Origin of the sequence: Haladaptatus sp. CMSO5, assembly GCF_036689885.1 — an archaeon.
Lineage (GTDB): Archaea > Halobacteriota > Halobacteria > Halobacteriales > Halococcaceae > QDMS2.
Genome location: NZ_JBAHVW010000002.1, coordinates 57,672 through 173,014, shown reverse-complemented (window position 1 = coordinate 173,014; position 115,343 = coordinate 57,672). Strand labels below are relative to the sequence as shown.

104 protein-coding genes and 4 pseudogenes (1 of these 108 only partly in view) are annotated in these 115,343 nt (G+C 57.8%); 57 read left to right on the top strand and 51 right to left on the bottom strand.

What is annotated here, in order from left to right:
* Positions 1-76 precede the first annotated feature (76 nt).
* The 4 genes from V5N12_RS16190 (at position 77) to V5N12_RS16175 (ending at position 2,850) form a co-directional block, all read left to right on the top strand.
* Positions 77-958: an FAD binding domain-containing protein gene (locus tag V5N12_RS16190; protein ID WP_332900266.1), complete on the top strand. Its 882-nt coding sequence runs from the start codon at positions 77-79 to the stop codon at positions 956-958.
* Positions 958-1,464: a (2Fe-2S)-binding protein gene (locus tag V5N12_RS16185; RefSeq protein WP_332900265.1), complete on the top strand. Its 507-nt coding sequence runs from the start codon at positions 958-960 to the stop codon at positions 1,462-1,464. The genes V5N12_RS16190 and V5N12_RS16185 overlap by 1 nt, the downstream gene beginning before the upstream one ends.
* A 143-nt stretch (positions 1,465-1,607) precedes the next feature.
* The gene (locus V5N12_RS16180; protein ID WP_332900264.1) at positions 1,608-2,435 is read left to right on the top strand and encodes an SDR family oxidoreductase; all 828 of its coding nucleotides are present in this window, start codon (positions 1,608-1,610) and stop codon (positions 2,433-2,435) included.
* 4 nt (positions 2,436-2,439) lie between these two features.
* A complete protein-coding gene (locus V5N12_RS16175; protein ID WP_332900263.1) occupies positions 2,440-2,850 on the top strand; it encodes a VOC family protein in 411 nt (136 codons plus the stop codon).
* A gap of 315 nt (positions 2,851-3,165) precedes the next feature.
* Here the strand turns inward: V5N12_RS16175 and V5N12_RS16170 are convergent, their stop codons facing one another.
* A complete protein-coding gene (locus V5N12_RS16170; RefSeq protein WP_332900262.1) occupies positions 3,166-4,116 on the bottom strand; it encodes a DMT family transporter in 951 nt (316 codons plus the stop codon).
* Positions 4,117-4,338: 222 nt separating this feature from the next.
* Here V5N12_RS16170 and V5N12_RS16165 point away from each other — a divergent pair, with 222 nt between their 5' ends.
* A complete protein-coding gene (locus V5N12_RS16165; RefSeq protein ID WP_332900261.1) occupies positions 4,339-5,127 on the top strand; it encodes a helix-turn-helix transcriptional regulator in 789 nt (262 codons plus the stop codon).
* A 129-nt stretch (positions 5,128-5,256) separates the two neighbouring features.
* Here V5N12_RS16165 and V5N12_RS16160 read toward each other — a convergent pair whose 3' ends face one another.
* Together V5N12_RS16160 and V5N12_RS16155 are read right to left on the bottom strand one after the other, a co-directional pair.
* Positions 5,257-5,892 carry a rhomboid family intramembrane serine protease gene (locus tag V5N12_RS16160; RefSeq protein WP_332900260.1) on the bottom strand — a complete coding sequence of 212 codons (636 nt, stop codon included), beginning with the start codon at positions 5,890-5,892 and terminating at the stop codon, positions 5,257-5,259.
* Between the two features lie 190 nt (positions 5,893-6,082).
* Positions 6,083-6,463, bottom strand: coding sequence for a helix-turn-helix transcriptional regulator (locus tag V5N12_RS16155; RefSeq protein ID WP_332900259.1), 381 nt, complete (start codon positions 6,461-6,463; stop codon positions 6,083-6,085).
* Between the two features lie 369 nt (positions 6,464-6,832).
* Between V5N12_RS16155 and V5N12_RS16150 the strand changes: the two genes are divergently transcribed.
* On the top strand, positions 6,833-7,255 hold the full coding sequence (locus V5N12_RS16150) for an NUDIX hydrolase (RefSeq protein ID WP_332900258.1): 423 nt from the start codon (positions 6,833-6,835) through the stop codon (positions 7,253-7,255).
* Positions 7,256-7,742: 487 nt separating this feature from the next.
* Complete coding sequence (locus V5N12_RS16145) at positions 7,743-7,871, top strand: hypothetical protein (protein ID WP_332900257.1); 129 nt, start codon at positions 7,743-7,745, stop codon at positions 7,869-7,871.
* A 30-nt stretch (positions 7,872-7,901) separates the two neighbouring features.
* On the opposite strand, the gene V5N12_RS16140 is transcribed toward V5N12_RS16145, so the two are convergent.
* Both V5N12_RS16140 and V5N12_RS16135 read right to left on the bottom strand, forming a co-directional pair.
* The gene (locus V5N12_RS16140; RefSeq protein ID WP_442904987.1) at positions 7,902-9,176 is read right to left on the bottom strand and encodes an orc1/cdc6 family replication initiation protein; all 1,275 of its coding nucleotides are present in this window, start codon (positions 9,174-9,176) and stop codon (positions 7,902-7,904) included.
* Positions 9,177-9,946: 770 nt separating this feature from the next.
* Positions 9,947-10,378: a hypothetical protein gene (locus V5N12_RS16135; protein WP_332900255.1), complete on the bottom strand. Its 432-nt coding sequence runs from the start codon at positions 10,376-10,378 to the stop codon at positions 9,947-9,949.
* Between the two features lie 396 nt (positions 10,379-10,774).
* On the opposite strand from V5N12_RS16135, the gene V5N12_RS16130 reads away from it, so the two are divergent.
* Genes V5N12_RS16130 through V5N12_RS16120 form a run of 3 tightly spaced genes read left to right on the top strand, consistent with a single transcriptional unit; the run spans position 10,775 to position 13,670 of the window.
* On the top strand, positions 10,775-11,740 hold the full coding sequence (locus V5N12_RS16130) for a hypothetical protein (RefSeq protein WP_332900254.1): 966 nt from the start codon (positions 10,775-10,777) through the stop codon (positions 11,738-11,740).
* Positions 11,737-12,738, top strand: coding sequence for a hypothetical protein (locus V5N12_RS16125; protein ID WP_332900253.1), 1,002 nt, complete (start codon positions 11,737-11,739; stop codon positions 12,736-12,738). The genes V5N12_RS16130 and V5N12_RS16125 overlap by 4 nt, the downstream gene beginning before the upstream one ends.
* Positions 12,738-13,670 (top strand): hypothetical protein, encoded by a 933-nt coding sequence (locus V5N12_RS16120; RefSeq protein ID WP_332900252.1) that lies wholly within the window; start codon positions 12,738-12,740, stop codon positions 13,668-13,670. Before V5N12_RS16125 ends, V5N12_RS16120 begins: the two co-directional genes overlap by 1 nt.
* A 155-nt stretch (positions 13,671-13,825) precedes the next feature.
* Here the strand turns inward: V5N12_RS16120 and V5N12_RS16115 are convergent, their stop codons facing one another.
* Positions 13,826-14,065, bottom strand: a complete 240-nt coding sequence (locus tag V5N12_RS16115; protein WP_332900251.1) for a hypothetical protein — start codon at positions 14,063-14,065, stop codon at positions 13,826-13,828.
* A 34-nt stretch (positions 14,066-14,099) separates the two neighbouring features.
* A complete protein-coding gene (locus tag V5N12_RS16110; protein WP_332900250.1) occupies positions 14,100-14,276 on the bottom strand; it encodes a hypothetical protein in 177 nt (58 codons plus the stop codon).
* Here V5N12_RS16110 and V5N12_RS16105 point away from each other — a divergent pair.
* Positions 14,257-14,466, top strand: a pseudogene (locus V5N12_RS16105) (transposase); the annotation flags it as partial. The gene V5N12_RS16110 and the pseudogene V5N12_RS16105 overlap by 20 nt on opposite strands.
* A gap of 326 nt (positions 14,467-14,792) precedes the next feature.
* Here V5N12_RS16105 and V5N12_RS16100 read toward each other — a convergent pair.
* Positions 14,793-15,137 (bottom strand): DUF6788 family protein, encoded by a 345-nt coding sequence (locus V5N12_RS16100; RefSeq protein ID WP_332900249.1) that lies wholly within the window; start codon positions 15,135-15,137, stop codon positions 14,793-14,795.
* A 373-nt stretch (positions 15,138-15,510) separates the two neighbouring features.
* Here V5N12_RS16100 and V5N12_RS16095 point away from each other — a divergent pair, with 373 nt between their 5' ends.
* From V5N12_RS16095 to V5N12_RS16065, 7 genes are all read left to right on the top strand, one after another.
* Complete coding sequence (locus tag V5N12_RS16095; protein ID WP_332900248.1) at positions 15,511-16,305, top strand: ParA family protein; 795 nt, start codon at positions 15,511-15,513, stop codon at positions 16,303-16,305.
* Positions 16,302-16,676 (top strand): hypothetical protein, encoded by a 375-nt coding sequence (locus V5N12_RS16090; RefSeq protein WP_332900247.1) that lies wholly within the window; start codon positions 16,302-16,304, stop codon positions 16,674-16,676. The genes V5N12_RS16095 and V5N12_RS16090 overlap by 4 nt, the downstream gene beginning before the upstream one ends.
* Positions 16,677-16,822: 146 nt before the next feature.
* Positions 16,823-18,079, top strand: a complete 1,257-nt coding sequence (locus V5N12_RS16085) for a M20 family metallopeptidase (RefSeq protein WP_332900246.1) — start codon at positions 16,823-16,825, stop codon at positions 18,077-18,079.
* A gap of 449 nt (positions 18,080-18,528) precedes the next feature.
* Positions 18,529-19,704: an ABC transporter substrate-binding protein gene (locus V5N12_RS16080; RefSeq protein WP_332900245.1), complete on the top strand. Its 1,176-nt coding sequence runs from the start codon at positions 18,529-18,531 to the stop codon at positions 19,702-19,704.
* Positions 19,705-19,706: 2 nt separating this feature from the next.
* Positions 19,707-20,627, top strand: a complete 921-nt coding sequence (locus tag V5N12_RS16075) for an NAD(P)/FAD-dependent oxidoreductase (RefSeq protein ID WP_332900244.1) — start codon at positions 19,707-19,709, stop codon at positions 20,625-20,627.
* Positions 20,628-20,801: 174 nt separating this feature from the next.
* Positions 20,802-21,098 carry a metal-dependent transcriptional regulator gene (locus tag V5N12_RS16070; RefSeq protein ID WP_332900243.1) on the top strand — a complete coding sequence of 99 codons (297 nt, stop codon included), beginning with the start codon at positions 20,802-20,804 and terminating at the stop codon, positions 21,096-21,098.
* 554 nt (positions 21,099-21,652) lie between these two features.
* A complete protein-coding gene (locus V5N12_RS16065) occupies positions 21,653-23,233 on the top strand; it encodes a class I adenylate-forming enzyme family protein (RefSeq protein ID WP_332900242.1) in 1,581 nt (526 codons plus the stop codon).
* A gap of 7 nt (positions 23,234-23,240) precedes the next feature.
* Here V5N12_RS16065 and V5N12_RS16060 read toward each other — a convergent pair whose 3' ends face one another.
* Positions 23,241-24,830 (bottom strand): class I adenylate-forming enzyme family protein, encoded by a 1,590-nt coding sequence (locus V5N12_RS16060; RefSeq protein WP_332900241.1) that lies wholly within the window; start codon positions 24,828-24,830, stop codon positions 23,241-23,243.
* 176 nt (positions 24,831-25,006) lie between these two features.
* Between V5N12_RS16060 and V5N12_RS16055 the strand changes: the two genes are divergently transcribed.
* Together V5N12_RS16055 and V5N12_RS16050 are read left to right on the top strand one after the other, a co-directional pair.
* The gene (locus tag V5N12_RS16055) at positions 25,007-25,774 is read left to right on the top strand and encodes an MBL fold metallo-hydrolase (protein ID WP_332900240.1); all 768 of its coding nucleotides are present in this window, start codon (positions 25,007-25,009) and stop codon (positions 25,772-25,774) included.
* A 60-nt stretch (positions 25,775-25,834) separates the two neighbouring features.
* Positions 25,835-26,296: a CoxG family protein gene (locus V5N12_RS16050; RefSeq protein WP_332900239.1), complete on the top strand. Its 462-nt coding sequence runs from the start codon at positions 25,835-25,837 to the stop codon at positions 26,294-26,296.
* Positions 26,297-26,318: 22 nt separating this feature from the next.
* On the opposite strand, the gene V5N12_RS16045 is transcribed toward V5N12_RS16050, so the two are convergent.
* The 3 genes from V5N12_RS16045 to rdfA form a co-directional block, all read right to left on the bottom strand.
* Positions 26,319-27,179: an amidohydrolase family protein gene (locus V5N12_RS16045; protein ID WP_332900238.1), complete on the bottom strand. Its 861-nt coding sequence runs from the start codon at positions 27,177-27,179 to the stop codon at positions 26,319-26,321.
* Positions 27,180-27,277: 98 nt separating this feature from the next.
* The gene (locus V5N12_RS16040) at positions 27,278-29,200 is read right to left on the bottom strand and encodes an archaea-specific SMC-related protein (protein WP_332900237.1); all 1,923 of its coding nucleotides are present in this window, start codon (positions 29,198-29,200) and stop codon (positions 27,278-27,280) included.
* A gap of 96 nt (positions 29,201-29,296) precedes the next feature.
* Positions 29,297-29,926 carry a rod-determining factor RdfA gene (rdfA, locus tag V5N12_RS16035; protein WP_332900236.1) on the bottom strand — a complete coding sequence of 210 codons (630 nt, stop codon included), beginning with the start codon at positions 29,924-29,926 and terminating at the stop codon, positions 29,297-29,299.
* A gap of 259 nt (positions 29,927-30,185) precedes the next feature.
* Here rdfA and V5N12_RS16030 point away from each other — a divergent pair, with 259 nt between their 5' ends.
* The 5 genes from V5N12_RS16030 to V5N12_RS16010 all read left to right on the top strand — a co-directional run bounded on the left by V5N12_RS16030 (position 30,186) and on the right by V5N12_RS16010 (position 36,709).
* Complete coding sequence (locus tag V5N12_RS16030; protein WP_332900235.1) at positions 30,186-31,070, top strand: FAD binding domain-containing protein; 885 nt, start codon at positions 30,186-30,188, stop codon at positions 31,068-31,070.
* Between the two features lie 87 nt (positions 31,071-31,157).
* Entirely contained in the window at positions 31,158-31,904 is a 747-nt protein-coding gene (locus V5N12_RS16025; RefSeq protein WP_332900234.1) for a polysaccharide deacetylase family protein, read from the top strand.
* Positions 31,905-32,009: 105 nt separating this feature from the next.
* On the top strand, positions 32,010-32,561 hold the full coding sequence (locus tag V5N12_RS16020) for a (2Fe-2S)-binding protein (protein WP_332900233.1): 552 nt from the start codon (positions 32,010-32,012) through the stop codon (positions 32,559-32,561).
* Entirely contained in the window at positions 32,554-35,043 is a 2,490-nt protein-coding gene (locus tag V5N12_RS16015; RefSeq protein ID WP_332900232.1) for a xanthine dehydrogenase family protein molybdopterin-binding subunit, read from the top strand. Before V5N12_RS16020 ends, V5N12_RS16015 begins: the two co-directional genes overlap by 8 nt.
* Before the next feature lie 112 nt (positions 35,044-35,155).
* Positions 35,156-36,709, top strand: a complete 1,554-nt coding sequence (locus tag V5N12_RS16010; protein WP_332900231.1) for a class I adenylate-forming enzyme family protein — start codon at positions 35,156-35,158, stop codon at positions 36,707-36,709.
* 105 nt (positions 36,710-36,814) lie between these two features.
* Here the strand turns inward: V5N12_RS16010 and V5N12_RS16005 are convergent, their stop codons facing one another.
* Complete coding sequence (locus tag V5N12_RS16005) at positions 36,815-38,422, bottom strand: UbiD family decarboxylase (RefSeq protein ID WP_332900230.1); 1,608 nt, start codon at positions 38,420-38,422, stop codon at positions 36,815-36,817.
* 140 nt (positions 38,423-38,562) lie between these two features.
* Here V5N12_RS16005 and V5N12_RS16000 point away from each other — a divergent pair, with 140 nt between their 5' ends.
* The 4 genes from V5N12_RS16000 (at position 38,563) to V5N12_RS15985 (ending at position 42,596) form a co-directional block, all read left to right on the top strand.
* Entirely contained in the window at positions 38,563-39,174 is a 612-nt protein-coding gene (locus V5N12_RS16000) for a class I SAM-dependent methyltransferase (protein WP_332900229.1), read from the top strand.
* A gap of 100 nt (positions 39,175-39,274) precedes the next feature.
* Positions 39,275-39,787, top strand: coding sequence for a tripartite tricarboxylate transporter TctB family protein (locus V5N12_RS15995; protein WP_332900228.1), 513 nt, complete (start codon positions 39,275-39,277; stop codon positions 39,785-39,787).
* A gap of 149 nt (positions 39,788-39,936) precedes the next feature.
* On the top strand, positions 39,937-40,950 hold the full coding sequence (locus V5N12_RS15990; RefSeq protein ID WP_332900227.1) for a Bug family tripartite tricarboxylate transporter substrate binding protein: 1,014 nt from the start codon (positions 39,937-39,939) through the stop codon (positions 40,948-40,950).
* Between the two features lie 80 nt (positions 40,951-41,030).
* Positions 41,031-42,596 carry a tripartite tricarboxylate transporter permease gene (locus tag V5N12_RS15985; protein ID WP_332900226.1) on the top strand — a complete coding sequence of 522 codons (1,566 nt, stop codon included), beginning with the start codon at positions 41,031-41,033 and terminating at the stop codon, positions 42,594-42,596.
* Positions 42,597-43,012: 416 nt separating this feature from the next.
* Here V5N12_RS15985 and V5N12_RS15980 read toward each other — a convergent pair whose 3' ends face one another.
* From V5N12_RS15980 to V5N12_RS15970, 3 genes are all read right to left on the bottom strand, one after another.
* Positions 43,013-44,245: an ABC transporter substrate-binding protein gene (locus V5N12_RS15980; RefSeq protein ID WP_332900225.1), complete on the bottom strand. Its 1,233-nt coding sequence runs from the start codon at positions 44,243-44,245 to the stop codon at positions 43,013-43,015.
* A 72-nt stretch (positions 44,246-44,317) separates the two neighbouring features.
* The gene (locus tag V5N12_RS15975) at positions 44,318-45,508 is read right to left on the bottom strand and encodes a tyrosine-type recombinase/integrase (protein WP_332900224.1); all 1,191 of its coding nucleotides are present in this window, start codon (positions 45,506-45,508) and stop codon (positions 44,318-44,320) included.
* 302 nt (positions 45,509-45,810) lie between these two features.
* A complete protein-coding gene (locus V5N12_RS15970) occupies positions 45,811-46,449 on the bottom strand; it encodes a hypothetical protein (protein WP_332900223.1) in 639 nt (212 codons plus the stop codon).
* Between the two features lie 36 nt (positions 46,450-46,485).
* Here V5N12_RS15970 and V5N12_RS15965 point away from each other — a divergent pair, with 36 nt between their 5' ends.
* Complete coding sequence (locus tag V5N12_RS15965; RefSeq protein ID WP_332900222.1) at positions 46,486-48,573, top strand: type B DNA-directed DNA polymerase; 2,088 nt, start codon at positions 46,486-46,488, stop codon at positions 48,571-48,573.
* A gap of 70 nt (positions 48,574-48,643) precedes the next feature.
* Entirely contained in the window at positions 48,644-48,838 is a 195-nt protein-coding gene (locus tag V5N12_RS15960; RefSeq protein WP_332900221.1) for an AbrB/MazE/SpoVT family DNA-binding domain-containing protein, read from the top strand.
* A gap of 25 nt (positions 48,839-48,863) precedes the next feature.
* Here V5N12_RS15960 and V5N12_RS15950 read toward each other — a convergent pair.
* From V5N12_RS15950 to V5N12_RS15915, 8 genes and pseudogenes are all read right to left on the bottom strand, one after another.
* A pseudogene (locus tag V5N12_RS15950) lies at positions 48,864-49,418 on the bottom strand (hypothetical protein); the annotation flags it as partial.
* The gene (locus tag V5N12_RS15945) at positions 49,415-49,558 is read right to left on the bottom strand and encodes a hypothetical protein (RefSeq protein WP_332900218.1); all 144 of its coding nucleotides are present in this window, start codon (positions 49,556-49,558) and stop codon (positions 49,415-49,417) included. The gene V5N12_RS15945 and the pseudogene V5N12_RS15950, both read right to left, overlap by 4 nt.
* Before the next feature lie 141 nt (positions 49,559-49,699).
* Positions 49,700-50,566, bottom strand: a complete 867-nt coding sequence (locus tag V5N12_RS15940) for an FAD binding domain-containing protein (RefSeq protein ID WP_332900217.1) — start codon at positions 50,564-50,566, stop codon at positions 49,700-49,702.
* The gene (locus V5N12_RS15935; protein WP_332900216.1) at positions 50,566-52,935 is read right to left on the bottom strand and encodes a xanthine dehydrogenase family protein molybdopterin-binding subunit; all 2,370 of its coding nucleotides are present in this window, start codon (positions 52,933-52,935) and stop codon (positions 50,566-50,568) included. The genes V5N12_RS15940 and V5N12_RS15935 overlap by 1 nt, the downstream gene beginning before the upstream one ends.
* Positions 52,932-53,405: a (2Fe-2S)-binding protein gene (locus V5N12_RS15930; protein ID WP_332900215.1), complete on the bottom strand. Its 474-nt coding sequence runs from the start codon at positions 53,403-53,405 to the stop codon at positions 52,932-52,934. The genes V5N12_RS15935 and V5N12_RS15930 overlap by 4 nt, the downstream gene beginning before the upstream one ends.
* Before the next feature lie 169 nt (positions 53,406-53,574).
* Positions 53,575-53,800: pseudogene (locus V5N12_RS15925) on the bottom strand (transposase); the annotation flags it as partial.
* A gap of 262 nt (positions 53,801-54,062) precedes the next feature.
* Positions 54,063-55,379 carry a vWA domain-containing protein gene (locus tag V5N12_RS15920; protein WP_332900214.1) on the bottom strand — a complete coding sequence of 439 codons (1,317 nt, stop codon included), beginning with the start codon at positions 55,377-55,379 and terminating at the stop codon, positions 54,063-54,065.
* A 2-nt stretch (positions 55,380-55,381) separates the two neighbouring features.
* Positions 55,382-56,338 (bottom strand): AAA family ATPase, encoded by a 957-nt coding sequence (locus tag V5N12_RS15915; RefSeq protein ID WP_332900213.1) that lies wholly within the window; start codon positions 56,336-56,338, stop codon positions 55,382-55,384.
* Positions 56,339-57,313: 975 nt separating this feature from the next.
* Between V5N12_RS15915 and V5N12_RS15910 the strand changes: the two genes are divergently transcribed.
* Positions 57,314-58,234, top strand: a complete 921-nt coding sequence (locus V5N12_RS15910) for a transcription initiation factor IIB (RefSeq protein ID WP_332900212.1) — start codon at positions 57,314-57,316, stop codon at positions 58,232-58,234.
* Between the two features lie 220 nt (positions 58,235-58,454).
* Positions 58,455-58,649 carry a DUF6884 domain-containing protein gene (locus V5N12_RS15905; protein ID WP_332900211.1) on the top strand — a complete coding sequence of 65 codons (195 nt, stop codon included), beginning with the start codon at positions 58,455-58,457 and terminating at the stop codon, positions 58,647-58,649.
* A 97-nt stretch (positions 58,650-58,746) separates the two neighbouring features.
* Here the strand turns inward: V5N12_RS15905 and V5N12_RS15900 are convergent, their stop codons facing one another.
* Together V5N12_RS15900 and V5N12_RS15895 are read right to left on the bottom strand one after the other, a co-directional pair.
* Complete coding sequence (locus V5N12_RS15900) at positions 58,747-60,261, bottom strand: ATPase domain-containing protein (RefSeq protein WP_332900314.1); 1,515 nt, start codon at positions 60,259-60,261, stop codon at positions 58,747-58,749.
* Between the two features lie 248 nt (positions 60,262-60,509).
* Entirely contained in the window at positions 60,510-61,451 is a 942-nt protein-coding gene (locus V5N12_RS15895) for a winged helix-turn-helix domain-containing protein (RefSeq protein WP_332900210.1), read from the bottom strand.
* Positions 61,452-61,641: 190 nt separating this feature from the next.
* Here V5N12_RS15895 and V5N12_RS15890 point away from each other — a divergent pair, with 190 nt between their 5' ends.
* A complete protein-coding gene (locus tag V5N12_RS15890; protein WP_332900209.1) occupies positions 61,642-62,436 on the top strand; it encodes a nuclear transport factor 2 family protein in 795 nt (264 codons plus the stop codon).
* Positions 62,437-62,693: 257 nt separating this feature from the next.
* Here the strand turns inward: V5N12_RS15890 and V5N12_RS15885 are convergent, their stop codons facing one another.
* A complete protein-coding gene (locus tag V5N12_RS15885; protein ID WP_332900208.1) occupies positions 62,694-63,176 on the bottom strand; it encodes a lamin tail domain-containing protein in 483 nt (160 codons plus the stop codon).
* Here V5N12_RS15885 and V5N12_RS15880 point away from each other — a divergent pair.
* Positions 63,176-64,111: an ImmA/IrrE family metallo-endopeptidase gene (locus V5N12_RS15880; protein ID WP_332900207.1), complete on the top strand. Its 936-nt coding sequence runs from the start codon at positions 63,176-63,178 to the stop codon at positions 64,109-64,111. The genes V5N12_RS15885 and V5N12_RS15880 overlap by 1 nt on opposite strands.
* 161 nt (positions 64,112-64,272) lie before the next feature.
* The gene (locus tag V5N12_RS15875) at positions 64,273-64,821 is read left to right on the top strand and encodes a DUF7342 family protein (RefSeq protein WP_332900206.1); all 549 of its coding nucleotides are present in this window, start codon (positions 64,273-64,275) and stop codon (positions 64,819-64,821) included.
* A gap of 212 nt (positions 64,822-65,033) precedes the next feature.
* Here the strand turns inward: V5N12_RS15875 and V5N12_RS15870 are convergent, their stop codons facing one another.
* Both V5N12_RS15870 and V5N12_RS15865 read right to left on the bottom strand, forming a co-directional pair.
* Positions 65,034-65,177 carry a hypothetical protein gene (locus tag V5N12_RS15870; RefSeq protein ID WP_332900205.1) on the bottom strand — a complete coding sequence of 48 codons (144 nt, stop codon included), beginning with the start codon at positions 65,175-65,177 and terminating at the stop codon, positions 65,034-65,036.
* A 112-nt stretch (positions 65,178-65,289) separates the two neighbouring features.
* The gene (locus V5N12_RS15865; RefSeq protein ID WP_332900204.1) at positions 65,290-65,682 is read right to left on the bottom strand and encodes a winged helix-turn-helix domain-containing protein; all 393 of its coding nucleotides are present in this window, start codon (positions 65,680-65,682) and stop codon (positions 65,290-65,292) included.
* Positions 65,683-65,792: 110 nt separating this feature from the next.
* On the opposite strand from V5N12_RS15865, the gene V5N12_RS15860 reads away from it, so the two are divergent.
* The 4 genes from V5N12_RS15860 (at position 65,793) to V5N12_RS15845 (ending at position 69,248) form a co-directional block, all read left to right on the top strand.
* The gene (locus V5N12_RS15860; RefSeq protein ID WP_332900203.1) at positions 65,793-66,461 is read left to right on the top strand and encodes a DUF7509 family protein; all 669 of its coding nucleotides are present in this window, start codon (positions 65,793-65,795) and stop codon (positions 66,459-66,461) included.
* A 216-nt stretch (positions 66,462-66,677) separates the two neighbouring features.
* Positions 66,678-68,507 (top strand): hypothetical protein, encoded by a 1,830-nt coding sequence (locus V5N12_RS15855; RefSeq protein WP_332900202.1) that lies wholly within the window; start codon positions 66,678-66,680, stop codon positions 68,505-68,507.
* Positions 68,482-68,700: a hypothetical protein gene (locus tag V5N12_RS15850; protein ID WP_332900201.1), complete on the top strand. Its 219-nt coding sequence runs from the start codon at positions 68,482-68,484 to the stop codon at positions 68,698-68,700. The genes V5N12_RS15855 and V5N12_RS15850 overlap by 26 nt, the downstream gene beginning before the upstream one ends.
* Positions 68,701-68,870: 170 nt before the next feature.
* The gene (locus tag V5N12_RS15845; RefSeq protein ID WP_332900200.1) at positions 68,871-69,248 is read left to right on the top strand and encodes a PAS domain-containing protein; all 378 of its coding nucleotides are present in this window, start codon (positions 68,871-68,873) and stop codon (positions 69,246-69,248) included.
* Between the two features lie 355 nt (positions 69,249-69,603).
* Here the strand turns inward: V5N12_RS15845 and V5N12_RS15840 are convergent, their stop codons facing one another.
* The 3 genes from V5N12_RS15840 to V5N12_RS15830 all read right to left on the bottom strand — a co-directional run bounded on the left by V5N12_RS15840 (position 69,604) and on the right by V5N12_RS15830 (position 72,146).
* Complete coding sequence (locus tag V5N12_RS15840; protein WP_332900199.1) at positions 69,604-69,771, bottom strand: hypothetical protein; 168 nt, start codon at positions 69,769-69,771, stop codon at positions 69,604-69,606.
* Positions 69,772-70,038: 267 nt separating this feature from the next.
* Complete coding sequence (locus V5N12_RS15835; protein WP_332900198.1) at positions 70,039-71,178, bottom strand: flavin-containing monooxygenase; 1,140 nt, start codon at positions 71,176-71,178, stop codon at positions 70,039-70,041.
* Between the two features lie 155 nt (positions 71,179-71,333).
* Entirely contained in the window at positions 71,334-72,146 is an 813-nt protein-coding gene (locus V5N12_RS15830; RefSeq protein ID WP_332900197.1) for a helix-turn-helix transcriptional regulator, read from the bottom strand.
* Positions 72,147-73,454: 1,308 nt separating this feature from the next.
* On the opposite strand from V5N12_RS15830, the gene proC reads away from it, so the two are divergent.
* From proC to V5N12_RS15805, 5 genes and pseudogenes are all read left to right on the top strand, one after another.
* Positions 73,455-74,231: a pyrroline-5-carboxylate reductase gene (gene proC, locus V5N12_RS15825; protein ID WP_332900196.1), complete on the top strand. Its 777-nt coding sequence runs from the start codon at positions 73,455-73,457 to the stop codon at positions 74,229-74,231.
* Positions 74,224-75,075, top strand: coding sequence for a glutamate 5-kinase (proB, locus tag V5N12_RS15820; RefSeq protein ID WP_332900195.1), 852 nt, complete (start codon positions 74,224-74,226; stop codon positions 75,073-75,075). The genes proC and proB overlap by 8 nt, the downstream gene beginning before the upstream one ends.
* Positions 75,068-76,399 carry a glutamate-5-semialdehyde dehydrogenase gene (locus tag V5N12_RS15815; RefSeq protein WP_332900194.1) on the top strand — a complete coding sequence of 444 codons (1,332 nt, stop codon included), beginning with the start codon at positions 75,068-75,070 and terminating at the stop codon, positions 76,397-76,399. Before proB ends, V5N12_RS15815 begins: the two co-directional genes overlap by 8 nt.
* Before the next feature lie 707 nt (positions 76,400-77,106).
* Positions 77,107-77,523 (top strand): annotated as a pseudogene (locus V5N12_RS15810) (helix-turn-helix domain-containing protein); the annotation flags it as partial.
* Positions 77,524-77,956: 433 nt separating this feature from the next.
* The gene (locus V5N12_RS15805) at positions 77,957-78,598 is read left to right on the top strand and encodes an ABC transporter permease (protein WP_332900193.1); all 642 of its coding nucleotides are present in this window, start codon (positions 77,957-77,959) and stop codon (positions 78,596-78,598) included.
* 76 nt (positions 78,599-78,674) lie between these two features.
* Here V5N12_RS15805 and V5N12_RS15800 read toward each other — a convergent pair whose 3' ends face one another.
* From V5N12_RS15800 to V5N12_RS15765, 8 genes are all read right to left on the bottom strand, one after another.
* Positions 78,675-80,249, bottom strand: a complete 1,575-nt coding sequence (locus V5N12_RS15800; RefSeq protein WP_332900192.1) for a TCP-1/cpn60 chaperonin family protein — start codon at positions 80,247-80,249, stop codon at positions 78,675-78,677.
* 167 nt (positions 80,250-80,416) lie between these two features.
* The gene (locus V5N12_RS15795) at positions 80,417-81,397 is read right to left on the bottom strand and encodes a 3-hydroxyacyl-CoA dehydrogenase family protein (protein ID WP_332900191.1); all 981 of its coding nucleotides are present in this window, start codon (positions 81,395-81,397) and stop codon (positions 80,417-80,419) included.
* Between the two features lie 53 nt (positions 81,398-81,450).
* Positions 81,451-81,972: a gamma carbonic anhydrase family protein gene (locus V5N12_RS15790; protein WP_332900190.1), complete on the bottom strand. Its 522-nt coding sequence runs from the start codon at positions 81,970-81,972 to the stop codon at positions 81,451-81,453.
* A gap of 156 nt (positions 81,973-82,128) precedes the next feature.
* The gene (locus tag V5N12_RS15785; RefSeq protein ID WP_332900189.1) at positions 82,129-83,028 is read right to left on the bottom strand and encodes a carbohydrate ABC transporter permease; all 900 of its coding nucleotides are present in this window, start codon (positions 83,026-83,028) and stop codon (positions 82,129-82,131) included.
* Positions 83,018-83,671: a carbohydrate ABC transporter permease gene (locus V5N12_RS15780; protein WP_332900188.1), complete on the bottom strand. Its 654-nt coding sequence runs from the start codon at positions 83,669-83,671 to the stop codon at positions 83,018-83,020. The genes V5N12_RS15785 and V5N12_RS15780 overlap by 11 nt, the downstream gene beginning before the upstream one ends.
* 366 nt (positions 83,672-84,037) lie before the next feature.
* Entirely contained in the window at positions 84,038-85,402 is a 1,365-nt protein-coding gene (locus V5N12_RS15775; protein ID WP_332900187.1) for an ABC transporter substrate-binding protein, read from the bottom strand.
* A 527-nt stretch (positions 85,403-85,929) separates the two neighbouring features.
* Entirely contained in the window at positions 85,930-87,048 is a 1,119-nt protein-coding gene (locus tag V5N12_RS15770) for an ABC transporter ATP-binding protein (RefSeq protein ID WP_332900186.1), read from the bottom strand.
* Positions 87,049-87,201: 153 nt separating this feature from the next.
* Entirely contained in the window at positions 87,202-87,978 is a 777-nt protein-coding gene (locus V5N12_RS15765) for an SDR family NAD(P)-dependent oxidoreductase (protein ID WP_332900185.1), read from the bottom strand.
* Positions 87,979-88,081: 103 nt separating this feature from the next.
* Between V5N12_RS15765 and V5N12_RS15760 the strand changes: the two genes are divergently transcribed.
* Both V5N12_RS15760 and V5N12_RS15755 read left to right on the top strand, forming a co-directional pair.
* Entirely contained in the window at positions 88,082-88,930 is an 849-nt protein-coding gene (locus V5N12_RS15760) for a 3-keto-5-aminohexanoate cleavage protein (protein ID WP_332900184.1), read from the top strand.
* A 417-nt stretch (positions 88,931-89,347) separates the two neighbouring features.
* Positions 89,348-90,115, top strand: a complete 768-nt coding sequence (locus V5N12_RS15755) for an IclR family transcriptional regulator (protein ID WP_332900183.1) — start codon at positions 89,348-89,350, stop codon at positions 90,113-90,115.
* A gap of 778 nt (positions 90,116-90,893) precedes the next feature.
* Here V5N12_RS15755 and V5N12_RS15750 read toward each other — a convergent pair.
* Complete coding sequence (locus tag V5N12_RS15750) at positions 90,894-91,655, bottom strand: IclR family transcriptional regulator (protein ID WP_332900182.1); 762 nt, start codon at positions 91,653-91,655, stop codon at positions 90,894-90,896.
* Between the two features lie 320 nt (positions 91,656-91,975).
* On the bottom strand, positions 91,976-92,761 hold the full coding sequence (locus tag V5N12_RS15745; protein ID WP_332900181.1) for a creatininase family protein: 786 nt from the start codon (positions 92,759-92,761) through the stop codon (positions 91,976-91,978).
* Between the two features lie 385 nt (positions 92,762-93,146).
* On the opposite strand from V5N12_RS15745, the gene V5N12_RS15740 reads away from it, so the two are divergent.
* The 6 genes from V5N12_RS15740 (at position 93,147) to V5N12_RS15715 (ending at position 99,307) form a co-directional block, all read left to right on the top strand.
* A complete protein-coding gene (locus V5N12_RS15740; RefSeq protein WP_332900180.1) occupies positions 93,147-94,868 on the top strand; it encodes an ABC transporter substrate-binding protein in 1,722 nt (573 codons plus the stop codon).
* 111 nt (positions 94,869-94,979) lie between these two features.
* Positions 94,980-95,942, top strand: a complete 963-nt coding sequence (locus V5N12_RS15735; RefSeq protein WP_442904989.1) for an ABC transporter permease — start codon at positions 94,980-94,982, stop codon at positions 95,940-95,942.
* A 1-nt stretch (position 95,943) separates the two neighbouring features.
* Positions 95,944-96,942, top strand: a complete 999-nt coding sequence (locus V5N12_RS15730) for an ABC transporter permease (protein WP_442904988.1) — start codon at positions 95,944-95,946, stop codon at positions 96,940-96,942.
* On the top strand, positions 96,932-97,972 hold the full coding sequence (locus V5N12_RS15725) for an ABC transporter ATP-binding protein (RefSeq protein WP_332900177.1): 1,041 nt from the start codon (positions 96,932-96,934) through the stop codon (positions 97,970-97,972). Before V5N12_RS15730 ends, V5N12_RS15725 begins: the two co-directional genes overlap by 11 nt.
* On the top strand, positions 97,965-99,098 hold the full coding sequence (locus tag V5N12_RS15720) for an ABC transporter ATP-binding protein (protein WP_332900176.1): 1,134 nt from the start codon (positions 97,965-97,967) through the stop codon (positions 99,096-99,098). The genes V5N12_RS15725 and V5N12_RS15720 overlap by 8 nt, the downstream gene beginning before the upstream one ends.
* Positions 99,095-99,307 (top strand): hypothetical protein, encoded by a 213-nt coding sequence (locus tag V5N12_RS15715; RefSeq protein ID WP_332900175.1) that lies wholly within the window; start codon positions 99,095-99,097, stop codon positions 99,305-99,307. The genes V5N12_RS15720 and V5N12_RS15715 overlap by 4 nt, the downstream gene beginning before the upstream one ends.
* Positions 99,308-99,398: 91 nt before the next feature.
* On the opposite strand, the gene V5N12_RS15710 is transcribed toward V5N12_RS15715, so the two are convergent.
* Both V5N12_RS15710 and V5N12_RS15705 read right to left on the bottom strand, forming a co-directional pair.
* Positions 99,399-100,727: an MATE family efflux transporter gene (locus V5N12_RS15710; RefSeq protein ID WP_332900174.1), complete on the bottom strand. Its 1,329-nt coding sequence runs from the start codon at positions 100,725-100,727 to the stop codon at positions 99,399-99,401.
* A gap of 620 nt (positions 100,728-101,347) precedes the next feature.
* Positions 101,348-102,139 carry an IclR family transcriptional regulator gene (locus V5N12_RS15705; RefSeq protein ID WP_332900173.1) on the bottom strand — a complete coding sequence of 264 codons (792 nt, stop codon included), beginning with the start codon at positions 102,137-102,139 and terminating at the stop codon, positions 101,348-101,350.
* Between the two features lie 252 nt (positions 102,140-102,391).
* Here V5N12_RS15705 and V5N12_RS15700 point away from each other — a divergent pair, with 252 nt between their 5' ends.
* Positions 102,392-103,528, top strand: coding sequence for a thiolase family protein (locus tag V5N12_RS15700; RefSeq protein WP_332900172.1), 1,137 nt, complete (start codon positions 102,392-102,394; stop codon positions 103,526-103,528).
* A gap of 50 nt (positions 103,529-103,578) precedes the next feature.
* On the opposite strand, the gene V5N12_RS15695 is transcribed toward V5N12_RS15700, so the two are convergent.
* A complete protein-coding gene (locus V5N12_RS15695; protein ID WP_332900171.1) occupies positions 103,579-104,718 on the bottom strand; it encodes an acyl-CoA dehydrogenase family protein in 1,140 nt (379 codons plus the stop codon).
* Between the two features lie 111 nt (positions 104,719-104,829).
* Positions 104,830-106,383 carry a long-chain-fatty-acid--CoA ligase gene (locus V5N12_RS15690; RefSeq protein ID WP_332900170.1) on the bottom strand — a complete coding sequence of 518 codons (1,554 nt, stop codon included), beginning with the start codon at positions 106,381-106,383 and terminating at the stop codon, positions 104,830-104,832.
* A 229-nt stretch (positions 106,384-106,612) separates the two neighbouring features.
* On the opposite strand from V5N12_RS15690, the gene V5N12_RS15685 reads away from it, so the two are divergent.
* Together V5N12_RS15685 and V5N12_RS15680 are read left to right on the top strand one after the other, a co-directional pair.
* The gene (locus V5N12_RS15685) at positions 106,613-107,650 is read left to right on the top strand and encodes a TAXI family TRAP transporter solute-binding subunit (RefSeq protein ID WP_332900169.1); all 1,038 of its coding nucleotides are present in this window, start codon (positions 106,613-106,615) and stop codon (positions 107,648-107,650) included.
* 12 nt (positions 107,651-107,662) lie between these two features.
* Positions 107,663-109,654: a TRAP transporter permease gene (locus tag V5N12_RS15680; RefSeq protein ID WP_332900168.1), complete on the top strand. Its 1,992-nt coding sequence runs from the start codon at positions 107,663-107,665 to the stop codon at positions 109,652-109,654.
* A gap of 639 nt (positions 109,655-110,293) precedes the next feature.
* On the opposite strand, the gene V5N12_RS15675 is transcribed toward V5N12_RS15680, so the two are convergent.
* The gene (locus V5N12_RS15675) at positions 110,294-111,214 is read right to left on the bottom strand and encodes a DUF120 domain-containing protein (RefSeq protein ID WP_332900167.1); all 921 of its coding nucleotides are present in this window, start codon (positions 111,212-111,214) and stop codon (positions 110,294-110,296) included.
* 97 nt (positions 111,215-111,311) lie between these two features.
* Between V5N12_RS15675 and V5N12_RS15670 the strand changes: the two genes are divergently transcribed.
* Complete coding sequence (locus V5N12_RS15670) at positions 111,312-112,451, top strand: XdhC family protein (protein ID WP_332900166.1); 1,140 nt, start codon at positions 111,312-111,314, stop codon at positions 112,449-112,451.
* Here the strand turns inward: V5N12_RS15670 and V5N12_RS15665 are convergent, their stop codons facing one another.
* The 4 genes in view from V5N12_RS15665 to V5N12_RS15650 are tightly spaced (at most 49 nt apart) and all read right to left on the bottom strand, a layout consistent with a single transcriptional unit that may run on beyond the window.
* Positions 112,452-113,255 (bottom strand): molybdate ABC transporter permease subunit, encoded by an 804-nt coding sequence (locus V5N12_RS15665; protein ID WP_332900165.1) that lies wholly within the window; start codon positions 113,253-113,255, stop codon positions 112,452-112,454.
* Entirely contained in the window at positions 113,230-114,147 is a 918-nt protein-coding gene (locus V5N12_RS15660) for an extracellular solute-binding protein (protein ID WP_332900164.1), read from the bottom strand. The genes V5N12_RS15665 and V5N12_RS15660 overlap by 26 nt, the downstream gene beginning before the upstream one ends.
* A gap of 49 nt (positions 114,148-114,196) precedes the next feature.
* Entirely contained in the window at positions 114,197-114,808 is a 612-nt protein-coding gene (locus V5N12_RS15655; RefSeq protein ID WP_332900163.1) for a nucleotidyltransferase family protein, read from the bottom strand.
* On the bottom strand, positions 114,805-115,343 hold the 3' end of the coding sequence (locus V5N12_RS15650; protein WP_332900162.1) for a molybdopterin molybdotransferase MoeA. It continues 670 nt past the right edge of the window; the window shows 539 of its 1,209 coding nt (coding positions 671-1,209); its start codon lies off the right edge, out of view — the gene reads right to left on this strand; it ends in the stop codon at positions 114,805-114,807. Before V5N12_RS15650 ends, V5N12_RS15655 begins: the two co-directional genes overlap by 4 nt.

Here is a 115,343-nt window from a genome sequence, read left to right as displayed (position 1 = left end):
TGTGCAGTGTCAGGAATTGTCGTGTGTGCCGCGTTCGCATAGACTTATGTGACTCCACTCGAAAGCCGAGTGTAGAATGGCAACAGAGCTGACCGAGGAGGGTGAGTTCCATCGAGCGTCATCTATCGAGGAGGCCGTCACACTCCTAGAAGAGCGCAACGCCGCGCTCATCTCAGGAGGGCAAAGCCTCATGCCGCTGATTCGACAGGGGCTGATAGACCGCGACGTCATCGTCGATATTTCGGGCATCGACGACCACACCGACATCGCCGTCACGGACGACGGCCTCCAGTTGGGTGGGCTTGCGACTCACCGCGACCTCATCGAGGCAGACCTCTGGGAGACGCCGTATCGCGCGCTCCCGGAGACGGCAAAAGAAATCGGAGACAAGCAGGTACGAAACTGGGGAACCATCGGCGGGTCAGTCGCCCACGCAGACCCCTCACTCGACTACCCGCCGACGATGATTGTACTGGATGCGGGGGTGCAGTACACGGATGGCACCGAGACGAAGGAAGTGCCCATCGACGAGTTCTACCTCGGCCAGTACTTCACCGTGCTCGAACCGCACGAAATCGTCATCGGCGTTCGCGTTCCAAAGCCGTCTGCGAACACGGGCGTCGCCTTCGAGAAGTTCGCGTGGCGACGCGGCGATATGTCGCTCGTGAACGTCGCCGCGAGCGTGACCGTCGATGAGACCGGAAGCGAAATCGAAGCCGCACGCATCGCGGTCGGTGCGATGGGGCCAACCCCGCTTCGGCTCACGGAACTCGAAGCCGAACTCGTCGGGAGCGACCCCAGCGATGAATCCCACCAGCAGGCGGTCGCAGACCGCGTCGGTGAGTTCACCGAACCCGTTCCCGAGGCCCACGGCTCTGTCGAGTACAAGAACCGCATCGCGACCAACCTCACGAGAAAAACGATTCGTACCGCCATCGAGCGGGCAACGGAGAACTGATGAAAGTACCACTCACTGTCAACGGAACCGACGAGGTCGTAGAGGCACGGCCGATGGCACCGCTCTCAGAGCTGCTGCGCGATGGCCTCGAACTGAAAGGCACGAAACGCGGCTGTGAAACAGGTAAGTGCGGCGCGTGTACCGTCTTGGTCGATGGAAAGGCAACCAAATCCTGTCAGCGCCTCGCGGGGCAGGCCGCAGAGAGCACCGTCGTCACCATCGAAGGGCTGGCCAAACACGCCGGCGATGACGACGACCTTCATCCGGTCCAACAGGGGTTCATCGACAACTTCGGGATGCAGTGTGGCTACTGTACGCCGGGGATGGCGATGGCTGCAGTTGCCCTGTTAGAGGAGAACCCAAACCCCACGCGAACAGAGATTCAAGAAGGTATCAAAGGCAACCTCTGTCGGTGTACGGGCTACACCAAGATTTACGACTCCATCCTCGATGCCGCGGCGCAGGTCGAGGATACGACAATCGAGTCTTCAGCATCAGGCGACTGATACATTCGAAACGAAACCACCCCTCATTCGCCCAGAATGAGCGACAGCGCGGCTTTTCTTCGACACCAAAACATACCATATTGGCATCACATAGCATGACGTTTTATATACGATAGCGAATATGGTCAATCCGTGTTAGCCATATGGAGCTAGGCATTGCTGGAAAGACTGCAGTTGTTACAGGCGGAAGCAAAGGTATCGGGAACGCGATTGCGCGAAATCTCGCCTCGGAAGGAGCGAATCTCGCCATTTGTGCGCGGCGAGCTGGCCCGCTCGAAGAGGCCGCAGCCGACTTAGAAGAGGAATTCGGAATCGAGTGTCTCCCGATAACCGCTGACTTGACGAAGCGCGAAGACGCAGCCGCGTTCGTCAAAGAGGCAGCAGAGCACTTCGAGGGCATCGATATCTTCGTCAACAACGCGGGGAGCGCCCCCGGTGGCGAACTAGAAAATCTCGACGAGGACGACTGGTACCAAGCACTCGACCTCAAGTTGATGGGCCACGTCCGTGGCGCAACAGAGGCCATGCCGTATCTGGTCGAAAGCGGCGGCAACCTCGTCAACCTCATCGGGAACGACGGCTCAAAGCCGAGTCCCGGCGAACTCGCCCCCGGTGCGGCGAACGCCGCGGACATCAACATGACGCTCGCGCTCTCGAAGCAGTACGGGCGGAAAGGCGTTCGCGTAAACGCCGTCAACCCCGGCCCCGTCGCCACCGAGCGTTGGGACTACCTCGTCGAGATTATGGCCGACGAACAAGAGCTGACCTTCGACGAGGCGATGCAGGTTGCAGAGAACTCGATTCCACTCGGCCGCATCTGCACGCCAGAAGAGGTTGCAAACGTCGTTGCGTTCCTCGCCTCCGAGCCAGCGAGCTTCGTAAACGGTGCAGTGGTCGAAGTCGACGGCGGCCAAGAGAAGGCGCTGCTCGAATTCGACACGATTCGCGCCGCGAGCGAAAACCTGAGCTAACGCGATGGCAGCCGTAGAGTTCACCCAGATTGACCACCTCGGAATACCCGTGTGGGATGCAGACGGCGCGGCGGCGTTCTACGAACACGCGGGCGTCTCCGTTGTGATAGACGAGACGCTAGACGAGTACAACATCCGCGCCGTGTTCCTCGACATCGACGGCGTGTACGTCGAGTTTCTCGAGCCGACGGGGCCGGGGAACGTGAAAACGTTTCTCGAAACCCACGGCCCGGGCATCCAACACGTCGCCTACCGCGTCCCGGACATCGCGCAAGCGGTGGTCGCGCTTCGAGACGCGGGCGTCGAGTTCAAAAGTGACGAGCCAATGGCCGGGGCGGGAAACTCGGAGATAATCTTCGTCGAAGAACGATACACCGGCGGCTTGCAGGTCGAACTCGTCGAACGGCACGACTGACGAACGCAGCCACGAATCCAGTCACTCGGTTTCCTCCCACGGCGAGGGAACTGGGAGACTACCCGAACAGTTTTGACCGCGCCACACAACGAAGTTGCTACGGAGTTCCTACTGTACTCATTTTGAGGGTAAGTCGAGTGTCACCGAACACAGTCGCGCTCACACAGTGTTGCGAAATCCACACACGCAGACAGCCCTCGCGGCTGGAACACAGCTCAGACAGATTGGATGGTTTAGGTAGTTTGGACGGTTTTGGTAGATTTGCTAGATTGGCTGTGAGAAATAGGTGTGAACTGGCGGTCGTCTGGTCTAGGCTTAGCGAATGGTGCTCGGAAGCCACCGGTCTGCAAGCGTACCGGGCACCCCACGGAGGTTCGTCGAAATCGAGGCGCTTCCGAGCACCGCGAAGCCAGTGAATATCGTCGCGAATCCAGCGAGGGTGAGCGACGAGATCGACTCTCCGAGGAACACGGCTCCGAGGAGCGTGGCGACGATGGGGACGGCGTAGAACACGAGGTTTCCGTGGATGGCTCCCACGTCGTCAAGTAACCCAAAGTAGGCGATGTACGCCACGGCCCCGGCGAAGATACCGACGTAACCGAGGGCGAAAAGTGCCGTCGGCGTCCACGTGACCGCCGCGAGCGACTCGCCGCTGGCGGCACTCATAGCGTGGGTGAGCGCGGCACTCACGGGGAGTGCCCACGCGGTGCGGGCGGTACTTGAGAGGTCGGTGTCAGCCCAGCGGACGAGGACGGTTCCGAGCGCGCCGCTCGCCGCCCCGCCGAAGATGATTGCCTTGCCAAGCCCACCGCCACCGAGGAGGTTTGCTGGGTCGGGCTGCACCACGAGCGCGACACCGAGCAGGCCAATAAGGAGGCCAGCACCACCGCGCGCAGAGAGGCGTTCGTCCGCGAGGAATCCGGCGGCGAACAGCGGCGTGAGCATCGGATTCAGACTGAAGATAATCGACCCGACGCCGCTCGAAACGTACTGCTGGCCAACGAACAGGAGGGCGTTTGCGAGGCCGATTGCGAACAGCCCGGTTGCAAGAATGCCGACCACGTCGCGGCGAGTCCTCGGAAGTAAGTTCTCTCGTGAGGTGGCCGAAAACGCGTATGCAGCAAGCACAACTGCGGCGATGTCGAAGCGAAAGGCGACGAACAGCAGTGGTGGGAAGTAGGCAAGTCCGGCTTTGGCGGCGACAAACGTCCCGCCAAAGAACACGCTCACGAGGATGAACATGCTGAAGGTTTTCCGACGACCCATCAGCGCGGCCCTCCCGCGAGCGCAGGGCTCTCGACAGCAACTGACCGTTCCGAAATGAGAGTGATTGAACGCACGTAGTAGACCACACGCACGCAAGCGCCATACGTTGGTTCAGAAATCATTTCATCGCAGGAAATCGAGTGAGTGGAGCAGGGGCTGTCACGCGGTGAAACTGTTTCACGCCGCGAAATTGCTAAGGGCGACGGGGCAATAGGGAGAGCCATGGAATCGGCGCTCGAAGAAATCGAGTTTCTCACGCTTTCTCCAAACCGGGTCAGAATCCTCTCGTTGCTCGCGACTGAACCGCACACGCGCCGCGAGCTGGTCGCCAAAACGGGCGCGTCCCAACCAACGCTCAGCCGGATTCTGAGCGACTTCGAGGAGCGAAACTGGATTACCCGCGAGAACAGCGATTACATGGCAACGGCGACCGGCCGCCTCGTCGCAAACGGCTTCGGCGAACTGCTCTCGGTCATTGAAACTGAAGCGAAACTCCGGCCAGTCGTTCGGTGGTTGCCAGCGGACGTGCTCACCTTCGACCTGAGCCACCTCGCAGAGGCGACGATTACTATGCCAACGCAGGTGCGACCGAACGCGCCGGTCAAACGTGTCGTCACACTGCTCCAGCAGGCCACCGACGTGCGAATCGTCTCCTATGCGTTCAACGAACAGAGTTTGGATGTCGTTCAGAAACGGACAGGTGCGGGCGACCAGCAGTTCAAGGGCGTGTTCTCAAAGAGCGCCATCGACGCGCTCGCAGACGACTCACAGCTTCGGATGCGCCTCGAAGCCCTCATGGCTACAGAGGGGGTCGAAATCCGGATGACCGACGACGACCTCCCGCTCGCCGCAACCATCGCAGACGAAGCGGTGCACCTCTTTTTGCGCGATGACTCAGGGCTGGTGCAGGCCGCCCTCGACACCGACGACACAGTTGTCCGTACGTGGGCTAATGAGTTGTTCACCGAACAGTGGGAGGCGGCAGAGCCGGTCACGCTCGGCGAGCACTGAGACGGCTGAAAGCATCCTCAGGGCATACTACGCGTTGGTGGCGTGAAGACCCGACCCTCGGTACGAGCACCGTTTGAGATGGCACAATTCAGAAGTTCGATGAGGGAACGCGTATCGAAGATGCGAGTCTTACCGACGTTGAGACGGAACACGGAGCACCTGGAATCGACCGGCGACCAAGCCCAAAATCGCACCTGTGAGATGGACAATGAGCGCGCTGCCGGGGGCGCTGAAGGCGATGGTGAGTGCGCCAGCCACGACGGCGACGACCACCAACAACACCCGCGGAGGGACGCGAAGTCGAGCGAAGGCGGCAGCGGAGGCAGGATTGCCCGCGAGGACGTACCCAACGAGGGCGAATGCCGCACCGCTTGCGCCGAGTACGGCCGTGGGCTGGCCAAACAATCCACCGACCAAGACCTGTGCAACGCCCGCAACCGCGCCAGTGGTGATGAAAAAGAGGTGGAATCTGAGCCGGGTCGTAGACCAGGCGACGAAGCTGCCCGCGAGAACGATGATGATTGCGTTTGACAGCAGGTGGCCCGGCCCCGCGTGGGCGTAGACGCTCGTAACGAGCGCCCACGGCGGGTTCAACAGTGGAGGCGCGAGAATGAACAGGCCGCTTAGCCCCACGAGCACGCTTGTCCACGTGAGCGTCGAGACGACGAGCATGGCTCCCAAGGTCTGGACGATGGGGTTCTCAGCGATGGAACCGAGCCACGAGTCGGACGTCCGCGAGTCAAGTGAGTCTGCGTAGGAAGACACGATACACCCTGTAGTAGGACGCCCCTGCGTAATAGATTCATGTCTCGCCTATGTGGGCGAGGCTGCGAAAATTTTCAGAAAGAGTCACCGTGGTATCTGAATGTTACTCAGAACGAGGAAAAAAGGACGGGCACCCCCTCGAGGAATCAGCGCGGGAAAACCCCCACGTGTTCCGTCGGTCATCTGCGAGCTATTGGCCCCACGAGAACGCATCGGACGGCGCGGCTTCTGGAAGATACATCGTCTTCTCTCTGCCAATCTGGACGCGGACGATAATTTCGTCGTCTTCGAGCTGTTGGATCAGACGGCTATCCGTCGAACACGACCAGGCCGTCATGTCGGCAAACGCCTGCTGTTGTAGCTCGCCACCGTGATCAGCGAGGATGCTGGTGACGAACTCAGCGGGCGTCAACCCCGCGTGCGTCACCACGTCTGCAAGCGATTCGAGCGCCGCGGGGTTGATGGGCGAAAACTGAGTGGAAACGTCCGCAGATCCGGTTTGTTCGGAGGGCTCTGTGGCGGAGGTGGGTGAAGTGGGTGACTCCTCTGCGTTGCATGATGCTGTGTTCAATTCGAAGAGAGCGCCAACTCTCGATGGGAAATCCCGCAGGCACGCAAGAATCACTGCGGGTGTAGGACGCATTCAAGTAAGGATTGTATTGCTCGACGTAATACTCCTCCACCTCAAGGGTTTGGGTTTCTGGCCCGCGTCGCGAGGCAACTCAGTGGCGGTCGGACAGCGAGTGAACCGTCCAGGTCAAGGCCAACGCGTTCATGTGGGCCATCGACACCGCCGGGGAGGTGAAGAGAGCTTCCGTGTGAATCCTTCGTGTGGCGGACAGCCACGTCCGACCACGATACAAGACGATTGCATACCTAATACGTCACTAGACCCCTTTCAGAAAACCTTTTTGTGGGATACGAGCTTTGTTTTTGTAGAATGAGCGTACAAAAGCCGTCATACGTCCAAAAGGCGTGCGCGTACATCACGCGGGGAGACCACGAGTTGCTCGTGTTCGAGGGGCCTGGCCACGAGGGGTTACAGATCCCAAAGGGGACGATTGAACCCGGCGAGAATCCGCGGACGGCGGTGTTACGTGAAATCATCGAGGAAAGCGGGCTTGGCGCCATCAGCGAAACGCGCCATCTGACGACCGACGTTTGGACGCGCCGCAACTCACCGCCACGGCGCTACATCCGCCACTTCTTCCACACGACTGTCCACGAGCCCCGCGACCGCTGGACGCACACCGTAACCGGGGACGGCGAAGAAAGCGGCGCTGAATTCGAATTTTCGTGGGTTGAACTCCCGGCGAACAGCGATTTCGCCCTCTCGCTCGACGACTACGTCGACCTGCTGTAACGCGACAGCTAAGTAGGGGTACAAACCAGTTTGGGTCGTTTGGCTAGCCAAACGAGTTTGTACGCTTCGACGCGCGAGCGCGGCCGGGAGTGAACCCACACATCACACGACTCAAGACAGCGGAAATAGTGGTGTACAGCCACATAGCCAGAGGACGAACCATGTATGCCCCATACACATTTTGAGAGTTTGGATAGATTGTACAGTTTGGAAATATTGTTCAGAGAAGGTTGTGAGTGGATTGGACCAGACACCCGATCGACCTAATGGTCAACGAAACATCCCCAACATATTCTCTCGAAAACAGCGGAAATTGTGGTGTTACTTCACAAACTGAAGGCGGCTTCGAGAGAATTGAAAGAGTGACGCCTGTCATCGGAACATGTTTTTCGATTGCCACCATTGCCTATGCTATGACTCCGTCTGGTGGGACGAAATTTTCAAACCGGCGGTATCTTGTTTTGAGCGATGTTTTTCGCTGGGGGCGATGGGGCTTTCCTACGAGTACATGGTAGCCGAAGGGAGTTCCAACAGTTTCGTGGTGATTGTCGGAGCAAGCCTCATGCTTGCCGTGTTGGTCACTGGTCTCACACGACTTGACCGACAGAGCGAGTGAAAATTGAGTTGTGAGACGAGACGATTAGTGCTACTTTCGAAACGCCTCGTCGAGCGTGGGCTGGTGGTAGCGTTTGATGCTCTCGTGGGTGCCAACGTACTCAATAGTGTCAGAAAGCGCAGAGAGCACGACCTGTAAATCCTGTTTGAGCGAGTGCTCGCGATACTTCCCACCCGACATACCCTCGTTTTTCTCGATAGAAGTGACGATACCGAGCATCGAGAGGTCTGCGAGGTGGTCGCGCATCCGCCGGCTGGTGAGCGGCTCTGAGTTGATCTGCTTGCAAAACTGCTCGTAGCGCGGCCGGAGTTGGCGAGAGCGAACCGGCGTTTCTCCCGCCGCATCAAGGGTCGCAAGCGCGTAGAGAACAAGTCGAGCGTGTTGGGTGAGTTCTGAGACCCCATCGACGATGCGGTCGCGTTCGAGCTTTTCGCGTGCGTCTTTGACGTGTTGGACGGTGATTTTCTCCGCGCCGTCTTTGCGCGCGAGGTCGCCCGCTTCAAGCAGGAGGTCGAGTGCCTGGCGTGCGTCACCCGCGTCCTGTGCGCCGTAGGCCGCACAAAGCGGGATAACATCCGAGGAGAGCACTTCAGGGTGGAACGCGACCTGCTCGCGCTGGCGAAGCACCGACTGGAGTTCGCTCGCGTCGTAGGGTGGGAACGAAACTTCCTTTTCACAGAGCGACGAGCGCACTTTCGCAGAGAGCGAATCGCGGAACGAAAGGTCGTTACTGATGCCGATAATGCCAATTCTGGAGTTCGTGAGATAGCCGTTCGAGCGCGCGCGAGGAATTTGGTAGAGAATGGAGTTGTCCTTGATGTGGTCAACCTCGTCTAAGACGAGCAAAATTGTTCCCCCGAGGCTGTCGAGTTCGTCCCAGAGATAGCTGTAGACCTGCGCTTGGGGATAGCCTGTGTTGCTGATGTGATTGGCCGGGTCGCGAAGCGTGTTCACGAGTCGGATGGCGACTTGGTAGCTCGAGTTGAGCCCGTCACAGTTGACCTCAATGACATTGAGCGAGACGTCATCGTACTTTTCGACGTCAGCCCGCAGCTGTGAGAGTAAAAATCGAGTCGCTGCTGTCTTCCCAACCCCACTTTTGCCGTAGAGAAAGATGTTCGATGGGGCTTCGCCATTGATGACCGGTTGGAGCGCGGCGTGGAACTCTTCTAGCTCCTCATCGCGACCGACGAGCTCGTCTGGTGTGTACTCTTCGAGGAGCGCATCGCGATTTTTGTAAAGAGAATCGTCCCGCTCGAAACTGAAAGATGTCACGTTGCCACTCGATTCGCTCACAGCGCACATAAAACTAGGGCGTCCGTTGTTTCCGTTGTTTGAATTGTATTTAACTACTTGGGCACCGTGGTTTCCGAAGCTCCATACGTTATATAAGAAGAAAGACCACCATTTCCGTTGTTAATCAGTCATATTTTCCGAGAATGACGTCGACTTTGCGAATGTACACCACTATTTCCGCTGTTTCATCGTCATGAGGGACGCGATAATTTCGAGATGTTGAGCCTACCTGAAGAAATAAAGAAGCGAGGTCGTATCTTACCAAACAATAGCGAGAGATGGTTTGAAATGTTTGGTAAGATACGGTCGGGAGTAGAGCGCTCTGACTGAGGAGATCAAATTGGCCAACCCACGGGAACTGGCGATTGAAGTGAGGGGTTTCGAGCAGCTGAGTGCGATAGCCAAAGAGGATTGAGAGAGAAGGGTGTGCTGAGAAAAGACGATGAAGAAAGAACCCAGAGGGTTGCGTTTCCGTTGTTTCCGCTGTCAGGTTTAATATAAAAGAGGGAGAAACCGCGAGTTCCTTTGTCTCGATTGTAATAAAGACAGTCCCACCCCACTATTTCCGCTGTTTAGAAAAACTGGTGGGTGGGGGTTAGAGAGCGCGTGACCTAGACAAGCGATAGTTTTATTACAAAAGTCGTACAACCATAACCGTAGTGGAGAACTAACAACTAATTAAATCTCTACACTAGTTGTTTGTTTTGTAATCCACCTGTCATATTATCCGCTTCTTCGTCAAATCGTTCTGCTTTCCTACCCACTTCAACAGGCACTCCTCACACTCCCTCCTCCTCTCGCTCAAAGACAGCGGAAACAATGGGGTGGGTGTGTCCCCCCAACACCTTCTCATTATCTCGAGCAATCTCTCTCCATACAACAGCGGAAACGATGGTGGGTGGTGGGCAACCTTCTGAATATCCCCACATACCTCCATCATCATTCGTGATATTCTCCAACTCTCCAAATCGTCTTAACACCATGGTAACACCACTGTTTCCGTTGTCTCGGGTGTGTCTGACACCACTGTTTCCGCTGTCCTCACACTGCTCAATCGAGGGGAGCTGTCTCTTCTGTGCGAGCCGCGCGTCTGGCCGTGGCTCGTGATCTGGAGTGTACGCGGGCTCGGTAGCGATATCGTACTTTTCAGGAAGGACGGGTCTAGCGTTACCATCTACATTCCTGGTGATGACGTGAGTAAGCAAGTCCAAACGGCGTAATCCGACCTCCCCACAAATGCTAGCACCCCCTCCACGACCCGTAGACGTGCCACACCCTGTTTCTGTGCTGTTTCTAACTCCTCACACTCAGTCATTCACGGAGTGAGTTGGGTTTCACAGCGTAGGTTGGGTTCGCATACTGATTTGTTTCATCACAACAGACGTCCGGCTCAGCAGCCACGCCGATATATTAAAATATTATTTCATTTATGCCTAGTAGTGCCCTGATAGCCAGTTTCTACTCCGACAAAACACGTCAGTGTCTCTTGCAACTCAATAGTTTCTATAATATATATTCTATTAACTAAATTACCAATTAGGATATATTTAAGCTGTGACTTGCCGAATATTGACTGTTCGACCGCGTCCGTCGACAGGAGGAAGCAAGTGACATTCACAGACAATAGCGACGTGTACACGTCGCTCCACGAAGACGGCATCAACCAAGTCATCCGGCACACCATGCAAAAGCGGCCGTCGCTCTTTCATTACGGCACCGAGAATGTGGTGAACTCCGCCGCACTCATGCGACGATTCCGACGGTTTAGCGGCCTTTGTGCCCGAATCAACTACGCGCCTGAGGTTGTCTTGTGGGACAATCCTTTGATGAGCGTTGAAGACCCGTTCCCGGTGCTCGGGACTGACGATCTCGTCGCGCTCGACTACTGCTTTCAAGTAACTAATCTCGACATCGACTTCTCGCCTGACGACCCCCCTGCTGACGTTGGGGACCAACAGTTCGCCGCACGCGTCGTGGTTTGTGCAGGCCTTGCCTGTCCGGAGGAAGAAGCGTTCGCACAGATTCGCGACGAACTCGCAGACCTCCGCGCGGAGTGGGGCGACCGACTTACTGACGCGGACTTCCGCACAGAACTTGGCTTGCCCCTGATTCCATCCGCAGAGGGACTCTCGTGTTTCTGTCTCGGTGTGACCGTCGTCGGGTCGGTTGGCATGCGCGGGCCGGGTGCCGATGGGACGGTCGTCACCGAGGAGGATGCAGAGACCGGCCTCAGCATCGAGATTGCGGGAACTCCGCAACTCCGAGTCGACGATGTAACTCTCTTCGAACCAGACGGTGACCGTTTCACCTTCCCGGAGGGGTTGACCGCGAGCATGACCTGCTATCTGCGCTCGTTCGTCGAGTTCTCGCTCATTCCGGCGCTTGAAGCTGCACTTGAACGCATCGTCATCGACCTCCCCACCGAAGGATTCCTCGCGTTCGATTTGAGCGGGGCAACCCTCAGAATCTCGTTCCCAACGTCGGGGGCGATTCCGAACAACCCCGCCATTGAGGATGATCAAGTTAAAGTCTATACTGACGTGACGCTCACTGGCCCCGGAGGCAGCCCATGAGCCACCTGACGATGGCCGTCTCAGAGGCGATGTTCAACAACGTACTCGACGTGTTGCTCGACGAGCGCGTGACGACCATCGACTACGAGAAGGAAGCCGAAATCTCAGGCGCGCTCACCGCAGGCATCGACGTAGAGGCACACTTCGAACTCGACGCCATCGATTTTCGCGACACGCCAGACCGCATCAAAATCGACGAACTCGACGTGGTCTACGACGTGCTCGATCTCTATCTCGACGTCGATATCGACGAAATCTGTATCGGCGGATTCTGCATCATTCCGTGGTTCAACGGCTGTGCCGTTCGCGCGCCTGAAATCTGCCTGTTCGAGGCCGACCCCGACCTACACATCCCCCTGTCGCTCGGGGGAATCGTTCGTTCTGAGGTATCGGCGCTCGTTGCGCTCACCGTCGACTATGCCCACAACCGTGGGACGATGGACTACCTGACGGCGCAGGTTGAAGAACACAACCAACTTGCGGCGCGCCCGGCCGGTGAGACCGGCCCGCTCGACCCACCCGTGGTCAACAGTTGGGACGTGTCGTTTTACCCCGACACACTCGATATCGACCTGCTCGACGTGGCCGACATCGTTGGCGACCTGCTCGAAAGTGCCATCGAATTCCTCATCGACGATCTTCTCGGGTGGCTTCCAGGCTGGGCGAGGGACGTACTCCATGGCATCTTCGGCTCGTTTGTCGACATCGTTCGGGCGGCACTCGACTTGCCCGACGACCTCGGAGAGTGGCTCTCTGACCTCATCGGCGTGAGCCTCGACTTCGAGGGGTTCCTCATCGAAGTGTTCGATGAGTTCCTCTTCGACTATCCAGTCTTCAGCATCGAAGACCCGTTCCCGGTGCTTGACTGGAGTCCACCGCTTGGCGAACCCGTGCCACCTGGCGAGACCCGGCTCATCCCAGTCAAAGTGCCTATCGAGAACCTTGCAATCGACCTCGCAGACACCGAACTCGTCATCACCATGGAGGTGGGCAACTGATGCTCCGACTCAACAAACACCTATTCACCGAAACGAAAACCGACAGCGGTGCACTGACCGTCCTCGGAACGCTCATCCACCGATTTACCAGCCCCGGCGAGTATCTCGTCGCGGTCAGCCGCGCGGGAAAACCTGTTGGCCAACGGCTCATCGTCGTCGATGCACAGTACCACTCGATGCGCGCGGTTATCGACCTCGCGAGCATCACGGAGGGGAGTGGTGACACAGCGTGCTCGTGTGAGCCAGAAACGTTCGACTGTATTCGCCCTGATGGCTACGCTATCTTCCACGTCTCGCGCGGGCGAGGTGGCTATGCGGTCACCATCTCTTCGCTCACAGACGACAAAGGCGACCAAGGTGACAAACGCACCAAAGGCGACAAACGCGACACACGCACCAAACGCAACAAAAGCGACGGCCACGAGTTCGACAGCGCGACACTCACCGAGTACGACACCGTCTCTGTGACGCTGTTCCGTCCCGGGACGTACGCACTGCGAAACGAACTTACCGAGCACGAAGTGACCGTCGAAGTGTCCTATCCAGACGGAGAACGTCCCGGCGAACCGGTTCGCGTCACATGCACCGACCGCGGCTTTTCACCTGATGGCATCACGCTCGCCCCGGCACAGGGGCTCGTCGTCGACATCGAAACCAAAGCTCGGGTGACAGTCACTCTCCGTGAACCTCACAAGCGCGCCACGGCCGAGGTGTCGGGCGACCGGCCTCCGCGGGGTGCGCGTACTCGCGCTGGCCGCCCGAGCGTCGACCCGCGAAAGCACTCTGTCGACCGCCTCAAACGCGAGCTAGCGCACGTCGACCGGCCGAGCGAACTTCGTCTCATTCACGCAATCGAGCGTACCTCACGCAACCGGAGCGATGCCCGTACAGCCATCGAAGAACGTCTACGTGCTGTCAACGATCGCAACTAATTCTCTAAAATCAGCAACATCTACGGATGGTGGGTGTGTCAGTGACGGCGGTGTACCTCACACCGAGTCGACGATTATGAACGTGAGGGATTTGGGGGACGCTGGCGGATTGCCGACTGAGATGCACGGCTCTCGGTAACGGCTGTTCTGTGAACTCAGTTCTCGAATTCGTCGTCGTATTGTTCGTAGGTAATCGTCAGTTTGCCTGTGGTGGGACGTTTCGCTGCATCTCGGAGCGTTTTGAACGATTCGAGGAGTTCGCTTGTGTCGTCAGAGTCCTCCCGGCCGCTCGATGACTCTTCTCGAATCGTATCGTATACTCGCTCCAGGATGCGCCGAGCGGCATACGAATCCGTTTGTGAGTCAATATCGAAGGAAGCCACGTATCGCGACATACTCAGATATAGCTCTCCACGGGGTTAACAACCATCATGTTTCAGCGGGAGTCATGTCATCAGCCCCGTCCGAGATGATTCTCGTCCCCCCGAATTTGCCGGTTCGGACAGCGGTGAGGATGTTCTCTGGATCGGTTCCATCGATAACCACTGTTTCGCAGTGTGCACGTTGAATCATCTTCGCGGCGAGAAGGTCGATTAAACGGTTCATGGCGGCGACGACCTCCAAGAACTTCATCCTGCGGTTCTTCTACTTCGCGTTCGCGTGCTTGTTGTACTCGATATGGCGGGCGGTGGATCTTCTGGTTCAGGTCGAGTTGACGGGTGAGTACGAGCACTCTCCGATTGTGACTGCGGACAATACGCTCACGCTGTTGAAGAAGGAAACTGGAATTGGGTGATCGGAGGGCTGAGACGACAGAGACTGAGTGCTGGTGAGCAGCAGCGCTGACCAAAATTCTTGATATAACTGATTCGAGTTGGATTGCTAACTCGAGCAGGCGTCTTGACCCGAGTTTGAAGCACGTCTAGTTCGGTGGTTCGTCTGAAACCGTGCATCCTGACGGTGCTATTGCCCGTGTAGTCTCAACTTCCGCCCCTATCTTTATATATCGCAATATTTGGTTTATACAACTCTCGTTCCGTCTCTTGAGGCAACCAAATCTCGACCACAGTAACCTCGAAAACCACCCCAAAGCGGCCTCATTGACACCACCATTTCCGTTGTTTACTCCTGGACTCGGCCCTTGTACTCCCACTTGAGCGACTCACCTTGTCGAGTGACGACGTACTTGTACGGCCCGTGCAGGTGGCCCCGTGCACACCGACAGCCAGACTTGCCGCAGGTAACTTTCTTGATGACGACCGTGCCAGACTCACTGTGTTCTACCTCCACGAGCTGCTCGTCGTTGTCCTGTAGCTCGGATTCATCGGTGACTGGACGGTCGCTCAGCCACTCGATTCGCGCCTCACAGTACGCAATGATGGCTTCGAGTGAGTCTGCTCCCTGTCGGTCAAGCCCCTCGCGGATGTAGTTCGGAATCGCTTCCGGTGGTGCCGGTGATTCGCCCATCTTACCAAACATTTCGAACACCACCCTGGTAATTGTTTGGTAAGACTGAACTTCGACCAGTTGTGCCAAACCAACGCGTTTGGCGCGTTATTCGCTCTTTTCGTGTTCTGCTCGCTTTGCCCGTTGTGCGCCGTTGTACGTCTCTACTCGACAAAACTGCCGAACTGGCAATATTGGTTTGGATATTTTGTATGGTTGTGATGGTTTTGATAGTTGTGCGACCACCCGTTCCTTCGCAAGAATTGTTAGCTGAAAAGCAACTGAATCTTGCTGATAGCGGCTTTCAAACCCCGATATTCGACGGCCCGACCGTCGATGCGAATAAAAATGTCTGACATAGCTTTATACCATTTGGACGTACAAACTGGTTTGTATGAGCGACCCGGCAAAACTCTGCGTCTCGAATCAGAAAGGCGGTGTTGGCAAGACAACCGTCGCAATCAACGTCGCGGGAGCGTTGAACCATCGCGGACACGACGTGCTCTTCGTCGACCTCGACCCCCAGGGCAACGCGACGGAGAATCTTGGATTGATGGAAGCCTACGAAGACGAACCGCCCACGCTTTTCGATTGTCTCACCAATCCCGAGCAACGCGAGGTGATAAACGACATCATCCGCGAGCACCCAGAGATGGACGTTATCCCGTCGAACATCGATATGACGGCCGCAGAGCCCGAATTGACGCTCTCACGGCGCAGCGGCGAACAACTCGACCTCTTGCTCAAAACCGTCGAAAAAGACTACGATTACATCATCGTTGACTGTCCGCCAAACCTCGGCAACCTGATGGACAACGCGCTGTATGCGACCCAGAACGTCCTCATCCCAGCGCTCGCAGAGTCCACGAGCAAGCGGGCGTTCGAACTCCTCTTTGACCACGTCGAGGCGCTCGAACTGGACTACGAAATCGACATCAAAGAGCGTGGGGTCATCATCAACCGCATCGACGTCCGGAAAAATCAGGCAAACGAGATGGTCGAGTGGATTAACGCGGCGTTCCCCGACATCCCGGTGTACGAGATTCGCGAACGCGCGGACGTCCAGAAGGCGCTTGAAGCCGGTGTCTCGTTGCTCGAATACAACCCTGAGAGCGACATGTTCGACGCCTTCCTCGCGGTCGCAGAGGGGCTCGATGCTGAGTTCGGATTCGCGGAGGTCAATGCATGAGTGACGAAAGCCGAGCCAACCGTCTGCGTAGTCGGCGTCGTGCAGCAAAAGAGCGCGTTCAGACAGTCGATCCGGACGAGGAGACCGAACTGGCCGATAACTCACAACCAGCCGAACCGTCCAAACTCGAAGACGAATCCACATCTGGGTCGGTCAAAGAAGAACAGGTTGGGACGTACATGTACCTCCCACAGAGTCAGAAAAAGGAACTCGAACGCGTCTACACCGTCGCGAAAGCGCAGTACGAATACGAGTTCGACGAGGATTTCGAGAAAAACCGTCACTTCTTCCCCCTGCTCATCCAGTACGGTATCGAGACGCTCGATGGCGCGTCGGCCGAGGAAATCAACGACCTCCTTGACGACCTCTGAACACTGCGGGACGCAGGAGGTCCTCTCTCGTCGGTATTTTCGTTGGTTCGATACGGTTTCTCCGATTTCGCGCTTTGCTCGCTTGCGGACTACTCTCACCGAGAAACCTTTGAAAGAAGCAAGTGTTATGTTAGTTACGAGTTTCCATGAGTCCTTCGGCCCCCCAATCCGTAGACGAGTACCTGCGTGAACGACGTTCGCTTCCGGTTACCATCGCAGAGACCCTCCTCTCGTTCGATACGCAGAACCCACCTGGCCGAACCGAAGAGAGTATCGACTGGCTGGACGAGCAGTTCGATGCGCTCGGTCTCACGACTGAGCAGTTCGCCGTCGACCCCGCGAAGCCGAACTTGCTCGTGACGTTGCCGGGGGCGAGCGAGCGCATTCTTTGTTTCAACGGTCACCTCGACACAGTCCCCTTTGACGCAGGCGAATGGACCTACGATCCGCTTGGGGAGCGCATTGGAGATCGACTCTACGGAAGGGGGGCAACCGACATGAAAGGGGCCGTCGCTTCGATGCTTGCGATGGCCAAGGCGTACGTCGAAACCGAGACAACGCCGCCGGTCACACTCCAGTTTGCCTTCGTCAGCGACGAGGAGGTGGGCGGCGACGCTGGACTCCCTGCGCTCCTTAAGACGGATCACTTCCAAGCAGACGCCTGTGTTATCGGCGAATCGACCTGTCAGGAGGGTCGTCACTCGGTTACAGTCGCAGACCGGGGGAGTATCTGGCTCACGCTCTCTGCTCATGGAAAGGCGGCACACGGTTCGCGGCCGATGCTCGGCGTGAACGCAATCGACCTGCTGTACGATGCTGTCACACAACTGCGAGAACAGTTCGGGCGTCGAGCGTTGACCATCGACCCTGCGATACTTCCGATTATCGATGAGTCCACCGCCTACTATGAACCGGTAATGGGAGAGGCGACGGCTCGTGAGCTGTTCGAATACCCGACGATAAATCTCGGAACGTTCGAAGGCGGCGAGTCAATTAACGGCGTCCCGCAGTCTGCAGAGGCGAGAATCGACATTCGACTGACGGCGAGCGTGGACACGCCCGCGGTTCTCTCGGACATTCGGACCTGTATCGACGAGTGTGACGGCGTGACGCTCGCTGACGTGACTTGGAGCCTCGGCTCTGCAGAGCGACTTGACAGCCCGCTCGTCGAGGCGGTGTCGACGGTTGCAGAAGCGATTACCGGTGAACGAGTGTACCGACGGAGTGCGACTGGTGGGGGCGACGCGAAGAAACTCAGGCACGCTGGGATTCCGACTGTGGAGTTCGCGCTTGGAACTGATACCGTTCACGCCGTAGACGAGTACACGACCGTCGCTGCACTGGTGAATAATGCAATAGCTTACGCACGCATTCCACAGGTCTACGCCACCCTCACAGATTGACTGGCGGTACGAGTAAGCTATTCGGTCATTCTACAGTATTACGAACGACACGCCTATTCTAAACCCGTATTCCACGTCGTACTGGTGTGGGAGCTACATTCGTAGTCATCGGCGGCGATGCTGCTGGGATGAGTGCGGCAAGCAAGGCGAAACGCGACAACCCCGACATTACGAGTTCTGCTAGTCGAACCGGGAGTCAATTCCTAATTGCCCGAACTCCGTTCTCCAGGTACTCTATCCAAACTAGACTACCTGGACACATCGGCCAAACTACCCAATTCACACAAGCTTGCTTTTGGGTCGGGGGGAGAGGTGAGCCTGCACCGTCTTTGGTTGTCTTTTTGTGCCAACTATCTCGGAGATGCAACCGCTCCAAACTCAACCACCACCTCGTTTAGGTCTGCCTAAAAATCGAAACTCCTTTAATTATTTAGGCGAGCCTAAAACCTATGGTGAAGGAGAATTCGAAGGACAAGCGAGCAACGCGGCGTGACTATCTGAAGGTCGGCGGGGCGCTCCTCGCAAGCGGGTTCGTCGCCGGATGTACGGGTACCAGCGACAGTGACGAGACGACCGAACAGGGAACCGAGTCGATGACTGAATCCGGCGGAGAGACGACAGAGGCAGAGATGAAAGCCTACACGGTCTCGATGGAGCCTGTCGGCGAAGTCGAGTTCGAAAGCGTCCCCGAGACGTGGGTGGCAAACAACGGAAGCTGGGCGGACATGGGCATCGCGCTCGGCCTCGAACCACCGAAGGGCGTCTGGCTCACGAGTCGGTATCACACCCAGTACTACGACGACATTCCGGGCGTTTCGGTCGACAAGAGCGGGATGGTCAACCTCTACAACGACGGCGTGAGCAAGGAGTTGTTCTACGAACTCGATGCCGACGTGCACGTCATCGACCCAAACTTCTTGCTGAACCGTTTCAAGGGCTGGGAGCAGGCGGACGTCGATGAAATCGCAGAGAACGTCGGCCCGTTCTTTGGTAACTGTATCTACGCCCAGCACTACCCATGGCACGACTCGTATGGCTACTACAGTCTCTACGAAGGCTTCGAGAAACTTGCCCAGGTGTTCCAGCGCACCGACCGCTACGAAGCGTTCGTCTCGGTGCACGAGGAGTTCCAATCGACCCTCGAACCGCTCGTCCCGGGCGAAAGCGAGCGCCCGGAAGTCGCCGTGCTCTGGGGTGTCGGTGACGAACCAGAGGAGTTCTATCCGTACATCATCGGTGAGGGAACCGGATTTAAGCACCTGAACGACCTGCAAGTGGACGATGCGCTCGCAGACTCCGACGTGAAAGACTTCCATGGCAGCCGCGCAGCCATCGACTTAGAGACGCTCCTCGAAGTCGACCCTGAAGTGCTCATGCTTCGTGGCTACGAGGCAAAGACGCGGGCTGAGTTCGAGAGTTCGGTCGTCGCGTCGCTCGAAAACCACGAGAGCGCCAGCGCGCTCACCGCTGTCGAAAATGGCGACGTGTACCGCGCGGGTGGCCTGTACCAAGGCCCAATCACCAACCTCGTGGTGACCGAGCGCACGGCCAGCCAACTCTACGGTATCGAAGACGACCTGTTCGACCGTCAGCGCGTCGCGGACATCGTGAACGGTAACCTCTGACCATGTCCGCACGCGACCCCACGCGAAACACCGACCGCGATTACGACGTGGCTATCGTCGGCGGCGGGCCAGCCGGGTGTTCTGTGGGTGTGTTCACCGCCCGCTACGGGCTCGATACCGCAATTTTTGACCGAGGAAACTCCTCGATTCGCCAGTGTGCGCACTTAGCAAACTTTCTCGGCTTTCCCGCCGGTATCGACGTGGGGACGTTCTACGAGTTGATTCACGACCACGCAGAAGAAGCCGGTTGTACGCTCATCCCAGACCACGTCGAAGCGGTCACGCAGATAGCAGAGGGCTTTCTGCTCGAAACCCAAGACGGGCGGGCCGTCACAGCGCGCCGTGTCGTGGCCGCAGCGCGCTACGACGCGGCGTTTTTAGAATCGCTTGATGTCGAGGAGATGTTCGAGGCGTACGAACGAGATGGTGAGGAGAAATTGCGATTCGACCGCACCTACCCGGCTGTCGATGGCAGCACCTCCATCGCCGGGTTGTACGTCGCCTCACCCGTAGAAACGGTCGAGCCACAGGCGCTCATCTCCGCGGGTCACGGCGCGCGCGTCGCCCGCACCCTCCTCACGGACGTTCGCTGTGAGCGTGGCTTTCCCCCCGCGGTAGCCGGGCACTGGGACTGGGTTCGCGGCGATAGCACCCTGCAGGGTGAGTGGGGCGACCGTGAAACGTGGCGCGAGTGGTTCCACGACCGGATTCCAGCCGACTACCCCGTAAATGACGCCCGTCTCGAAGCCGTTCGTGAGGAAGAAATCGACCGGCGGCTTGCGACGTACATCTCCGACGAGGAGGTAGCGCGCCGCAAACAGCGTGGCCACGCGCGATTGCTCGAACACGTGGACGACGACTGCATCCTCGACGCCGCGCGGAAAATCGAGGCCACACGAGAGGCGGACGAGACGGGTACTTGAAATCAGTCTCCAATGAACCGAGAAACTCGTCACAAACGCGGGCGGTTGTGGGCCTGGGTCTACGCCACGATTTCCAACGTAGACAGCAACTGACGAGGAGTCGGCTTCCGGCAACGACCCAGCACACACAGCCCGTGAAACGGCGGCTGACACCGACTGCTCGGCTGACCACCGGTGACGGGAACCGTCGAAAACCTCCAAGTTCTCTACATCGCAGAACAACGCGAAGGCCCACCTGTCGCACCCGGTGCCGTGGCAGCCCGCCTCGGGCGGTCACCGTCTGCGACGACGGAGATGCTCCAACGTCTCGTCGCTCGTGGGCTTTTCGCCTACGAACCCTACGAAGGTGTATGGCTCACCGAATCCGGCCGTGACACCGCCCACGATGTGTTCGAAACGTACCGGATCCCCTCGCAGTGTTTCCGGAATCCTCTAGAACTGTTGGAAAAATACGAGCACCACACACGGTGAGCCAGTGTGTATCTCCCCACACAATCTGTCCAAACTAGTTTGTCTATTTTGGACGATTTGGCTGTGTTGGCTGGCTAATCCGAAACGAGTCGTGAACACCACCGATTCAGTAACATCAAAAATAATATGTCCCTGTAAATTAGACAGATTATTTACATATTCTTGTTGCGCCTCCTGAACGTTGAATAACCTTCATTGAAACGACGAAGTACTCATATTTTTTGAATGACTATCGGCTCTCTTGTAATAGCTGCGCAAACACTTTTACTAACTTCGGAAATTGTTCTGTGCCTTCGAAAACCACGCAATTTGCCACCTCAAAAACTATCGAACGCCTCTATTGGGTCGGTTTTAGCCATATTCTCTAATAGTTTGTCTGCATTCACAGAACAAGACAACTCATTTATGACAATAATATTTTAATCAAACCTTTTAGTCAGCTACTGCCGACATATCCTGCTTCTCGGTGACCTTCGACAGCGTCTCGCTCAAACGACTGGCCCACTCTCGGTGAGGGATACACCTATACATTCTGCGAAACCTCAGTATTGAGAATGACAAACTGGGTGCTCAATTTCGAGTCGCAGGTGCACAATCGAGGGCACGCCGTTGCGATTGTCCACGACGGTCGGTCGAAAACGTACGACGAGCTGAACCGGGATGCGGGGGCGTTCGGCAACTGGGTGAATCGACGCGGGTTCGAAAAGGTCGCCCTCTTTTTGCCGAGCATGTACGAGTTTCTCGTTGCCCAACTCGGGGCGCTCAAAGCCGGAGTTCCGGTCGTGCCGGTCAACTACATGTTCGGCCAGGAGACCATCGGGTACGTCCTCACCGACGCGGAAGCCGACGTGGTGCTCACACAGGCGACGGATGCCGCGCTCGTCGCTGACGTGGTAGACGACACTGTCGTCGAAACCGTCGTCACGATTGGCGACTCCCCCCACAGCGACCAGACGCTAGACGCCATCCTCGCGTCCGAATCCCCGATGCTGACGGCGGCACCAAAGCGCGATGGGGACCTTTTCAACCTGAACTACACGAGCGGGACGACGGGCGACCCAAAGGGCGTCTACAAAACCCACCGCAATATGAGCGCCCACATCACGAACATGGAACACGTCTGGAAACTCGGCCCCGACCAGACGTGGATAAACGCCGGCCCTCTCTATCACACCGCGGGCCTCGAATCGAGTACGCTCCCGCTCTTGCAAGCCGGCGCGACGGTCGTCTTGATGCAGTGGGATGTAGCACGATTCCTCGAACTCACCGAACGCCATCAAGCGTCGAGTGCCTACATCGTCGGCTCGATGCTCATCGACCTCGCAAATTTCGACGACCCTGAGCGCTTCGACACCTCGTCGCTTCGCAACGTCTTCTGTGGCGGTGCGCCAATCGGGCAGGCAGATTACGACGCCGTCGCGGAGAAATACGACGTTGCCGCCTCCGAATTTCTTGGCTTCACCGAAGCGGGCATCTCGTTTACCTACCCCATCGGGACCCTTGGCGCGTACGAACCCACGAGTCACACCTCGATGAAAGTCCCCGACTCGTGTGGCAGACCGTTGTTCAATCAGGTCGAGGTGCGACTCTGTGACCCCGACACCGACGAGGTCGTGACGGTTATCCAGCCAGACGGTGAGACCACGCCGGGACGCGGCGAACTCCAACTGCGCGGCGAGTCCGTTTTCGAGAAGTACTACCGGAAACCAGAACAGACAGCCAACGCGTTCACCGAGGACGGGTGGTACCGAACGGGCGACGTCGTCAGCGTGGACGAAGCGGGCTACGTCTACTATCAGGACCGAGCCGACAACATGCTCGTCACGGGCGGCGAGAACGTCTACCCGCGGGCTATCGAACCCGTCGTGAACACCCACCCATCGGTTCACGAATCGGCGGTGTTTGGCCTCCCACACGAGCGATGGGGCACCCAAATCTGTGTCGCCGTCGTCCCCAAAAAATCTGCAGACCTCACGGAAGCTGCCATCATCGACTTTTGTAAGGCGTCGGACGCGCTCGCAGACTACGAAGTCCCAAAGCGCGTGTACGTCCGCGAGACGATCCCGAAAACGCCGACCAACTCGATTCGTCGTCGCGCGCTCACCGAGGAATATTCGACACAGGCAGAACAGTAACCGGCAGCTACAGCGTCACTTCCGCGAACACCGTCACGTCGATGTCGGGCTTCCTGAGTTCTCTGCGCAGCAGTTTGCCAACGTTGCTCTTCGAGATCTCATCGACGAACACGTACTTCTGTGGACGCTTGAAATCCGCGAGCGAATCGCTTTCGAGACAGTGGGTGTCGAGTTCCATCGCAAGCGCCTCGAAATCGACCGACTTGGGCGGTTCTGCGACGTACACGAACGCCGCGATTGCCTGATTCCACTTCTCGTGTTCTAAGCCAACCACTGCGACTTCGTGGACGTTTGGATGCCGCCCGAGCGTCGATTCGACTTCGACGGGGTAGATGTTCTCGCCACCGCTCAGAATCATGTCGTCGACGCGGCCGACGACGTGGATTCGCCCGGGCGCCGAGATGTAGCCGAGGTCGCCGGTGAAAAACCACCCGTCGTGAATCGCCGGTTTCGCCCCGCCGAGATAGCCGACCATCGTCTCCGGGGAGCTTGCATCTACGATTACCTCCCCGAGATCGCCCTCCGGCACTTCGTCGTCGGGGTCATGGTCGCCGTTCTGGCGGAGGTGGACGATTCGAACGTCTGTGTTGATGCCGGGCTTTCCCGCACATCGGTCGTGGCCGCTGTGTCGGCAGACGCTGTGGGTGTACACCTCCGTACTGCCGTAGTGATTCACGAACGACTCGGGGTCGATCTTTGCTTTGATGTGTTCTTGAATCGGGTCGCGCATAACCATCCCGCCGTAGGACACCCGCCGCACGCAGTCGAGGTCGTACTCGTCGATTATGTCTGACATGAACAGGTCGTGATACACCGAGGGAACCATGTGGAGGTTCTCGATACCCTCCTCGGTCACGGCATCGAGCGTCTCCTTTGGAGAGAACGAGCCTTGGGCCACCCACGTCATGTTGAGCAACACGGCCGTCGTCAGCGTGTGAAAGCCCATGGTGTGAAACAGCGACATCAAGCCGAGTACTGATTCACCGTCGCGCCATCCCAACTCGTAGGCTTGTGCGACCGAGGCCGCGTAGGTGTTAAAGTGCGACCGACGGACGCCCTTTGGGTCGCCCGTCGTCCCGCTCGTGTGAAGGATGATGCTGTCTGCATCGGCGGGCACCCACGTCGGTTCGAACTCGTCGGTTGCGATTTTCACGAACACGTCGTAGGGAATCGCAAACCCCGGCGTGTCAGCATCGACGTAGATGAACGTCTCTATGTCCAGTTCTCCGCGCGTTTGTTCGACCACGTCTCGACTTTCGCCCGAGAAAAAGAGCAGTCTCGGTTCTGCCGTCTCCATCAGATGGTGAAACTCCTCTGGGGCCGCACGGTAGTTGAGCGGGACGAACACGGCGCCGACGTACTGGGTCGCCCAATAAAGCGTCGCCAACTCCGCACGATTGCGCATTATCGCGCCGACTCGGTCGCCGGGCCCGATGCCCAACGAAGAGAGCGCAGACGAGAGCGATTCCACCTTCGCTCCCCATTCGCCGTAGGTGTATTGCGCACCGGTGTCCGCATCGACGAGGCCGACGTGGTCGGGTGCGCGGGCCACCGTCCGCGCGAAAACGTTCCCCATATTGGCCGTCGCGTCGGTCATTAGTAGAGTCATACCGGCGAGGAGTAAATAGGTGCCGCCGGTGTTTGATACGGCGTAGACACGCGACCAGTCTATCCCGAAAACCGCCTGCAGAGCCGCTACAACCGCAATTATTGCGGGACGCGACTGCCGACTATGAAACCTTTATAGTAATCCTGCAGAAACCCTACGCCTGTATGACTCAGATAGACATTCTACTCCACGGTATCCCCGGGCGTTCGAGTCACGGCTATCTCGGACAGGCCTCCGCAGTGCTCGTAAACGAGAAGTCGATGGTCGATGTCGGTTCCATCGGGCGGCGACCAGTGCTCGAAAAATCGTTCGAAAACGTCGACGTCGAACCCGAAGACGTAGAGGACGTTCTTCTCACACACGTCCACTTCGACCACTGTGACAACATCGACCTGTTCCCGAACGCCACGATTCACGTCTACGGCCCGGAGATGCAGCGGCTCAAAGACGGCGACTTAGACTGGGCAACGCCGATTTCGGCAGAGGCGATGTTCGATAACCACGACGTGAACCTCTTCGACACCGGCGACGTCATCAACGGCATGGAAGTCGTCCCGGCACCGGGCCACACCGAACACCACGTCGCGTTCATCCTCGAAGACGACGACCTCACCTACGGCTTCACCGGCGACGCCGTCAAGAACACGCGCGAACTCGCGACGATGAATCCGATGGTGCTCTACAGCAAAGAGGCAGCCATCGACACCTTAGAGCGCATGGCAGAGCGCCTCGACTTCGTCATTCCAGGCCACGACACGCCGTTTTACATCGAAGACGGCGAGCCAATCGCCACCGTGGACGTCGATTGGGGCGTGAACCTTCAGTTCTCGCCCGCCTCTGCAACCACGACCGAAATTTCGAGCAACCGGTCGGTGACGCGCGAACTCCCAGACGGCGTCAACGACGCGACCGCCCGCCAAGAGTTCCACTGAGCGGGCTCCGGGGGTGGTGAACCGAGCCTTTTAAGACCTATTCGAGTGAAACGCGTTACCATGCACCTTGAAGGTGAGCAAGCATTCAATACGCCAGTGGCTACCGTCTGGGACACCTCGTTTCGTCCCGACATTCTCGAAGCCTGTATTCCGGGCGCACAGTCGGTCGAACGCACCTCGGACACCGAATTTAGCGCCGTCGTTCGCCGTGGGCTGGCGAGCATCTCCGTGACGATGGAACTAACCTTTGACGTGGTCGAAGACAACCGACCGGACGACGTCACCATCGAAATGGAGGGGACTGACAACCGGACGAACAGCACGGCGGCGGGCGATATCGCCATCGATGCCAGCGAAAGCGACGACGGGTCTGTCCTCAGCTACGAAGCCGACTTAGAGTTCACCGGGCGCCTCGCCTCGCTCGGCAGTCGGCTCATCAAGCGGCAAATCAACAAGGACCTCTCTTCGTTTTTCGACAGTTTGCAAGAACAGGTCGAATCGGAAAGCGCGATTTCAGAATAAGCAGCCGGGTCGGTTGCTGGAATTAGAACCCGAACACTTCCTCTGCGTTTCCACCCATTATCGCGTCCGTCGCCTCCTGTGAGAGGCCGAGGTCGCGCACGTCGTCTGCGTTGTCCTTGATGTCCGGAATCATCGGCGCGGGCCAGTCGGAACCGAACATCGTCTTGTGGGCGATGGATTCGAGTTTCGGGAACGCGTCGAGCAGGTTCGTCGGCGGGATAGAGGAGATATCGAAGTAGATGTTGTCGTGACGGCGGTAGAGATAGAATGCCTCGTCGTAGTAGAGCGGGCGGCCACCGTGACACATCACCACGTCAACGTCGAAGTCCATGCACACGTCATCGACGTACATCGGGTCGGTGTGGATGTTGCGCGCGCCGGGGAAGAAGCTCGTCCCCGTGTGGATGACGACGGGAATGTCCGCGTCTGCACACCGCTGGTACAGCACTTCGAGGCGCTCGTTGTTGTTGCCGACCGGCGGGTCGCGGTAGGCGTTCGGGCGCACGTCTTGATGGGGTGGGTGGAGTTTCACACCATCCAAATCGAGGTCGTCGATGATGCGGTCCATCCGCGCGTGCACGTCGTCTACGGTGCCGTCTAAGTCGATACCGGCAACCGACCGGAGCCGGTCTGGGGCAGCGTCGCGGAACTCTGCGGCGAACTCGTTCACCTCGGGTGGGTAGCCCACAATATCCTTCGAGACGTAGTTGATGGCAACGGCACCGTCGAACCCCTGCGTGTCGAGATATTCGAGGAACAGTTCCGGATTTTCGGCCATCTCCCACGCCTCGTCGAAGCGCCGCTGGAGGTTCCGGAACTTGTCGATGGCTCCCTGCTTTGCGAGCCAGAACGGATTCATGTGTACGTGGCAATCGATCAGCATCGTCTGTCCCTTCTTCCCCATATTATAAATATGGTATGGGTTGACGTGGTCTGCCAAAATCGCAACACGAAAGGGCGACGAGAAACCGAGAACGCGGCTCAGAATGCGGTGATACGCCGGTAGTCGTCTGCGAGCACCTGCGAGTCTTCGGGGAGCAACGCGATGACGAGATACGGGACGTGTTCCTCGAAATACGCCACCAGTTTCGCAATCCGGTTTGCGTCGAGCGCTTCGAGCGAGTCGAGCAGCATGAACGGCACGGATTCGTGGACGTCGTGGGTGAGGTAGCCCGCGAGCGCGAAGACGAGGCCCATCACCTCACGTTCGCTCTCGCTCAGGTGGGAAACCGTGTCTTCGTACACCGTTCCCGATGCCGTCTGGCGGACGATGTGCAACTCGAAACTGCTCTCACCGCGCGTGTTGGTGAGCCGTTCGATCCAGATGCGGTCGATGTTCTCGTAATCGAGGATGCGAATCACCCGTTCCATCTCCTCGTTGAACGTCTCGACCGCCTCGCGCTCGATGTCGTCAATCCGGCTTCGAAGCGCTTCCAACCGGCTTTGACACTCCGCTCGCTCGCGTTCGAGCGTCGGGATGCGCTCGATTGCCTCCTCGATGTCTTCAATTTTCGCTTCGACGGCTTCGAGGTCAGACTGTGCGGTCTCCAGTTCGAACTCGGCTTCGATAGCTGCTTGGTGGAGCGCCAGCACCTCGTCGCGGTCTTCTCGTTCGAGTTCTGCGACCTGCGCTTTGTACGTCTCAACGGTCTCTTCGACGTCCTCGCGGGTTGCTTCGAGGTCGGCAACGGTCTCGCGGCGACGTTTCAGTTCTTGGGTTGCCCGCGACAGGCGGTGCTCTGTCTGGTCGCGCTCTTGTTGCTTGCGCTCGATTTCGGTGCGCTCTGCTTTGACCGCCTCTATCTCTCCAACGACCTCCATTCGCTCGTTGACCTTGTCTGCCCGCAGCGCATCGAGTTCCTCGATGATGGCTTCGATGTCGGCTCGCTCGACCTGGCTCCCACAGGTCCAACAGATGACAGACTCGACATCCGCGAGCAGTTGCTCCATGATGTGGCTTCGCTCTGACTCGTCTGCGAACAGCTCGCGTACTTCGGTGTCGTCTTCGAGCATCTGCCTGTTGAACTCGATGACACCTTGGAGGCGTTCAATGATCGAATCGAGGTTCCGCTTTCGCTCTTGGTAGGTTCCAAGACGCTCCCCGAGGTCGCTTATCGTCCGTACCGACGCTGGAAGCTCTGCGAGCGTTTCGGTCAGTTCGTCGCGCTCTGTTTCGAGGGCGTCGATGCTGTCGCGCTCGGTGGTGATGCGCCCACGAACGGTCTCGAGTTTGGCTTGCGCGTCGTGGAGCTCTGAGAGGAGTTGCTCCTGTTCGCTCTGGCGGGATTTGGACTGTTCGACGTTCAGGTTCTGTTCCTCGAGTTTGGCGGTTTTCGCGTCGACCGCTCGTTTCTGTTCCTCGATTGTTTCCGTGAGTGTATGGCGGCGCTCTTCGAGTTTCGGCACCTCCTGTTTTTTCGCTTCGAGCGAGGTGATCGTCTCGCTGAGCCGTTGTTTCTCGGCTTGTACTTCTCGAATTTCGCGGTCGATGACGTCGGTGTCCACGGGCCGCATGATGAGTTCGTGGAGGTCCTCGTTTCGGGTTGCGGTCTGGCGGGCTTCGTTGGTCTCGAATAAGAAGGCGAACAACGAGGCGACTTCGGCGTCGTCAGTGTACGGATTCCCGTCCGTGATGACGGTTCGATTCGCCCGTTCGTAGGTTCGTCGAAAGGAGTCGCCGTCCAGTTCGAGCGTCACGTCGCCCTCGGTCGCATCTCCCTTGAGGTTCGCTTCGTCGCCGCCGAGTGCGCCCGCGAGCGCTCGCAAGAACGAGGTTCGATTCGTCGCATTCCTCCCTTCGAGAATCGTCACCCCCGGTTCGAACGAAAGTTCTGCGTGCTCGATGCCCCCAATATTTCGCACGCCAACGTGGGCAATCGAGTGTGCTTCCTGAGACTGTTTCATACCAGCGTTACTGAGCGATAGGTCAAAATACTATGTGTTGTCGTACCTCTGCGCTGGTTCGGCATCTCCACGTTCACACGGTCGCTCGCTTACCGCTTACGTCGCTGTGTCGCCGTCACGTTGGCACTGACAGCCGCCGTGGGACGCGATGTCTGCGAAGTCGGTGATGGTTCCACAGCGTTTGCACATGACGCGAAAGCTCACGATTGGGCGATAGTTGTCGTCTGCGAGCGCGTCTGCGTTGCTGAGGCGCGTTACGGTATCGCCGAGGACGGCTTCGGCCCGACTCTGGAGTCGGTTGATGCGGTCGAGTTCGCCGTCGACCGTCACTTCCGTCTTCGTCTTCGAGACGTGCAGGCAGTTTCGCAGGTGGCGGTACATCGTCTGATGGGAGATGAACTCAGAGCGAAGCGTGGTCACGTCCACGCCGTAGTTTTCGAGTCGCCCGTGTGCCTCTGCAGTCATCCCTTTGCTGACATCTCCCGTGAGCAGGTGATAGAGGCTCTCGACTTCGCTTTTCACCGCGCTGTGGCCCGCAGCCGACAGCGTGCGAGCGAGAATCGTGCGATTGAACAGGTCTGCGAGCTCCCGAACGCTCTGCTTTTCGAAGCCGTCGCCGCGCCAGCGCGCTTCGAGTTCTTCGTTTACGCTCTCCATGCGATACCGCGAGACGAGCCGACCGACCTTGCACTCACATCGAGGGACGTTTCCGTCCGTATCCTCCATACCTGTCGCACTCACCGGGGGGTGTTACGTGTTACGCTCGTTCTACCGACCGTCACGTCGGTACGGCCGTCCTCACGAGCGTTCTCGCCGTGGCTGCGTGTGCGAGACCCCCCGTGTAACAGCAATTTGTTACAATTGTATGGCTGTAACAATTCTTGGAACACACGGTCCGTGAGCCCATTTGGGCAACCGCAGCCATTCTCACGCCTCCGACCACCGGGGAAGAATTATTACCATCCCCTCGAATCCGAGTAGTACGATGTACCCGTCTGAGTTTAAATATCTCGCCGCCGAGTCTGTAGACGACGCGCTCACGCTGATAGCCGACCACGAGTTCGCTGAAATTCTCGCGGGCGGGCAGAGTCTCATCCCGTTGCAAAAAGAGCGACTCGCCATGCCCGACTACGTCATCGACATCTCCGAAATCGCGGAACTCGACTATATCGAAGAGACCGCAGACGAAATCCGCCTCGGCGCGGTCACGACGCACACGACGGCCGAAGAATCTGAACTGGTTCGCGAACACGTTTTCATCTTCAGCGAATGTATCTCGAAAATCGCAGACCGCCTCGTCCGCAATCGCGGTACGGTTGGCGGCACTGTCGTCGAAGCCGACCCTGACGGTGACTACATGCCGGTGATGAAACTGCTCAACCCCGACGTGGTCGTGACCGGCCCAGACGGCGAGCGCGTCATTCCCTTCTCTGAGTTCTACATCGGGATGTTCACCGTCGATATCGAAGAAGACGAACTCCTCACCGAGGTTCGCCTGCCGAAACTTCCCCTCCTCCCCGAGGCCGCAGGCGTTGGTAGCACGTACAAGAAACACGTGAACCGTTCGGGTGACTACGCCATCGTCGGAGTCGCCGCGCTCGTCCACGTCGATGACGACGGGTCGATTATCAACGCCCGCGTCACCATCGGCAGCGTCGGCCCACTGCTCACCTCTGCGGGTGCTGCAGACGCCGTCGTCGGCACGGAACTCGACGAGGCCTCACTTGAAGCGGCCGCAGACGCCGTCGAAGCCGAGGTCATGCCCGACCAAGAGGGCCGACTCGGCGCGTACAAACGCGCGATGGCCGGTGAGTTCACGCAGCAGGCGCTGCGTACTGCCTACGAACGCGCGCTCGCAGACAGCCAGTAAGCAGGCAGTCCCCGAAACTCACGACGGGTTTTCTCTTTTTGCGGAAAGGTGGTTTTATTAGACCATGGTAGAAAGTCACACTGACCAATGGACGATATTAGCGACATGAAGCGCCGCGAAGTCGAGGCGTTTCTCTCTTTCGTAGCAGGCGCAGAAACGGAGCGCGCGGTCAAAGCACGGTCCTATCACATCCTCGCGACGTACGAACAGGAGGACTTCGAGCGCGTCTCAGACCTGTTTACCGATGTTGGGGCGACCGCCGGGTTCGCATTCCTCGGGCGCGACGTGGACGACCAAGCGCCCTCCATCGAGATGGTAGCAGACCGCGGCCATGAGGTCGTGTTGCACGGGCATCGCCACGTCAAGTTCGGCGGACTCTCCTACGAAACGGCCCACGACGACCTCTCACAGGGAATGGCCGCCATCGAAGACGCCGCGTCGGTCACGCCGACTGGTTTTTTCGCGCCGTTCAAGGCCGTGAGCGAGGGGACGCTCAAAGCCGCCGCCGAACTCGACCTCGGGTGGGTACTCGGGAAACCCGATGAGGGGGCAACCGTCCCTGCCGAGGTCGAACTCATCGACTCCGTGTATCCCCATGACTCTCGCCTGCTCGAAGGCGGCACCTCGCCCGCAGACACGTTCGAGCAGTTAACTGACGCCGCCGCAGACGGCGAGACGTTCCTGTTCCACCCGAACCTGCTCGACTACTACGACGCGAACGACGAGTTCGCAGAGTGGATCGAAGGCGTCGGCCCAGTGTCGGTGGGCGAGCAAGTCGAAGACGGCGGCGTTGGCGTCGTCCTCGACTGCCTCCGCCCGCTCAGAATCGAGTAACCGGGTACGCGGCAGGCTGGATTTTCCCTGTTTCAGGGGCCAACACCCGATTTTTCACCGTCAGTAATGCTTAATAACCATGGTTCGGTACGTGAATACGTTTCAATGACAGCCGAGCAATACACCAGTACCGTCACCGTAACCGTGAACGGTGACGAGGAAACACACGAGGTTCCAGACCGGAAGCTCCTCGTCCACTTCCTCCGCGAGGACGCCGGCTGTACCGGCGTTCATCAGGGATGCGTCGTGGGGAAGTGCGGGGCGTGTACGGTCGTCGTGGACGGGACGCCGATGAAGTCCTGTATGATGTACAGCGCGCAAGCCAACGGGAAAGAAATCATGACCGCACGCGGGTTGGGGCCAAAAGCAGAGGAAGAAGGCGTCGCGCTCGAGGACGACGGCGACATGCTCCACCCGATTCAGAAGGGCTTCAAGGAGAATCACGGTCTCCAGTGTGGCTATTGTACGCCCGGCTTTGTGCTCTCTACCTACGGTCTCCTTTCAGAAAACGACTCACCCTCCGAAGCCGACATCGACGCTGCCGTCTCGGGGAACATCTGCCGCTGTACGGGCTACAACAGCATCGTAGACAGCATCGAATGGGCCGCAGAAGAACTGAAAGCCATCCGCGCCGATACGGGGGCGGCCGATGACTGACGACGCCCGGTCTGAAGACACCTGTTCTGACACCGCCAGAACCGACGGTGGTGCGGCGGCGGTCAAAGCCGTCGAAGCGGAGGAACAACCTGCGCGAGAAAAGAACGTCGGCCAGCCGCTAAAGCGAAAGGAGGACAACCGACTCACGACCGGTCGCGGGCGCTATATTGAGGACTTAGAACCCGTCCCGAATCTCCACTACATCGCCGTCCTGCGCTCGCCGCTCGCCCACGCGAACATTGAGAGTATCGACGCGAGCGCCGCGCTCGAACTGCCCGGTGTCAAGGCTGTCATCACCGGGCAGGACGTTGCAGCCCGCGTCAAACCGTTCCCGGCCGCCGTCCAGAATCCGTCTAACGCCTACTATCCGATTGCGGTGGACAAGGTTCGCTACTACGGCGAACCCGTCGCCGTCGTCGTCGCAGACGACCGTTACCGGGCACACGACGCGCTCGAACACATCCGCGTCTCCTACGACCGTCTCGACCCGATTCTCGACCCGGAGGAGGCCGTCGAAGACGACGCGCCGCAAGTTCACGAGGGCGGCAACGTCGCAAACCACCGCGTCCTCGAATACGGCAACGTTGAGGCGGAGTTCGACGCCGCAGACCACATCGTCGAAGAGCGATTCGAGTACCCGCGCACGGCGTACCCGCCGCTCGAAACCTACGGCGTCATCGCGGACTACGACGACGGACAGGACACGCTCGACATCTGGGCGAACTTTCAGGGGCCGTTCTCGCTGCATGCCGTGACGACGGCCGTGTTGCCCCTTCCCGAAAATCGCATCACCCTTCGCGTCCCCTCGGATCAAGGCGGCGGCTTCGGCGTGAAGTGTTCGCTCTATCCGTACATGGTGCTGCTCTCTGCGGTATCCATGGAAGCGGGCGTCCCCGTGAAGTGGGTCGAATCCCGCCAAGAGCACCTGCTCGCGAGTTCGATGCACGCAAACCGCGTCCAGTACCTCGAAGGCGCAGTTGACGACGACGGTAACATCCGCGCAATTCGCTTCCGGCAGTACGACGATTACGGTGGGTACGTCAGACCCCCAGAACCGGGGGCGACCTACCGCCCGATTGCGAATTGGCAGGGGCCGTACACCATGAACGCCCTCGGGGCGGAGCTTTTCGCCGTCAGGACGAACAAGTGTCCGACCGGCCCGAACCGCGGCTATGGCTGTCACCTGCACTACTTCGCGCTCGAAGGGCTGGTCGACCGGATGGCGGAGACCATCGACATGGACCCGGCCGAGTTGCGCCTTCGCAACTTCATCGAAGACGATGCGTTCCCGTTCGAGTCGCTCACTGGGGGCCTCTACGACAGCGGTCAGTACGAGAAGGCGATGCGGATGGGCCTCGAAGCCATCGACTACGAGAACCTCACGACCGAGAGCGACGACGAGGACACGCTCGTCGGCATCGGGATGGCCGCGGTGGTCGACCCACAAGCGTCGAACATGGGTTACCTCGATGTGGCGCTCCCAAAGGAGATGCGCAAAAACACCAAGTCAGGTGCCTTAGAGGCGATTACCGTCATCGTCGGTCCGGACGCGACGGTCAAGGTTGACCTCACCGACTCGCCACAGGGACAGGGGCACGAGACGACGGTGAGCCAAATCGTCGCCGACGAACTCGGCGTCCCGTTCGACGCGGTGAAGGTGAACACGGGTATCGACACGAGTGCAGACTCGTGGGCCATCTCCTCTGGCACCTACTCCTCGCGCTTCGGGACGATTGGCCACGCCGCCGTCGCGAAGGCCGCCGGACAAGTGCGCGACCAGATCCTGACCATCGGTGCACATCTGCTCGGCGTCTCTGAAGACCGCGTCGAACTCAGAGACGAAGCCGTCGTGAGCGACGAGGGCGACGCTGTCTCGCTTCGCCGCATCGCCGGGACGACCTACTGGGACCCACAGCAGTTGCCCGAGGGTGTCGAGCCGAAGCTGGCTGCACTCTCGGTCATGGGCATGAATCAGGCGACGGCCGTCACCGACGACGACAAGGTGAACTCCTCGATGACCTACGCCTTCGGCGCGCACTTCGCCGTTGTCGAAGTGAACAAACGAACCGGCGTCGTTAACATCAGAGACTACGTCACGGTCCACGACCCCGGCACCGTCGTGAACCCGCTCATCGTTCGCGGGCAAATCGAAGGCGGCACCTTCCACGGCTACGCGAGTACGTTCTACGAGTTCCACGAATACGACGAGACGGGCACGCTCCAGACAGACTCGCTCATGGACTACGCCATGCCGACCATCAAAGAGCGCCTGAAGATGCGTCACGAACACGTCGAGACGCCGTCGCCGTTCACCGAAATCGGGTCGAAAGGCACCGGCGAGGCGGGGACGCAGGCAACCGTGCCCGCGCTCTCGAACGCGGTGCGCAATGCGCTCATGCAGGCGGATGTCGACTTAGACACGCTGCCGATAACGCCAGACCGCGTCTGGGAACTCCTCCACCCGGCCGAGACGGACGACTGAACCGGGAGCTCACACGTTTTTCGACGCAATTTACCGCCATTATCGGTGGAAGAAACGGCTATCATGTGCCATGATAGAAAACTACATTATCTATCTCACAAGTTGAGTGAGTATGAACTGGGTAGTGAATCTGGAGAATCAGGTCCACGAGCGTGGTCGAAAGACCGCGGTCATCAGCGAGGGCGAGAGCTACACGTACAACGAACTCAACTGGCACGCCAATTCGTTCGCAAACTGGCTCAAATCCTTCGGCGGCAAGCGCGTGTGCATGTACGTCCCGAACACCCCAGAAGTCTATTTCGCTGCGTTCGGCGCGATGAAAGCCGGCGGCGCGCCCGCGCCGATAAACTACATGTTCGGTCGCAACATCATCGAATACGTCCTCGACGACGCCGACGCGGACGCAGTGATGACGTTCCCCGATGACGCAGAAATGGTCGCCTCAGCGGCCAAAGACGCCGGCGTCGAACACGTCGTCACCATCGGCGAATCAGAATACGGCACCATCACGCTCGACGAAATTCTCACTACCCACTCGAACTACACCGAGACGGTGCCCCAGCGCGACGACGACCTGTTCGGCCTCATGTACACGAGCGGGACGACCGGCAACCCGAAAGGCGTCTACAAATCCCACCGAAGCGTGTCGGTGCACACCAAGGCAATGCGACACATCTGGAAAATCACGTCAGACCAGACGTGGCTCTGTGCCGGGCCGTTGTACCACACCTCCGGGTTCGAGTCGTCGTCACTGCCCGTGCTCGCTGCCGGGGGCACCGTTGTCCTCCACAAGTGGGACATCGACCGCTTTCTCGCTGAAGTCGAACAGTACAAAGCCGACAGCGCGTACATCGCTGGGTCGATGCTCCTCGATATGCTGGAGTACGAAACCCCAGAGCGCTACGACGTGAGTTCGCTAAAGCAGGTGTTCGCGGGCGGTGCACCGATGGACGCCAAAGATTACGATACCGTAGAAGAGATGTACGACGTGCGCGTCTCAGAGCGCCTCGGCATGACCGAGGCGGGCATCATCCTCACCTACCCTGTCGGCAAAACCGGCGAGTTCTCTCCGCGCGACGAGGTTCCCGGGCGCGTGCCCGGGTCGTGTGGCAGGCCAGTCGTCCAAGAGGTGGACGTGCGCGTGGTCGATTTGAACACGGGCGAGGTCGTCGAGGTTGGCGAAGGCGAAATGCAGGTTCGCGGCGATACGCTGTTCGAGAAGTACATCAACAAACCCGAGAAGACCAAAGAGGCGTTCACCGAAGACGGCTGGTACCAGTCCGGCGACGTGGTTCGCGTCGACGAAGACGGCTACATCTTCCACCTCCGCCGGGCAGACAGCATGATCGTCACCGGCGGCGAAAACGTCTATCCGCGTGGCGTAGAGCGCGTCATCAGCAGCCATGACGCCGTCAAAGAGACCGCCGTGTTCCCGATTCCAGACGCCCACTGGGGCGAACGCGTCTGTGCGGCCGTCGTCCTCAAAGACGGTGCGTCGGTGACCGAAGCCGAACTCATCCAGTTTTGCAAACAGTCGGACGATATCTCCGATTTCGAAGCGCCAAAACAGATTTTCTTCCGCGACTCACTCCCGAAGACGCCGACGAAGTCCATCCGGCGACCCGACCTCACCGACGAGTACCGCGACGTGCCGTACGAGAACTAAGTTCGACGTCTCGATTCTTTTTCACCCATCTCAACCCACTCTCGCAGACCCACTGCTCAGCAACGCTGAGTGAAAACACAAGAAAAAATCGTCAGTGAGTCGCGCTTAGCGCCCGGTCTTCGACAGCAGTTCCGTCCAGCCGCGTTCGCGGTCTTCTTCTGCGTAGTCGAGCTGCTCGGAAGAGAACCAATCCGAGAGCGTGACGAGATCGATGGGATACTCCGGCCGGTCGAATGTCACGTCGAGTTCGCCGTACGGGACCGTCGCGTCGATGGCGAGGCCGCCTTCGAAGTTGGTGTTCGACTGCTTGACCTCGCCACGTGCTCCGGCGCGCTCGCTTGGCTGGAACGTCTGGCCTGCGCCGCCGGGAACCGGGTTGAGGAAGTCTTTTTGCGGGTTCGTCCGGGTCGTAATCGCCCACATCACGTCGTCCATCGAGTAGATGTCAATGTCCGTGTCAACGGCCACGGCTATCCGCATCCCACGGGAGGTGCCGAGTGCGGTCACCATGAAGTTGCGGTGGTAGCCTTCGTCCACCGGGTTCGACTTGTCCACCTGGAAGATGGCTCCGCCCCAGTCGGTCATCGCGTACGGGATGTTCACGTCGTGGATGATGCCGGGTTCGATTCTGTCAACCGTCTCGTAGAGCGCACCCTCGCGCACGGTCGTCTGGATGTTGTTCTCCTCTGCACTGTGGACGATGATTGGTTGGATGAGCGGTTTTGCGTCAAGGTCGCGGTGAGTGACGGCTTCAACGTGGAAGGTCGGAGCCTTGTACGCCCGTCCCATGTACCCGGCCCACTCGGGGTGGAACGGGTGTTTGCCCTGTTCTTCGGTCTCCTCTGACTCGTCGGTCTCCCAGCGGCGGTCTTTCGGCTTCAGGTAGCCTTCGATGGCGTACTCGGCGTTGGCGATGCTGTACGCGCCCTCGACCGTTGCCGCCTCAACCACTTCGATGGGTGCCTGCTGGATTCCGCCAGCGACGCCGAGTTCGTCACAGCCCTTCGGGAGCACGACGTAATCGAACCCAGACCCGGCCGCGAGCGTGGCTGCCGGCGGGATGCCGAAGTTCATCGTAATCGGAATCTTCGGATCGTCGCTGTCGTTGTAGTGTTCGGACATGACCATCCAGACGTGGCCGCCCGGTGCGGCTTGGAACGTCGAGACGTCGCCCCACCGGAAGTTCATGCGGTTGTAGCCAATGTGGCTGCCGCCGTCGAACCAGCCGCCGTAAATGACGCTCACGCCGGAGCCTGTGGTGAGTTCGTCTTCTTCTTCGGTGTGTCGAATTGGGACGATGATGTCGTCTACGTTGATGTCTTCGGTGACGACGGTTTCCTGTACCGGCGCTTCCTCTCGAGAGACCACTTTCGGCGGAATCGGGTTGCTGATTGCATCCGCGATTCGCTGGGTGCGGTCGCGCCGGTTTTCGAAGCCAAACAGGTTGTCGATGCGCTCGCGGTTTGCAAAGAGATTGACGACGAATCGCGCGTGATCCCACCCTTTGAGATTCTCGAACAGCAAGGTCGGGCCACCGTCCATCTTCTTTTGGATGCCCGCAATTTCGAGGTCGGGGTCGACCGGCGTTTCTGTCCTGAGTAGCTCACCGCGTTCGTGTAGCCCATCGATGGTCGTCCGGAGGCTCGCGACGTTGATGTCGCCAGGCCGGACTTCCTTTTCAGTACCCGTCGATAGTGGCTTGTAGTCCGCCATGCCAGATGCTTCGGAGAGATACATGATAAACTTGTGTATGTGTGTCTCACACAGGGATTCAGTTCGATCGCCGTCCGCGGAATCCGCGGTGCGTTTCCCCGCGCCGGTACGCCCATATTCCCCGAGCGGGATATGCACGTATGGGCCACCATGACGACGCGGCAGACCACGCACACGGGCATTCTCACGACCACGACCACGACTTCACCGACCGCATCGACCGGTTGAACGACCCGATTCAGTTTCGCTATCTCTCGGCTGAAGAACTCAGAGAGCTACTCGACCCCGCACCCGACTGGACGGTCGCTGACTTGGGGAGTGGAACCGGGCTCTTCACGGACGAACTCGCGCCAGTCGTCGACACGCTCTACGCGCTCGATACGAACGACGGGATGCACGAGGCATACCGCGAACGGGGTGTCCCCGAGAACGTCGACCTCGTGACTGAAGACGTTGCAGCCACGCCGTTTGCAGACGGCGAACTTGACGGAGCCATCTCATTGCGCACTTTCCACCACGGCGTCGCAGAAGCCCTTCCAGAACTCGCCCGCGTCCTGCGGCCGGGCGGGCGGTTCGTCGTGTTCGACTGGTCTGCGACGCGAGCCGGTGAGACTGAACGAGGCCCACCTGCCGACATGTGTTTCGACATCGCAACCGCACAATCGCTGTTACTCGACCACGGCTTTCGTATCCAACGCGCCAAGGAACGCCGCGAGACGTTCGTCGTGGTCGCAACGCGACGCGGTGACTGACCCTCCGAACTTTCATGCGACCGCCGTGTAAATCGAGAGCTGCGTTAACGAAGCACATATATACCTCATCTGAGTAGGTCTGGCATACCTCTCACGTATGATGACCGAGCAACGTAGCCTGCGAGTCGCCGTCAGACGCCATTCCCGAGCGATATTCTTACTCGCCCTTTCTCTGTACACCCTCTTTTTGATTTACACGTCGTTCTCCTACAGCCGCGAAGCGCGAATGTTCCCGCTCATCGCGAACGTTTTGCTCATTGGGTTGATTCTCGTAGAGGCGCTTTTCAATCGCTATGGAGACCGGCTTCACTTCCGGATTCACGGCGTGTTTTCCAAGACGAACGAGGGAGACGATGTCCTTTCGCGTGCAGCAGCAGAGCGCAACGTGCGCCGGGAAGTCGAGATGGTCGGCTGGATTGTCGGGTTCATCTTCGTCATCTGGTTGTTCGGCTTCCTCTCGTCGTTCTTGCTGGTTCCACTGTTCGTGTACGTCTACGAACGTGATCTTCGCATGGCAATTTACACCCTCATCGTCATCGTCGTCTTACTGAACACGTTCGTGTATGTGCTCTCTGCGCGGCTGTGGGACGGGGTCATTTTCGGCCTGTTGTAGGCTGTGTGACCCTCAGCTAAAACTCGGAACAGCGCGCTTCTCTACCGGTATTTCGTGGGTATTGGGCTTCCCTCACACGGTTTTCGGGAGCCAAAGAATTTATCTGTCACGACCCAAAGCTATAACACCTGCCCTATTAATGATGGGGTATGCGTCGAAGAAGCATGCTGAAGGGCATTGGAGCAGCCGCAACGCTCTCCCTTGCTGGTTGTACTGGTGGCAGCGGCGGCGAATACCCCTCGGATGACGTCGATCTCATCGTTCCATTCGACACTGGTGGCGGAATGGACCACATCGCTCGACTGAGCAAACCTTACTGGGAGGAGTACTTGCTCGGCGGCGAGCACAACTTAGTCATCAAAAACGTCACCGGTGGTGGTGGCACGGTCGGAACAGAACAGGCCTACAGCGCGAACGCAGACGGCTACACGTTGTTGACCAACGACTCGTTTCAGCTCATCCCGCACGAAATCGGGCGCGACCCCGGTTTCTCCGTTCAGGACATGAGCTACCTCGGCGTGATCTCCCAAGACCCGATTGGCCTGACGGGCTCTACGGATTTAGAGATAGAGAGTTTCCAAGACTTAGTCGACCAAATCGACGATCTCACCTTCGCCACGCAAGGGAAGGGGTCGGTCGGACACTTACACCCCATCGTCATCGGTGAGTTGACGGGTGCGTTCAGCCAAGACGAAATCAACTTCATTCACTACGAAGGCGTTGGCGCGGGCATCACGGGCATGGAGCGCGGCGAAGCCGACCTCGCGGCGTTCACCGCCACGTCCGGACACAACGTCGCACTCGGCTACGACACGGTCGACTTGCTGTTCGTCTGGGCGGACGCCGCGCTGCGCGACCGGATTTCGAGCGGCCAGATTTTCGCTTCAGAAATCGACGCCGACGGGATTGACAGAATCATGGACGTTTCGCTGTTCCCACGGTTCTACGCCGGACCGCCGGGCATGGACGAGGATGTCTTGAGCACCCTCCGTGATGCCTTCGAACAGGTGATAGCTGACGACGAATTCATGGCCGACGCAGAGGAGGCAAACCGGGTCATCGTCGACCCGGCGGGTCACGAACGCATCGAGGAGATTGTCGGAAACCAGTTCGAACTCATGTCCCAAGAGCCGTTCAAAGGAATCATCGAGGAAATGTTCTAATCGACGATGGTGCACAGTGCTCTGAACAACGCCCCTCGCCTCGTTCGCTTCGAGCCGGGCGATAACCCAACTGCGACACCATGATGGACGCACTCTCACCGGTCGTAACCGCCGTTGGCCAAGACTTCTGTTCGAGCCTCGTGTTAGCCGCGGCTGATGGCGACCTGGTTGACGTTGCGCTGACGGCGCTCGATACGGTTCTCACGCCGATTGGTATCGTGTTAATCGTCCTTGGTGCGGTACTGGGGCTGGTGATGGGTGCGATTCCGGGGCTTGGTGGCCCTGTTGCGATTGCTCTGCTCATCCCGCTCACGTTCCATCTTAGAACCGAAGATGCGTTCATCATCATGGCCGCGACGCTCGGTGGCGTTGCCTTTGGGGGGTCTGTCACGGCGATTCTCCTCAATATCCCGGGCGACGCGCCAAACGCGGCGACGCTGCTCGACGGCTACCCGCTCGCAAAGCAGGGTCGTGGCGGCGAGGCAGTCACCGCAAGCGCACTGAGCTCTGCAACCGGGGCGACGATTGGGATTATCTTGTTCGTTATCCTCATCCCGTTCGTCCGGCCGATTGTGCTCTCGTTTTGGTCACCGGAACTGTTCTGGCTTGCGGTGTTTGGGCTCGCAGTGCTCGCCACCGTCACGAGAGGCTCCATCCTCAGCGATTTGATTGCCGGGGCGTTCGGCCTCGTGTTGGCCTTCCACGGCCTGAACGCGGTCACCGGCAGCGCCCGATTCACCTGGGGGACGACGTACCTGCTCGACGGCTTTACGCTCATCCCCGTGATTATCGGCCTGTTCGCCGTCGCAGAGATGATTAAACTAGTGAGCGAAGGCCGGAAGATTGCAGAGGATGGGAGCGTCCACGGCGGCGTCGTAGACGGGGTTAAATCCGTCTTCAACAGCAAATGGACCGTCATCCGTGGTTCGATTATCGGCTGGTTCATCGGTGTCGTTCCCGGCGTTGGTGGGACGGTGGCGAACTTTGTCGCCTACTACCAAGAGGTGCAGTGGTCTAACGACCCAGATTCGTTCGGGAAGGGGAACATCAAGGGCGTGATTGCCAGCGAAGCTGCGAACGACGCGAAAGACGGCGGCACGATGCTTCCGACGCTCGCGCTTGGCATTCCGGGGTCGGCTTCGACCGCCGTGTTACTCGGTGCGTTCTTGGTTCACGGGATTCAACCCGGGCCGATGCTGTTTGACCAGCACGTAGACCTCATCTTCATCATCCTGTTTTCCCTCCTGTTTTCGAACTTTGTCACGTCTACGATTGGCGTGTTGCTGGCCAACCGGTTGGTCCGGGTGACCCAAACGCCGACGGTCGTTCTTGCCCCAGTTGTGTTGTTCATCTCCTTCGTCGGGGCATTCATGTTTAGGAACAACTTCGGGGACATCGCCATCGCCGGTGCGTTCGGCGTGCTGGGCTACCTGATGATAAAGTTCGGTATGTCCCGGATTATTCTCATCATCGCGCTCATTCTGGGGCCGGTCGCTGAGGCGAACTTCCACCGGTCGCTGCAGTACTCACAGGGCGATTTCGCCATCTTCTACTCCCGACCGATTTCGGCTGTGATCATTGTACTGACCGTCGTTATTCTGCTCCTGCCGGTGCTCCAGGCCCAGTTCAGAGAGCGACTCTCCTGACTGTCTGCCTGGGCAGCAATTTTCCTCGTACTGGTTCACTTCTCGCCGGTTTCGAGCACTATCTTGGATGGTTTGGATAGTTTGTACTAAATCCAGAAATCTAAATATTTACTGTCTAAAATATGTGTTTTCTCAGCCAGTAATATTCTATTCCCCAAGAAATACCAGACTCAACCTATGGGGGGTGCAAATACTATCTGCGAGAAAATGATTATTTTCTGCCACAAATTTAGTTTGTATGATTTTGACGATATGTGAAAAGATAGTTTGGATGGTTTGTATAGATTGGCTAGTTTTGCTCTTACGACCGGATTTGACAGTTTTTCGAGATTGGTTAGATTGGGCTGGCATTCTGGTTGGGCAAGTGCCCGATTCTTTGCTAGCACTGCCGAGCTGCGCTTCCGCCACTTGGGTGATTAAAACTCGCCGTTCACGATTGCTGCAACACGAGTCCGGTCGAACAACCATTCGTCTTCGGGGATGTCCGGGTAGTGGTCGCCATCTTCGTAGCGGGGCCACTCGCCAAACAGGTCGGGATAGAGCTGTTTTGCGCCCATCTCGATTTGGAACAGGTTCATGAGCGGGCCTTGATACCGCATTCCGGCGGCGAACACGCGGTCGTTCTTCACAGCCGAAAGCTGACTGCCCACAGAGTGGTCTTCGAGCGTCTTTCGCGTCTTCTGCATGCTGTAGCTCGGCGTCATCCCCCAGAGGTGGAGGATGATGTCCGGGTCGGCTTCGAGCATCGCTTCGTAATCAACGGTGCCCCAGAGTCCGCCCCAATCCTCGTCCGCGAAGGCGTCGTTCGCGCCCAGCGGACGGGTGTCTGCGAGCCAGTAGCCCGGCTTGTTGAGGTGGTACGTGTAGAACTTCTCGCCGTCTGCAGCGAGTGTCGCACGAACGACCGTCGGGCGCTCTGCTTTCGGTGGCAGCGCGTCTTGGATGGTAGAGACGAGGTCCGTGTGCACCGTAGCGAGCGCTTCGTAGCGCGCTTGCTCTTGGAATACGGCCGCGACCTTCCCGAACAGTTCCCAGAGGGTGTAGTAGTCGTAGTTTTCGTATCCCTTCGGCGGCGCGCCGTTGGTTCCGCTGTAGAAGTTCCCGAACCACGGTGCCAATTGGTCGCTGATTTCCTCGACGTCGGATTTCGACCAGTTGCTCTGGGTCGAGGCCCACGCTGGGTCAGCAAAGTGGACGTCGCTGTCGAGTTCGTACAGTTTCTCTTTCGAAAAGCTTGCCATGAGGGGGTCATAGAGGCCCTCCCAATCGAACGACACCCCGTCTAAGTGGTGGGTGTAGTGGTTGAGCGTCGTCCCGAACATCTCGGGGACGTACACCGAATTCACTGCGTCGCCGTGCCCGAGGGCGACTGCCATATCTGCGTACTGCGAGAAGACGGTGAACACCGACTCTGGCACGGCGTCGAACGTCACGTCTCCCATCGGTGACATCGATACCGTGTACGGTCCTTCTGTGCTTTCGGTGGTCGAGCCGTCTTGTGATTCGGTCGTCTGACCGCCCGTTTCCGTTCTTTGCCCGTCTGCATCGTTCGTGCCCGTACAGCCCGCGAGCAGGCCACCAGCGATGAGCGCACCGCCACCTTTGAGATACCGCCGCCGGGTCGGATTCGATTGCGACTTACCGTCCATACTTTTAGGCGACCCTAAATCCTTAAGGGCATTTCGATATTTAGGTGGGCCTAAAAACTGATGTGCTGTGGGTTATTCGGCCTCTCTATCCACGTCATCGAGCACGCCACCGACCTGTTCTGCGAGGTCGCTCGCCTCGATGTGGGCGTACGCCCGAGCCGTCGTCTCCGGGGATTTGTGCCTGAGCGCACGCTGGGCGGCCGCGGGGCTGTGGGCCCGATACAGCGTCTCACCCAGGCCGCGGCGCGCACCGTGGAGCGTCAGGTAGTCGCGGTCACCAGCGACCTCGAACTCAGCCTCGTCACAGAGCCGTTTCATGATGGCGCGGGCTCCCGTCGTTGTCACCGACGGCGGGACGAGTTCGTACGCGCGAATCACCGCTTCTGTGTCGGCTCCAGAGAGAATTTCATCGATTTCATTGTCCACATATCCTGCTGCCCGAAGCCCATCTCGTGCCGTCGAATAGAGCGTCGGCGCGCTTCGCGTCGGAAACACTGGCCACTCGGGAGTTGGCGGAGCGAGCAGTTCGCGGTACCGACGCAGGGGTTCACACGCTTGTGGCGGCAGCTGTACCGGCTCGCGCTCTTGGGATTTTCCGAGAACGACCAATATCCCCTCGTCGAGATCAACGTCTGCCCACGTCAATCCAGTACGCCGACTGTCGCCGGGTGCGTTGAACACTTCTGCGCCCCGAACTCCGGAGTAGGCAAGGAGGGCGACGAGCGCCCGGTCACGTGTTTCTTCGGTTGCGTCGAACCCCTGTTCATCGATGGCGTCGTGGGCTCGCTTATTAACGAAGGCCATGATTTTACGGCGTTCTGTCGGCGACCAGAACTGTTCTGGCTGGGTTTTCCGACCCGCCGATTTGTCGGGTAATTCCTCTTCTGCACGGCGTTTTGCCGCGGGGTTGTCCGCGATGAGTTCTTCGCGCACGCACCAGGTCAAGAACGCCCGGACGACGGCGTAGTAGTTGTGCGCGGTCGAGGCCACGATGGCATCGGCACGAACCCGCTGGGTCAGGTATCGCGCGTACTCGCGCATCGAGCGGACGTCTAACTCGTCGAATGTATCCACTCCACGCGTTTCGAGCCAGTCAATCCACAGGCCAACGACTCGTTCTGCGTTGCGCTGGTAGTTACCCGATCCGGTTTCTCCCTTGCTCTTGCTCGCAAGGAATGGTGGAAGCGCGTCTTGGAGCCGTGTCCCCCCGGAGTTGCGCGTCGAGGTTCGGGGTGGAGAATCATCGTCCGTTGGATTGGGCATGGCGTTGGACGCACAGACGGCAGCAGGGTACAAAATTCTGGTGTTGATTATTGGGTTAGTCAACACCGATGTTTTTTGACCTGGTGGTGTGAAAAATCGCCATACTGCGACTGATTCTCCGTTATATAAACTCTATATCGCTATATGGAACTGGGTGGTGGTTCTAACCACCGTCTCCTAGGATTGGCCAGTTTATCTGCCCAGCGTGCAACAGACCAGCGTGTTGGCCCAAACCTGCATAGATGGGGTTGTACCATCGGAAGTTACGCTCGGTCTTTCTTGACGAGGGTAAGGTAATTGACTCATCCCCTGCCACCGGCCAGGTTTGACGCTTCTGGGAGTACCCGGAGATAGAGCATAGCTGCGGTGCCGATAGCGGGGCCCATTGCCAAAGGGGCGAACGCCCATTGCCATCCTAAATACCCCTCAAAAACTGGAACCAGCTGAATGGAGACCGTGGTGATAATATATCCAATCGCAGTTTGCAAGGTGAGAGCCGTCCCGACGTAGTTGTCCTCCGCGAGTTCGGAGACACAGGCGGAGAACTGTGCGGAGTCGGCGACAATCACGAAGCCCCAGACCAGACAGAACGGGGCCAGGATGACTAGTGGTTCGCCGAAGACGAACCCAGCAGCGAGACAGGAGAGGCCGCTACTGACCATGCATGCGCTAGTAACGGTCGTCTGCCCCACGCGGTCTGCGACACTGCCCGCGAACAAGGCACCCACACCTCCGATGGCGTTCGTCCCGAAAGCAAGCAACGATGTTGCGGTGGTACCCTCCGCTCCTCCGTTCGCATGCAAACTCGCTGCGAGTTCGTCGAGGCGGGCTTCGTCACCCGCAGAAAGCGTATGCTCGTCTTTCGGCGGTGGCCCCCAGATAGCGTTCGAGACCTGCCCCCATCCTATCGAGGTCGCCCTCGATGTAGACACGTCGGTCATCGGCTTGGCGCGACCAATCAGGCTTCGGGCGGAGAAGTGTCTGGTAGACGAGCGGGACAGCACTCTCGGCCATCGCTCACCGACAAGGGTGCGACGTACGAACGCGATGAGTCGTTCACGCCCACCATCTACGTTTCAGTGCACGGGGATGGCGCTCTCTCGGACTGTGCGACCGTGCTTCGTGACCATCCCGCGGTATCGCACGTCCGAGAGGTGAGTGAACGGATTAGCTTTCGCCACGACCCCGAATCCGTCCTCGAAGTTGGCGTCATCACACTCGATGCGATCACGACCCTCGCCCACACGATTAGCGCGTGGGGGTCGCCGGGGACGTATCGCCTCTACAACGTGGATTTCTCGCGGGAGTATCGCTACTGCCTCGAAAACGATATCATGCCACTCCCTGAGCGCGAGCTTCGCGTGCTTTCACTCGCCACACCCGAATCAAACCTCAACCGGGGGCGTATCACGACGCTCGAACTCGATGATGAGGTCGTAGAAGGCACACCCGCAGAGATTCTGGACGCTCTCTCTGCTCGCCTCACCGAATACGACCCGGACGTGTTCTTACTCTCGACGAGCGAACTCGTTCCCGCACTCTACGAGCAGGCACGACAGGTTGGCAACGAGGAGTTCCAACTCGGGCGGCTTCCCGGCTTCGAGCAACTCGCGGGGAAATCGACGTACACGAGCTACGGTCGCGTGGGGCATTCGCCTGCTCGCTACAATCTGCCGGGTCGGGTCATCATCGACCGGAGTAACACGTTCATGTGGAATCAGACGAATCTCGCTGGCTGTCTCGACCTCGTGAAGCGTTCGGGGAAACCACTCCAAGAACTCGCGTGGGCGTCGATTGGGAACATCTTGACGGCAATCGAAATCAAGGAAGCCCGTCGTCGAGGCGTCCTCATCCCGTGGCATTCGTGGCGACACGAGCAGTTCAAAACGATGGGCCAACTCCACGAAGCCGACCGTGGTGGGTTCACGTTCGCGCCCAAAGTGGGCCTCCACGAGAACGTACACGAGCTCGATTTCTCCTCGCTGTATCCGAACATCATCGTGACGCGAAACGTGAGTCCCGAAAAGATTCGGTGTACGTGTCACGCTGGCCGCGAAGACGTGCCCGGGCTTGGCTATTGCATCTGTGACGAGCGCGGGTATCTCCCGGACGTGCTCGAACCAATCATTGCAGACCGTGATGCGTACAAGCGCGAACTCGCAGAGACAGACGACTCAGAGCGACAAGCGGTGCTCGAAGGCCGGTCGAACGCACTCAAGTGGATTCTCGTCTCGTCGTTCGGGTATCAGGGCTTTTCGAACGCGAAATTCGGGCGTATCGAGTGCCACGAAGCAATCAACGCCTTTGCACGGCAGATTCTCCTCGATGCGAAGGACGTGTTCGAGGCGAATGGATGGAAGGTCGTCCACGGCATCGTGGACAGCCTGTGGGTGACCGCTGTGGAGGGCGAAGAACAGACGCCGCTCAATGAACTCGCGAACGAAATCACCGAGCAGGTTGGGATTCGCTTGGAGTACGAGGCGGCCTACGACTGGATTTCGTTCGTGCCCATGCGGTCGAGCAACGCGGGAGCGCTCACGAAGTACTTCGGGAAGAAGGAGAATGGCGAGTACAAGTACCGAGGGATTGAGGTTCGCCAGCGGAGTACGCCCCCGTTCGTGAAAAAAGCGCAGAAAGATCTGATTGAGATGCTTGACACACACCGGTCGCCCGAGGTAGTGTGTGACCGACTTCAGTTGTGGTTGCAGAAACTCAGGACGGGGAACGTCGAGCTGTCCGACCTCGTTATCACGAATCGCGTCTCGAAGTCGTTGGATGAATATTCACAATCGACGCGGAACGTGGCCGCATTGGAGCGGGCGTCGAAGCTGGGGCGGCTCCGTGGCCCTGGTCAGAAAGTCCAGTACGTCGTGGTCGATGATTCACTGCGGGATATTGACCGGGTTGCCCTTGCGAGTGAACGTCCGAGTGAGTACGACGTCGAGTTCTACTGTGATCTCTTACTTCGGGCGGCGGAGAGTGTGATTTCACCGCTCGGGTGGCGACAGTCGAGGATTTCGTCGTATATCTCAGGACGAGTGGATGCGTCGCTCAGTGCGTATTGACTACGACATGGAGCGGGGTACATCCCTATATCGGGGGAAATCCGTAGTCTTACCCACTACATATCGAGATATGTCTGATGCAACGCTGGATGGGCGTGGTCGACTGAGGCTCCCAAAAGAGATCCGTGAACGCGACGGCGATTATTATCACATCGTCCAGATCCACGACGGCATCAAGTTGGTTCCAATCGCCGAAAATCCACTCGATGCCCTTCGTGCTGAATTCACTGCTGTCGCGAACACGACAGACGAACGTCTCAGGTGACCGAACCACGGCAACGTTCCACGACTTCGATGACATCGAACTCGAGGCCCGTCTGCATCAGCGAGAACATATCCTCGATATCGTCCACCCGACCGGCAACCGCTTTGAACAGGAAGATGTCTTCTGGACTCACGAGCTCGACCACGAGATTTCCCGGGTCGAGATAGCGTTCGCGCCTGAAAACTCGCTTCGCTCGTCTTCCGTGCTCCCACTCGTTTCACTCGCGGGAACTCCGCTCACGAATGCCTGGAGACAGAATCAGTTTGCCAATCACCTGCTGGTTGAAGATGTCGATACGACACCCGTCATCGTTCTCGAGGATGCGCTGGGCACTGAGTTCTTCGTACTCTTCGCCCGGTTCCCGGACGATATCGTATCTTAGTTCAAGGAGCACCGCTTGTAACTGGCTCAGATCGTCGCCGGAGGAGACGATGAGGTCGATGTCTTTGGTCGTCTCTTTGAGTCCACGAAACGCCATCGACCCACCGCCAATCAAGAAGACAGTGAGTGGGTTGTCCAACTGCTGGCCAATGCGCTCGAGTTCCGACCGGATGTATGCGATATCGAATCGCGCCCTCATAGCGCCACCTCGTACTCGTCAGCCAGTTCTTGGAAGTCCTCCCACTCGGGAAGTCGGGCCGTCCGCTGGGCACCGCTGGTGTCGAGATACGTGCAGAGATCGTCGCTGACGAGGTCGACGTCTTCCGCGGTGGTGTTCATACCACGCACTCTCTCGCCAACCAGTATCCAATACGTGGTTGACGGCACGCCTTGCCGTCCGATACGCGGGCTCTCGACCAAAATATCGGTGCGTCCCGGGGCGAACCTGGGACGCGCTGGCCGGCGGTGCGTTCCCGACCGTCACTCCGCTCGCTCGACGGCGTCCGCCAACACCCGCTCGGTGTACACCCCCAGCAGGTGCGCGCGGAATTCGCTCGAGGCCTGCGGGTCCGAGTGCAGGTCATCGGCGTCGACGGCCGCCTTTGCCACGTCACCGGCGGTCGTGAGCAGTTCGTCGTCCATCGGTTCGTCCTCGAGGACGTCCTCGACGTCCTCCAGGCGGAATGGACAGTCGGTGATACCCGTGGCGGCGACGCGCGCCTCCCTGACGGTGTCGCCGTCCAGCCGCACGCTCGCGGCAACCCCCACCAGCGCGTATCCCGAGAGGGGGTTGCGGTACTTGTGGTACGCGCTCCCGGCGTCACCGTCGACGGGCAGTTCGAGGCGGGTCACGACCTCCCGTTCGCCGACGGACGTCTCGAAGGAGCCGTCGAAGAGGTCCGTGGCGGGGATTTCGCGCTCGCCGTCCGGGCCCTGGACGACGAGGCTGCCGTCCAGCGCCAGCACCGCCGCAGGCGGGTCCGAGCGCGGGTCGCCGTGTGCGAGGTTGCCGCCGACGGTGCCGGCGTTGCGCACCTGCAGGTCGCCGACCTCGCCCGCGGCGTCCAAGAGCGCGGCCGCGTGGTCCGCGACGGTCTTCGAGTCGGCGACCTCGGCGTGCGTCGCGAGTGCGCCAACCGAGAGCGCACCGTCGCTGGCCTCGATTGCGGACAAGCCGTCGAGGTTCCCGATGTCGACGAGTGCGGGCGGCGACTCGTCGCCGGTCTTCATGCGCGTCAGGATGCCCTGTGCACCCGCGAGCAGTTCGCTGCCGTCGTGCTCGCCGAGCAGTTCGATTGCGTCCTCGACGCTGTCGGCGCGGTAGTAGTCGAAGTTCTCGGTGTACATCACTTCGCACCTCCGATTGCGCGCCAGACTTTCTCAGGAGTTACCGGCATGTCGAGGTGGTCGACGCCGAACGGCTCCAGCGCGTCCGTCACTGCCGCCACCATCGTCGGCGTTCCGGCGATGGTCGCGGACTCGCCGACGCCCTTCACGCCGATGGGGTTGTGCGGGCTGGGCGTGACGGTGTTGTCCGTCTCGAAGTCCGGTAACTGGGTCGCGTGCGGCACGGCGTACTCGTCCATGCGCCGCGTCTCCAGCTTGCCGTCGTCGTCGTAGGACGCGCCCTCGAACAGCGCCGCGCCGATGCCCTGCGCGATGCCGCCGTGGACCTGCCCCTCGACGACCATCGGGTTGATGATTTCGCCGCAGTCGTCGACTCCGACGTACTGCTGGATGTCTATTTCGCCCGTGTCCGGGTCGACTTCCACCACGGCGACGTGCGTCCCGAACGGGAATGTGAAGTTCGCCGGGTCGTAGAAGTTCGTCACTTCCAGCCCGGGGTCCATGTCCTCTGGCATGTCATGGCCGAGGTACGCCTGGTGGGCGACCCCCTGGATGTGCATCGATCGGTCTGGCGCGCCCGCGACGTGGAACTCGCCGTCGTCGAACTCGATGTCGTCGACGCTGGCCTCGAGTTGGTGGGCGGCGATGCGGCGCGCCTTCTCGCGGACCTCGCGGGCGCCGCGCGCGACGGCGCCGCCGCCGACCGACGCGCTCCGACTGCCGTACGTCCCCATTCCCTGTGGGATGCGGTCGGTGTCGCCCTCCACGACCTCGATGTCGTCCATCGAGACGCCGAGTTCCTCGGCGGCAATCTGGGCGTACGTCGTGCGGTGGCCCTGTCCCTGGTCGGCCGTTCCGACAAACAGCGTGACCGTGCCCGTGGAGTCGAAGCGCACGATTGCGCTCTCCCAGCCGCCGGCCTGCGAGCCGAGGTTGCCCGCGGCCTCCGACGGCGACAGGCCCGCGGACTCCACGAAGTTCGCGACGCCGATGCCGATGTACCGGCCCTCCTCGCGGAGCTCTGCCTGTCGCTCCCTGAGTGCCTGGTAGTCGACGTGGTCGAGCGCGGTGTCCATGCCGCGCTCGTACTCGCCGCTGTCGTAGACCAGCGCTACCGCGGACTCGTAGGGGAAGTCCTCGGGCGGTACGAGGTTCTGCTTCCGGAGTTCGACGGGGTCCATGTCGAGTTCACGCGCCGCGACGTCCATCGCACGCTCAATCACGTAGATGCCTTCCGCGCGGCCCGCGCCGCGGTAGGCGTCCACGGGGGTCGTGTTCGTGAACGCACCGACGACGCGACTGTGGATGGCCGGAATCGTGTACTGGCCCGAGAGTACCGTCGTGTAGAGGTACGACGGCGTCGCGGAGCCGAACTGCGAGAGGTGCGCGCCGAGGCCGGCGTACGTCTCCACGCGGAGCCCGCGCACCGTGCCGTCTTCGTCCACGGCGATTTCGGCGGTGGTGTCGTGGTCGCGGCCGTGGCAGTCCGTCTTGTAGCTCTCCGAGCGGGTCGCCTGCCACTTCACGGGGCGCTCGACCTGCATCGACGCCCACCCAGTGACGGCCTCGTCCGGGTAGTGGTAGATCTTGCTCCCGAAGCCGCCACCGACCTCCGGTGCGATGACCTGGAGTTTGTTCTCCGGGATGCCCAGCGTCGCCGCCGCCATCAGCATCCGGTGGAGGTGGGGGTTCTGGCTGGTCATCCAGATTCGCATCTCCTCGGTGGTCGCGTCCCAGTCGGCGACCGCAGCCCGCGGCTCCATCGCGTTCGGAATGATGCGTGGCAGGCGGAGGTCGACACTGGCGGTGTGGTCGGCGTCCGCGAACGCCTCGTTGACGGCGTCGGCGTCGCCGAGTTCGAAGTCGAAGCCGACGTTGTTCTCGGCCGCCTCGTGGACCTCCGGCACATCGCGCTCGACGGCCTCGCGTGGGTTTGTGGCGTGGTCGAGTTTCTCGTACTCGACCTCGATGCGCTCGACGGCGTCCCTGGCGACGTGGCGCGTCTCCGCGACGACCGCCGCGACGCCGTCGCCCTCGTGGCGCACCTTGTCGACCGCGAGCATCCGGTATTGCGGTTGGACGAGGTTCGGCAAATCCCAGGCCGTCGGGATGGCGTTCGGGACGCCGCTGTCCTCGACGTCCTGGCCTGTGAATACGGCGACGACGCCGTCCATCGCCTCGGCGGCGCTGGTGTCGACGTCGACGATGCGGGCGTGCGCATGGTCCGACCGCCGCACAGCGAGGTGAGTCATTCCCTCGAGTTCGATGTCGTCCGTGTATTCGCCCTCGCCTTTCAGCAGCGGGACGTCCTCGCGGCGCGCGACCGGCGACCCGAAGATGCGCTCGGCGGTGTCCTCCGCGTCGCTCATTTCAGGTCACCCAGTTGGGCGGCTGTCGCCTCGATGGCGTCAACGATGTTGTGGTAGCCTGTACACCGACAGAGGTTTCCCTCGATGGCGTCCCGAATCTCCTCGCGGGACGGGTCGTCGGCGTCCGCGAGGAACGTGTCCGCGGTCATCAGCATGCCCGGCGTGCAGTACCCACACTGCAGGCCGTGGTGCTTCTGGAACTGCTCCTGGATGGGGGCAAGGTCGCCGTCGTCGTCCAGGCCCTCGACCGTCTCGATGGTCGCGCCGTCGGCCTGCACTGCCAACCGCGTGCAGGACTTGATGGCGTCCCCATCTTCGCGGATGGTGCAGGCACCACAACGGCCCGTCTCGCAGCCGACGTTGGCTCCCTTGTAGCCGAGTTCCTCGCGCAGCGCCGTCACGAGTAACGTTCGCGGCTCTACAGTCAGTTCATGTCGTTGCTCGTTTACTGTCAGTGTGATGTCTGGCATTGCTGTGTTCCTCCACCCCAGTCGCGTCGGCGATGGGAGTGGCTCGTCATGGCGTCAGTACCACGTTGGCATATACCATGGACCTATCAATCAAAAAGATTCGGGAACTTCGTTCGGTCGCGTTACGGCAGAGGATGAGGCGGACGATTTCAGGGTGTCTATGCGAGAATCCGAAATTCTTCGACGTCGTGGCGGCATGCATCACTTGTTCAGCTTATAGCCACTCTTGAGTTCCCACCTACAGCCGTACTCGGTGCGGTGTCCGCTCCCCCGATTCGTCATGAACACCGAGTACTGCCGGTGATCGTTATGCTCGGAATTTCTTTCCGGCGATAGATCACCGTCGTCTCCTGCTACTTGTTCTTCCCGAGGTGGAGCTTCCGGTCAGTCTCAACTCCCACTCTCGCTCGCTCCACGGTTCGGTCAACGATTCCCGGCCGGGACGCGTCGCACGGGAACGCACTGTGAGACATCTCATAGGTCCGGAACGAGCACGCGTGGGCGGGTTCGGCGACGACGGTCGCCAGCACCGCATTCCGTTCGTCGAGCCCCTCGGCGAGGGCGTCCATCACTTCCGTCTCGAGAACGCTCCAGTCGCCGGCTGTCATGCGAGGTACCTCCCGTTCTGTTCGATCCGGTCGTTCGTTGATCGCTGAGTCATGATTCTGTCTCCGTGTCGCGTCGGGTGGTTTCCCGTCCTCGGCGCGGATCGAACTCCAGACCGATCCGGCCGCCGACCCCGTACCGTTCCAGTTGCCGCGCCGTCTCGTTGACGTCTTCCGAGTCGACGAACGCGAAGAGACCGTCGACAGACGGGAGCGCTGCCGCCATTCCCGTCGGCGTCGGCTCGTATCCCGGGGTGGCGGCGAGCGGATTGAACCACAGGACGGCCCGCGCGCGGCTCGCGAGCCGCGTCATTTCGTGCTCCAGGTCCGTCACGTCGCCCATCTCCAACCCGTCGCTGACGACGAGCACGACGGTCCGCCGGTCGACGGCCTCCGAGTGCTCTCGCCTGACGGTTCCGACGGCGTGACCGATCCGCGTGCCGCCGCCCCAGCTCGTCTCCGCCCGCTCCAGCGCCTGCACGGCGTCGGCGGTCGTTGGCTCGTCGAACGCCGCCGTCACGTCGCGCACGTCGCTGTCGAAGAAGAAGGCTCGACTCCAGCGGACCCGCGCCGTGAGCGTCCGGAGGAACCGCAGCAAGAATCCGCGGTCGACGACGTCGAGCACCGACTGTGAGACGTCCGCGAGGACGACCACCCGCACCGCGGTCTCGCGGCGGGCTCGTTCGGGCAACGAGACGACCGCCCCGCCGGTGGCGACGCTCCGGCGGAGGGCACGGCGCGGATCCACCCGTTCGCCGGTCCCCGCGCGCTGCCAGCGACGGCCCCGAAGCGACGCGAGCGACCCGACGAGCCGGTCGACCGCGGCGTCCAAGTTGTCGTCCGCGAGCGCACGCACGTCGACGGTGACCGTCTCCGGGCGTCCCGCGGGGCTGTACGTCGCGGTCGTTCCGTCCGCCTCGCCCTCGTCAGACGCCCCGGGCTCGATCGCGCTCCGCACGAGCGGCAGATCGCCGTCGCGCGAGTCGTCTCCCGACCGCGTCTCGGCCGCGGTCGCCTCGGCGGTCTCGCCGAGCGGGGCGAGGGCGCCGTCAAGGGCGTCGTCGGGCGGCTCGGCCGCCGTCTCGCCGTCGAGATTGGCGCAGAGCCGCCGCCAGAACTCCCCGAACAGCCTGTCGAACGTCTCGAGGTCCTCAGCGCGGGTGACGAGCGCGGCCCGGAGCGCGGCCCGGGCGCGGTCCTCGTCGTCGAAGCCGACTTCGACCAGCGCCTGCGCCCCGACGACGCCGGCGTTCGCGGAGACATCGGCGCCGGCCCGTCGGAGCCCGCGGACGAACGCCACGAGCGCCTCGAGCACCTCGTCGCGGATCCCGGTCGCGTCGGACACGCCGTCACCGTCGGTCGGAACCATCGTTACTCGCCCTTTTGCGCTCGCTCGGCGGTCTCCGCGAGCGTCTCTAGCAACGTTTCGTCGATCCGCTCCACGTCGTCGACCTCTTTCAGGAGACAGCCGATCGTGTGTTTGATCTCCGTCGTCGAGAGCGGCTCCGAACCGCCGTCGACCCGGAGGTGCGCGATCGCCCGCGCCCAGTCCAGCGTCTCCGCGACGCCCGGCCGCTTCCGGAGCGGTTCCTGCCGGAGCCGCTGGGTGACGGCGCACAGCTCGGCCGCGATCGCGCCGTCCAACTCCGGGACCTTGCGCTCGACGATCGCCTTCTCCTTCTCGAAGCTCGGCGGTTTGGCGTGGAGGAACAGGCACCGTCGCTTGAGTGCGTCACTGAGCGTGCGCGTCCGGTTCGAGGTGATGACGACGGCCGGCGGGGTCTCCGCCCGCACCGTCCCGAGCTCCGGGATCGAAACCTGAAAGTCTGATAACACCTCGAGGAGGAGCGCTTCGAACTCCTCGTCGGCCCGGTCTACCTCGTCGATGAGCAGCACCGGCGGGCGGTCGCCGCTTCCGGAGAGCGCCCGGAGGAGCGGCCGCTCGAGTAAGTACTCCTCGGTGAACACCGAGTTCCTCTCATCGACGCCGCCCTCGTCGGCCTGAATTGTCAGCAGCTGCTTCGTGTAGTTCCACTCGTACAGCGCGTTCTCGGCCGTCAGCCCCTCGTAACACTGGAGCCTGATGAGCTCCGCGTCGAAGCCGGCGGCGAGCACCTTCGCGAGTTCCGTCTTGCCCGAGCCGGGATCGCCTTCGACCAGCAGCGGGCGACCGAGGCGGAGCGCCAGCAGTACCGTCGTCACGATGTCGTCGTCGGCCACGTAGTCGGTCGCCTCGAACGCCGCCCGGAACTCGTCTTCGCTCACGTCGTCGAACCCGGTCGACTCCGTCGCGTCTCGGTCCGTCGTCGGGCTCGGTTCGTCCGTCATGGTCGATGGCTCGTGGGAAGGGCAGGTGTTACCGGCGGCCGGCGGTGCGTCGGCCGAGTCACGTTGTGACGGTCGCGCCGGCGCGTTCGGCGGCCCGTTCGAGCCCCCGCTCGGCTGCGGCCGCGACGGCGTTCTCGGTCGTGAACGTGCCCTCGAACTCCACGATCAGGCGACCTCGGTTTGTTCCGTGCTTCTAATCAACATGGTACGAGTTAACATTCTACTGTGCTGGGGACCAAGAACGCTCACATAATAAAATATAGGGGGGGGTTATGTAGCCGGTATTAATTGCGCTCCCGCCGTATATGTAAATGAATTTAATCGATTGTCATGCGAGCGGGTCCGCGGATTCGCTCGGCCTTCGCATCGGAACCCTGCACCTGCTCGCGTGAGATGAGAACGCCATCAATCGGCGTCTATTCTTTACCGTAAATGTCCCAGATATAGTCCAGAGTGCGCTCTTCTACGACGTGAGTCGAGTGCTCGTCGTGGAGAAAGTCGTATTCTCCATCTACACGGTCATCCCACTCTGGCACATAGAATCGCACAGATCTACTTCACCTTACAGCAGGTTCTTCGCTCTGCAATAAGATACTGTTGTTTGCCTTTACGCGAGTGGGGAACCAATACCACGCGAGTGACTGATTCGTGAGTTCACTCTCATGTATATCTTCAGAAAAATATTCGCGGATTTTCATTGCTAATCCGCTTCATCAAACATGACAAACGAATTTTTCTCTATGTACTGCTTCAACTGATTACATTGAGAACTGCTTGAATCGATATTTGTACTTTTTCACAATCCCTGTGCCTACCGAGCCATTCGTTTGCCCATTGGAGTTTTGGTGACGGTAATGGGAGAGACTGACATCAATCCAATTTTTCACCTCCCGTAACCGTCTGGAAGATCGTACGTCACGCCAGTTTATCTGCCCCTAAGGGGCGAGGGGCTTCACTTGCCCCTCGTGATTTCGAATGGCGACGAGAGACTTCTACACGAAAGCGTTCGACGAAGACGTACAGCCAACAAACACCTGCCCAGAATGCGACGGGCGAATCACCACAAACACGCACGAAACGGTGTGCGACCATTGTGGACTCATTCTTTCTGACCAAGCCATCGACCCTGGCCCGGAGTGGCGGTCGTTCCCCGAGGACAATACGGACCCCGAGCGGACGGGCGAGCCACTCACACCTTCTCTCCACGACCACGGACTCTCCACTTCGATTGGCCAGTACCGCGATGGAAAAGGATGCGCCCTTTCACGGAGAAAACAACGCCAACTCAGACGCCTACGCCGAGAACACGGTCGCGCTCGTCGCTCCTCGAAACGCGAGCAGAACCAAGTGCGGGAATTCTACGAGATTCGACGCATCATAAGCGCGCTCGACCTCGGAACAAGCATCCGCGACCAGACGTGTGCGCTGTTCAGAACAGCTCAGAACCAAGACTTGCTTCGCGGCCGGTCACTCGAATCGATTGCCGCAGGTTGTGTGTATGCGGTGTGTCGGTGCAGTAACCTCCCACGAGCGGTCTCAGAGATTGCCCGATATGCGCAATGCGACGAGCACACAGTGCTCCATGCCTATAGCGTGTTGAACAGGGAGCTTGGGTTGCCAGCTCCTCCTCGGGTTCCTCGGCTGTACGTCCCGCAGTTTGCCTCTGCACTCAACCTCCCTCCAGTGGTTCGACAACGGGCAGTTGAATTGACAGAGCAGGCGCAAACGACGGACTTGGGAAACGGATGTAATCCGTCTGGCGTGGCTGCAGCGTGTCTCGAACTCGCTGGCAGAGAGACCGGAGTTCGGGTGCTGCAGTGTGAATTGGCGGAGGTGTCGGGCGTAACGGCGGTGACCATCCGGAAGAACCGTGACGCGCTCAGCGAGGTGCTGTGAGATGATTCGTCCTCTCTTGTGGCTCCTTGGTTCAGAGAGCGTTCAGGAAATTGTCTACGAGTGTAGTCGTTGCGGGATGACCGTCGAGGATGAAGCTGACGAGTGCCCGTTCTGTGGCCCGACTCGTATCGCGGCATTCGACGTTTTTTGACCAGCGAGTGCACGCTTTTCCCTCTTGCAGAGAGCGAACATTCAACAACAGTTCTGTTGACCATCTGGTATGGAGATTGGGCAGATCAGCTGTACGAAATTGAAACGGGATGAACTAGCCACTCCTCGTAACCTGTACGATACGTCTGCACTCTTCAGAAAGGCGAGTGCCTATGCAGAGAAAAACCACGACCAGTGGTTTGACCTCTCTCTGAAACACGGCTTGTCAGATCCTGATGGGCCAGCTATCGACCCGTACCACTGAACGTCACATCTGTATCGAAACTCGAACGTCAGGCGTGAACTGAACAAATTATTTTGTGGTAGTGAGGAACCCTCGCCCTTTAGGGCGGGCAAGGATGTCACTGGTCATCGTTTCGGTATCCGGGTGGCGATTGAATGCGAACGAATGGATCTTCATTGATGTAATCGACAAGGAGCGTGGATCCGAGATACCCTGTGGGAGATTTCTTGAGAGTGATGTACTGGAGACCGTTCTCATGGAGCCACGTTTCGAGTACATGTCTGGCGTTGTTCGCCAGGAACTCATGTAACTCATCGCTCATTGTCCGCGGATTATGTTGATAAATGGTGAGGTTGTCCTTCTTGAGTAAATTGGCCTCCTGCCATTCATGAAGAGATGCCACCATATCTTCGCCTAGCGTACGAACAGGGGCCTCCGTGTTCATAACCGTCACTAACGATCTGTCACCCCGACGATCGTCGATCAACTGTAAGAGGTACTTAAGCCCGCCTTGATTGGGGTCTACGGCAAAGATATTTTCATGTGGACTATCCTCTGGACTAATCATATCAATGATAAATAATTTATCCTCCTCGAGTAATGATTCGACGTTACCCACTTGTCCGGCGAAAAGGTTGCGTACCTGTTCAGGTCGATTTCCTGCCTCTGGGACGTAGACAATTGCTCCATCCTCTTCATCCAGTATCTGTTTGACAATCTTCGTCGTCAGTGGGTTCACATTCGCGCGTCCATCATGTTCAAGAACGACCGTTTCCCCACCAATAAATCCGCCACCCAACAACCGATCCAGGCCAGTAATCCCTGTCGGAATAGCCTCCCCTGACCTGATGAATGGGTCCGGGACGGAGCGCTGCCGTGGAATGATGTTCACCCCACGGTGGTTAAATTCGATTTCATACGGCCTCATATCGTGGTTGATTCCCCTTACCTTCCGAACTTGGAGGTAGCGATGGATACTATTCCTCACGTCTTCAAGCCAGAGACGCAGGACACCATGTGCTGCATACTCAAGTGAATCCAACTCAGAAGGCGACCCCTCTGGTGTGAGATCCGTCTCCGAAACAAGTACCGATGTGGCCTCAAACCGGTCTGTGAATAAGTGAATCAGATCGAGTACAGCCCGTCGAAATACATCATCATCGTCACTAATCGCTCGGAGGCCGGAAATACTGTCAACGACAACTCTGTCTGCCGGCCCCTTCAGCTCGATGACTTTGCTAATGTATTTGCTCGTAAAGGGGGCCGAGAATCCACCACCAAATACCGATTCTTCCTCAAGCGTCTCGATAGTCAACTGTTCTTCATCATCCTCGAGGGTGTAGCCAGGGCGAGCATGAATAGACGTGAGCGTCAAATTCTCATGATCTAAATCGAAATCAAATGGGGCAAATGTATCACGAAGTTCGGCGGGTTTCTGTTCAGTACTTACAAATAAACAGGTGTCGCCATTCCGGAGGCCCTCTTGAAGGAACTGCATTGCCAACGTCGTCTTCCCGGTTCCAGGGCCACCTGTGATGAGCATCGAACGGTTTTGGGGAAAGCCCCCATCAAGCATTTTATCTAGTGTCTCATTCCCAGATGAGACCTGTCCAAAGGGATACCTACTCGACATGTACTTGTTGGTATCTCGTAGTATAATGATAAAATTGGCTGTGATATACTCAATACTGGAAAAACGCTGTTGATAGAGCATTCTTAAAAATTGAAACCCGTCTAGAATTGGCTCTGTAATAGCTTCTCTAAATTCACCCCATCATCTTTGTAGGGTCCATCTCAAGTACGGGTACCCGAAGTTTCTGGTCCAGTGGAAAACCATTCACTCCGTGCTCTCCCGCTTACCGCTATCCACATTCAAATCGACTATCTCACCTCTATGACCTTCCCTGACTCGTCAAGGACTAGTTCGCACGTATCTCCCTCGGAGGGGATTGTGATACGAACCCTGAGTGGGTTCTCTGATACGATCGTTTCGTCCCAGGCTTGTTCGTAGCCCACGTGAAGGGCACGCCACAGGTCATCGCGATAGTCCGCCTTGTCTCGCGTAAGGAGTGCCCGAACACGTGGGTGTTGTACTGCCGCTGCCCAGCTGGGGGCAGCGAACAGCAGTTTACAGGTTTCACACCGCCAGTGTGTCACTCCCAGAAAGTTGCGACCACAGTCTGTACAAACCTCATCCCCTGGGTCGTGTGTCTCACATACTGACATCACTCCTGTAGCCTTCCCACCGCAATCTGGGCACACGCCCAGCATGAGCGACTCGGTGCGCGTAATCATGTAGGCAATCGAGGCATCGAGGCGTTCGTCCGTCGTTCGGTCTCGCAGTCCGGCTGGGGGGAACTCCCACCCGCCCAGATACCCTCGTTCCATCGCCCCATACTCGTCGGTCCCACTCCAGAACCCCGGACACTCGCTACAGTAGACGCGTACGGCACCGTCAGCGTACCTGACGTTGACTGCATTTCCACAGCATGGGCAGGCACGTTCTGTCGATGTCGATTCCACAGACGGCATCTCGATACCCGTCCCGGCCACGACCGACTGGGCAATCTTGAACCCGGCAGGGGTGAGGCTGTAGCCGTCTTCACCCTTGCACACGAAGTGGTCACAGAGCTTACTCAGGTGATAGTGGAACTGACCAGCGTCGCGAACCCCGACTTGGCGTCTGAGTTCGGAGAAGGGAACCGCGTCATCCCAGGATTTCCAGAGCGCTTCGAGTGTCGAGACCCGCGTCTCGTTTGCGAGAAGTGAGAACGCCTCCTCGGCGGAGATCCGCTGTCCGTTTCCGTCGTCCGCATCTTCCATGTAACACATCTGTTAACAAACCTGATAGTGATTTCGGCGCTCACTGTGTTCGTTGAGCAGACTTGTCGCGGGCATCACGCCATCCCTATCCGGACATGACAGAAAATTTATTGAATTCACGTTCGGTAATCGGCTGGATAGAAATGTATTTCAAGAAACATATAATGTCTGTGCTGGCCTCTTGAAAACCGTGGCATGGCCACAGGAAAAACTCATGGCAACAACGACAACCAACGACGCTAAGGAATTGATTCGAACCGTACTCGATGCGTTCAGCGACAGGGACTTCGACACGATTGCAGCGGCTCATGCAGACGACGTCGTCCTCTTCGAGAACGGGACCGAATATCGCGGCTATGACGCCGTCGAAGAGCACATGGCAGCTGCGCTCCACGCACTCGAAGACCCGGAGTTCGACGTAGAAGAGGTATTAACTGACGAGGACACGCTCGCCTGCCGATACACTATCTCAGCGGGGGTCGAAGGAAGCCGAGTCGAGTCAGCCGCGCTCTGCCTCGCCCGCGTCAAGGATGGCGAACTCCACGAGATATGGGTCAATTCGAACACCAACGACTTCGACCAGTCCGAACCTGTGACGAACGCAGATGAGGGTGCCAACATCCGAATCGTCCAGTCGCTCTACAAAGCGGCGAGCGACGGCGAGTTCGACGTTGAACCGTTCCTTGCTCCGCTCGCAGACGACATCGAGTGGATCGAACCTGATGGGAGTCCAGTGGGGGGTGTCCACCGTGGACACGATGGCGTCATGAGCATCCTCGAAACGATGGTGACCGACTTCGAATCGTTCGAAATCGAGCCTCATCGCTATATCGCTGACGACGACACCGTGGCCGTGCCGGTGACCGAGCACTTCGTGCTGGAGGAGGGAGCTCGGATCGACGTGCGTGCCCTGCACCTCTACGACCTAAGGGAGGGGAAAATCATCAGGATGGAGAACTTCGAGGACACGGCGCTGTTGGATTGAAGCCCGTGTGGAATGACTTCGCATCTCTGCACTCGATACGGAACAACCGAGAGGGGTGCCGTCAGGTCGTCGGGTCATCGGCGATTTAATGGAGGGGGTGTAGTGGGGAAATTCGGGGTCGATGGCGTCCAGTGGATGGCGGGCGAGCGTCTCCATCAGGTCGGATCCAACCTCGGTTGTTCGTCCCAGGAGAATCGCCTCGAAATCTGTCGTCTCGAGTGAAACGTTGAGTTGTATCTCACTCGATAGATCTTCTTTCAGTACGAATCTTGGGTGTGCAGCAAACCATCGGCCTCGTACAGGTAGACAGTGTCACCGCTGTTGTTCCAGACTGGAGAGCCACGACCCCAGTACAGGTCGCCGTCTTGGCTTGAATCCGATCCACTTCCCGTGTGGAGGCGGCAGGTTCCGTCGCTTGTAATCGTGTAGCCACTTGGGAACGCGTAGGTCTTCCCAACCTCGTCTTCGACGGTCCACCCGGTCATGTCCTGGTCGGTTGACCCGGTGTTCGTGAAGTCAACGTACTCGTCGTTGAGAGTCGCCCCGTCTGCGTTGATTGTTTGAATACAAATTTTCGACGAACACCCATCTCCAGACGTCGATTGTGAGGCGGCGAGGCGTCCATTATCGTCGTAGACGTACGCGGTGTCTCCCCCATTGTTCCAGACACCACCACCCCGACCCCAGTAGAGGTCAGTTGTCGAGTCGGTGCCGCTCCCGGTGTGGCCGCGAATGACCAATGAATTCTACCGAATCAGCGGTGTCGTTCAGCGAAGCCGACACCCGCGCAGACGAGATGCACCGAACCATCGAAACGTGGCTTACTGACCTCCAGGAACTCACTGACGAAGCGCGAGCTAGCGACGAGTTCACAGCGTGGCTCAACATTCAGAGTCGATTCCACGAGTATTCGGTGAACAACACGCTGCTGATCAAACAGCAGTGTCCGAATGCAACGAAGGTGGCTGGATATCGGACGTGGCAATCGGAGTTCGACAGACAGGTGTCCAAAGGTGAATCGGCCATCTGGATTTGGGCTCCGTCGATAGCGAGGCAATGTCCGGACTGTGGGAACGCGCCGAGTTACCACGAGAAGATTGGGTGCGAGTATGATGAAACACCACCCGAAGAGTGGGAGCGAGGCATTGTGGGCTTCAGGCCCGTTCCTGTGTTCGACGTTTCTCAAACCGAGGGCGAGCCATTGCCTAATCTCGATACCGATGTGACTGGTGAGGGTTCGACGCTCCTTTCGTCACTCCTCGATACAGCAGACACACTCGAAATTGACGTTGACCTCGTTTCACCAGAAGAGTGGTCTCACGGACAGACACAGGGCGTGTGTTTCCCGAGAGGAGAACAGCGAGAACAACCTCACGTCTGCGTCAAACAGCAGTCGAATGAAGCAGCCGTTGCCCACACGTTGGTTCACGAATTCGCCCACGCGCTCATTCACACCGATGGGTTTGATAACTCAGAAGAAGCAAAGCGAGAAGTCGAAGCTGAGAGCGTGGCCTACATCGTCAGTCGCTATTTCGGGTTGGATGCGGACAATGCGGCGTTCTATCTGGCGAGTTGGCAACGCGATGAGGCAGCAGAACTCTTGGTGCGGTTGAACCGTATCCGAGACACTGCGGTGCGACTGATCGATGTGCTTGAACGACCAATGACCGATTAATGGAGGCGGTTCATCTACGAATCGGGATTCAGCTGTAGTAGATGTCGTTGACCTCTCAGTTGTGGTTGGTGTAGAAGTATTCTCCTGGGCACCCCACTCTGATGAGAAATAATTGGTCCCAGTACGAAATTATTAGTATTGATGGAGCGAAGGAACCACCAATGAGTGAAAAAGAACCGGCCTGGCCCGACAAGATGGATGCCGCAGAGCGCGTCCGCCACGTTGCGATAACACGGACAGAACCACGCAATGCAGGGTGGATCGCTGACGAAGCCGCTGTCTCACGCGATACGGCCGTCAAGTATCTTGAGCGGATGGTCGATCAAGGAGACCTCGAACGAATTGAAACGAACGACGGAATGAGCTATAAACCCGATAGTGTCACACAGTTCCTCCGTGAAGTCCGCCAGTTGGCGGAAGCACACACAGCCGACGAACTAACGCAAGAACTCAACGCAATCGGTGACGAACTCGACGCGTGGAAAGAGACCTACGAGGTCGACTCACTCACAGCGTTACGCCAGAGTATCGGACGTGAGGACCTCACCGGCGCAGAGCGTCGTGAACGGCTCAACGTCATCGCCGAATGGGAGTACAACATAGAGGTGCGCGAATCGATTCAACTCGCACTCAATCTCCAGCGTTCGTTGACGACATTGGATGCAGAGCCGTTCTCGGGTGGTTCGAAGACACTCCCTCAGGAAGGATAGTTGCGGCGATGGTGATTTTTCTTGCTGCTGGTCGAGGGTTCACCCGACGCGAAGGACTCCGTCGGCTCAAAGAACGTATGGAGATGGTTCCAGGATTCACCGATGTTCGGTATGAGCCATCTCGCCTTCGTCCGCGGACGGTTGTCGCGGAGGTCGATATCTAGATGTTTCTGGGGACGTCGTTTCCCCGGTCAGTGGGGAAAGTTGAAGTGCTATGGCGGCCCCGAGAAGGGACTGACGTACAGCGTGTACACTGGGCTGATGATGAGGTGAGCCTTGGTTGGCACAAGGACGATGATCATCCAGAGCTTGGGACAACGCATTTTCAGTTCGAGGTCGGTGAGGAGCGTGTCCATGAACCGGGAGACATTGAGGTCGAAGCACCGTTGAGTTTTCTTGAGAGCTGCCTGACTCGGCTTCCCGATGCACTCCAGAAAACGACCGAGTGAGAGTCACTGGTTTAGAGAGTTACGAGTAGGCTTCGTTGAACTCGCGTTCGCGTCGCATCAACTCCTCGACGCCGTGTTCGAGAATATCGCGTCCCATTCGAGTCGGGCGATAGTAGGTGTAAAAGCCCTGACTGTCGGCGGTTCGTCGTTGGCGCTTGTCGACGAGCCCAACCTCGACTAATTCGACGAGGTGGTAGTGGAAGTTGTGGGATTCAACGTCAACTGCTGATTTGAGGTCGGTGGCACTCAGTTCATCATTTGCAATAAGCGTGCGTAGGATGCGAAATCGCGTTGGATGGCCGATTGCCTGTTGCATTGCGAGGTACTCCTCGAGCGTCAAGCCACTCTCTTTCGGGAGCGGCGGCTCGGGCTTTCGGACCCTGTCTGTCGGGCGGCGGTCGGTTTCGGCCATTTGCTTTCCTCTATGAGTGAGTTATTGTGCAATACACTTAGTCGTTCTCTAGTAGAAAATTCCTGAAAACGCGAGGATTTATATAATAACTATCCGAAGCGCTAGCTCGTATGCGGGACCGAATTATCGACATGCTCTCCCAGTCGGTTGGCGATTCGGTGGCCCTTCCGCCGGTACGACGCGAGCAGTTTCTCGTGTATCTCATGGGACCGTATCGGACGTTCGACGTCGACGCACTCCTGCCAGCAGACACAGACATCGAGACCGACGTCCCTTCGTTTGCGACGTGGAATGAGGGGAGTGGCGAGTACGCCGAGGACGACGTACTGCGCCTTCTCCAAGAGACGCGTGACTGTCTTCGTGACCGAGGATTCAACGCGTTTCTGGCGATTGATGTCGGAATTCCACTCGACGAGATGGATGCCGCGACACAGAGTATTGCCTTCGCGAGAGCGAGCAATGTGACTGTTTTCATCGCACCACAAGTGGGCGATAACCTCGGCGTTGGCATTGAGATTGGGAGCGTTCTCGAGGACTTGCTGCCGAGCGACAGCATGCACGGGCCCGCGGCTGATGCGACGCCTCCTGATCGGACAAAGCGAATGATGGTTGTAACAGAACCATCGGTGCGGAGTGCGATGCTCGGAGCCGTTCATGCACGCTGGGACGCGAGTGTTCGAACGTTCACGGATGCCACTGATTGCTGTCGAGTGTGCGCGCAGTTCTGCACGCATATTCAGAACGAGGAGCTCTATGGGTCGCTTGAACGTCTCGATTGAGGGGCGTTCGAAGCTGTTGGCCAAAAATAACGTATGTCGTTCAATCCGATGTGTTTGTTGGTTAATTCACAAATATGGTCCTGATTAATCTGAAATCTAGTAGTTCCGTAAATTAATATGTGATAACAGCCGATGGTAGGCTGTAACACAGTCGCCGGATTTGCCGTCTCTTGATTGCTGGATTGAGGCCGTTTGCAGGTGGCTTTAGTGATGACCATGACTGACGAAAACACCAGGGCCACCAATCAGGCCCACCCACAGACCAGTCGCACCGTTTCGCTCACTGCCGTTGGCCGTATCACCGCCCTCTCACTCGCACTCTTGAGTGTCCTCGCTGTCTCTCCCGCACTCGCCCAAACAACGGGTGAAGCCTTTTGCACGACCAGCATGGCCGAGACCATCCAAAACGTCTTTACCGTCATCCAGTTCGGTGGCCCACTCATCGGTGGCGTCATCGCACTCGGGGCAACGGTGGCCGTGCCGACGATTCGCCGGTCGGACATGAAACGCGAGCTCAAAGAGGCGCGCAATCAGGCGGTCATCTGGGGAATCGTTGTTGCGCCACTGGGGACGGCAATCGTTGCAGTTCCTGCTCAACAACGTCGTTGCAGGTGGCGCAAGTTGCGCGTTCTAAGACCGCCCACAGGTCGCCTCCTCATCGTCTTGGTTGCCGTGTTCGCCACGTCGCTCACCACGACACACTCAGTCGGAGCGCCCGCAAACGAAACCGACCACGGCCTGAGCGAAGCTACCTTTCACACGCTTTGGTCGGGAGATGTCGATGCGACGAACGCGAGTACGGTCCAGAATCTGTCTGGCGACGCCGCGGAGATGCGGGAGTTGGCCGCAGTGACGGACATCCCGTTCAACTCCCCACCGAAGGCAGTCGAGCAATGGAATCGAGGCGACCTTCAGGACTTCCCCGAGACCGATGCAGAGACGTCCATTCACCCACCGAACGCCACCCTCTCAGATGGCGTGTTCATCAAGGACGCCTACGTCGAGATTTTCGCCGTTCAGCCGTCAACACGCGCTCGTCTCGCACCAGACGACCAACCACTGTACGTTGCGCCGAATGGGAGCGTGCTCTCAACCATCGACTATCGAGTTGAACGCACGATGCTTGACGAGGCGAGCGTCGAGCGAACGGGCGCTCAGTTGCTCGACCATCGAATCGTCGAGACACGTTTGCTCGTGGACGGAGAAGTCGAGATGACTACAGAAGGAAACCATGCGGCCGCACTCTCCTATGAGTCGCTATCTGACTACCCTGGAGAGGAGCACACGCTCACTGTCGAAGCGGACATCGCCGTCGAACTCGCTCCCCAATCGGATTCCTGCGCTGCGGGGTCGTGCAGTGTTCGGACGGAGACGCTCACTGTTCGAGACGACCTCGCGGTCACGGAGTACGACCTCACCGTAGCTGGATATCGCGGTGTGTACCCCAACGGCGACCTCGGGTTGTACGTCGGAAAGAATTACCCGTGGTTGGGCTACTCAGTTCCGGGCGGTGAGGTGAACGGCGTGTGGCGGTTTTACTCAGCCCGCGATAGTGAGTGGGATACGCTCGTATCGAGTACGGCAGACGGTGAGTCCGTCCCGAACTCGTCGCTCCAGCCGTTGCAGGTGAACGCCTACCCAATGGAGACGGGGCCGACCGCGGCTCCCCGAAATATCGTCACGATTCAGGGTGTCTATGGCGAAGAAACGAACCCTCCGGTTCTCCCCGCGAATGTGCATCTGGACGTGCTCACCGAACCGTACACGGCAAGCTACGCGCTCACCACCCGAACCAACACTACTGACCACAGCCTCGGGAACGTCACTGCCCACGGACTCGTGAGAGGCGTCGAGGCCCCTCTCGAAGAGGGGGCGTTTATCGACATACCGATTCATGAGAGCACTCTCTCGCTGTCGGTGGTGAACACGACGGAGGAGACGGTCACCGTCGAAGCAACCCTCCACGATGCGAAGACGAATGAGCCGATTGCAACCACAGAGCGAACGCGAGGTGAACTGGGTGCGTACGGCGAAAGCGGGCAATGAAGAGGATGGCTTCTCAGAGGCGTTGCTTGGTGTGGCCGAAGAAGGGTGGTTCCCGATTCGCGTTCGGGCAAGTGGGTTCGAGGCTGCGGTCGTTGATGGCAAAACCAACCAAGACTCATCGAAGGAAACCGTGGTCGGATTCGACCACGTCCATTCAATGTCCTCTCAGGCGCGGACGGATGGGTCGGGATGAGCCAACGAGAGAACTACATTCAAAGGCGCTGTTGAATCACTCACAAATTGACAGAAATGGCTTGCTGTATGTAGAGCGTGAAAACAGCACGTACTCTGAATATCGCTACATAACTATGGCGGAGAGCAGCGTCCTATCAGGACGCTATGAGTCACAAGGAGCCTTCAGCCATGGATCACGCGGCGATTCTCGACGGCGTTGCCTCCCAGCTGGACGGTATTTTTGAGACGTCCGAACAACCGATATACCTCTATCTCGATGATACGCACAAGATCTGCAACGAGTTGTTCGCATCCCTGCTCGGGTACGACTCGGCGGAGGAATGGGCAGCCGTGGACGAAAACTTCCCCACCGTATTCGTGGGTACGGAAAGTCGAAACACGCTCATTAGCGCGTACCAAACAGCAATGCAAGAGGCGATTGCCTCGTCTATCGAAGTCGAATGGATGAAACGGGACGGCGGGACTGTCCAGACCGAAGTCATACTCGTCCCTATCGAGTACGCTGGACACCGGATGGCTCTTCACTTCGTCACCGAATCGTCGTGATCACGAGCTGTGCCACAGTGGACTCCGTGCCAGAAGCATGGGTGAAATCCTCGACCGGTGGTGAGTTTTCAAGGGTGTGTTGAACACCTGCCTGACGGCTGTTTCGTTTCTGACTGGGCGGAATAACCGCTGACTGTTGGTGACTATTTCCCCAGTAGCCACTGATCGCCTCCGAGTGGGACAGCTATGGTAAATAGGCGCCCTCTATGCAGCACGAGCTATTCGAACTACTCGGATTGTGTCAGGACCGTCGTGACCGACGCAGAGGATGTATGCAGCAAGCCGCCGCTCTTTGCTTCACATCTGAGAGTGAATAAGGAGAGACGAAGCGTGTGCAGATTCGTTGTTTCGTGGACTACTCCTCCCGTTGATCCCAGAACAGGCCGAGTGCCGCCCCGAGGGCCATTCCAATACCGATTCCGAGACCAATATTATCTATCGCCACCCCGACGACGACACCGAAAGTGAGGCCGACGCCAACACCAAGCGCAACTCCCTGCCCCGTTGTTTCTAAGTCAGACACAGTGGGGAAGAGAGATCGGTCGGTAATATAACGTTACTCTTCGCCACTCCCGATCGTGGGGGCCAGTCTCCCGTGACCAATATGCGCGCTGAGTTCAGCACGACCGCAGAAACCGCACCGAACGCTGTCAGAAGCGATGTGCAACAGTCAGAGGGTGTATCGGTCACGCGGGCGATTTTGCTCTACGTTCGGATGCGTTAGACCCTTTGAGATGGCGACGTTTGCGAAACTGGCCGTTCTTGGACGTGAGGCCAACGCCAAACTCGACTACGACTGCTGTGGGAGTCCGTCCACCGATCCAGTATAGCTCGGATGAGGCTGCTGCTGGCGCGCCCTCGACGTCAGGTGGTCGACGACGTACTCCGCATCCCTGCCGACGCCGGTGAACAGCCCCGACGTCATCGCGTACAGGAAGAACAGGCCGACGAAGTACAGTCCTGGTTCGTCCGGGACGACACCGCGCACGTGAACAGGCTCCGTGGGTTGTTCTGTCCCGTCGAAGATCGGGAGGTCAATCCACGAAAAGTCAGGGCGGAAGCCAGTGCACCAGATGACGTTTTTGACGTCGAGGACGGCATCTTCCCCGACGACGGGCCGACCGTCGTGGACGTCAGTCATGCGAGGCACTCGCTCGATGCCAGCCGCGGCTAACTCACGTGGTTTGACTCGGACCAGCTGGATGCCCTGAGACAGGATCTTCGGGCGCTTTCGGCGCCCAATCGGCGTCTCCGTCGTGAGGATCCTGTGAAAGAGCACCCGCATCACGAACGGGGCCCCCAGGTGACGACCGACCCACGAGTCGATGTGGAATGGCACGTGACCGACGTCGCGGCCCGACAGCCACGTCTCGTGTTCGTCGACAACGTCGAGGGCGATCTCTGCTCCGGAGTTACCTGCACCGACGACGAGCACGCCCCCGTCCTGTAGCTGATCGGGGTTGCGGTAATCGCTCGAATGCAGCTGGACGACATCGTCGGAGAGCTTCGACGCAAAATCCGGAACCTTCGGGGCCTGGTAGCTCGCCATCGCCACCACGACGTTGTCCGCCTCGATCCGCCGGTCGCCCGCGGTGATGAGGAAGCTATCGCCGCTCCGTTCCAGCCCATCCACGCGGACGCCGAGTTCGACGGGGAGGTCGAATCGCTCGGCATAGGTCTCCAAGTAGTCGGCTACCTCATCCTTCGTGGGGAAGGCATATGGTGAGCCCGGAAAACCCATTCCCGGCAAGCTTGAGAAGCGGGCGGGCGTGAACACCCGGAGGGAGTCCCAACGGGCCCGCCATGCGTCGCCAATGCGGTCGCTCGCGTCGAGGATGACGAAGTCTTGGTGGTGTCGCTGCAGGTAGTACCCGGTCACCAATCCGGCCTGGCCACCGCCGATAACGACGGTCTCGTATCGTTCGCTCATGTGTTCGTTCCTCGATAAGCGTACGCGCCAGAGGGACGTGATGGTGCCGCGTGCAAGATTTCACGCCCTGAAATCTCGGGGAGGCTGGATCCCTGCTACGTCAGAGACTCCCGGCTGGCCGGGTTGTCCGATAGCGGCGGTCGTCCCCAGTGGCGTTACGATGGCACGCGAGACTCGAAGGCGGTAGGGTCTACCGGGGTCGCCTCCGCGCGAACCTGCTCGAAGACCGAGATGGCCCAGTCACGGGCCTCCGGGGCGTCGGTGTCGATGACAGCCACGAGTGCTCCAGTCTTGGCATCATGACAGCAGATGCCGGCCCGATCGTCCACGATACCGAGGCCGCAGCGGTCGCCGTCGGGGAGGTGATCGTGGACGAGGATGGTCGCGTTCTCGCAGGCGGCGACCTCCAGTATCCGGTCGGGGTTCCAGGCAAACATCCCCTCCAGAGCCTCGGGCGTGAACACGTACTCGAAGGTCATTCCGTCGAGGACTGCGCCACAGGCCGTCTCGAGGTTGCTCGACTTGTAGACGATGTTGTCGAACCCGCGCAACGTCGAGGTCGACCGAATGAGCTGGCCGAGGCGCTCGACGGGTTCGTAGGGGTACCCTGGCCCGGGGTAGGAGACGACCGCGTCGGCGAAGAGGTGGACGGAGAAGCCCGGCATCTCGACCGGCAGCCACTGCCAGACGTCGCGAAGCCTCTCCTCGACCTCCATCGCGTCCCGGAGAGTGAGGAACCTGTCGGCGACGTACTCGCCGAGGGGAGTCAGCCCATACGTTGGGCCGTTCCTGACGAGCCACCTCCGCTCTTCGAAGTCGGCGAGTACCCGTCCGACGGTCGGCGAGGAGGCGCTGGTGGCTTCACATAGCTCTCGACGGTCGGCCGGTCCGTCGCGCAACGTTTCGAGGACGCCGACACGGTGGGCCGACGTGGCCAGGAACTGGATGTTGTCGATTCCCGCAGTCATAAGCAATGTAGGGGGGCGAGTGGCTTAGCGTTTCTACCGTGGGGAGGGACAGGCGACTCGCTATTCGAGATTCTCGGGAGGTTCGAGTGGTGTGTCCGCCGCCTGCTTCCCAGCCCTCCCTAATGGTCACGCCGCACCTCGTCGCAGTGTAACGTGGAAGGCACCATTGCCACAATCGCGCGATATTCAAGCACGACCACTGGACTTTCACAGTCGCTGTCTGAAACGGCGTGCGAGAAACAGAGAGTGTCTGCATCAGGGTGAGGAACGGTTTTCCGTCAGACTGCGTAGTTCAATCGGTGAATCGCTTTGGAGATCATTTTCATCACCTACGAGTCAGCGCTGGGTGTAGACGAGGTCGAATCGCTGTTCCGAGATCGTTCCCAAAAGTACCGTGAGATGGGGGAATTGCTCCAGAAGTTCTATCTGAACGATGAGGAGAGTGGACGGGTCGGTGGGATCTACGTCTTTGACTCCGAAAAGCCAGCAGACCGGTTGTCGGAAATGGGATGGCCATCCCGGTGTGAATAGTCTCCTTGATAGTGATGCTCCTCTGGGTTCTCTGGATTGGGGTCGCCCTCGTGCATTCAGACGATTCTCAAAATGAACTCACAGAAATCCGAACCGATAGACAGCGGATAACTCCCTGAAACCAACGATAGAGGAGTGCGTGCTGAATTCTTACTTCTATTCAGCACGTAGCCTTTGACAGTGTCCAGGGAAGTTGTAGCGATCATGCTGGTTGCAGACGCACGCTCTGGGGCGCGTTCAACCAAATAAAATAGTGCCAGCAGGGTAGGCGACATCGCGCAGCGATTGTGTCGAGTATCTACCCCTTTTGACGACCGCTTACTACGATTGGCCGCGATCGTCGCCATCTTGTCCCTGATTGCCAGACCCGGAGCCGAGTTCCTTGTGGACGTAGAGGCTGCCGTTTCGGTCGGAGGCGTATATCCAGGGTGCGTTGGGCACTTTGTAGATGCCCCAGACGTCCTGGATACCACCGTTCTCCGTCTCGAACTCCGGTCCCGTCTCGTTGTACCGCGCAACTTCGACCGGGTTGTACGGATCGCTGATGTCGAGGAGAACCAGCTTTGTGTGCGTCGAACTGATCGTCGACTCAGGTTCGGATGATTACGTCCTCGTCTTCGAATTCGACTATTCGACGTTACGGGGGGATTCGTTCTCCACCCTCTCGTGGTCGAAACCTGCCACAGGGCCTTTTCTGCATTTCGGTCAAAAAAGAGACGGTAATATTTCGGTGACAACACAGCCGCTTTGTGTCTCAGAAGCCCATAGCTCAGTAAGATGGTACACGTCAGCGTCATTGGATGCGGAAATATGGGGAGCGCCCTCGTGCGGGGTCTCTCCAAGACTGGAACCCATACGATAACAGCCTGTGACGTCGACCCGCAGGCGCTTGCGTCGGTCGAAGCGTACTGCGAAACGACGACCACCGACCTCGCAATCGCAGCCGAAGCGCCGGTCGTTTTCGTCGTCGTCAAACCCGCCCTCACCGCGGATATCGTCTCCGAACTCGACCTCTCGCCAGACCAAACGCTCGTCTCTATCGCTGCAGGTGTTTCGACGTCGGTGCTCGAAGCGAAGACGGATGCCGACGTTATTCGAGTCATGCCGAACCTCGCGGCTGCGACTGGTGACATGGCAGCAGCCGTCTCCGGGGCGCAACTCCCTGACGACGTGGCCGAACTTCTCAGCGACGTCGGCGTGTTCGTCGAAGTTGACGAAGCACAGATGCACATCTCGACGGCGGTCAATGGGAGCGGCCCCGCATTCGTCTTTTATCTGCTGAATGCGATGAAACAAGCGGGCGTCGATGGTGGCTTAGACCCCGCGGACGCTGAAATCCTCGCTGCCCAAACGTTCAAGGGTGCTGCAGAGACCGTCCTCACCTCTGAGAAATCTATCGACGAACTCATCGACGATGTCTGTTCACCGAAGGGGACGACCATCGAAGGGATGGAGGTCCTTCGAGCGAGCACAGCCAAGAAAGCGGTTTCAGACGCAGTGGCGGCTGCAGAACGGCGATCTGTGGAATTAGCACGAGGGACTGACGATGAGTGAACCGTCAGAGCTACTCGGGTCTGTCGACGCAGACGAAGCCAGGCACGCACGACAGCTCGCGGCGGATGCCAACCTGGTCGTCGTCAAAGCGGGGACGAACTCGCTGACCGACGAACACTCTAACCTCGACGACGCGAAAGTCAACAAGCTTGTAACGGACGTGATGGATCTCCGCCGGCAGGGGAAACAGGTGTTGCTCGTGTCCTCCGGTGCGGTCGGGGCTGGAAAGGGTCTCCTTGGCCTCACAGACGAGACAGTCGAAGAGTCGCAGGCACTTTCGACGGTAGGGCAATCACAACTCATGCGACGGTACACCGAGTACTTCGAGCAGTTCGACCAGACCGTCGCGCAGATTCTCCTGACGGAGAACGACTTAGAGGACCCAGACCGGTTCACCAACTTCACGAACACCGTCGAAACACTTCTCCAGTGGGATATCGTCCCGATTATCAACGAGAACGACGCCGTCGCAACCGAAGAACTCCGCATCGGTGACAACGACATGCTCTCCTCGTCGGTCGCAATCGGTATCGGTGCGCAACTTTTGGTCACGCTCACTGATGTCGGCGGCGTCTATACCGGAAACCCAAAGAAAGATTCGACCGCGGCCCGCATCGAAGCTATTGGCAGTAACTATGCCGCGGTACAGAAGTTGGTCGACGCGAGTTCGACGCACGGATTTGGTGGAATTCAGACGAAAGTCGCTGGCGCGCGTGCGGTGAGCGAACACGGCATTCCGGCCATCATCGCCAAATCCACCGCGGACGATGTGTTGGCCAAAATCAGTGCCGCAGAACCGGTGGGGACGATATTCATCCCGACGAACGGAGACGACGATGACTGAGAAAACGACCCAAACGAAAGTTGCAGAGGCACAGACCGCAGCGCTCAGAATCGCGGGATTGTCCGACGAAGCACGCGCCGATGCGTTGCACTCGATTGCAGACGCTATCGATGCGAGCCACGAGGAAATCCTAGCGGCCAACGAGACGGACGTTCGCGAGGCAGAGCAACTCCTCGAAGCAGGAGACTACAGCCAGGCGCTCGTCGACCGCCTCAAGCTCTCCCCATCGAAACTCGAGAGTATTACGGAGATGGTCAGGAGCGTTGCCGCGCAAGCCGACCCGCTCGGAAAGACGCAGACCGCCCGGCGGCTTGACGACGGATTGGAGCTCTACAAATGCACCGTACCAATCGGTGTCGTGGGGACGATTTTCGAATCTAGACCCGATGCACTCGTCCAGATTGCGTCGCTTTGCTTGCGCTCTGGGAACGCCGTTATCCTGAAGGGCGGCAGCGAGGCGAGCCATTCGAACCGCGTTCTCTTCGAGTTGATTCAGGACGCGACGGCCGACGTTCCCGACGGCTGGGCACAACTCATCGAAGCGCGAGCGGACGTGGACACCGTCCTCGAGATGGACGAGGCTATCGACCTCGTCATGCCACGAGGCAGTTCGGAATTCGTTTCCTACATCCAGAACAACACGAGCATCCCGGTGCTCGGCCACACAGAGGGCGTCTGCCACGTCTACGTCGACAAAGAGGCAGACCTCTCGATGGCCACCGATATCGCGTATGACGCAAAGGTGCAGTACCCCGCGGTGTGCAACGCGGTTGAAACTCTCTTGGTTCACGAACGTGTCGCGGCAGATTTCTTGCCGAAAATCGCTGCGAAGTACGCGGACGCCGGAGTTGAAATGCGCGGTGACGACGCAGCACGAGAAATCGTGTCGATGGAGGCGGCCAGCGAACTGGACTGGGAGACCGAATACGGCGACCTCATCATCGCCGTCAAAATCGTCGATTCACTCGCCGAGGCAACCGAGCACATCACAACCTACGGCTCGAAGCACACGGACGCTATCGTGACCGACGACTCCGATCGCGCCGGTATTTTCATGCGGAGTCTCGACTCGGCAAGCGTGTTCCACAACGCCTCAACGCGTTTTGCTGATGGCTTCCGCTATGGACTCGGTGCCGAAGTCGGCATCAGCACTGGAAAAATCCACGCGCGCGGCCCCGTCGGTCTCGAAGGGCTCACCACGTATCAGTACTACCTCGAAGGCGATGGGCAGGTCGTCGGGACGTACGCGGGGGCCGATGCGAAACCGTTTGTCCACGAGGACTTCGACGGTTCATGGCATCCTGGCTCGCTTTCCAATCAGTAACCAATATCCAGTACTCAAATACTCAATTTTCCTCCGTAAGATACCGGGTTCTGATGGCGTTTGAACGGTAGTACGATACCGCCATTGAGCGAAATAGTCCGTTTCGTCCCCAGTAATCTGGAATGCCTTCGACGGAATTCTTGCTCTCCTTTTTTCCTCTGTTGGCCAGTTTGGCTGGTGGAAATGGTTTTGCTAGTTTGTATGGTTTGTCAAGTTTGGACATATTGGCGACTCCTTCTCGGAATCGAGGATTTGCTTCGAGCAGCAGTTCACCTGAGCCGCTCCCAGGAACGCCGAGGTTCGAGAGATGTTCGACAAGCCTTAATTAGTTGGGCTGCTGGCCTATCTCAAATCGATTACATTGACGGCATCAGCTCAATAATCCATTTCTCCGCTGTTCTCTCCATCGTTTTCATTCGTATCGAAGCTGCTTGATACACAAATTGAATTGAGTCTGCTCGCCTCTTTGACGCCGAGACACTTGGCGGGCTCACGCAATTTCTTGAGTAGTCTTCCCCTAAAGAGCTCTCATGCGCTGAGGGTAGATTTCAGTTCCACAATCGTATCGATCATCGAACATTGGCATTACTGTTTGTAGAGTGGGCCGGCAAGCGTGGGAAGTAGCAAGCCAAAACTGACAGGGCTATCGCCATTGAAGCGGCGAGTTTCCATTAAAATTATTTACCCATACCAACTCTACACAATTCATGGAACACCTCACGGATATTTCTGTCACGGATCTCCAGTCGGCCTTAGCGGAAGTGGAGGGTAAGAAGCCCACTCAAAGACTCATCGCGGCAATCGCGTACAAGAACGGAATCACACAGACTGAACTCGCAGACTGGTACGGAGTTGAGCGTCGCACGATTTATTCGTGGCTCAAGCGCCTAGAGCAGGAGCCACTGGTCGAAGCTGTCCACGATAATCATCGCTCTGGAAGGCCACGAAAACTTACCGACGAACAACGAATGACGTTGAACGAAACCCTTCACCAACCGCCGCACAAATCGGGATACGCTGAACAAGAATGGACGCCACTCCTCGTTAGAGCCTATATCCTCGACGCGTTTGACGTGACGTATTCGATTCCGAGCTGCAGACGGCTGATGAAGGAGGCTGGTCTGTGACCACAATTCGCGTTTACTGTTTGATTCGTACATTCGAGTAATTGATTTTGACTACTGGGTTCCTTTTTGCTTGATCAAGAGCTATCAGCTAGCGACGTCGTTCGGAAACCGGTTCGGTTCGCGTTTCAAAAGAGATTCATTTTACCCACGCGTGGTTCTCGGATGAAGAATCTTTCAGCTGAAACTCGATTGCTTTGACCCACACAGAGGCTGCTCGAGAACTGAAACCTAAACTGAGAAAATCGTTATCCTCAGAACTAAATTCCACGCTCTGTGCATACACCCTCTGTATGCAGCAAACGGGTTGCATCTGTTCCACATCGTTGGTAGTGGGATACGGAAGGCGTTGAGTGAGAACTTATGATGGCGGACGAAACGGGAGCACCGGCTCCTCAATATTTATCACTGCGTCTGGTTGAATATTCAACAAATGTCTCTCGTCGCGATTGTCAGAAAAGACGTTCACGACTCTATTCGGTCGGGATCGTTCATCGCTATCACGCTGTTGTTCGCCCTCGTCGCCGGGTTCTGGGCGGCGATTCAGCACATCCCTCAGATGTATTCTGATACGACTACCCCGACGAGCACGTTGGCACTGCTCAATAGGATGGCTCAGCCGATGGCCTTCTTCGTCCCGCTGCTGGGATTGCTAATATCCTACGGTGCTATTTCCCGCGAGCGGGATAGCGGGAGTCTCAAACTAGCACTCAGTCTGCCTAACTCGCGGAGTGACATCGTTCTCGGGAAGTTTATCGGTGCGACGAGTCTCTTCGTCTTGTTCCAATTAGGATGGGACTTGGTGACGGCAATTCTGCAGATGATTACCGTTGGGTACGTTCCCCCAGAGTCCGGTGTTCCTCCCTGGTTAATCGTCGCTCACGCGCTCAATCCGACGGCGGCAGTCGGCTATGCAACGCGTGCGATTATCCCCACGTTCGACGAGATAATGTCGTATCCGGTCTCAGCCTCGTTCTACCCACCGAAGTGGGCAGGGTTCGCCATTCTCACGGCGTGGCTTGTTCTCTCACTTGGGTACGGCTATCGTCGATTCCAGGCAGCAGACATTGAGTAACCTGCGTGATGTCTACCACCCTACGTAATCTACACCCTCATGTTTGAAATACACGTCATGCGGGGTGGGAAATTTCTTACGAACTTGCTGGAAGAACGTCGTCAATTCGGAGGATTGTCGTCGCGACGCTCGCTGCGGCTTCGAGTGCATAGCGCTTGCTCGTCGCTGGTTCGAGAATGCCTTGTTCGACGACGTTACCGACAACCCGCTCCTGTCCGAGAACGCCGGTCTCCTTCCGGCTATTCCAGTGGGCCGCTCGTAGCGTGGTGAGCGTATTGACTAGGTCCATTCCGGCGTTACGAGCGAGTGTCTTTGGGATGCCTTCGAGAGCATCTGCAACCGCCTCGATGACAAGCGACTCTCGGCCACCAACTGCTGGGGCGTCCTCTCTAAGCTGTCGAGCGACGGTGATTTCAATGGCACCGCCACCGGGAACGACGTGCCCACTCTCGACTGCCGCGCTGACAGACCGAATGGCATTCATGATGTTTCGTTCGAGTTCCCACCCGGACATCCATGTACTGCCATGGGCCAATACTGAGACGACCTGTTCACCAGCACCACCCCAAAACAGAAGTGCATTCTGTTCGATTCCTGGGTACCGCCGTCGCTCAAGTCGGGCTGTTTTCCCGGTATCGGTGCTGTCGAAGTCGCGGAGATGGGTGTTGATGGTCGCGCCAGTGGCGCGGGCAACCTTCTGCATTCGGTCTGTTCGCGCGTTTCGTACGACGGCAATCTCTGCGGCATCGAAGTATGGGAGTAACTCGTCTTCAACGCGATCCCCGACAAGCACCACGTCTACGTCTGCAGCGATGAGTGGTTCGAGCAGTTCTGTAACGTGTTCGACTTCGAAGTCAGCGAACGCATCGACGCTATCCGGATCGGAGAGGTCGTAGGTCACCGTTTGGGTGCTCGAATGACTATCGCTACTGAGCCGGTGCCGGATTGCCTCTGCTCTGGCGAATCCTTGGGTAACGACCGCGATGTTGGGATTGTCCAAGTTGGTTGGCTCGTAGTTTCCGGCGAATGACTTTTTTAGAACCATCCCGTCGACGAGTTCCGTATCGGTGATTGTCCCAGAGCGAAGCGATTCGATCTGTACGAGGTCTGTGTTCACCCGAACCTCACTCTCATGTTCCTGTGCGAGCGTTCGGACGGCTTCGACCGACCACTGGCTCAGGGTGTCGAGAATCGGCTCTGCCGTTTTCCCTTGGAGGGTTGTTTGGGCAACTGCTGTGAGCAGTTCGTCATCGGACAGCGTCACCGGCCGCGATTCGGCGTGGATAGTTTCGGTCGCGATGGTGACCGCCTCCTTGATTCCACTAGCGATAGTCGTCGGATGGAGTCCCTGTTCGATGAGCGGTTCGACAGCTCTGAGTATCTCGCTTGCATAAATCGCCGTTGTCGTTGTGCCGTCGCCGCATCGCTCCTCTTGTGCAGCTGCCACGCGGGCGATAACTCTGCCTCCGGGCGATTGAAATGGGAGGCGTTTGAGCAAGTACGCGCCGTTATTCGTCACTTCGAAATAGTTGCCAAGGCCATCGTCTGCATCGTCGGTATCGTACAGGAGCTTGTCCATCCCTCGCGGTCCCAACGTCGTGGCAATGAAATCGCCAACGATTTTCGCCCCAGTGATATTTTGTGATAGCACGTCACCAGAACCACCCGCCGACTCTTGAGAATCCGCCTGCTCTCTTTGCCTAAGAGAACTACTGCTCGTCTCACTGCGTGAAGCCATATCACACGAATGGCGCATGCCTTCCTTAATCTTCCGGTGGACTGTCTATACAGTCGGGTGAATTGACAGCAGTAGCTCGGCTACTTCGTTTCCGTGAGCGAATCACGGTACACCGCCAGCTGGGCGAACAACGATTCATCGCGCGCTGCATATACGCTGTCCATATCTTCTCCCTCCCAGTTGTAAACCCCTTGTCCGGTTTTCACGCCGTAGTTTCCCGCTGTGACTAACTCAGTGAGGAACTCGTGGGGCTCCGTGCCCCGGTCGAGGTGGGGGAGGAGATGCGAGATTACGTCGTGGTGGACATCGAGTCCAGAGTGGTCGGACTTTTCGAAGATGCCGAGTATCGGCAAGCGGAATCCGAGGCTCCCTTTCACTGCTCGGTCGATGTCTTCGGCACTCGCAACCCCGCTGTTAAGTAACGACTCTGCCTCGTACGCCATCGCAGTCTGGATACGATTTACGATAAATCCGGGGATATCACGCTCGACGACGACCGGCGTCTTATCGATTGTTTCGAACAGCGCAGCGAGCGTAGTGACAGTCGAATCGGCAGTTTCGGTGCCTTTTACGAGTTCGACAACGGGCACGATGTACGGAGGGTTGAAGTAGTGGGTACCGACCACTCGCGATTGGTTATCGACGACGGATGCAATCTCGGTAATCGACAGTCCGGACGTGTTCGTTGCCAAAATGGCTTCCTCGGGAGCGTGTGTACCGAGTTTGGCGAACACGGTCTGTTTCAATTCCATGTCTTCAGAGACAGCCTCTGTCACGAGGTCTGCATCCTGGATTGCTGTTTCGAGCGATGACTCGTACGAAATCCTCGCTCTGACTGCCTCCGTCTCCGTCTGCGTCAGCTCTCCGTGCGCGTGGAGTGTATCAACGGTCTCGTGGATATTCTCGGCTGCCGTTTTCAACGCTGTTTCATCAATATCGAACAGGACGACGGATTTCCCTCCAAGTGCGAAGGTGAGTGCGATTCCGTAGCCCATCGTTCCCGCACCGACAACTGAAACCCGCGCTATCTCGGTCCCACTACTCGCTAATTCTGCTCCCATAGCACTGTGGTCACAGGCAACACGAAAGAACGTTGCCCTTGTCAGAAGCCACCCTATTCAAATCGACCGGTCTCCTTGTACTGGCTGCCGAGTTCGACGTAGTGTTCGTGAACTCGCTCGATTTCAGCTCGTTGTCCCTCAGTAAGCGGTTTGGTTTTTGCGGGAGCCCCGTAGGCAAGATGGCCTTCTGGGATTGTCTGGTCCTGAAGCACGACGCTTCCGGCGGCGACGATGCAGTTCGATTCGACAGTGGCCCCTTTGAGAACTGTACTTTGCATCCCAATGAGCGAATGGTCCTCGACCGTTGCGTAGTCGACGACGACGTTGTGGCCAATGGTGACCGCGTCTCCAAGAAGCGCACCGTGGAGCATGGAAAACTCTTGGACGTTCGTTTCGTTTCCAACGACTGTTTCGCCGCCGTCACCGCGTAGACAGACGAACGGCCAGAGGCTCGCTCGCTCACCAACGAGAACATCCCCTATCAGGTATGCCATCTTCGAGACGAACGCTGACTCAGCAACCTGTGGTTTCGCGCCAAAGAGGGGTTCAGGAGAGAATGACTGATTCTGACTCATGATTCGATGCACGCAGACTGCTGTGGTAGGTGTTGTGGTCTACGCGATATCTGGCAACGAGGGGGTTAGCAGTCGCCAATGCTGCTGACGTATCGGATTCGAGTCGGGAAAAAAGAGGACAGACATTCGGGTGCAGAAAGGGCCGATGTGGCGTGACTACCCTTTCACACCTCCGGCACCGAATCCCTTCACGAGGTGATCCTGGACGAAGATGTACAGAATCAATACTGGCAGGGTCACAAGCGTCGTTGCGGCCATGAACTGCCCCCATGGTGGGTTCGCAGAGGTGAGCATCTGACTCAATCCCACCGGGAGTGTCTGCATCTGACTCGACGTCATGATGACCGACGCCCACAGATAGTCGTTCCAGGCGAGCGACCACGTGAAGATGGACGTTGCGATGATTCCGGGAAGTGCGTTCGGTAACACGACGTGGTAGAACGCCTGCATCCGCGAGGCGCCGTCGATCATCGCAGCCTCCTCTAGTGAGTAGGGGATTCCGTTGAAGAACTCCCTAAGCACCCAGATGCTAAACGGCAGGGAGAACGTCAGGTAGACCAATGATAGGCCAAACCAGGAGTTGTCCAGCCCCATATCGTTCATCAGCACGCTGAGTGGAATCACGAGCACGATCGCAGGGAACATGTAAATCAACAGAATCGAGCTGTCGATGAACTCCCTGCCCATGTACTCGAACCGAGAGATGCTATACGCGCCAAGCGTCCCGAGCGTAATCGTCATCACCGTCGCAAAGGTGGAGGTGATGACGCTGTTGCGGTAGTAGAGGAAGAACTCAGAGTTCGTCTCGATCAGATCCGCGTAGTGGGTCAACGTCCACAGTTCCGGACTAATCTGTGGGGGCCAAGAGAACAATAGTTGTTCTGGCTGGAGTGACGTAATACCCATCCACAGCAGCGGAAACAGCGAGTAAACGACAGCGATTGACGCCAGCAGGTACAACAAGATGCGATCGCTCCGATCTCGAATCCGCTTTGGGACGTGTTGTTGTAGCCACTTCTCGACGCCGGCTGACAGATTGACTGAATTAAGCTTCATTTTTCGTTCCTCCTTGCTTGTAGAATTTTTGTAGATACAAGAAGCCAGCAACCATCATGATGACGAACATCACGTTCGCTATCGCGGCTGCGTAGCCGAAGTTGAGCCCCTGGTAGGCCTCTATGTATGCGTAGATGGGGAGAATCTGGGTCGAGATTCCTGGCCCCCCGCCGGTGAGCAGATAGATGGGTGCGAACTTCTTGAACATCCACACACTCCGAAGCAACACAACGATCACGAGGATGTTGTACAGTTGCGGGAGTGTAACGTATCGGAACTTTGCGAATTTGTATGCGCCATCTAGCTCAGCCGCTTCGTAGAGGCTTGGTGGAATCGTCTGGAGGCGGGCGAGCACGGTGATCACCACGAATGGGGTAAACCGCCAGACACCAAGCAAGATGGCCGTCGTCATCGCGTGTTCGTACCCGAAAAACACGATTGGTTCTTCGACCAATCCTGCCGTGACGATGAGGTAGTTGAACACCCCATACGTCGCGTTGAATATCCACCGGAAGTTGAACACCGCGACGATGGTTGGCACCATATACGGGAACAGAACTGCTCCACGGAAGAGCTTCCGTCCCTTGAATTCGCGGTGTAGCAATAGCGCGATCGCAACGCCGAGAACCAGCTGTAAGAACATGGTTCCAAACGCCCAGACCACGTTGTTCTTCAACGACACCCAGAAGTCGTTTGTCGAAAAGAGTCTGGTGTAATTACTCAAACCAGCCCATTCGAGCGTCATACTGAACCCTGACGAAGAATGGAAACCCAGGTAGATGGCGAACAAGAGTGGGAAGATGACGATCACTGCGAAAACGAGTAATGTGGGGACGATTAACGAAACGCCCAACTCGCTTTCAGTGATGTCTCTTCGCACCACTCGGGAGGCAAATCCTCTGATGGATTGCCAACTCCGTTTGTTACGTTCCAGTATGCTCATCTGTAGTGGTTCCTACGAACTCATAGCGGTCAGTACCTTGTTCTGATTTACGCCAACTCTGCCACATCAGTTTCCGCTGCCATAGTTGGCAACCTCCTGTTCTGCTTTCTTTGCCATTTCTTTCGCCGCTTCGTCGACGCTGATGTTGCCTGCAAAGTAGCTGGAACCAGGCCCGCTCATCACCGGTTTCTTGATGATGTTTGCCAGTTCCGGGAACGCCTCGAACTCGGGGCCAGCACGGCATTTCGGGTGCGCTTTCCGGGTGTCAGCCACGAGGTTATCACGGATCTCCGTTCCGTGTTCGTAGTCAGTCCACACGTCGAACTCATCCCATGCGTCCTGGTGTCCTTCGTACATCGGAACGGTGTTTCCGGGCGTTCCTTTCATGAACTTGTCGACGAAGAATTCTGGCTTCACGTAATTCTTCCACCATTCGACGGCTGCCTCCTTGTTTTCACCTCCTTTGATGAGCTGGCCACCGTCACCCGACATGAGCGATTTTTCGTCGGGACTCGCCTTGTCGTTGTCTGGTTGGGCGTGTGAAAATGTCGTCACCTTGTCCGCGATGTCGGGTGTTTGTTCGATGACGTTGATGTACGTCCGACCCCAGTACTGACACGATGCAACCTTGTCGGCTGCAAAGTTGGTGTAGATGTCGCCGTAACTGAACGACTCTTTGCCCGGTGCGCCGTATTCGGCCATCGCGTTCCAGTGTTCTAAGGTGTCTCTCGTCACTTGAGAGTCGAACGCGACGTTCTTTTCGGGGTCGAGTGCGTTTCCGCCAGCACCACGGAGACGCGAGAAGAACACAGTGGCCATGTAGGCATTTTTCGCTGTCGAGATGGCGGTACCGTGGAGGTTCGGGAACTCGTCCGATTCGTGCGCCTTCTTGAGCACTCGCAGTTCGTCGTTCCACGACTCTGGGTACTCTTCACCGATGGCTTCGAGCACGTCTGTGCGCATCCAGGTGGTGTTCGATTGACTGTTCGACTGCATCGTGTAGAACGACCCGTCTTTATCGAGATAATGAGTCTCGGGGACGTCAGCGGCAATCTTCCCAGCAGACTCCTCAGCAGCATCCATCAACCGTTTCGGATCTTCGATAAACCCTTGGTCTTTCAACAGGAGATTCAATTCGTTGTCGAGGAAGAACACGAGGTCTGGCCAATCTTCTGTCCGCGCAGCCTGGACCAGCCGGTTGTAAATTTTCTCCCAGCTCGTGTACCCCATCTCAATCTCGAGGTTTTCGTGATTCGCTTTGAATGAATCGTTCGCTTCGTTGTAGGAGCGTTTCGAAGCTGAGGAGGTGTACGTTGTTAGCAGTTTTAATTTCGAGCTTTCCGATGAGCCATCTCCTGAATCGGACTCAGACCCACCAAGACATCCAGCAAGCGCTGCAGCGCCGGCAGCCCCTGCGCCCGTGAGAAACATGCGGCGATTCCATTGTTCATCACCGTTAGGTGACTCTGTGTTGGTATGACTAGCCATACTCTACATTGACCGTTGAATCACTACTACATTAATGTTACTCATACTTCCGTAACAATCAAGACGGATTATTGTCACAACGACTAACCTCTGTCTGCAACCGTAGTGTGGCTCTTAACGCACTTTTCGAGAGCTGAAACGGTGCGTTCATTCTTCCAGTTTCATCGTGGTGGTTGCGGTCACCCTACAGGAAATTTTAACAGGAGTTGCATGCAGGAGATACTATGGCTCGAAGATATGCTCGGCTGAAACGCGCTGTCGTTTTCCTCGAAGTGCTCTTCGGGTCACTTGCTACCGCGATCGCATTCAGTCTCTTCTTTCAACTTGCGAGCGGGGAACTTGCGCTTACTGGTGCCGAGCTTGATGAGCGTGTCCGTGCGGTGCTCGTCTTGCTTATTGCTGGGTTGGTGTTGTTCGCAGATGGACTCCGACGTGGGCGTTTGTGGTGGTGAAAAGTCAACCCGTCTCTTTCAGACCACAGCCCGCCCGTCTGCAGCGTCAAAGAGGTGCATCCGCTCAGGGATAAATTCGATTTCGATGGTGTCGCCGCGCGCGACCTCCGTTCCCTCATCCACGACAACAATCACCCGTTCTCCGTTTTTCTCGAGATGTAAGATATACTCGTCACCAGCTGTTTCGACCATGATAACCTCCATTCGAGCCGTGCGCGACGTCTCGCCTGTTGCCCCTCCTTCCGCGTTAACGTTGAAGTGTTGTGGCCTGACACCGAGAGTATAGTTGGCTCCATTGGTCGTTTTCTCTTGCATCGATACCACCGATTCTTCACCTGTAGGGAGCGTAATTTGGTGTATTCCTGTATCGAGAATCACCGAATCACTCTCGTGGGTCACCTCACAATCGAGGAAATTCATACTCGGCGTCCCGATGAAGTCCGCCACGAACTGGTTGGTGGGGTTGTTGAACAATTTCTGTGGTGCTGCCAGTTGTTGTATCTCTCCCTGATGGACGACAGCGACCCGGTCACTCATCGTCATTGCTTCGATCTGGTTGTGCGTGACGTACACGGTCGTCACACCGAGCTTCCGCTGAAGTTCAACGAGGGTTGCACGCATGTCCACGCGCAACTTCGCATCGAGGTTCGCGAGTGGCTCGTCGAGCAAGAATACCTCAGGGTCTCGCACGAGGCTCCGACCGAGAGCCACACGCTGTTGTTGTCCCCCAGAGAGCGCCTGGATCTCTCGGTCGAGCAGATCTTGAATCTGAAGCATCGCGGCCGCTTCCTCGACGGCCTCCGCTCGTTTCTGTTTTGCCATCCCCTGCATCTTCAACCCGAATTCCATGTTCCCTCTGACGGTCATGTTCGGGTACAGGGCATAGTTCTGGAACACCATCGCAATGTCACGTTGCTGTGGGGGAGTGTTGGTGACGTCGTGTGATCCAAACGAGATTGTACCGTCGGTTGCGGAAACGATGCCGGCGAGCATGCGTAGAATCGTCGATTTTCCACTGCCACTGGGGCCAACCAGTGTGACAAACTCACCATCTTGGATATCTATGGAGACGTCATCCACCGCGACGACGTCTTTACCGTAGACTTTCGTCAAATTTTCAATGCTAACTCTGGCCATGGTAACAACCAGTATACCACTCTATTACATAAATCATGTGTTAGGGGTGGCTGGAGACATATTATTGCTCAGCCACTGCTCTTTCCACACCTACGAGGCGGATTACGTCGGACGCGTCGTTCAGGCTGCTGGCAATGCCGACCGTCCTCTGTCTCAGTACATGACCTTGCCAGCCGAGACGTTGATGTCTTGACCAGTAATTCGGTCTGACCCACTCGAACTGAGGAACACAGCGACCTTGGCGACATCTTCGCGTGAGACCAATTCGCCACGTGGGCTTGCTTCCTCTGCTGCCGCTCGAACATCAGCGTACTTCTGTCCAGTCGCATTCGCCTTCTCCTCGAACACCTTTGTGATTCGAGGGCCGTCGACGGAACCGGGACAGATGGCATTTACGTTGATATCGTGTTCGCCGACTTCAGCAGCGAGCGTTCGAGTAAAGCCGATTAGTCCCATCTTTGTCGTCGCATAGGGGAGTCGTTGTTCGAGTGGCCGCTTCCCGCTTACGGACGCGATGTTAACGATTCTGCCATAGGACTGGTCTTTCATTATCGGGAGAACCTCCCGACACATGTAGAACGGACCTCGAAGGTTGACGTTCATCGTCTGCTCCCATTCGTCCTGCGTTATCTCCTCGCAATATCGAGTCGGACCGGCGATTCCCGCATTGTTCACCAGAATCTCGATTGAGTCGAACGCTTCGAGCGCCTGGTCAACGGTGTGTTTTACGTCTGTAAGTTGCTGCAAGTCTGTTTTCACGGTAAGGGCTCGTTGCCCTTCGTCTTCGACGAGCTGTTTTGTCTCCTCCATCGCTTCTTCGTTGATGTCGGCGATTACAACGTCGGACCCACTTCGTGCGAGTTCGAGACAGATTGCTTGGCCGATTCCACGACCGCCGCCGGTAACGACGGCTGTGCTATTCAGGCTCACATGTTACGATGTGACTATCTAATATATAAGCATATTGACGGCGGGAGTGTCACTCTGCGCCTCGCCAAAAGTATAAGTAGTAGCTTCCCACCATTCTACTGGTATGGTATACAGTGGCTACCAAGACTACTTCGATAAGAAAGTCATCATCAGCGTCGCCACGACTGGTGGACTTCACGGAGAAGAAGCGAATCCGAACCTTCCAACGCAACCAGACGAGATTGCAGAAGACGTCCGCGAATGTGAGAAACTGGGTGCTTCGATTGTCCATTTACACGCTCGAAATCCTGATGGGTCTGACACCAAGTCTGTCGAACGATTCCAGGCGATTCGCGACGCAATCGACGAACGGTGTGAGGATATTATCATCAACTTCACCACCGGCGGTGGCCAGTCTCGCGAAGACCGTATCCGCCCTGTCTTAGAGACTGATCCGAGTCCCGATGTTGCGACGATTGATTTAGGTCCACTCAATTTCGGGCCGCGAACGGTTCGGAAATACTGCCGAGAGCAAAACGAAGAGTTTGCAACCCAGATGGCAGAACACGGTGTGAAACCAGAGATGGAACTGTTCCACCCCGGCCATTTTACCGAAGTGAACCACCTCATCAAAGAAGGCTATCTCGACGAGCCATACTGGTGTACGCTCATTCTTGGGATGCAGACGGGGACGATTCCGAATCCGCGAAACCTGCTTAATCTCGTCGATAATCTCCCCGACGGGGCTGAATGGCAGTGCCTCGCAGTCGGTAAACACCAGCTGCCACTGACTACGATGGCGATGGCAATGGGTGGGCACGTCCGAGTTGGGCTCGAAGATAACGTCTACTATCGCAAAGGCGACCTCGCAGAGAGCAACGCCCAGCTCGTAGCCAGAGCCGTTCGAATTGCAGGAGAATTAGAGCGTCCCGTCGCGTCACCGGCCGAGGCCCGCGAGATTCTCGGGCTCTAACTGGCGGAGAATCTACGTAAACAACGTTTTTCGTGGCCGATTGGTAGGTGACCGACATCTGTCGGTGTTCGAACTCGCTCGATTGTAGGGACTCATCGACTGCTGACCACACATTAGAAACTGTGTGATTCGTCACATCGGAATTCAAGGGGGGAAATTGGTGGTGTTTTCAAGAGTGTCCATGTCCTATATCGAATTTCGACGTTGCGCTATAGAGCCCTCATAACGCTTGGAAACGGGCATTCCATCCGATATGTATATTGCGTGTCGGTTAGACTAATTCGACACTGGCGTATTTTATAACGCAAATCGAACTGGGAACCCATGGCATTCAATAATTCCCTTCGAAATTCTCAGAATCAAATAGGGTTTTCGTGAGAACCGAATTTTATATATTGTGGGTGTGAACCAGTGGTTATGACCACGCACAAACCGCGCCGAACGTTGCAAACCACCGAAACGACACTGGACGTGATAGAGCTACTCAAAGAGAAGGATGGTGGACGAGTAACAGAGCTTGCAGCGGATTTGGATCTCGCCCCCAGTACGGTTCACAGCCATCTAACAACGCTTCACGAGCGAGATTACGTCGTTAAATTTGGCGATATCTACTATCTTAGTCTGCAGTTCCTCAATCTCGGTAACTACGTCCAAAACCGTCTGAAGAGTTATCAAATTGCTAATTCATACACGAAACAGATGGCCGAAGAGACCGATTGCCGTGCCATCTTTGCTGTCGAGGAGAATGGACGTGGCGTCTATATGTACACCGAATCCGGGAAGCATGCCGTCTGGAAGTACTCAAATGTAGGGCAGAAATTTTATCTCCATCAGACGGCTGCCGGAAAGGCGATTCTTTCGCAACTCCCACGGAGCCGCGTTCATGAAATCGTCACAACTCACGGATTGCCAGCGGCAACTGAAAACACGATCACTGACGTTGACGTGCTCGTAGACCAACTCGACGCTATCAAATCGGAAGGCGTGTCGTACAATTACGAAGAACAACTCGATGGTGTGAAAGCAGTTGGTGTCCCTGTGAAGGGTCGGGATGGACGAATTATCGGGGCCTTTAGTGTGGCAAGCCCAGCGAACCGTATGACGCCAGACCGGTTCGAGACCGAACTCCCGAAAATTCTGCTCGGTATCTCGAACGAATTCGAGCTGGAGATCTCGCTTTCTTGAATTTTCTTTGCTTGGCTTTGTTTTCCGCCCAACGCAGGGCGCCTCCCCCGACAATAACAGAGGTACTTTTGTGATGAACATGGCTTACCGTTGTTCAGCGTCTCAATAAAAGTGCGCGAGTACGCCTCATTTATCAGATTTTGGGATGCTAACCTTCATGAACTAGTTTTCGCTGAGAAACAGAATTCAACGCAATCCAGATTGACACAGATTCGGTTGGAATCGACTGTGGCCGTCGATTGAACTTCTGCGTTTATTCCCCTTCAATCGCCCAAGTCAAGGACTCAAGCAATACTGCCATAACGGTGGTACCTTTGTTATGGTTTGGGTTTGTTTTCACCACTCGATTTCAGGATTTGAGCCCCCTATGGACGCTCCCGACGTGAAGTTAGCGCTGTTTGAATAGCTGTCTGCCCGTCCAAAATTGATGGAACGTACATTATCGTAGTATGATCAGCACAACGGATACGTTACTGATGCGAGGTTGAATCCTGCTGATAGAGACTGTCCACAGGATTAAACTGTAGATCGATATTGGTTGTTCAACCATCGATGACGTGTTCGCGAGAGACACTACCCGCAGTACGCTGTATCGATAACAGATGGGGTAATTTGGCAGGACTGTGCCTCTACTGTGCATCCACAAACTCATTTCCTCACCACGAAAGGCGCATCATCAACTCGGTCATCCCACACAGCACACCGTTTGACAAACCGAATTTTCAACAAGATTTCAACAACATCGCACCCCGTCCAACACTGTTGGACACGTCCGGAATCAAGAATATGAGACAGTAATTTCGACAATATTCGCGGCGTTCTTGACCAGTTTCGGAATCTCCTCTTCGAACCGCTTGCCGTGTATTCGGCCAACAGGCCCCGAAACACTCACTGCACCAACAACCTGACCGTCACGAGTAATTGGAGCACCGATACAGCGAAGCCCCTTTCGAAGTTCTCCGTCGTTCACGGCGTAACCCTGCTTCGAAATTTTCTCAAGTTCTGTCCAGAGTTCGTCTCGGCTTGTAATCGTTTTGTCCGTTCTGCGAACCAACCCTCTTTCGTCTATTATTTGTTCGACTTCATCTCTCGGTAGTGCTGAGAGGATGGCTTTTCCCGATGCCCGGCAGTGGAGATCGACGTGCTTTCCGATGTGGGATTTCACAGGCATCGCTTGGTCTCCCCGCTTTCGGTAAAGGTATACACCATATCCGTGTTCGGGTATCATCATGCTCGCTAACTCACCTGTCTCCTCTGCAAGCCGATCGACCTCCTCGCAGCCGAGTTCGTAGAGTCGGTTTTGTGATCTGGCGCTCTCGCCAATCTCGAGGAATCGCATTCCAATTCGGTACGTCCCATCATCGTTCACTGCGTACCCGACTTCCTCGAGTGAGGATAGATACACGTGTGCGGTACTCTTCGGAATCGAGAGCTCGTTTGCGACATCTGTGACTCCTGACCCACCCGACCGCTGTAGGAAGTCGATGACTTCAAAGGCTGACCGTAGCGATTTGAGTGGCTTAGTTTTTGCACCAGACATGAGTTACCGTGTGAACTGTACACACATATATGTTCCTCCAATAGTCGCTATCTCGTTGACAATGTCGGCGAATCAAGGGAGTTCGAGGCTGTTGGAGGTTCCATATCCTGTCCAACAATCTCAGACAACTCTGTTCAGTGTCATAATGTGGTTTCTCGAAGGAGGTGTCTCGTAGCATCGCGGTATTGTTGCGCCTCCACTCCATCATCCGGAATAAATCAAGTCAGGACTGTTGGTCGAAGGCAAATTGCGGAAAAAACACTGCAATAGAAACGCCAACCACGAGGCTATCGGAGTATATCGAGAACTTCGTTCAGTGACTATGAGGTTTGTTCGAGTGTATTGACACCGTCAGTCGTCTGTGCAAGATCTCCTTCCAGTGCATCTAGGATGCGGTCGGTCGTGTCGGCAACTACCTTTTTCATGAACTCGGCGTCTGAATTTCTGGGGTCTCCACGGCCACCTTGGACTGCGATGTCGGTGTACCACGTGTATTGTCTTGCTTTGAATTTTGCCTTACGCTCTTGTTTCTCCTTTTTCTCTGTCCGAACTAGCTCTGGGTGGAACAGTTCAGTGACGCTCGTCTCGTGTTCGCCTGCATGGCTCCAATCTTCTCCGAAGCGAGTCTCCAGTTGATCTCGAGCGAACGAGGTCCAGTTTACGAGATACACTTCGATATCGTGCTCTCGCTGGAGCCGATCCCCCGCGAGCTTCAGTGGTGGGTTATTGCCACCGTGACAGTTGACAATAAGCAATCGCTTGGCCCCGTGTTGTGAAATCGAGGCCCCGAGCTCTTCGATGACTTTCTGATACGTATCTGGCATCAGTGTCAGGGTCCCTGCCCGGGTCATGTGATGTTCCGAGTATCCGAATGGAAGCGTGGGCAGGCGGATCATTGAGAGATCACGGTCTGCTGCGGTTTCGACGAGTATCCGGGTTAGGTTCTCCGCCCGGAGAGTATCGACCGAAACTGGGAGGTGGATCGAATGTTGCTCGATTGCACCGGTTGGTAAGACGAGGAAATCCGCATCCTCAATGGCCTCTTCGGCGTCTTCCCACGTCATGCTCCCGAGGTCGTAGCTGTCGTAGCTAAGCGAGACGGTCATACTGCCACCTCGTTTTTTCGTCCACCGAAATGTGGTGACAATGCCGCTACTACTTCTCCTTGAGTCGAAGACTCTGTGTTAATGGCTAACATCGAAAGTCTACGAGTAGCCAAGTGCATCTACTATTTATATCTTTGTACAAGCGGCGATATTGTCAGATGAAAATCGAACGTTCCTGTGAACGATTGTGCACTTTGGGCAAGTACGACAGATAGTTTCCAGCCAGTTCCAACAAGAACCAGAGGATTAGACACCTGAAACACTCGTCTCCATCGTTTTCCAAAGGCTATAAGGAACATTGACAATATTGACAATAATGAATAGATTTAAATGATGGTGGTCCTTTGGATGGATTGTCAAACGTTGGCAATAGGTAAGCATACACATGGCTAGAGACATCATCGAGTACGACATCAATCGACGACAGTTCCTTGCAATGACCAGTGCACTCACGGGTGCATCGCTTGCTGGGTGCGCGGGTGATTCGGGAGGCAACGGTGGCGAAGGAAGTGACAATGGCAGTGGTTCTGGCTCCGCAGGTGGGACAGTTCGGCTAAACGTTGCAATTGCCTCAGAGCCGTGGAACTTCGACCCGGCGTTGTGGGCTGACACGGGCTCGAGTGCGATTGGGAGTCTGATCTACGACGAAGTGATCGAGCTAACTCCCGACTCGGAGCTCGCACCAGGACTCGTCAAAGAGGTACCGAAGCCGACAAACGACGGACTTGCGTTCGACTACACGCTCCGTGATGGTTTGCAGTTCCACAACGGAGACGACGTGACCGTCGAGGATTTCAAATATTCCGTCGACTGGATTCTGAATCCCGACAACAACTCCCCGATTCGACGCCGGATTCCGAACGTTGAAGGGACAGAGATCGTGGATGACCGGACGCTCCGGATGAATCTGACGACCGAGTTCTCCACCCTCAATTGGTGGCTGACTCGGGGACTCGAAGGAATCGTCCAGAAGGGGTCTCGTGGCTCTGCCAGTGAACGAGAAGGGCCGACAGGAATCGCAACGAACCTCACGACCGACCCGAGTGGTGCCGGCACTGGCCCCTTCGAATTCGTCGAGTGGAACACAAACGAGAACGTGCTTCTGAAAAAGAACGAGAATTACTGGAAGGACGGCATTCCGAAGGTCGACGAGATCAACTTCCAGATCATGCCGGAGGATTCGACGAGGTTGGCAAATCTCCGATCTGGAACCACCGACCTGACGACCTCGATTCCAGACAAGGACTTCGAGTCGCTGCAAAACGACCCAAACATCAAAACGGGAACAGTCCCGGGGAACACGACCGAAGTGCTCTACATGAACCTCATGGAAGCGGACGGAAACCCGATGTCCAACGTCAACAACCGCCGGGCAGTCCAGTGGGGCATTGACGCAGAAGAAATCTTAGACGAGATTTTCTACGGGAGAGGTGTTGCCCAGCATGGGCTCTGGTACCCGGACAGCGAGTGGACGTCGCCCAAGCTGAAGGAGATGGAGATGTACGACCCCGACAAGGCCCGGCAAGAACTTGAGAAGGCCGGCAACCCCGACGGGTTCACCTTCGAGATGCTCGTCACGAAGGGCTCTCATCTCAAAGACCAGGGTGTCGTCATCCAGAACCAGCTCTCGAAGATTGGCATCGACGTCGAAATCACCACGCTCGAGAAGTCCGCACTGTTCGACCAGGTGTACAACACGACGACGTGGCACGCAGCCTTGGAGAACTGGACGAACGCCGTCCCTGTCGTAACTTACTGGCTCAGCACTGGGTTCGTTCCAAACGACCGTAACCACAACAACTGGCACCACGCGTCTCCCGACCTGCCAGACCGATACGCACCAAGTGGACCGCCAGCGCCGGAAGACGCCGAAGGTGACTTCTCTAACGGACACGACTGGTACGTCCAAACGGTGAAGAAAGCCCAACGGACGGTTGATGAACAAGAACAAAAAGAGATTGTCTACCGGCTGCAGGAGTACCTCGTCGAAAATGCGATCCAGCTCGACATCGCTTACTCGAGTCGGCTTGCTGCATGGAGTGATGAGGCGTCCGGCTACGAGATGGGTTCATTCTCGTCTGATCTTCGGCCCGTGACAAAGAATTGATAATCCAGGGTAATCCACAAAAAGAGTCATTATCAATCATCTGCAAGCGATTGACGTCACAACCATGGAACTCATTACCAACATTTTGTTTCATACATTGAACCTATGAGCATCGGACGATTTATCCTCAAACGATTATTGTTGATCATACCGGTACTGTTCGGTGTGAGTGTGAGCGTATTCGGCTTGCTCCACATCGCACCGGGGGGTCCGGCAGCGGTCATGCTGGGGCCGCTCCAGAACGAACAGATCATTCAACAGGTACGCCAACAGCTCGGACTGAACCAGCCGTTTTACATCCAGTACTGGCTGTGGGCAAGCAGCGCGATTCAAGGTGATCTTGGTACCTCGTGGACTGTCCAGCAGGGGACGCCTGTCGTGACGTTGATCAAAAGCCGCCTTTTGCTCACGTTCGAACTCGCTCTCCTCGCCCAATTTCTCGCCGTACTCATTGGAATCCCGGCAGGAATCATCGGTGCGGTTCGACAGAATAAACCCGCAGACCACCTGTCTCGTATCGGGGCGCTTTCGGGCATCTCGATTCCGAACTTCTGGTTAGGCATCGTCCTGATCATGGTGTTCGGCGTCACCTTCAACTTCGATTGGGGGACGGGCGGCTGGATATCACCGTTCGAAGATCCGATTGCAAACCTTCAGCATCTCCTCCTCCCAGTCATCGCGCTCGGAACTGCTCGGGCAGCGATTATCCAGCGTATGACTCGGTCTGAGATGCTCGAAACGCTCAATCAAGACTACGTTCGGACGGCCCGAGCTATGGGAATTGGCGAAGTCGAAGTTGTGCTGAAAGACGCGACGAAAAACGCACTCATCCCCGTTGTAACCGTTATCGGAATTGGAATCGGTGGATTGCTGAATGGTGCAGTTCTGACAGAGACAGTGTTCAATCTTCCCGGACTTGGAAAGTTGTTTATCACTGCGATTGCCCGCCGGGACTTTGAGGTTATCCGTGCACTGGTATTGTTCATCACGTGTGTGTTCGTCTTCGCAAACCTGAGCGTGGACGTCCTCTATGCGTACCTCAATCCGAAAATCCGCGAAGATGGAGGGAACTGAGATGGCTACAAAAGAGACACGCACGATGGAGCAAGAACCGAAGACCAGTGAACACCGAAGCCAGTTCGAACAGTTTTGGCGGGAGTTCCGGAAGAACCGTCTTTCGATAGTCGGCGCGGTAATCATCGGTCTTACCCTCTTTGCTGCGATTTTCGCGCCGGTCATCGCACCACACGACCCTGCCACCCAGTTCGATGCCCCCGACGGAGAGCATAATCCGCTCCCACCGGGCTCTACATTGCTCGTTGAGGGTGAGTCGAACGCAGAGATTACAGCGTATCTGGGGACGGACAATCACGGTCGCGATCTCCTTTCGAGGATGATCTTCGGGCTTCGGACGCTCATGATGATCTCGATTGGCGTCAATCTGGTCGCGATGACCGTTGGCATCACTCTGGGTGCGATTGCGGGTTACCTGGGTAATTCTTGGGTAGACGAGACCATCATGCGAGCGATGGACATCATCCTCTCGTTCCCGAGTCTGATCTTAGCCATCGCGATTATCGGTATCCTCGGCGCTGGCAAGACAGATTACGGGTGGGTTGTCGTTCCAAACCTCGCGAAAATAATCTTCGTCATCGGGTTCGCGTACATTCCGAGATTCGCACGGGTGATGCGGAGTGCGGTGCTCAAAGAGATGGAAGAAGACTACGTGGACGCGGCAAAGTCACTCGGTGCGAGCAATTCACACATCCTCACTCGTGACATCCTCGTCAATACCATCCCAATTGTCGTCGTCCAAGCGACGCTCTACATGGCGACTGCAGTGTTGGCGAGTGCGGGGCTGTCATTCCTTGGACTCGGCTTACAGCCACCGACCGCGAGCCTCGGACTGATGTTGTCGAACGCGCGGAGCTTCGTCTACAGCGGCCAGTGGTGGTACCCAGTCTTCCCGGGATTGGCGCTCATGATCATCATCCTTGGGTTCAACCTACTCGGTGACGGACTGCGTGACGCCCTCGACCCACGGTATTCTCAGGAGGGTTCCAATGACCAGTAAACCGATACTCGAAGTCGAGAATTTGGTCACCCAGTTCCACACAGAGGAAGGAGTCGTCAAAGCGGTTGACGGCAACTCCTTCACCCTACATAAGGGTGAAGTACTGGGTATCGTCGGTGAATCCGGCTCTGGAAAGAGTGTCACCGCGATGTCGGTCATGCGACTCATCGACGAACCGGGATACATCAAAGAAGGAACCGTCCGGTACAAAGGAGAGGATTTGCTAACGAAGAGTAAGGCGGAGATGCGACAGATTCGCGGCAACGACATCGCAATGATGTTCCAAGACCCGATGACATCGCTGAACCCCGTCTACACGATCGGAAGTCAGATCTCTCGGGTCATTCGCAAACACACAGACGCAACGAAAGCGACGGCTCGAGAGCGGACAATTGAACTCCTCAGTGACGTTGGGATTCCCGAACCTGCGGCCCGCGTCGATGACTATCCACACCAATTCTCTGGTGGAATGCGCCAGCGAGTTCTCCTCGCGATGGCCATCTCCTGTGACCCGGATATTCTCATCGCCGACGAACCGACGACGGCACTCGACGTCACCATTGAGGCACAGATATTCGACCTCATCGACCGACTTCAGGAAAAGTACGGGATGAGTGTCATTCTCATCACACACGACTTGGGAGTCGTCGCGGGAAGTTGCGACAGGGTTGCCGTCGTCTACGCAGGCCGTATCGTCGAGCGGGCAGGGGTACACGACCTCTTCAAATCTCCGCGCCATCCCTACACACGAGGATTGATGCGGTCGATTCCGAACCTCCGGTCGAACGAGAGCAGACTGACACCTATCGAGGGTCGAATTCCAGACTTGACCGCCCTGCCGACTGGGTGTTCGTTCCACCCCCGGTGTGTCCACGCGACAGAGGAGTGTTCACAGACGGATCCCGACCTACGTGAGGTTGAGGCGGGGCGTGAAGCCGCCTGTATCCACGCCCTTGGCTACAATCAAGCGACGATGACTCAAAGCTCAAATAATTCGGCAACGACGGATGGAGGTGTCTCCAATGACTAACCGCGACACGATAATGAGCGTCCATGGTCTCACGAAGCATTTCACACAGAACGACAGCTTCATCGACAGGTTGTTCGGTGCGACGCAGACGGTCAAAGCAGTCCAAGACGTCTCATTCGAGATCAGTCACGGAGAGACGATTGGGCTCGTCGGTGAGTCTGGCTCTGGCAAATCGACCACTGCTCGAAGCATTCTTCAACTCGATGAACCCACCGCTGGTACCGTCACGTACGATGGAACAGACGTGACTTCGCTCACGTCAAAGGAACTCAAGCAGTTCCGAAAGCGTATCCAGATGGTGTTTCAGGACCCTGCTTCGAGTCTCAATCGACGAAAGAGCGTCGGTCAGATCATTCGACAACCGATGCAGATTCACGGCCTGTACAAGGGCGAACGCGACGAACGCGTCGAGGAACTCATGGAACAAGTCGGCCTCTCACCCGAGTACTCAAACCGGTATCCTCACGAGTTTTCCGGCGGACAGCGCCAACGCGTGGGCATCGCGCGTGCACTCGCTGTCGAACCGGAGTTTCTCGTGTGCGACGAACCCGTTTCGGCGCTCGACGTCTCGATCCAAGCGCAGATCCTCAACCTACTCAAAGACCTCCAAGTGGAGTACGACCTCACTATCTTGTTCATTGCCCACGACCTCTCAGTCATAAGGCATGTCTGTGACCGAGTCGCGGTGATGTACCTCGGTGAAATCGTCGAGATAGCAGAGACGGAACAGCTGTTTGCGAACCCACAGCACCCATACACTCGAGCACTGCTCAAAGCGATTCCAGAACCAGACCCGGAACTCGCACAGCAGCGAGAACCACTTTCGGGTGAGGTACCGTCACCTATCGACCCACCGAAAGGATGCTCGTTCCATCCACGCTGTCCGGAGGCGACCGAAGAGTGTCGCTCTATCGACCCGGACCTAGAACAGGTCGACGGCGCGACAGTCGGTCACGAAACCGCGTGCATCCACGTCGGTTCGTTCGGTGAAGATGGGGGTATTACGCTCGAATCGGCATCCAGAGACCGGTACGCGCCGGAGAACTTCCTGCACGAAAACGGAGCCATTGAGACCACGTCACCTGAGAATGAGGGAGCGTTTACTACCACGGGGGCAAACGAATGATTCGAGTGCAGGACACCCTCCAGTCGCTGGTTCCGCTACTGCTGACGTTCTTGCTCGTCCTGGCATACCAGTCGATAATCTCGACGGTGTTGACGGGCGTCCTTGCGTTCGTTGTGACGGTTGTGCTCTCAATTGCAACATGGTACGTCATCTGTCGCGTCGCGTTCGATAGCGACGGTCGCCTCGCTCTCGGAAAACGGCCCTTCTGAGGAGACAACTAACTCTTGGTGCTAATTTTTCCGCGCTGTTCGAGTTGTGATCACAATTGGGCAAGGACATTGATGACGACAGCGTAGGTTCTCAATCTGCTGTCGAGGCTCGGTCGGCCATCAATTGTTCTGCTCTCTCGGCCCAATCACCACAGAGAAAGCCCGCACTCACAACGAGTGCCCACCAGACGTACGTGAGAACGATTCCAAGATAGACCGCAGAGAGTCCGTACCCAAGCCAGAAACCGGCGAGGTAACTGAAGCAAAGCATGAAGCCGAAGGTTCCGGTGAACCGAGCGTAGAATGGCGTCCGCGTATCGCTTGCGCCTTGGAGTGCTCCTGCCATCGGGAAGAAGACTCCGAAGAAGAACATCGAAATCCCGGAGATGCGCGTGAAGGTAACGGCGTACCCAAGCGTTTCCGGGTCTGCTGTGAATATGCTCGAAAGCGGTTCTGCCATGATCCAGATTGAAGTGCCAACGACCCCGAGCGTGAGTGCGCTGAGAGCTGTGATGGCCAAGCCCGAAAAGCGGGCGTCGGCCGGCTTTCCCGCACCAAGTCTCTGCCCGACGATAATGCTCGCAGCGACGCTGTACGAACGGTACAGGGGGCCTGCTATCTGTTGGTAGATTCGCCGTCCGATATGGTATGCGGCACTCACTTCTGTCCCAAAGACAAGTAACAAGGCGTTGAACGGAAAATTTGCGACAGATGTACTCATTCCCTCCGCGAAGTTGGGGAGAGAAACTGCGACCAGTTGCTTCGTAACAGTGGCGTCTCGTGGTCGCCTGAGCGACAGTTCAGTTCGGTTACTCCCTATCATTCCGAGTATCGCCACGCACTCAAGCCCGCGGCTAAACGCAGTTGCAAGCCCGACACCCACGATACCAAGCCGCGGGAGCCCCACGAGTCCGAGTCCCAATCCGACAGTTGCGAAGATGTTGACGACGTTCGCGAGCCCGTTTACCACGAGCGGTGTTCGCGTATCACCGGTCCCCTGCAAGGTGCGTGCGCCAACCAACGCAACGATTCGGAGCGGTGCGGCTGCAAAAACGAGCGTGAGATAGCTGGCTCCCATCCTCACGACTTCCAGTTCGGCGCCGAGAACTGCGATGAGGGCGTCCGCCAGGGTGAACCCAATGACGACGATCGGGAGGCCGACCAGAAATCCGATGAGTAGCGCTTGGGTCGCGGCTTGATCACGGGTTTTCGCGTCGCCCCGAGCGGTATCTTGACTTGAGAGAGCAATCCCACCAGTCCCTAGTGCACGCCCGATTCGGAACGGAACCTGCGCATATAGGTCGGCCAACCCGATAGCAGCGACCGCCGCCGGCGAGAAGAATCCCGTCACGACGATATCGATTGAACGCATCAGCGTGTTGAGAAACTGTTGAACCACGATTGGCCAGGACAGTGCCATCACGGACTGCCAGGTAGCGACAACTCTGTCCCGCGGTTTGGACATTCGTACATCACCAACAACTAACGAGAGAAAGAATGTGTCGGTCGCGGTGATTCTGAAGGGGTACTACCTACATAGGTTACATCAGGAATCGTTTCAGCAAACAAAGCAGGTATCGACAATACCTCCAATCACGTACCATGACACTGACGACGATTCAATGCAGTACTACCGTGAAAGACCTCCTTGAGAAAGTCGATAATCACGGGTCAAACTGACGAACATCCAGTGAGCCTGCTCGCTAACTTCTCGTAGATTGTGGGCATCCCGTGCCGTGACATCACCGAAGAGTTCCTCTCGGATCTCTACGTTCTCTCTTGTGAGTGCGCGCGTACGATCGACGAACTGAATTCTATCTCAATTTCAATTATCGCTGGAACCTCTCGATATTGTCTAGCATCCCAAAAAACCCGTGAGAGAATGCTACTCGTCTATTACTGTGAGTATAGATATCCTGAACAAGGTTGCTCAGAGTAGACATACACAACTAAAAACCGGTGGATGAGCCACTCAAGCCATAACTCCTCTACTCTCTGTCGGTTCGATCTATAATTATCATAATACCAAACGCCACTGCGCTACATGTGCGTGAGGTTCAATTCGAGTTCATTCACGACACTCCGAAGGAGTTCGGGGAGCTCGCCATCGAGGCGGTCTTGGTTCATTCGATGGGTCGGACCGGCGACGGCAAAGGCACCGAGGACGTTCCTATCTGGGGCCATGAGCGGAACTGCCACCGCGCGCAACCCCTTCGTGCTCTCCTCGTTGTTGTACGAATAACCACGCTCACGGATGGCTTCGAGGTCGTCCAACAGTTCATCCTCGTCAACGATTGTTCCCTTGGTGGCCCGTGGGAGCCCGTTTCTCGCAATCAGGTCGCAGACGCGCTCGTTCGAAAACTGTGAGAGAATCGCTTTTCCCGCAGCGGTTTGATGGATGTGGAAGCGTTTGCCAACGCGCCCCTTCGTGAGCACGCCTCGTCGCCCCGTCTCGCGAAAGAGAACCACTGCTCGCCCGTGCTCTTCTGTGGTAAACTGGGCTGTCTCTTCTGTTTCTTCTGCCACTTCGCGGAGCTTTTCTTTGATGATGCGGGATCCTTCGATCTGATGTCGGACATACGCACCAACGTCAAGAAATCGGAGACCGAGATGGTAATGGTCGGCTTTCTTGGTCACGAGGTCGTGTGCCACCAGCGTAGTGAGATGCTTATACACCGAGCTTTTCGAGAGCCCTGTCGCGTTTGCGAGTTCGGTCACTCGCGCCCCTTTCCGTTTCTGTAGCTCTGTAATGATGGCGAACGTATTGTCCAAACTTTTCAGTGTTTGGGGGCTATTCCCACCCATCCCCGACCCGGAATTTTCGTTTTCCATGCGTGAAACACTTGTTCTGACCGGTTATATATAAAGTTCACTCATGCGAGAATTCATTAGGCGACATCACTGTCGCGGTGCGCGATATATCGCCCTGTCCAAATGGTTATTAGTCCCACCTCCAATTCGTGAATACATGTGTGAGACTGTGTGTCTCGAAAGAGACCTACGTACGACGCCTCGTGTTACTCGCGAGTCCTCCCGAGAACGGTTCGATAACTTGGCTCCTGCGGTAGCCCTCGAGTGATTTCTATGGAGGAAAACCAACCCGTCATCGTCAGCGCGGTGCGGACGCCACAGGGCAAACACGGCGGCGTGTTCGCAGAGGTGCGAAGCGAAGATCTGTCGATACCGCTCGTAAACGAGATGCTTGCCCAGACCGGGCTCAGCGGAGAACAGGTCGATGACCTCCGCTGGGGGTGCGCCCAACAAGAGGGCGAACAGAGCAACAACATCGCCCGCGTCATCGCACTGCTCTCAGACCTCGGTCAGACCGTCCCGGCGACGACCATCGACCGGCTCTGTGCCTCCTCGGCGGAAGCCATCATCTCCGCCTCGGACGCCATCCGGGCGGGCCAACGCGACTGTATCATCGCCGGCGGTGTCGAGTCGATGACTCGCGTGTCGCGCCAGTACGGCATCGGCAACTATCCGGGCATCGCTGCTAATTGGAACCCAGACGACCTCGAGATGGGTGCGACCGCAGAGGCCGTCGCAGAACGCTACGACATCTCGCGTGCAGCGCAGGACGCCTACGGCGCGCGCTCTCAGCAACGGGCGTGTGCTGCCACCGAAGAAGGCAAATTCGACGACGAAATCGTCCCCATCGACAACGGCGAGGAGAAAATCACGAAAGACGAGGGCCTGCGCCCGGGGACGACCGCAGAGAAACTCGCTGGCCTCCCGCCCGCGTTCAAAGAAGGTGGGACGGTTCATGCAGGCAACGCCTCTCAGCTCTCGGATGGTGCCGCTGGCGTTTTGGTCACCTCCCGCGCCTTCGCCGAGGAACACGACCTCGACATCCTCGCGGAAGTCGGCAACAACAGCGTCGCCGGTGTCGACCCCGAAGTGATGGGGATTGGCCCTATCCCGGCGTGCAAGGAACTGTTCGAACGCTCTGGGACGACTGCGGCAGACTACGACCTCGTCGAGTTGAACGAGGCCTTTGCCAGCCAGACGCTCTACTGTCAGCGCGAACTCGGTTTCGACGACGACAGCTTCAACGTAAACGGCGGCGCAATCGCGATTGGCCACCCGCTCGGTGCAAGCGGTGCACGCCTTCCGGTCACGCTCATCCACGAGATGCACCGTCGGGGTGCAGAGCGCGGGTTGGCGACAGAATGTGTGGGCTACGGCCAGGGTGCGGCCATCGAGTTCTTCCTGCCCTGACCGGTGGCACCGCTTTTCTCTCGCACGTCACGAAAAAATAGGCCGACCGCTTAGAGCAGCTGTTTCGCGATGATGGTCTTCTGTATCTCGCTCGTTCCTTCGTAGATCTTGGTGATGCGAGCGTCACGGTAGAAGCGCTCGACGGGGTGGTCTGAGACGTAACCTGCGCCGCCGTGGACCTGGATGGCCTCGTCTGCGACCTCGACAGAGCGCTCTGAGGCGAACAGCTTCGCCATACTCGAAAAGCGTGAGGCGAGGTCTTGGTCACCTTCTTCGACCGCGGTTGCCGCTCTGTAGACGAGCGAGCGGGCAGCCTCGACGTTCGTCGCCATCTCTGCGAGTTTGTGGCTGATAGCCTGGAACTCAGAGATTGGCTTGCCGAACTGCTCACGCTCTCCGGCGTAGTCGAGTGCGGCATCGAGTGCGCCCTGTCCCGCGCCGACGGCCTGTGCAGCGACGTTCGTTCGCCCCGAGGCGAAAAACTCCATCAGTTGGTAGAAGCCTTCGTTCACCTCGCCGATGACGTTCTCCTCGGAGATGCGCACGTCTGAGAGGCGAAGTTCTGCGAGGTCGGAGGCGCGGATGCCGAGTTTGTTGTCGATTTTATCGGCGGAGAGACCCTCGACGTCGGTGGGGACGAGGAAGGCGGTGATGCCACGATGCCCCGCGTCGGGGTCGGTTTTGGCCATGACGACGGCCACGTCAGCCACGGTACCGTTCGTAATCCACATCTTGTTCCCGTTGAGGACGTACTCGTCGCCGTCCTTCTCTGCGCGCGTCTCGATGCCTGCCACGTTCGACCCGTGGGCTGGCTCGGAGATGGCGCTCGCAGAGGCGGACTCTCCGGCGGCGATTTTCGGGAGCCACTCTTCTTTCATCCACTCGGACCCGAACTCAATGATCATGTCCGTCCCGAAGCCGGCAGAGCCCACCGCAGAGCCGATGCCGGGGTCTGCGCGCCACAACTCTTCGGTCACGAGGACCGACGAGAGCTTGTCCATTCCCGCCCCGCCGTATTCGAGCGGGATGTTCGGTGCCACAAAGTCGAACTGTGCGGCCTTTTTGCGGATGGCTTCTGGGTATTTCTTTTGCTCGTCGTGCTCGCGGGCGACGGGGACGATCTCGTTCTCGCCGAACTCCCGGACTGCCTGCCGGATAGCTCGATGCTCGTCTGAAAGGCTGAACGCCATTACACCTTACTCACAGATACACTGTTAAGAAAATTCCGACGGTCGTATCAAATGAGTCACACCCGATGGCGATACTTGCCACAGATTGCCGTCTGTGTGGCGTCGTAGTGTCTACTCCTTGCTGAGTTCAAACTTCTGCACCTTGCCGGTCGTCGTGCGAGGGAGTTCCTCGACGATGGCAACCTGGCGGGGGTGTTTGTACGCCGCGAGGTGTTCGAGGCAGTACGATTTGAGTTCTTCTGCGGTTGCCTCAGCACCGCTCGCAAGGACGACGAATGCTTTCACGGTCTCGCCGCGGCGTTCGTCAGGAATCCCCGCGACGGCCGCCTCCGCAACCGCAGGGTGCTCGTAAAGCAGTTCTTCTATCTCACGTGGATAGACGTTGTATCCACCGGTGACGATCATGTGTTTGTCGCGGTCGACGACGTAGAAGTAGTCGTCTTCGTCCCAGTAGCCAAGGTCGCCGGTGTGGAACCAGCGTGTCCCGTCTTCCTCGGTGAACGCCTGCTCGTTCGCCTCGGGGAGGCCGTAGTACCCAAGCATCACGTTCGGGCCGCTCACGACGAGCTCGCCGACGTGGGCGTCGAGATCCACCTCGTTTGTGTCAACCGGCCCACGCTCGACGCGGGGACGCGTTTCGAAGTCAGAACCGACGATTTTCGAGGAGACGCCGTCGAGCGTTCGACCGATGCTCCCTTTGCGGCGGGCACCGGGTTTGTTGGCGTGCGTCGTCGGGCTGGTCTCTGTGAGGCCGTAGCCCTCATACAGTGCGACATTGAACCGTTCTTCGAAGCGTTCCAGCACCTCGATTGGCAGGCTGGCCCCGCCCGAGTTGACGAACCGAAGCGACGTGAGGTCGAACTCGTCTGCGTTCGGTTGGTTTATCATGTCGTTGAACATCGCCGGAACGCCGTACATCACTGTGAGCCGTTCGCTATCGATGGTCTCCATCACCGTTTGAGCGTCCCATTCGACGATTGGATAGTACGCCGCGCCGTTGATGATGGCCGCGTTCATCACAGCGGACATGCCATAGATGTGAAAGAGCGGAAGGGTCCCGAGGAGTTTATCCGCAGAATGAATTCCTCCATCGAGTAGCTCTGCGTTCACCCGGCTGGTCCAGGCGAGGTTGTGGTGGGAGAGGAGGACGCCTTTTGGGGTGCCGGTCGTCCCCGACGTGTAGGGTTGGCAGGCGACGTCGTCGTCGGCTCGCTCGACGGCCGGAATGGTGTGGTCGGCGAGGAACGCCTCGAAATCGGTTGCGTTTGCGGCCGGCTCGCCAACGCTCACGACGTGTTCGACGGCGGTATCTGCGATGATTTCCTCGACAGCTGCGGTGTTCTCAGCGAGGGTCACGACTGCGCGTGCCTCGCTGTCTGCGAGGAGGTGCTCGATTTCGCGGGCTTTGTATTGTGGGTTCATCGGAACCACAACGCCGCCGGCTCGCAGCGTCCCATAGAAGGCGGTGACGAACGCCGGAAGATTCGGCAGGTAGATGGCGACACGGTCGTCCGCACCAATGCCCCGCTCTGAGAGCGCGGCGGCGAATTGACCGGTTCGCTCCCACAGTGTTTCGTAGGTCATCGACTCCTCTTCGAAGACGATGGCGGTTGCCTCGGGCATGGCCTCCACGGTGTCGCTGAAGTCAGTAACGAGGTTTGTCATCCGTTATCGACGTGATGGGAAGTGGCATGATAAGCGTTCCTCTCGCTGGAGTCGGTTGCGCTCACCACCTGTATGCGTCGTGTCTCTGAGGCAACCTCTCTCCACCGTTTCGAAAATTTTGGGGCAATCAGTGCATTGATATACTATCATTTTGTAACGGAATAACATGAATGACGATAGCAGACAGTCCCACAGCGGACGGCGTAGGTTTCTAAAGACGACGGCTGGTGTGGCAGGACTTGCGGCGTTGGCTGGATGTACGGGTGGGTCAGGCGATAACGACGGGGGCGGCGATGGTGATTCGGGCGGCAACGGTGGTGGCTCTGGAGGCTCTGGAGGCTCTGGAACCACAGATATGGTGATGACCACGGCTACCGAAACGACGGCGGCCTACGCGATGAGTCAGGGCATCGCGGCAGTGGTCAACGAGAACACTGAAAAGGTTCGTATCGACGCCCGCCCAAGTGAGGGAACGAACGCCAACATCGGGCGGCTCGACCGTAAAGAAGTGCAGATCGCCTACATCCAGAACTGGACTGCGGCGAAGATTAACGCAGGCGAAAAGCCCTTCGACAACCTCTCGTTCACCCCAAATCAGGTGTTCCACCTCTACGACCTCGGTTGGTTCCTCGCAACGCCGAACGAAGGCTGGGAAACGACCGACGACATCGCAGATGGTGCGAGGGTCTCCCCAACGCCGCGTGGCTCCGGGACAGCAGAAATGCTTGAAACCGCCCTTGGGTATGCGGCTGCTGGCGACTACGAACGCGTCAGCATCGACTATGGGGGGCAAGGCAGTGCCATGAGCGAGGGCCGCCTCGACGTGGGTGCGTCTACGTTGGTCAACTTCTCCATCGAACCTGGCTGGCTTCAGGAGATGAAGGGGACAGTCGACCTCCGAATGCTCGGATGGAGCGACGAGGCCATCAGCAAGATGGAAGAAGACCCCGGTCTCCTCCTCACCGAAGTGGACACGTCCAAACTGGAGAACTACGCCTACACTCCACAGCCCACGATGATGCCGTCACTTGCGTACAACTTCGTCGTCCGCAACGACTTCAGCTACGACGCAGTGTACAACCTTCTGACGACGCTGTACGAGCATCGTGAAGGACTTGGTGAATACCACGGCCTCCTCAACAAACTCGCAGAAGGCGACTTCTGGGTGAAAAACGCCTACGACGGCATCCCGTTCCACCCTGCCGCGGCTGATTTCTACGAGGAGCAAGGTCTCTGGTCAGATGAGTTCACTCGCGGAGAGGAGTAGGCACTCCGACCAATGGCTTCCTCCACGCTTTCGCGCGAACGACTCCTGTCGAGTGCCATCTATCTCATCGGCGTGGTACTCACCATCTATACGTTTTACTACGCATTCGACCGCCCGTTCGTCCGCGTTCGCCACTCGAACATCTTTCTCGGGGCGGGTGTCGCACTCTTCTATCTCTATGAGACGAAGAAACACGTCTTCGGGACTGATGACTTCAAAGCGTACCGCGACCGCGATATCGACCACGACGGTTCGCTCACCGGCCGTCTTCGGTCGATAATAGGGCCATATGACGGCTACCTCACGTTGGTGAGCGCCGCGCTCGCCGTCGTGCTCGCAGCCTACATCGAATTCAACTTCGAGCGCCTCCAGTTTGACGCGCCCGTCCTCGGCTATTCGGAGGTGGATTTCATCGTAGGTGCACTCATCGTCGTGCTCGTCTCTGACGCCACACGCCGAGCCTACGGCTTTGCGATCACCTCCGTCGTCATCGCCGCGATTGGGTATGCGATGGCTGGCCCGTGGTTGCCGGGCTTCCTTGGTCACACCGGTATGAACTGGCAGGACGTTGCCCGCTTCGGGGCAGTCGGGCTCTCGGGGACGTACGGGTTCATCCTCGGGGTCGGGACGACATGGGTCGCGGTGTTCATCATGTTCGCTGGCATGGCAAAAACCTACGGCGCGCTCGATTACATCCTAGACGTGGGGACCGAACTCGGCAATAAACTTCGCTCGGGCGTCGTACAGGTCGCCGTCATCTCCAGTATGGCGATGGGATCGATAACGGGGAGTGCGGCCGCGAACACCGCAACCACCGGGAGCTTTACCATCCCCATGATGAAGCGCCAAGGTGTCCGGTCAGACTTCGCCGCTGCCATCGAGAGCGTCGCCTCCTCGGGCGGGCAGATGATGCCGCCCGTGATGGGCGTTGCGGCATTCATCATGGCCGACATCTTGCAGGTGCCCTACGTCCGCATCCTCCAAGCCGGTATCCTGCCCGCGCTGCTCTTTTACTTTAGTGTCGGCATCGCGGTCCAGTTCGCCGTCCTCAAGTACGGTTGGACGACGGAAAAGTCCGGAGAGTTCGACCGGAGCATCCTGCGCAAGGGCGCACACTTCGCCGTGCCGATGGTGGTGCTCATCTACACGCTCGTCGTCCTCAGATTAACTCCACTCAGTGCGGGCTTGTACACCTCGGTCACGATGGTCGTGACGATGTTCGTCCGTGACCTTCTCGTCGGTGGTCCATCGGTGGACACGCTTGTCGACACGACTCGGAAAACCTTCGAAGGGTTCAGAGACGGTGCGGTGGACATGGCCCCGCTCGTTGGCGTGCTCGCGTCGATGGGCGTCATCATCAGCATGCTCACCCAAACCGGTCTCGCACAGAAAATTAGCATCCGGATGGTCGGACTGGCTGGTGGCGTCCTCATCTCGGTTCTGTTGATGGCGATGGTGCTGAGCATCCTGTTCGGCCTCGGAATGCCAACGCCGGCGGCGTACATCCTTGTGGTCATCCTCGTCGCCCCGGGCATCATCCAGATTGGCGTTCCTGAAATTACGGCGCACCTGTTCGTGTTCTACTTCGCGATGCTGTCGGCTATCACGCCGCCGGTGGCGGTGGCGGTCGCCGTTGGCTCACGGATTGCCGATTCGAACTTCCTGCAGACGGGTATGCAGGCGATGCGTATCGGCGCGCCCGGTTTCTTCATTCCGTTTGCGTTCGTCACCAACCCGAGTCTCATCTTCTGGTCGTTCCCGGCGACGCCGCTCCACGCGATTATCGTCTTCATCGGCGTCGTCGCACTCGTCGCGGCGACAACTGGCTACGACGGCCGCCATGACCTCGGATTCCCCCACCGTGGGGCGTATCTCGCCCTCTCGGTAATCACCCTCTACGCGCCGATGACCCTCGTTCAGATTGGCGCTGGAGCGCTTGCGTTCGCGGGTCTCACGCTGGCTCACCTCGACCGGCTCCCCGCAGTCGTCACGCCGGCGGAGTAACGCAACACTGCGTTTTCTCACCATCATCGTTCGTGATTTCCGGGGTGGTGACGCCCTATTACTTCTGCACAGCGTTCACAGCTATTGCAGTGAATGCCCAAAATCTATTGGATGACCGCAGCATAGGTTAATGACATAACTATGGTGGTTAGATGATTGTGAAATTAATATTATGTTTGCCGTTCTGTGCTGAGAAGGCAAAAATTTTTATCTGCTTCCGTGAGAATTAATTTGACAGATGTGGGAGTATCGGCGTTAAAACTATTTTGAAGGATAATAGTACGTAGATTTGGTGCTACTCCGACCCACTTTTTTATGATCACGGAATTTCGAAGATATTGGGCGATTTGAGTGCGTTGGCGTGATTCTAGTCCACTATTAACGAACAGGTATGCTCTCCCAACCCATAAGACAGATAATTATCATAATATTTCTTTGTATATATGGAAACAGGTATGAATTTCGGTACGGCACTCAATTTCGCCAGCTACACTGGACACGCAGTCGTCCGAATAATGAATCCGCTCGAGAGTGGACACACAATCTACCCGAATCGGTTGTGATAGCCGAACTAGTTTGGACAGTTTGGATAAATTGTACAAATAGGCTGCATTGGTTGTCTTTGGTGTGTTGGCCGGTTCAGTTCACCCAGTTTGCGTCGAGAAAACTCGTCTCCGCACGAACCGCTGTTTCTGCATCACGGACCTCATCACCGACGAACACGGCAGACCCAGCAGCCACGTTCAACTTCTCGAAACACCGTCGGAGTGGAGCTGGATGTGGCTTCTGTGCGACAAGGGTCTCTCTGCCGACGATCACATCAACCGCGTCGCGGCAGTCAAAGTGGTCGAGAACACGGTTTGCGGCCGCCACCGCATTGAGCGTGCAGATGCCAACTGGACAGTCGAGCGCTGCGAGGACATCGAGCAGCGCAAGCGGCTTGCTTGCTTCGACAGCAGCAGTCTCGTGGGTGGCGAGGCACTCATTGAACTCGGCTCGTTTCCCGACTTCGACGGCGAGGCCGTGGAGTTCATTCGGTGCGTACGACCGAATCCCTCCTTCGAGATGTGCGCCGAAAAGGTCGGTCAACTCAGTTTCGACCACTCGCCAATCGACGGCAAGGTCGATGAGCGTGCCGTCTAAATCGAACACGACGCCGCCGAATTCGTCGAGGGCTGTTGGCTCCAGTTGGTGCATGGACGACCCCATCTCGCTTGGTGGAGTAATGTCCACGCAGTCACCATCTTCGAGGTCGAACAGGGTACGCAAGTGGACGGGGGCGAGCACTTCCACTTTGTCGTCTGGGTAGTCGGGGACGTGGGGGACGATAACCGCGCTGCGCACGCCGTTTACGCGACAGTCGTAGAGGTCGATGCCTGCACAGTAGTCGTTGCTGACCTCTGGGACGAACTGACTCGGGAGGCTGTGGTGGCCATCCCAGTCTGTGATGTTCAGCGTTCCGTAATACGGCGCAAACGCGAGCGCATCGGCGAGTTCGTCTGCGGCGAATGCGACGAACTCACTTGCGCGTCCCTCGCCTGAAACGACGGTCCCGTTCATACCTTCACATTGGAACCAGCCGTGATGAACGCTCCGGGGGTACCTGACAAATCGACAGGTGAGAGCACATAAATAGCGTCGGATGGTACGACCTGACATGGACGGCAGAGACGCCACGCATCCGTGGAGCGTCACCACGATAGACATTTTCGACCAGCTACGCGACCGGGCCGCGGCGGGCAAGCAATCGGTGCTCGTCACCGTCGTAAACGTAGACGGCTCCGCCTACCGTCGCCCGGGGGCGAAGATGGCTGTAACTCCAACTGGTGAACCGCTCGGTGCAGTGACGCCGGGCTGTCTCGAAGACCCCGTTATCGACCTCGCACAGGACGTCGCCCGCGAGGGCACGCCCACGATTGAGGTGTTCGACCTGACTGGCGACGACGATACGTGGGGCTTTGGCCTCGGCTGTAACGGCATCATCACAGTTCTCATCGAACCGCTTGCTGCATCCTTTGAGGCGGTACTCGACCGACTTGAGGCGGGAGAGAGCGCCATCTCCGCGACGGTGATAGCAAGCGAAACCTCCACGCTGTCGGTAGGCGACCGGTCGGTCTTCGACGGTGAGGGTACTCCCGTCAGTGTCGACGACCACGATGTCGCGGATCAGTTTGGCGAGGCACTTCGAAACCGCGTCACTGCGCTCTCACCGAACGGAACCGAACGAGTCACTCTCGACACTGATGACGGCGAAGTCACCCTCTTTCTCGATGGGATGACGCCCCCGCCAGAACTCCTCATTTTCGGGCATCACGGCGACGTGGTTCCCGTGACCGAGGTCGCTCGAAACGTCGGCTTTCGCGTCACCGTCGCTTCTGCCCGCGGTGGGCAGGCAAAAGCCGAAAACTTCCCGGCAGCAGAGACCGTGGTGAAAACTCGCCCCCCGGAATTGGGCGGGCTGGTTGACGACCCAACGCGCACCTACGCGGTCATCATGTCGCACAACTTCATCGACGACCGCCTCGCCTTCGAATCGTTGCTCGACACCGAGATTCCGTACATCGGATTGATGGGGCCACGAAAGCGCTTCGAACAAATGCGCGACGAGTTCCGCGAGGAAGGGCGCACCTTCACGGAAGCCGAACTCGCGCGGGTGGCAACGCCCGTTGGCCTCGATTTAGCAGGCAGCGAACCCACCCAAATCGCCCTCAGTATCGTCGCTGAAGCCCTCGCGGTTGCCAACGACCGCGACGGTGGACGACTCACCACCAGCAAAGGCCCGATTCATCCCCGCTAATCACTCCCACGGGTTCGCCCCGAGGGCGGCGAGCACCGTGAGGACGGCAATCGCAATTCCGACGAGGATGACGGCCACTGGCAACGCATTTTCGATACCCATTGTCGTAAACGACACCCAAATCTGGACGGGCATCGTCCGCGGGTAGTACGCGAGCATGATGGTCGCGCCGAACTCACCGAGCGAACGCGCGAACGCGAGCGTCATTCCGGCGAGAATCCCACGTTTTGCGAGCGGGAGCGTCACCCGTCGAAACGCCCCACTTCGGGTCGTCCCGAGGGTGCGTGCGGCTTCTTCGAGCGTCCGGTCGACGCCGTTGAACGCCGTCGTCGCGGTCACGACGACGAACGGTGCGGAAACGAACGTCTGGGCGATGACGACGCCGACGAGTGAGCGGGTGAGGGAAATCCCCCCGAGTGAAGCGAGGCTTCCGACCGTCGTGTTCGGGCCGACGAGCATCAGGAGGATGATACCGCTCACGATCGGCGGTAAGACGAGCGGCAGAGCGACGATGCCGCCGACCAGCAGTTGCCAGCGAGAGCGGGTCCGTGCGAGCCAGTAGGCGAGTGGAACGCCGAAAACCGTTGCGAGCAGCGTGCTCACCGTCGCAGTCGTCACCGAGTTCGTCGCGGCATCGACCACGACTGGACTCTGGAGCTGTCCGAACACGGCCGATGGCGACTGGGTGGCAAACAGTGCAAGGAGCGGCGCGAGAAAGTAGAGTGCGAGGGCTCCGCCGAGCAGGAACGTGACACGAAGCCAGTCCCAGCCTGCTAGCCTACGCGTCGAGTGCGTCTGGGACATCTCCGGTGTAGGTAGGGTAGTTTTCAGGGACGGTGAAGCCGAACTCGTGTAGGTACGACCCCGTTGTGTGCGCCGCAAACACTGACGCCACCGACTCGGTTTGCTTCCCGGCGGGTATCGTTGCACCGTAGCTGATGACGCCGCCGCGAACTTCTTTGCCATCCGGAAGCGTGTATCTTGCCGTCTCGTATTCGCTGGCGGCGGCGGGGTCGCTCAGGTCGATTGCCGTTGGAAGGTTGATGAACGAGTAGTCGCGTTCGACGGCCATGTTGCGGTAGGTGACTGCGGCGTCAATCGACCCAGTTTCAAACTGGCTTACGAGTTGGGTCTCTGGGTAAATTTGTTCGCGGTCGGGAATCGCTTCTCGCAGATTTTCGTCGGTGTCGTAGTGGCGGGTGGCGAGTTCGAGCATGAACAGCGTCCGGTAGCCAAGTGGGTCGACGTCAGGGTCGGTCCGCCCGAGCGACACCTCACCAGAGAGTAGCGGACGAAACCACCCCTGGTCACCCGCCGCAGCTATCCGCTTGCCTCCTTCTGACGCCGGGTCGTACGAGATGACGAGTGAGTTGGTCGCGAACTCAGCGTACCACGCGGGATGGAGCGGGCCATCGAACAAGGCTACGTCTGCAAGGGAGACAATATCGGGGGCCTTCTGCCCGTCTGCGACGAGGCGGGCGACTTGCGCAGAGCCGTGGGCTTCGATTTCGAGGGGCACGTCGAGACTCGGACGAAGCCCGTTTTCGAGTGCATTGTTGAGGCTCCCGGCTGCGAGAAGGAACACGGGCGTTTCCCTGCTCGATGTGCCCGAGGCGAGACAGCCTGCAAACGAGGTCGCAACTGCCGCCCCGGCGGCGAGCGCCTTCCGCCTCGTGAATCCGTACCGCGTGTCCATAAAACAACCACTGGTGATTACGGTATAGGTGTTACTAAACCACAAACGGTTACGATTGGTCTGGGCGTTCTGTGTCGAGGTCGCACGTCGTGTCGATGTCGATTCTGACCCCGGGGTCGTCCGTCTCGACCAGTGAATGCTGGTCAGCGCCTTTGAAAACTGCTTTGCCACCCGTATCGCCGTCTACCTCACCCAGTGCTTGGAAGTGCTGTCGGTCGAACAACACTGGATTTCCACGAACGCCCTCGTAGGCGGCAGCGAGTGCCGTTCCTTCGCCCGCTTCGTACGCCGAAACGAGCGATCGGATGGTAGCCACCGAGACATACGGCATATCTCCGAGTGCGAACACGGCGGCATCGACGGTGTCGCGTTCGGTGAGAACTTGCGCCGCAGCGCGAACCGACGTTGCTTGTCCCTCTGGGTACGATTCGTTCTCGATGATCTCGAAATCCAGACCATCGAGCGCGTCACGAACCTGCACCGATTCGTGGCCAACGACGGCAATCAGCGGCGTAAGCCCGGCCTCTACGAGCGTCGCTGCGCTTCGCCGGACGAGCGGGACGCCGTCGATTGGTTCGAGCAGTTTGTTTTTCGCTCCAAACCGGGTGCTCGTGCCAGCCGCGAGCAGCACGCCACAGACTTGTTGGCTGTCGGTCGTCATTCGACGGCGGTGTAGGGGACGACGTTGACGGTTTCGCCGCTCGAAACGGCCTCTTCAGTGATGAAAAAGCCATCCGCACGAGAAGCGCGCGTCGAAGACGAGAGCACGCTTGGATTGTAGACCTCGTCGTATACGGCTAGCGAAGAGTCAACGTGACCGAGCGGCATGGCTTCGCCGTCTTCGAGCGTCACCGGAACCACGTACTCGAAGCCGGGCGCGCCGAGGCCGATATCGCGAGCGAGGCGGGCTGAGACGGTCGGAAGCGTCGTCTCACCGACGAACAGCGGGCGAGCGACGAGTGACGTGATGGTGTGTGCGCCAACTGGCTTCCCGGGTATTGCGAGCGCGACAGCGTCGTAGTCGTCGAGGCGGGCGACCGCGATTGGTTTTCCCGGCCGGATGGCGACGCGGTGGAACAACACTTCACCGAGTTCAGTGAGCGCGTTGATGACGTGGTCTTTCTTTCCAACGCTCGTCCCGCCAGTCGTGACGACCACGTCGTGGTCGGCTGCGAGCGCGGCGATTCGCTCTGTGA

What these genes read in the sequence shown, in the direction of transcription:
- V5N12_RS16190 (WP_332900266.1), top strand. Translation starts at nt 77, where the DNA reads ATGGCAACAGAGCTGACCGAGGAGGGTGAGTTCCATCGAGCGTCATCT.
- V5N12_RS16185 (WP_332900265.1), top strand. Translation starts at nt 958, where the DNA reads ATGAAAGTACCACTCACTGTCAACGGAACCGACGAGGTCGTAGAGGCA.
- V5N12_RS16180 (WP_332900264.1), top strand. Translation starts at nt 1,608, where the DNA reads ATGGAGCTAGGCATTGCTGGAAAGACTGCAGTTGTTACAGGCGGAAGC.
- V5N12_RS16175 (WP_332900263.1), top strand. Translation starts at nt 2,440, where the DNA reads ATGGCAGCCGTAGAGTTCACCCAGATTGACCACCTCGGAATACCCGTG.
- V5N12_RS16170 (WP_332900262.1), bottom strand. Translation starts at nt 4,116, where the DNA reads ATGGGTCGTCGGAAAACCTTCAGCATGTTCATCCTCGTGAGCGTGTTC.
- V5N12_RS16165 (WP_332900261.1), top strand. Translation starts at nt 4,339, where the DNA reads ATGGAATCGGCGCTCGAAGAAATCGAGTTTCTCACGCTTTCTCCAAAC.
- V5N12_RS16150 (WP_332900258.1), top strand. Translation starts at nt 6,833, where the DNA reads ATGAGCGTACAAAAGCCGTCATACGTCCAAAAGGCGTGCGCGTACATC.
- V5N12_RS16145 (WP_332900257.1), top strand. Translation starts at nt 7,743, where the DNA reads ATGGGGCTTTCCTACGAGTACATGGTAGCCGAAGGGAGTTCCAACAGT.
- V5N12_RS16140 (WP_442904987.1), bottom strand. Translation starts at nt 9,176, where the DNA reads ATGTGCGCTGTGAGCGAATCGAGTGGCAACGTGACATCTTTCAGTTTC.
- V5N12_RS16125 (WP_332900253.1), top strand. Translation starts at nt 11,737, where the DNA reads ATGAGCCACCTGACGATGGCCGTCTCAGAGGCGATGTTCAACAACGTA.
- V5N12_RS16120 (WP_332900252.1), top strand. Translation starts at nt 12,738, where the DNA reads ATGCTCCGACTCAACAAACACCTATTCACCGAAACGAAAACCGACAGC.
- V5N12_RS16115 (WP_332900251.1), bottom strand. Translation starts at nt 14,065, where the DNA reads ATGTCGCGATACGTGGCTTCCTTCGATATTGACTCACAAACGGATTCG.
- V5N12_RS16110 (WP_332900250.1), bottom strand. Translation starts at nt 14,276, where the DNA reads ATGAACCGTTTAATCGACCTTCTCGCCGCGAAGATGATTCAACGTGCA.
- V5N12_RS16100 (WP_332900249.1), bottom strand. Translation starts at nt 15,137, where the DNA reads ATGGGCGAATCACCGGCACCACCGGAAGCGATTCCGAACTACATCCGC.
- V5N12_RS16095 (WP_332900248.1), top strand. Translation starts at nt 15,511, where the DNA reads ATGAGCGACCCGGCAAAACTCTGCGTCTCGAATCAGAAAGGCGGTGTT.
- V5N12_RS16090 (WP_332900247.1), top strand. Translation starts at nt 16,302, where the DNA reads ATGAGTGACGAAAGCCGAGCCAACCGTCTGCGTAGTCGGCGTCGTGCA.
- V5N12_RS16085 (WP_332900246.1), top strand. Translation starts at nt 16,823, where the DNA reads ATGAGTCCTTCGGCCCCCCAATCCGTAGACGAGTACCTGCGTGAACGA.
- V5N12_RS16080 (WP_332900245.1), top strand. Translation starts at nt 18,529, where the DNA reads ATGGTGAAGGAGAATTCGAAGGACAAGCGAGCAACGCGGCGTGACTAT.
- V5N12_RS16075 (WP_332900244.1), top strand. Translation starts at nt 19,707, where the DNA reads ATGTCCGCACGCGACCCCACGCGAAACACCGACCGCGATTACGACGTG.
- V5N12_RS16065 (WP_332900242.1), top strand. Translation starts at nt 21,653, where the DNA reads ATGACAAACTGGGTGCTCAATTTCGAGTCGCAGGTGCACAATCGAGGG.
- V5N12_RS16060 (WP_332900241.1), bottom strand. Translation starts at nt 24,830, where the DNA reads ATGACCGACGCGACGGCCAATATGGGGAACGTTTTCGCGCGGACGGTG.
- V5N12_RS16055 (WP_332900240.1), top strand. Translation starts at nt 25,007, where the DNA reads ATGACTCAGATAGACATTCTACTCCACGGTATCCCCGGGCGTTCGAGT.
- V5N12_RS16050 (WP_332900239.1), top strand. Translation starts at nt 25,835, where the DNA reads ATGCACCTTGAAGGTGAGCAAGCATTCAATACGCCAGTGGCTACCGTC.
- V5N12_RS16045 (WP_332900238.1), bottom strand. Translation starts at nt 27,179, where the DNA reads ATGCTGATCGATTGCCACGTACACATGAATCCGTTCTGGCTCGCAAAG.
- V5N12_RS16040 (WP_332900237.1), bottom strand. Translation starts at nt 29,200, where the DNA reads ATGAAACAGTCTCAGGAAGCACACTCGATTGCCCACGTTGGCGTGCGA.
- rdfA (WP_332900236.1), bottom strand. Translation starts at nt 29,926, where the DNA reads ATGGAGGATACGGACGGAAACGTCCCTCGATGTGAGTGCAAGGTCGGT.
- V5N12_RS16030 (WP_332900235.1), top strand. Translation starts at nt 30,186, where the DNA reads ATGTACCCGTCTGAGTTTAAATATCTCGCCGCCGAGTCTGTAGACGAC.
- V5N12_RS16025 (WP_332900234.1), top strand. Translation starts at nt 31,158, where the DNA reads ATGGACGATATTAGCGACATGAAGCGCCGCGAAGTCGAGGCGTTTCTC.
- V5N12_RS16020 (WP_332900233.1), top strand. Translation starts at nt 32,010, where the DNA reads ATGACAGCCGAGCAATACACCAGTACCGTCACCGTAACCGTGAACGGT.
- V5N12_RS16015 (WP_332900232.1), top strand. Translation starts at nt 32,554, where the DNA reads ATGACTGACGACGCCCGGTCTGAAGACACCTGTTCTGACACCGCCAGA.
- V5N12_RS16010 (WP_332900231.1), top strand. Translation starts at nt 35,156, where the DNA reads ATGAACTGGGTAGTGAATCTGGAGAATCAGGTCCACGAGCGTGGTCGA.
- V5N12_RS16005 (WP_332900230.1), bottom strand. Translation starts at nt 38,422, where the DNA reads ATGGCGGACTACAAGCCACTATCGACGGGTACTGAAAAGGAAGTCCGG.
- V5N12_RS16000 (WP_332900229.1), top strand. Translation starts at nt 38,563, where the DNA reads ATGGGCCACCATGACGACGCGGCAGACCACGCACACGGGCATTCTCAC.
- V5N12_RS15995 (WP_332900228.1), top strand. Translation starts at nt 39,275, where the DNA reads ATGACCGAGCAACGTAGCCTGCGAGTCGCCGTCAGACGCCATTCCCGA.
- V5N12_RS15990 (WP_332900227.1), top strand. Translation starts at nt 39,937, where the DNA reads ATGCGTCGAAGAAGCATGCTGAAGGGCATTGGAGCAGCCGCAACGCTC.
- V5N12_RS15985 (WP_332900226.1), top strand. Translation starts at nt 41,031, where the DNA reads ATGATGGACGCACTCTCACCGGTCGTAACCGCCGTTGGCCAAGACTTC.
- V5N12_RS15980 (WP_332900225.1), bottom strand. Translation starts at nt 44,245, where the DNA reads ATGGACGGTAAGTCGCAATCGAATCCGACCCGGCGGCGGTATCTCAAA.
- V5N12_RS15975 (WP_332900224.1), bottom strand. Translation starts at nt 45,508, where the DNA reads ATGCCCAATCCAACGGACGATGATTCTCCACCCCGAACCTCGACGCGC.
- V5N12_RS15970 (WP_332900223.1), bottom strand. Translation starts at nt 46,449, where the DNA reads ATGACCGACGTGTCTACATCGAGGGCGACCTCGATAGGATGGGGGCAG.
- V5N12_RS15960 (WP_332900221.1), top strand. Translation starts at nt 48,644, where the DNA reads ATGTCTGATGCAACGCTGGATGGGCGTGGTCGACTGAGGCTCCCAAAA.
- V5N12_RS15945 (WP_332900218.1), bottom strand. Translation starts at nt 49,558, where the DNA reads ATGAACACCACCGCGGAAGACGTCGACCTCGTCAGCGACGATCTCTGC.
- V5N12_RS15940 (WP_332900217.1), bottom strand. Translation starts at nt 50,566, where the DNA reads ATGTACACCGAGAACTTCGACTACTACCGCGCCGACAGCGTCGAGGAC.
- V5N12_RS15935 (WP_332900216.1), bottom strand. Translation starts at nt 52,935, where the DNA reads ATGAGCGACGCGGAGGACACCGCCGAGCGCATCTTCGGGTCGCCGGTC.
- V5N12_RS15930 (WP_332900215.1), bottom strand. Translation starts at nt 53,405, where the DNA reads ATGCCAGACATCACACTGACAGTAAACGAGCAACGACATGAACTGACT.
- V5N12_RS15920 (WP_332900214.1), bottom strand. Translation starts at nt 55,379, where the DNA reads ATGGTTCCGACCGACGGTGACGGCGTGTCCGACGCGACCGGGATCCGC.
- V5N12_RS15915 (WP_332900213.1), bottom strand. Translation starts at nt 56,338, where the DNA reads ATGACGGACGAACCGAGCCCGACGACGGACCGAGACGCGACGGAGTCG.
- V5N12_RS15910 (WP_332900212.1), top strand. Translation starts at nt 57,314, where the DNA reads ATGGCGACGAGAGACTTCTACACGAAAGCGTTCGACGAAGACGTACAG.
- V5N12_RS15905 (WP_332900211.1), top strand. Translation starts at nt 58,455, where the DNA reads ATGGAGATTGGGCAGATCAGCTGTACGAAATTGAAACGGGATGAACTA.
- V5N12_RS15900 (WP_332900314.1), bottom strand. Translation starts at nt 60,261, where the DNA reads ATGTCGAGTAGGTATCCCTTTGGACAGGTCTCATCTGGGAATGAGACA.
- V5N12_RS15895 (WP_332900210.1), bottom strand. Translation starts at nt 61,451, where the DNA reads ATGGAAGATGCGGACGACGGAAACGGACAGCGGATCTCCGCCGAGGAG.
- V5N12_RS15880 (WP_332900207.1), top strand. Translation starts at nt 63,176, where the DNA reads ATGAATTCTACCGAATCAGCGGTGTCGTTCAGCGAAGCCGACACCCGC.
- V5N12_RS15875 (WP_332900206.1), top strand. Translation starts at nt 64,273, where the DNA reads ATGAGTGAAAAAGAACCGGCCTGGCCCGACAAGATGGATGCCGCAGAG.
- V5N12_RS15870 (WP_332900205.1), bottom strand. Translation starts at nt 65,177, where the DNA reads ATGGACACGCTCCTCACCGACCTCGAACTGAAAATGCGTTGTCCCAAG.
- V5N12_RS15865 (WP_332900204.1), bottom strand. Translation starts at nt 65,682, where the DNA reads ATGGCCGAAACCGACCGCCGCCCGACAGACAGGGTCCGAAAGCCCGAG.
- V5N12_RS15860 (WP_332900203.1), top strand. Translation starts at nt 65,793, where the DNA reads ATGCGGGACCGAATTATCGACATGCTCTCCCAGTCGGTTGGCGATTCG.
- V5N12_RS15855 (WP_332900202.1), top strand. Translation starts at nt 66,678, where the DNA reads ATGACTGACGAAAACACCAGGGCCACCAATCAGGCCCACCCACAGACC.
- V5N12_RS15845 (WP_332900200.1), top strand. Translation starts at nt 68,871, where the DNA reads ATGGATCACGCGGCGATTCTCGACGGCGTTGCCTCCCAGCTGGACGGT.
- V5N12_RS15835 (WP_332900198.1), bottom strand. Translation starts at nt 71,178, where the DNA reads ATGAGCGAACGATACGAGACCGTCGTTATCGGCGGTGGCCAGGCCGGA.
- V5N12_RS15830 (WP_332900197.1), bottom strand. Translation starts at nt 72,146, where the DNA reads ATGACTGCGGGAATCGACAACATCCAGTTCCTGGCCACGTCGGCCCAC.
- proC (WP_332900196.1), top strand. Translation starts at nt 73,455, where the DNA reads ATGGTACACGTCAGCGTCATTGGATGCGGAAATATGGGGAGCGCCCTC.
- proB (WP_332900195.1), top strand. Translation starts at nt 74,224, where the DNA reads ATGAGTGAACCGTCAGAGCTACTCGGGTCTGTCGACGCAGACGAAGCC.
- V5N12_RS15815 (WP_332900194.1), top strand. Translation starts at nt 75,068, where the DNA reads ATGACTGAGAAAACGACCCAAACGAAAGTTGCAGAGGCACAGACCGCA.
- V5N12_RS15805 (WP_332900193.1), top strand. Translation starts at nt 77,957, where the DNA reads ATGTCTCTCGTCGCGATTGTCAGAAAAGACGTTCACGACTCTATTCGG.
- V5N12_RS15795 (WP_332900191.1), bottom strand. Translation starts at nt 81,397, where the DNA reads ATGGGAGCAGAATTAGCGAGTAGTGGGACCGAGATAGCGCGGGTTTCA.
- V5N12_RS15790 (WP_332900190.1), bottom strand. Translation starts at nt 81,972, where the DNA reads ATGAGTCAGAATCAGTCATTCTCTCCTGAACCCCTCTTTGGCGCGAAA.
- V5N12_RS15785 (WP_332900189.1), bottom strand. Translation starts at nt 83,028, where the DNA reads ATGAAGCTTAATTCAGTCAATCTGTCAGCCGGCGTCGAGAAGTGGCTA.
- V5N12_RS15780 (WP_332900188.1), bottom strand. Translation starts at nt 83,671, where the DNA reads ATGTTCTTACAGCTGGTTCTCGGCGTTGCGATCGCGCTATTGCTACAC.
- V5N12_RS15775 (WP_332900187.1), bottom strand. Translation starts at nt 85,402, where the DNA reads ATGTTTCTCACGGGCGCAGGGGCTGCCGGCGCTGCAGCGCTTGCTGGA.
- V5N12_RS15770 (WP_332900186.1), bottom strand. Translation starts at nt 87,048, where the DNA reads ATGGCCAGAGTTAGCATTGAAAATTTGACGAAAGTCTACGGTAAAGAC.
- V5N12_RS15760 (WP_332900184.1), top strand. Translation starts at nt 88,082, where the DNA reads ATGGTATACAGTGGCTACCAAGACTACTTCGATAAGAAAGTCATCATC.
- V5N12_RS15755 (WP_332900183.1), top strand. Translation starts at nt 89,348, where the DNA reads ATGACCACGCACAAACCGCGCCGAACGTTGCAAACCACCGAAACGACA.
- V5N12_RS15750 (WP_332900182.1), bottom strand. Translation starts at nt 91,655, where the DNA reads ATGTCTGGTGCAAAAACTAAGCCACTCAAATCGCTACGGTCAGCCTTT.
- V5N12_RS15745 (WP_332900181.1), bottom strand. Translation starts at nt 92,761, where the DNA reads ATGACCGTCTCGCTTAGCTACGACAGCTACGACCTCGGGAGCATGACG.
- V5N12_RS15740 (WP_332900180.1), top strand. Translation starts at nt 93,147, where the DNA reads ATGGCTAGAGACATCATCGAGTACGACATCAATCGACGACAGTTCCTT.
- V5N12_RS15730 (WP_442904988.1), top strand. Translation starts at nt 95,944, where the DNA reads ATGGCTACAAAAGAGACACGCACGATGGAGCAAGAACCGAAGACCAGT.
- V5N12_RS15725 (WP_332900177.1), top strand. Translation starts at nt 96,932, where the DNA reads ATGACCAGTAAACCGATACTCGAAGTCGAGAATTTGGTCACCCAGTTC.
- V5N12_RS15720 (WP_332900176.1), top strand. Translation starts at nt 97,965, where the DNA reads ATGACTAACCGCGACACGATAATGAGCGTCCATGGTCTCACGAAGCAT.
- V5N12_RS15715 (WP_332900175.1), top strand. Translation starts at nt 99,095, where the DNA reads ATGATTCGAGTGCAGGACACCCTCCAGTCGCTGGTTCCGCTACTGCTG.
- V5N12_RS15710 (WP_332900174.1), bottom strand. Translation starts at nt 100,727, where the DNA reads ATGGCACTGTCCTGGCCAATCGTGGTTCAACAGTTTCTCAACACGCTG.
- V5N12_RS15705 (WP_332900173.1), bottom strand. Translation starts at nt 102,139, where the DNA reads ATGGAAAACGAAAATTCCGGGTCGGGGATGGGTGGGAATAGCCCCCAA.
- V5N12_RS15700 (WP_332900172.1), top strand. Translation starts at nt 102,392, where the DNA reads ATGGAGGAAAACCAACCCGTCATCGTCAGCGCGGTGCGGACGCCACAG.
- V5N12_RS15695 (WP_332900171.1), bottom strand. Translation starts at nt 104,718, where the DNA reads ATGGCGTTCAGCCTTTCAGACGAGCATCGAGCTATCCGGCAGGCAGTC.
- V5N12_RS15690 (WP_332900170.1), bottom strand. Translation starts at nt 106,383, where the DNA reads ATGACAAACCTCGTTACTGACTTCAGCGACACCGTGGAGGCCATGCCC.
- V5N12_RS15680 (WP_332900168.1), top strand. Translation starts at nt 107,663, where the DNA reads ATGGCTTCCTCCACGCTTTCGCGCGAACGACTCCTGTCGAGTGCCATC.
- V5N12_RS15675 (WP_332900167.1), bottom strand. Translation starts at nt 111,214, where the DNA reads ATGAACGGGACCGTCGTTTCAGGCGAGGGACGCGCAAGTGAGTTCGTC.
- V5N12_RS15670 (WP_332900166.1), top strand. Translation starts at nt 111,312, where the DNA reads ATGGACGGCAGAGACGCCACGCATCCGTGGAGCGTCACCACGATAGAC.
- V5N12_RS15665 (WP_332900165.1), bottom strand. Translation starts at nt 113,255, where the DNA reads ATGTCCCAGACGCACTCGACGCGTAGGCTAGCAGGCTGGGACTGGCTT.
- V5N12_RS15660 (WP_332900164.1), bottom strand. Translation starts at nt 114,147, where the DNA reads ATGGACACGCGGTACGGATTCACGAGGCGGAAGGCGCTCGCCGCCGGG.
- V5N12_RS15655 (WP_332900163.1), bottom strand. Translation starts at nt 114,808, where the DNA reads ATGACGACCGACAGCCAACAAGTCTGTGGCGTGCTGCTCGCGGCTGGC.